This is a genomic window from Qipengyuania sp. ASV99 (assembly GCF_047872805.1).
Classification (GTDB): domain Bacteria; phylum Pseudomonadota; class Alphaproteobacteria; order Sphingomonadales; family Sphingomonadaceae; genus Erythrobacter.
In genome coordinates this window covers 1-115,343 of the sequence record NZ_JBLQUK010000006.1, presented here as the reverse complement: position 1 = coordinate 115,343, position 115,343 = coordinate 1, and the positions used below count along the sequence as shown (strand labels likewise).

Annotated in this window: 109 protein-coding genes and 1 tRNA gene (1 of these 110 running past the window's edge); 45 read left to right on the top strand and 65 right to left on the bottom strand. The window is 59.3% G+C overall.

Annotated features, from left to right (window positions below; genetic code table 11):
• The 11 genes from ACM64M_RS08965 to mazG form a co-directional block, all read left to right on the top strand.
• Positions 1-227, top strand: the 3' portion of a protein-coding gene (locus tag ACM64M_RS08965) for an aminotransferase class IV (RefSeq protein WP_416228342.1). 691 nt of this gene lie to the left of the window's left edge; only the last 227 of its 918 coding nucleotides appear in the window; its start codon lies off the left edge, out of view; it ends in the stop codon at positions 225-227.
• Positions 224-952, top strand: coding sequence for an HAD family hydrolase (locus tag ACM64M_RS08960; RefSeq protein WP_416228341.1), 729 nt, complete (start codon positions 224-226; stop codon positions 950-952). The genes ACM64M_RS08965 and ACM64M_RS08960 overlap by 4 nt, the downstream gene beginning before the upstream one ends.
• Positions 953-1,000: 48 nt before the next feature.
• Positions 1,001-2,053 (top strand): lytic murein transglycosylase, encoded by a 1,053-nt coding sequence (locus tag ACM64M_RS08955; RefSeq protein ID WP_416228340.1) that lies wholly within the window; start codon positions 1,001-1,003, stop codon positions 2,051-2,053.
• A gap of 71 nt (positions 2,054-2,124) precedes the next feature.
• A complete protein-coding gene (locus ACM64M_RS08950; RefSeq protein WP_416228339.1) occupies positions 2,125-3,285 on the top strand; it encodes a D-alanyl-D-alanine carboxypeptidase family protein in 1,161 nt (386 codons plus the stop codon).
• Entirely contained in the window at positions 3,282-3,944 is a 663-nt protein-coding gene (gene tmk, locus ACM64M_RS08945; protein WP_416228338.1) for a dTMP kinase, read from the top strand. Before ACM64M_RS08950 ends, tmk begins: the two co-directional genes overlap by 4 nt.
• Positions 3,941-4,912 carry a DNA polymerase III subunit delta' gene (locus tag ACM64M_RS08940; protein ID WP_416228337.1) on the top strand — a complete coding sequence of 324 codons (972 nt, stop codon included), beginning with the start codon at positions 3,941-3,943 and terminating at the stop codon, positions 4,910-4,912. Before tmk ends, ACM64M_RS08940 begins: the two co-directional genes overlap by 4 nt.
• A complete protein-coding gene (gene metG, locus ACM64M_RS08935) occupies positions 4,905-6,482 on the top strand; it encodes a methionine--tRNA ligase (protein WP_416228336.1) in 1,578 nt (525 codons plus the stop codon). The genes ACM64M_RS08940 and metG overlap by 8 nt, the downstream gene beginning before the upstream one ends.
• Positions 6,482-7,258, top strand: coding sequence for a TatD family hydrolase (locus tag ACM64M_RS08930; protein ID WP_416228335.1), 777 nt, complete (start codon positions 6,482-6,484; stop codon positions 7,256-7,258). The genes metG and ACM64M_RS08930 overlap by 1 nt, the downstream gene beginning before the upstream one ends.
• Positions 7,255-8,037, top strand: a complete 783-nt coding sequence (locus ACM64M_RS08925; RefSeq protein ID WP_416228334.1) for an MBL fold metallo-hydrolase — start codon at positions 7,255-7,257, stop codon at positions 8,035-8,037. Before ACM64M_RS08930 ends, ACM64M_RS08925 begins: the two co-directional genes overlap by 4 nt.
• Positions 8,034-8,216, top strand: a complete 183-nt coding sequence (locus tag ACM64M_RS08920; RefSeq protein WP_416228333.1) for a hypothetical protein — start codon at positions 8,034-8,036, stop codon at positions 8,214-8,216. Before ACM64M_RS08925 ends, ACM64M_RS08920 begins: the two co-directional genes overlap by 4 nt.
• Positions 8,217-8,298: 82 nt before the next feature.
• Positions 8,299-9,132: a nucleoside triphosphate pyrophosphohydrolase gene (gene mazG, locus ACM64M_RS08915; protein ID WP_416228332.1), complete on the top strand. Its 834-nt coding sequence runs from the start codon at positions 8,299-8,301 to the stop codon at positions 9,130-9,132.
• On the opposite strand, the gene hflX is transcribed toward mazG, so the two are convergent.
• The 7 genes from hflX to dusB form a co-directional block, all read right to left on the bottom strand.
• A complete protein-coding gene (gene hflX / locus ACM64M_RS08910) occupies positions 9,101-10,399 on the bottom strand; it encodes a GTPase HflX (RefSeq protein WP_416228331.1) in 1,299 nt (432 codons plus the stop codon). The two genes, mazG and hflX, sit on opposite strands and share 32 nt — an antisense overlap.
• 17 nt (positions 10,400-10,416) lie before the next feature.
• Positions 10,417-11,019, bottom strand: coding sequence for an RNA chaperone Hfq (hfq, locus tag ACM64M_RS08905; protein WP_416228330.1), 603 nt, complete (start codon positions 11,017-11,019; stop codon positions 10,417-10,419).
• A 161-nt stretch (positions 11,020-11,180) separates the two neighbouring features.
• Entirely contained in the window at positions 11,181-12,554 is a 1,374-nt protein-coding gene (locus tag ACM64M_RS08900; RefSeq protein WP_416228329.1) for a sigma-54-dependent transcriptional regulator, read from the bottom strand.
• A gap of 61 nt (positions 12,555-12,615) precedes the next feature.
• The gene (locus ACM64M_RS08895; RefSeq protein ID WP_416228328.1) at positions 12,616-14,889 is read right to left on the bottom strand and encodes an ATP-binding protein; all 2,274 of its coding nucleotides are present in this window, start codon (positions 14,887-14,889) and stop codon (positions 12,616-12,618) included.
• Positions 14,890-14,959: 70 nt separating this feature from the next.
• Positions 14,960-16,384: a sigma-54-dependent transcriptional regulator gene (locus tag ACM64M_RS08890; protein ID WP_416228327.1), complete on the bottom strand. Its 1,425-nt coding sequence runs from the start codon at positions 16,382-16,384 to the stop codon at positions 14,960-14,962.
• An 11-nt stretch (positions 16,385-16,395) separates the two neighbouring features.
• Positions 16,396-17,505, bottom strand: coding sequence for a two-component system sensor histidine kinase NtrB (locus ACM64M_RS08885; protein WP_416228326.1), 1,110 nt, complete (start codon positions 17,503-17,505; stop codon positions 16,396-16,398).
• A 2-nt stretch (positions 17,506-17,507) separates the two neighbouring features.
• The gene (dusB, locus tag ACM64M_RS08880; RefSeq protein ID WP_416228325.1) at positions 17,508-18,530 is read right to left on the bottom strand and encodes a tRNA dihydrouridine synthase DusB; all 1,023 of its coding nucleotides are present in this window, start codon (positions 18,528-18,530) and stop codon (positions 17,508-17,510) included.
• A gap of 75 nt (positions 18,531-18,605) precedes the next feature.
• Here dusB and ACM64M_RS08875 point away from each other — a divergent pair, with 75 nt between their 5' ends.
• Genes ACM64M_RS08875 through ACM64M_RS08865 form a run of 3 tightly spaced genes read left to right on the top strand, consistent with a single transcriptional unit; the run spans position 18,606 to position 20,882 of the window.
• On the top strand, positions 18,606-19,766 hold the full coding sequence (locus tag ACM64M_RS08875; RefSeq protein WP_416228324.1) for a bifunctional 2-C-methyl-D-erythritol 4-phosphate cytidylyltransferase/2-C-methyl-D-erythritol 2,4-cyclodiphosphate synthase: 1,161 nt from the start codon (positions 18,606-18,608) through the stop codon (positions 19,764-19,766).
• A gap of 28 nt (positions 19,767-19,794) precedes the next feature.
• Positions 19,795-20,373 carry a hypothetical protein gene (locus ACM64M_RS08870; protein WP_416228323.1) on the top strand — a complete coding sequence of 193 codons (579 nt, stop codon included), beginning with the start codon at positions 19,795-19,797 and terminating at the stop codon, positions 20,371-20,373.
• A complete protein-coding gene (locus ACM64M_RS08865) occupies positions 20,370-20,882 on the top strand; it encodes a CinA family protein (RefSeq protein WP_416228322.1) in 513 nt (170 codons plus the stop codon). The genes ACM64M_RS08870 and ACM64M_RS08865 overlap by 4 nt, the downstream gene beginning before the upstream one ends.
• Here ACM64M_RS08865 and ACM64M_RS08860 read toward each other — a convergent pair.
• The gene (locus tag ACM64M_RS08860; RefSeq protein WP_416228321.1) at positions 20,843-21,304 is read right to left on the bottom strand and encodes a type II toxin-antitoxin system RatA family toxin; all 462 of its coding nucleotides are present in this window, start codon (positions 21,302-21,304) and stop codon (positions 20,843-20,845) included. The two genes, ACM64M_RS08865 and ACM64M_RS08860, sit on opposite strands and share 40 nt — an antisense overlap.
• On the bottom strand, positions 21,304-22,260 hold the full coding sequence (gene lipA / locus ACM64M_RS08855) for a lipoyl synthase (protein ID WP_416228320.1): 957 nt from the start codon (positions 22,258-22,260) through the stop codon (positions 21,304-21,306). The genes ACM64M_RS08860 and lipA overlap by 1 nt, the downstream gene beginning before the upstream one ends.
• A gap of 122 nt (positions 22,261-22,382) precedes the next feature.
• On the opposite strand from lipA, the gene ACM64M_RS08850 reads away from it, so the two are divergent.
• Genes ACM64M_RS08850 through ACM64M_RS08835 form a run of 4 tightly spaced genes read left to right on the top strand, consistent with a single transcriptional unit; the run spans position 22,383 to position 25,133 of the window.
• Positions 22,383-23,369 (top strand): sodium-dependent bicarbonate transport family permease, encoded by a 987-nt coding sequence (locus ACM64M_RS08850; RefSeq protein ID WP_416228319.1) that lies wholly within the window; start codon positions 22,383-22,385, stop codon positions 23,367-23,369.
• Entirely contained in the window at positions 23,366-23,674 is a 309-nt protein-coding gene (locus tag ACM64M_RS08845) for a P-II family nitrogen regulator (RefSeq protein ID WP_416228318.1), read from the top strand. The genes ACM64M_RS08850 and ACM64M_RS08845 overlap by 4 nt, the downstream gene beginning before the upstream one ends.
• 32 nt (positions 23,675-23,706) lie before the next feature.
• The gene (locus ACM64M_RS08840) at positions 23,707-24,348 is read left to right on the top strand and encodes a carbonic anhydrase (RefSeq protein WP_416228317.1); all 642 of its coding nucleotides are present in this window, start codon (positions 23,707-23,709) and stop codon (positions 24,346-24,348) included.
• 59 nt (positions 24,349-24,407) lie between these two features.
• Positions 24,408-25,133: an NYN domain-containing protein gene (locus ACM64M_RS08835; RefSeq protein ID WP_416228316.1), complete on the top strand. Its 726-nt coding sequence runs from the start codon at positions 24,408-24,410 to the stop codon at positions 25,131-25,133.
• A 66-nt stretch (positions 25,134-25,199) separates the two neighbouring features.
• Here the strand turns inward: ACM64M_RS08835 and ACM64M_RS08830 are convergent, their stop codons facing one another.
• Entirely contained in the window at positions 25,200-26,567 is a 1,368-nt protein-coding gene (locus ACM64M_RS08830) for a tetratricopeptide repeat protein (protein WP_416228315.1), read from the bottom strand.
• A 357-nt stretch (positions 26,568-26,924) separates the two neighbouring features.
• On the opposite strand from ACM64M_RS08830, the gene gyrA reads away from it, so the two are divergent.
• Positions 26,925-29,645 (top strand): DNA gyrase subunit A, encoded by a 2,721-nt coding sequence (gene gyrA / locus ACM64M_RS08825; protein WP_416228314.1) that lies wholly within the window; start codon positions 26,925-26,927, stop codon positions 29,643-29,645.
• A gap of 13 nt (positions 29,646-29,658) precedes the next feature.
• Here the strand turns inward: gyrA and ACM64M_RS08820 are convergent, their stop codons facing one another.
• Complete coding sequence (locus ACM64M_RS08820) at positions 29,659-30,309, bottom strand: lysoplasmalogenase family protein (RefSeq protein ID WP_416228313.1); 651 nt, start codon at positions 30,307-30,309, stop codon at positions 29,659-29,661.
• Between the two features lie 62 nt (positions 30,310-30,371).
• On the opposite strand from ACM64M_RS08820, the gene trmFO reads away from it, so the two are divergent.
• Positions 30,372-31,757, top strand: a complete 1,386-nt coding sequence (gene trmFO, locus ACM64M_RS08815) for a methylenetetrahydrofolate--tRNA-(uracil(54)-C(5))-methyltransferase (FADH(2)-oxidizing) TrmFO (protein ID WP_416228312.1) — start codon at positions 30,372-30,374, stop codon at positions 31,755-31,757.
• 10 nt (positions 31,758-31,767) lie between these two features.
• Here the strand turns inward: trmFO and ACM64M_RS08810 are convergent, their stop codons facing one another.
• Together ACM64M_RS08810 and ACM64M_RS08805 are read right to left on the bottom strand one after the other, a co-directional pair.
• Positions 31,768-32,232 (bottom strand): hypothetical protein, encoded by a 465-nt coding sequence (locus ACM64M_RS08810; protein ID WP_416228311.1) that lies wholly within the window; start codon positions 32,230-32,232, stop codon positions 31,768-31,770.
• A gap of 41 nt (positions 32,233-32,273) precedes the next feature.
• Complete coding sequence (locus tag ACM64M_RS08805) at positions 32,274-32,933, bottom strand: hypothetical protein (protein ID WP_416228310.1); 660 nt, start codon at positions 32,931-32,933, stop codon at positions 32,274-32,276.
• Positions 32,934-33,147: 214 nt separating this feature from the next.
• On the opposite strand from ACM64M_RS08805, the gene ACM64M_RS08800 reads away from it, so the two are divergent.
• From ACM64M_RS08800 to ACM64M_RS08790, 3 genes are read left to right on the top strand one after another with little or no spacing between them, the layout of a single operon-like run.
• Positions 33,148-35,097 carry a pilus assembly protein TadG-related protein gene (locus ACM64M_RS08800; RefSeq protein WP_416228309.1) on the top strand — a complete coding sequence of 650 codons (1,950 nt, stop codon included), beginning with the start codon at positions 33,148-33,150 and terminating at the stop codon, positions 35,095-35,097.
• The gene (locus ACM64M_RS08795) at positions 35,094-35,693 is read left to right on the top strand and encodes a TadE/TadG family type IV pilus assembly protein (protein WP_416228308.1); all 600 of its coding nucleotides are present in this window, start codon (positions 35,094-35,096) and stop codon (positions 35,691-35,693) included. Before ACM64M_RS08800 ends, ACM64M_RS08795 begins: the two co-directional genes overlap by 4 nt.
• An 11-nt stretch (positions 35,694-35,704) precedes the next feature.
• Positions 35,705-36,394, top strand: coding sequence for a TadE/TadG family type IV pilus assembly protein (locus tag ACM64M_RS08790; protein ID WP_416228307.1), 690 nt, complete (start codon positions 35,705-35,707; stop codon positions 36,392-36,394).
• 53 nt (positions 36,395-36,447) lie between these two features.
• Here the strand turns inward: ACM64M_RS08790 and ACM64M_RS08785 are convergent, their stop codons facing one another.
• The 4 genes from ACM64M_RS08785 to ACM64M_RS08770 all read right to left on the bottom strand — a co-directional run bounded on the left by ACM64M_RS08785 (position 36,448) and on the right by ACM64M_RS08770 (position 40,680).
• Positions 36,448-37,824: a pyruvate dehydrogenase complex E1 component subunit beta gene (locus tag ACM64M_RS08785; protein WP_416228306.1), complete on the bottom strand. Its 1,377-nt coding sequence runs from the start codon at positions 37,822-37,824 to the stop codon at positions 36,448-36,450.
• The gene (pdhA, locus tag ACM64M_RS08780) at positions 37,824-38,921 is read right to left on the bottom strand and encodes a pyruvate dehydrogenase (acetyl-transferring) E1 component subunit alpha (RefSeq protein ID WP_416228305.1); all 1,098 of its coding nucleotides are present in this window, start codon (positions 38,919-38,921) and stop codon (positions 37,824-37,826) included. Before pdhA ends, ACM64M_RS08785 begins: the two co-directional genes overlap by 1 nt.
• Positions 38,922-39,111: 190 nt before the next feature.
• Entirely contained in the window at positions 39,112-39,411 is a 300-nt protein-coding gene (locus tag ACM64M_RS08775) for an FtsB family cell division protein (RefSeq protein ID WP_416228304.1), read from the bottom strand.
• 108 nt (positions 39,412-39,519) lie between these two features.
• Positions 39,520-40,680 (bottom strand): acyl-CoA dehydrogenase family protein, encoded by a 1,161-nt coding sequence (locus ACM64M_RS08770; protein ID WP_416228303.1) that lies wholly within the window; start codon positions 40,678-40,680, stop codon positions 39,520-39,522.
• A 158-nt stretch (positions 40,681-40,838) separates the two neighbouring features.
• On the opposite strand from ACM64M_RS08770, the gene ACM64M_RS08765 reads away from it, so the two are divergent.
• The 3 genes from ACM64M_RS08765 (at position 40,839) to ACM64M_RS08755 (ending at position 43,875) form a co-directional block, all read left to right on the top strand.
• Positions 40,839-41,705, top strand: coding sequence for a mechanosensitive ion channel family protein (locus ACM64M_RS08765; RefSeq protein ID WP_416228302.1), 867 nt, complete (start codon positions 40,839-40,841; stop codon positions 41,703-41,705).
• Positions 41,706-41,761: 56 nt separating this feature from the next.
• Positions 41,762-42,673, top strand: a complete 912-nt coding sequence (locus ACM64M_RS08760) for a haloalkane dehalogenase (RefSeq protein WP_416228301.1) — start codon at positions 41,762-41,764, stop codon at positions 42,671-42,673.
• 62 nt (positions 42,674-42,735) lie between these two features.
• Complete coding sequence (locus ACM64M_RS08755; protein WP_416228401.1) at positions 42,736-43,875, top strand: MFS transporter; 1,140 nt, start codon at positions 42,736-42,738, stop codon at positions 43,873-43,875.
• 8 nt (positions 43,876-43,883) lie between these two features.
• Here the strand turns inward: ACM64M_RS08755 and ACM64M_RS08750 are convergent.
• The 4 genes from ACM64M_RS08750 to grxC form a co-directional block, all read right to left on the bottom strand.
• Positions 43,884-43,960: transfer RNA gene (locus ACM64M_RS08750), tRNA-Arg, on the bottom strand.
• Between the two features lie 42 nt (positions 43,961-44,002).
• A complete protein-coding gene (locus tag ACM64M_RS08745; RefSeq protein WP_416228300.1) occupies positions 44,003-44,509 on the bottom strand; it encodes a DUF1178 family protein in 507 nt (168 codons plus the stop codon).
• Between the two features lie 9 nt (positions 44,510-44,518).
• Entirely contained in the window at positions 44,519-45,313 is a 795-nt protein-coding gene (locus ACM64M_RS08740) for a carbon-nitrogen hydrolase family protein (protein WP_416228299.1), read from the bottom strand.
• Between the two features lie 33 nt (positions 45,314-45,346).
• Positions 45,347-45,610, bottom strand: a complete 264-nt coding sequence (grxC, locus tag ACM64M_RS08735; protein WP_416228298.1) for a glutaredoxin 3 — start codon at positions 45,608-45,610, stop codon at positions 45,347-45,349.
• A gap of 179 nt (positions 45,611-45,789) precedes the next feature.
• On the opposite strand from grxC, the gene ACM64M_RS08730 reads away from it, so the two are divergent.
• Positions 45,790-46,269, top strand: a complete 480-nt coding sequence (locus tag ACM64M_RS08730; protein ID WP_416228297.1) for an Hsp20 family protein — start codon at positions 45,790-45,792, stop codon at positions 46,267-46,269.
• Positions 46,270-46,742: 473 nt separating this feature from the next.
• Here ACM64M_RS08730 and ACM64M_RS08725 read toward each other — a convergent pair whose 3' ends face one another.
• From ACM64M_RS08725 to tpiA, 3 genes are all read right to left on the bottom strand, one after another.
• Positions 46,743-48,380 (bottom strand): CTP synthase, encoded by a 1,638-nt coding sequence (locus ACM64M_RS08725; RefSeq protein ID WP_416228296.1) that lies wholly within the window; start codon positions 48,378-48,380, stop codon positions 46,743-46,745.
• Positions 48,381-48,484: 104 nt separating this feature from the next.
• Positions 48,485-48,922: a preprotein translocase subunit SecG gene (secG, locus tag ACM64M_RS08720; protein ID WP_416228295.1), complete on the bottom strand. Its 438-nt coding sequence runs from the start codon at positions 48,920-48,922 to the stop codon at positions 48,485-48,487.
• A gap of 150 nt (positions 48,923-49,072) precedes the next feature.
• Positions 49,073-49,837, bottom strand: a complete 765-nt coding sequence (gene tpiA, locus ACM64M_RS08715) for a triose-phosphate isomerase (RefSeq protein ID WP_416228294.1) — start codon at positions 49,835-49,837, stop codon at positions 49,073-49,075.
• A gap of 275 nt (positions 49,838-50,112) precedes the next feature.
• On the opposite strand from tpiA, the gene ACM64M_RS08710 reads away from it, so the two are divergent.
• From ACM64M_RS08710 to lexA, 11 genes are all read left to right on the top strand, one after another.
• Positions 50,113-52,050, top strand: coding sequence for a peptidyl-prolyl cis-trans isomerase (locus ACM64M_RS08710; RefSeq protein WP_416228293.1), 1,938 nt, complete (start codon positions 50,113-50,115; stop codon positions 52,048-52,050).
• Between the two features lie 71 nt (positions 52,051-52,121).
• Complete coding sequence (gene trpE / locus ACM64M_RS08705) at positions 52,122-53,633, top strand: anthranilate synthase component I (protein WP_416228400.1); 1,512 nt, start codon at positions 52,122-52,124, stop codon at positions 53,631-53,633.
• Positions 53,634-53,638: 5 nt separating this feature from the next.
• Complete coding sequence (locus ACM64M_RS08700) at positions 53,639-54,751, top strand: FG-GAP repeat domain-containing protein (protein WP_416228292.1); 1,113 nt, start codon at positions 53,639-53,641, stop codon at positions 54,749-54,751.
• Positions 54,748-55,584 carry a phosphodiester glycosidase family protein gene (locus ACM64M_RS08695; protein ID WP_416228291.1) on the top strand — a complete coding sequence of 279 codons (837 nt, stop codon included), beginning with the start codon at positions 54,748-54,750 and terminating at the stop codon, positions 55,582-55,584. Before ACM64M_RS08700 ends, ACM64M_RS08695 begins: the two co-directional genes overlap by 4 nt.
• Positions 55,581-56,555: a prolyl aminopeptidase gene (pip, locus tag ACM64M_RS08690; RefSeq protein WP_416228290.1), complete on the top strand. Its 975-nt coding sequence runs from the start codon at positions 55,581-55,583 to the stop codon at positions 56,553-56,555. The genes ACM64M_RS08695 and pip overlap by 4 nt, the downstream gene beginning before the upstream one ends.
• Positions 56,556-56,559: 4 nt before the next feature.
• Positions 56,560-57,156 carry an anthranilate synthase component II gene (locus ACM64M_RS08685; RefSeq protein WP_416228289.1) on the top strand — a complete coding sequence of 199 codons (597 nt, stop codon included), beginning with the start codon at positions 56,560-56,562 and terminating at the stop codon, positions 57,154-57,156.
• A complete protein-coding gene (gene trpD / locus ACM64M_RS08680; RefSeq protein ID WP_416228288.1) occupies positions 57,153-58,145 on the top strand; it encodes an anthranilate phosphoribosyltransferase in 993 nt (330 codons plus the stop codon). The genes ACM64M_RS08685 and trpD overlap by 4 nt, the downstream gene beginning before the upstream one ends.
• A gap of 59 nt (positions 58,146-58,204) precedes the next feature.
• Positions 58,205-58,993, top strand: coding sequence for an indole-3-glycerol phosphate synthase TrpC (gene trpC / locus ACM64M_RS08675; protein WP_416228287.1), 789 nt, complete (start codon positions 58,205-58,207; stop codon positions 58,991-58,993).
• Positions 58,994-59,171: 178 nt separating this feature from the next.
• Entirely contained in the window at positions 59,172-59,642 is a 471-nt protein-coding gene (moaC, locus tag ACM64M_RS08670; RefSeq protein WP_416228286.1) for a cyclic pyranopterin monophosphate synthase MoaC, read from the top strand.
• Positions 59,642-60,832, top strand: a complete 1,191-nt coding sequence (locus ACM64M_RS08665; RefSeq protein ID WP_416228285.1) for a molybdopterin molybdotransferase MoeA — start codon at positions 59,642-59,644, stop codon at positions 60,830-60,832. Before moaC ends, ACM64M_RS08665 begins: the two co-directional genes overlap by 1 nt.
• A gap of 204 nt (positions 60,833-61,036) precedes the next feature.
• Positions 61,037-61,726, top strand: a complete 690-nt coding sequence (gene lexA, locus ACM64M_RS08660) for a transcriptional repressor LexA (protein WP_416228284.1) — start codon at positions 61,037-61,039, stop codon at positions 61,724-61,726.
• 32 nt (positions 61,727-61,758) lie between these two features.
• On the opposite strand, the gene ACM64M_RS08655 is transcribed toward lexA, so the two are convergent.
• Positions 61,759-64,023, bottom strand: a complete 2,265-nt coding sequence (locus ACM64M_RS08655) for a ComEC/Rec2 family competence protein (RefSeq protein ID WP_416228283.1) — start codon at positions 64,021-64,023, stop codon at positions 61,759-61,761.
• Between the two features lie 68 nt (positions 64,024-64,091).
• On the opposite strand from ACM64M_RS08655, the gene gltX reads away from it, so the two are divergent.
• Entirely contained in the window at positions 64,092-65,495 is a 1,404-nt protein-coding gene (gene gltX / locus ACM64M_RS08650; RefSeq protein WP_416228282.1) for a glutamate--tRNA ligase, read from the top strand.
• A 40-nt stretch (positions 65,496-65,535) separates the two neighbouring features.
• Positions 65,536-66,822, top strand: coding sequence for a citrate synthase (locus ACM64M_RS08645; protein ID WP_416228281.1), 1,287 nt, complete (start codon positions 65,536-65,538; stop codon positions 66,820-66,822).
• A 12-nt stretch (positions 66,823-66,834) separates the two neighbouring features.
• Here ACM64M_RS08645 and ACM64M_RS08640 read toward each other — a convergent pair whose 3' ends face one another.
• The 4 genes from ACM64M_RS08640 to ACM64M_RS08625 all read right to left on the bottom strand — a co-directional run bounded on the left by ACM64M_RS08640 (position 66,835) and on the right by ACM64M_RS08625 (position 70,933).
• The gene (locus ACM64M_RS08640) at positions 66,835-68,241 is read right to left on the bottom strand and encodes a sensor histidine kinase (protein ID WP_416228280.1); all 1,407 of its coding nucleotides are present in this window, start codon (positions 68,239-68,241) and stop codon (positions 66,835-66,837) included.
• 10 nt (positions 68,242-68,251) lie between these two features.
• Positions 68,252-69,220: a hypothetical protein gene (locus ACM64M_RS08635; RefSeq protein WP_416228279.1), complete on the bottom strand. Its 969-nt coding sequence runs from the start codon at positions 69,218-69,220 to the stop codon at positions 68,252-68,254.
• 43 nt (positions 69,221-69,263) lie between these two features.
• The gene (locus ACM64M_RS08630) at positions 69,264-70,493 is read right to left on the bottom strand and encodes a hypothetical protein (protein ID WP_416228278.1); all 1,230 of its coding nucleotides are present in this window, start codon (positions 70,491-70,493) and stop codon (positions 69,264-69,266) included.
• A gap of 116 nt (positions 70,494-70,609) precedes the next feature.
• Positions 70,610-70,933: an Hpt domain-containing protein gene (locus ACM64M_RS08625; RefSeq protein WP_416228399.1), complete on the bottom strand. Its 324-nt coding sequence runs from the start codon at positions 70,931-70,933 to the stop codon at positions 70,610-70,612.
• A 154-nt stretch (positions 70,934-71,087) separates the two neighbouring features.
• On the opposite strand from ACM64M_RS08625, the gene ACM64M_RS08620 reads away from it, so the two are divergent.
• Entirely contained in the window at positions 71,088-73,595 is a 2,508-nt protein-coding gene (locus tag ACM64M_RS08620) for an ATPase (RefSeq protein WP_416228277.1), read from the top strand.
• Between the two features lie 9 nt (positions 73,596-73,604).
• On the opposite strand, the gene ACM64M_RS08615 is transcribed toward ACM64M_RS08620, so the two are convergent.
• The 23 genes from ACM64M_RS08615 to ACM64M_RS08505 all read right to left on the bottom strand — a co-directional run bounded on the left by ACM64M_RS08615 (position 73,605) and on the right by ACM64M_RS08505 (position 95,351).
• Positions 73,605-73,895 (bottom strand): DUF1467 family protein, encoded by a 291-nt coding sequence (locus ACM64M_RS08615; protein WP_416228276.1) that lies wholly within the window; start codon positions 73,893-73,895, stop codon positions 73,605-73,607.
• Entirely contained in the window at positions 73,892-75,562 is a 1,671-nt protein-coding gene (locus ACM64M_RS08610; protein WP_416228275.1) for a ribonuclease J, read from the bottom strand. The genes ACM64M_RS08615 and ACM64M_RS08610 overlap by 4 nt, the downstream gene beginning before the upstream one ends.
• A gap of 27 nt (positions 75,563-75,589) precedes the next feature.
• Positions 75,590-76,381, bottom strand: coding sequence for a type III pantothenate kinase (locus ACM64M_RS08605; RefSeq protein WP_416228274.1), 792 nt, complete (start codon positions 76,379-76,381; stop codon positions 75,590-75,592).
• Positions 76,381-77,112, bottom strand: a complete 732-nt coding sequence (locus tag ACM64M_RS08600) for a biotin--[acetyl-CoA-carboxylase] ligase (RefSeq protein ID WP_416228273.1) — start codon at positions 77,110-77,112, stop codon at positions 76,381-76,383. Before ACM64M_RS08600 ends, ACM64M_RS08605 begins: the two co-directional genes overlap by 1 nt.
• A complete protein-coding gene (gene nuoN, locus ACM64M_RS08595) occupies positions 77,109-78,587 on the bottom strand; it encodes an NADH-quinone oxidoreductase subunit NuoN (protein ID WP_416228272.1) in 1,479 nt (492 codons plus the stop codon). Before nuoN ends, ACM64M_RS08600 begins: the two co-directional genes overlap by 4 nt.
• A complete protein-coding gene (locus ACM64M_RS08590) occupies positions 78,587-80,128 on the bottom strand; it encodes an NADH-quinone oxidoreductase subunit M (protein WP_416228271.1) in 1,542 nt (513 codons plus the stop codon). The genes nuoN and ACM64M_RS08590 overlap by 1 nt, the downstream gene beginning before the upstream one ends.
• Before the next feature lie 14 nt (positions 80,129-80,142).
• Positions 80,143-82,128, bottom strand: a complete 1,986-nt coding sequence (gene nuoL, locus ACM64M_RS08585) for an NADH-quinone oxidoreductase subunit L (RefSeq protein ID WP_416228398.1) — start codon at positions 82,126-82,128, stop codon at positions 80,143-80,145.
• Between the two features lie 12 nt (positions 82,129-82,140).
• The gene (gene nuoK / locus ACM64M_RS08580) at positions 82,141-82,446 is read right to left on the bottom strand and encodes an NADH-quinone oxidoreductase subunit NuoK (RefSeq protein ID WP_416228270.1); all 306 of its coding nucleotides are present in this window, start codon (positions 82,444-82,446) and stop codon (positions 82,141-82,143) included.
• On the bottom strand, positions 82,443-83,069 hold the full coding sequence (locus tag ACM64M_RS08575) for an NADH-quinone oxidoreductase subunit J (protein WP_416228269.1): 627 nt from the start codon (positions 83,067-83,069) through the stop codon (positions 82,443-82,445). The genes nuoK and ACM64M_RS08575 overlap by 4 nt, the downstream gene beginning before the upstream one ends.
• A 45-nt stretch (positions 83,070-83,114) precedes the next feature.
• Entirely contained in the window at positions 83,115-83,600 is a 486-nt protein-coding gene (gene nuoI, locus ACM64M_RS08570; RefSeq protein WP_416228268.1) for an NADH-quinone oxidoreductase subunit NuoI, read from the bottom strand.
• Complete coding sequence (locus ACM64M_RS08565; protein WP_416228267.1) at positions 83,597-84,037, bottom strand: hypothetical protein; 441 nt, start codon at positions 84,035-84,037, stop codon at positions 83,597-83,599. Before ACM64M_RS08565 ends, nuoI begins: the two co-directional genes overlap by 4 nt.
• Positions 84,034-85,080: an NADH-quinone oxidoreductase subunit NuoH gene (gene nuoH, locus ACM64M_RS08560; protein WP_416228266.1), complete on the bottom strand. Its 1,047-nt coding sequence runs from the start codon at positions 85,078-85,080 to the stop codon at positions 84,034-84,036. The genes ACM64M_RS08565 and nuoH overlap by 4 nt, the downstream gene beginning before the upstream one ends.
• Entirely contained in the window at positions 85,077-87,110 is a 2,034-nt protein-coding gene (gene nuoG / locus ACM64M_RS08555) for an NADH-quinone oxidoreductase subunit NuoG (RefSeq protein WP_416228265.1), read from the bottom strand. Before nuoG ends, nuoH begins: the two co-directional genes overlap by 4 nt.
• On the bottom strand, positions 87,103-87,309 hold the full coding sequence (locus tag ACM64M_RS08550; protein ID WP_416228264.1) for a hypothetical protein: 207 nt from the start codon (positions 87,307-87,309) through the stop codon (positions 87,103-87,105). The genes nuoG and ACM64M_RS08550 overlap by 8 nt, the downstream gene beginning before the upstream one ends.
• On the bottom strand, positions 87,306-88,598 hold the full coding sequence (nuoF, locus tag ACM64M_RS08545) for an NADH-quinone oxidoreductase subunit NuoF (RefSeq protein ID WP_416228263.1): 1,293 nt from the start codon (positions 88,596-88,598) through the stop codon (positions 87,306-87,308). Before nuoF ends, ACM64M_RS08550 begins: the two co-directional genes overlap by 4 nt.
• Positions 88,585-88,773, bottom strand: a complete 189-nt coding sequence (locus ACM64M_RS08540) for a hypothetical protein (RefSeq protein WP_416228262.1) — start codon at positions 88,771-88,773, stop codon at positions 88,585-88,587. The genes nuoF and ACM64M_RS08540 overlap by 14 nt, the downstream gene beginning before the upstream one ends.
• The gene (gene nuoE, locus ACM64M_RS08535) at positions 88,770-89,441 is read right to left on the bottom strand and encodes an NADH-quinone oxidoreductase subunit NuoE (RefSeq protein WP_416228261.1); all 672 of its coding nucleotides are present in this window, start codon (positions 89,439-89,441) and stop codon (positions 88,770-88,772) included. Before nuoE ends, ACM64M_RS08540 begins: the two co-directional genes overlap by 4 nt.
• Positions 89,442-89,603: 162 nt before the next feature.
• Positions 89,604-90,815, bottom strand: coding sequence for an NADH-quinone oxidoreductase subunit D (locus tag ACM64M_RS08530; RefSeq protein ID WP_416228260.1), 1,212 nt, complete (start codon positions 90,813-90,815; stop codon positions 89,604-89,606).
• Positions 90,812-91,582, bottom strand: coding sequence for an NADH-quinone oxidoreductase subunit C (locus ACM64M_RS08525; protein ID WP_416228259.1), 771 nt, complete (start codon positions 91,580-91,582; stop codon positions 90,812-90,814). Before ACM64M_RS08525 ends, ACM64M_RS08530 begins: the two co-directional genes overlap by 4 nt.
• A gap of 9 nt (positions 91,583-91,591) precedes the next feature.
• Positions 91,592-92,098, bottom strand: a complete 507-nt coding sequence (locus ACM64M_RS08520; RefSeq protein ID WP_416228397.1) for a NuoB/complex I 20 kDa subunit family protein — start codon at positions 92,096-92,098, stop codon at positions 91,592-91,594.
• A gap of 68 nt (positions 92,099-92,166) precedes the next feature.
• The gene (locus tag ACM64M_RS08515; RefSeq protein ID WP_416228396.1) at positions 92,167-92,550 is read right to left on the bottom strand and encodes an NADH-quinone oxidoreductase subunit A; all 384 of its coding nucleotides are present in this window, start codon (positions 92,548-92,550) and stop codon (positions 92,167-92,169) included.
• 132 nt (positions 92,551-92,682) lie between these two features.
• On the bottom strand, positions 92,683-93,924 hold the full coding sequence (locus ACM64M_RS08510) for an SMP-30/gluconolactonase/LRE family protein (protein WP_416228258.1): 1,242 nt from the start codon (positions 93,922-93,924) through the stop codon (positions 92,683-92,685).
• Positions 93,921-95,351, bottom strand: a complete 1,431-nt coding sequence (locus ACM64M_RS08505; RefSeq protein ID WP_416228257.1) for a coniferyl aldehyde dehydrogenase — start codon at positions 95,349-95,351, stop codon at positions 93,921-93,923. Before ACM64M_RS08505 ends, ACM64M_RS08510 begins: the two co-directional genes overlap by 4 nt.
• A 163-nt stretch (positions 95,352-95,514) precedes the next feature.
• Here ACM64M_RS08505 and ACM64M_RS08500 point away from each other — a divergent pair, with 163 nt between their 5' ends.
• The gene (locus tag ACM64M_RS08500) at positions 95,515-96,711 is read left to right on the top strand and encodes a thiolase family protein (RefSeq protein WP_416228256.1); all 1,197 of its coding nucleotides are present in this window, start codon (positions 95,515-95,517) and stop codon (positions 96,709-96,711) included.
• 69 nt (positions 96,712-96,780) lie between these two features.
• Here the strand turns inward: ACM64M_RS08500 and ACM64M_RS08495 are convergent, their stop codons facing one another.
• A complete protein-coding gene (locus tag ACM64M_RS08495) occupies positions 96,781-97,287 on the bottom strand; it encodes an SH3 domain-containing protein (protein ID WP_416228255.1) in 507 nt (168 codons plus the stop codon).
• 123 nt (positions 97,288-97,410) lie between these two features.
• Between ACM64M_RS08495 and ACM64M_RS08490 the strand changes: the two genes are divergently transcribed.
• Positions 97,411-98,430, top strand: coding sequence for a 2-hydroxyacid dehydrogenase (locus ACM64M_RS08490; protein WP_416228254.1), 1,020 nt, complete (start codon positions 97,411-97,413; stop codon positions 98,428-98,430).
• Here the strand turns inward: ACM64M_RS08490 and ACM64M_RS08485 are convergent.
• From ACM64M_RS08485 to ACM64M_RS08440, 10 genes are all read right to left on the bottom strand, one after another.
• A complete protein-coding gene (locus ACM64M_RS08485) occupies positions 98,400-99,152 on the bottom strand; it encodes an esterase/lipase family protein (protein WP_416228253.1) in 753 nt (250 codons plus the stop codon). The two genes, ACM64M_RS08490 and ACM64M_RS08485, sit on opposite strands and share 31 nt — an antisense overlap.
• Positions 99,149-99,604 carry a GNAT family N-acetyltransferase gene (locus ACM64M_RS08480; protein ID WP_416228252.1) on the bottom strand — a complete coding sequence of 152 codons (456 nt, stop codon included), beginning with the start codon at positions 99,602-99,604 and terminating at the stop codon, positions 99,149-99,151. Before ACM64M_RS08480 ends, ACM64M_RS08485 begins: the two co-directional genes overlap by 4 nt.
• A gap of 11 nt (positions 99,605-99,615) precedes the next feature.
• Positions 99,616-100,404 carry an enoyl-ACP reductase FabI gene (locus ACM64M_RS08475; RefSeq protein ID WP_416228251.1) on the bottom strand — a complete coding sequence of 263 codons (789 nt, stop codon included), beginning with the start codon at positions 100,402-100,404 and terminating at the stop codon, positions 99,616-99,618.
• A gap of 44 nt (positions 100,405-100,448) precedes the next feature.
• Positions 100,449-101,678 (bottom strand): beta-ketoacyl synthase N-terminal-like domain-containing protein, encoded by a 1,230-nt coding sequence (locus ACM64M_RS08470; RefSeq protein WP_416228250.1) that lies wholly within the window; start codon positions 101,676-101,678, stop codon positions 100,449-100,451.
• A 44-nt stretch (positions 101,679-101,722) separates the two neighbouring features.
• Positions 101,723-102,232, bottom strand: a complete 510-nt coding sequence (gene fabA, locus ACM64M_RS08465; protein WP_416228249.1) for a bifunctional 3-hydroxydecanoyl-ACP dehydratase/trans-2-decenoyl-ACP isomerase — start codon at positions 102,230-102,232, stop codon at positions 101,723-101,725.
• 175 nt (positions 102,233-102,407) lie between these two features.
• Positions 102,408-103,136, bottom strand: a complete 729-nt coding sequence (locus tag ACM64M_RS08460) for a class I SAM-dependent methyltransferase (protein ID WP_416228248.1) — start codon at positions 103,134-103,136, stop codon at positions 102,408-102,410.
• Positions 103,133-104,260, bottom strand: coding sequence for a peptide chain release factor 2 (gene prfB / locus ACM64M_RS08455; RefSeq protein WP_416228247.1), 1,128 nt, complete (start codon positions 104,258-104,260; stop codon positions 103,133-103,135). Before prfB ends, ACM64M_RS08460 begins: the two co-directional genes overlap by 4 nt.
• Before the next feature lie 117 nt (positions 104,261-104,377).
• Entirely contained in the window at positions 104,378-104,908 is a 531-nt protein-coding gene (locus ACM64M_RS08450; protein ID WP_416228246.1) for a peroxiredoxin, read from the bottom strand.
• A gap of 62 nt (positions 104,909-104,970) precedes the next feature.
• Positions 104,971-107,481 carry a penicillin-binding protein 1A gene (locus tag ACM64M_RS08445; protein WP_416228245.1) on the bottom strand — a complete coding sequence of 837 codons (2,511 nt, stop codon included), beginning with the start codon at positions 107,479-107,481 and terminating at the stop codon, positions 104,971-104,973.
• Positions 107,482-107,550: 69 nt separating this feature from the next.
• Positions 107,551-108,435: an N-acetylmuramoyl-L-alanine amidase family protein gene (locus ACM64M_RS08440; RefSeq protein ID WP_416228244.1), complete on the bottom strand. Its 885-nt coding sequence runs from the start codon at positions 108,433-108,435 to the stop codon at positions 107,551-107,553.
• Positions 108,436-108,906: 471 nt separating this feature from the next.
• Here ACM64M_RS08440 and ACM64M_RS08435 point away from each other — a divergent pair, with 471 nt between their 5' ends.
• Positions 108,907-111,720, top strand: coding sequence for an Rne/Rng family ribonuclease (locus ACM64M_RS08435; RefSeq protein ID WP_416228243.1), 2,814 nt, complete (start codon positions 108,907-108,909; stop codon positions 111,718-111,720).
• 88 nt (positions 111,721-111,808) lie between these two features.
• Here the strand turns inward: ACM64M_RS08435 and ACM64M_RS08430 are convergent, their stop codons facing one another.
• Both ACM64M_RS08430 and ACM64M_RS08425 read right to left on the bottom strand, forming a co-directional pair.
• Positions 111,809-112,453 (bottom strand): class I SAM-dependent methyltransferase, encoded by a 645-nt coding sequence (locus ACM64M_RS08430; protein WP_416228242.1) that lies wholly within the window; start codon positions 112,451-112,453, stop codon positions 111,809-111,811.
• Positions 112,454-112,546: 93 nt separating this feature from the next.
• Positions 112,547-113,938 carry a hypothetical protein gene (locus ACM64M_RS08425; RefSeq protein ID WP_416228241.1) on the bottom strand — a complete coding sequence of 464 codons (1,392 nt, stop codon included), beginning with the start codon at positions 113,936-113,938 and terminating at the stop codon, positions 112,547-112,549.
• A 256-nt stretch (positions 113,939-114,194) separates the two neighbouring features.
• Between ACM64M_RS08425 and ACM64M_RS08420 the strand changes: the two genes are divergently transcribed.
• Positions 114,195-115,214 carry a D-alanine--D-alanine ligase family protein gene (locus tag ACM64M_RS08420; protein ID WP_416228240.1) on the top strand — a complete coding sequence of 340 codons (1,020 nt, stop codon included), beginning with the start codon at positions 114,195-114,197 and terminating at the stop codon, positions 115,212-115,214.
• Positions 115,215-115,343 lie beyond the last annotated feature (129 nt).

The following is a 115,343-nucleotide window of genomic DNA, read 5'->3' as shown; positions in this document are numbered from 1 at the left end:
CCAACGTTATCCGGTTATGCAGGGAAGCGGGCATTCCGGTGTTTGAGCGCAATTTTTCGCTCACTGATGTTTACGGAGCTGATGAGGCTTTCGTGACCGGCACCTTTGCGGGGGTGGTTCCGGTGACAGAGGTCGATGGGCGCAAACTGACACAAGCGCGCGGGCCGATGGTTGAACGGCTTCAACGGCTTTACCGCGATCTGATGGACCGGGACGCCGCGGCGTGAGCGTTCACATCGCCATGTGGAGCGGACCTCGCAATCTATCGACCGCGATGATGCGCGCATTTTCGAGCCGCGCCGACTGCTTCGTCAGCGACGAGCCTTTTTACGGCGCCTACCTTAAGGAAACCGGTGACCCGCAGCCGATGATGGAACAGATCATCGACGCAATGAATTGCAACTGGCAAAGCGTTGCAAAGTCCTTGTGCGGAGATACACCTAACGGCGCTCCAATCTGGTATCAAAAACACATGTCGCATCATATGGAAGGTCCGGTTTCCATCGCGGACTTTCCCGATATGCGACATGCATTTCTGATCCGCGATCCAATTCGTGTCGCGGCAAGTTATGCGAACAAGCGGACCGCGATACGCCCGGAACATCTGGGAACTGCACGGCAGCGGACCTATTTTGAACATGTCGCTGATCGGATCGGCACTGCACCGCCAGTGATCGACAGCGCGGATGTCCTGGCCAATCCCGAAGGCGTGCTTTCGGCGCTCTGCAATGCGCTGGGGATCGCTTGGGATGCGGCGATGTTGCATTGGGAGAGAGGCCCACATCCAGCTGACGGCATCTGGGGCGCTCATTGGTATGACAAGGTCAACGCCTCGACCGGATTTGGCGCTCCGCCTGGTCCCTTACCAGAACTCGGCGAAGAGTATCGGAAAACGGCTGATGCGTGCCGCGAGGACTATGAGTTCATGCGCAGCCATGCGATTGAGCCCTGATTATGCCCGCTCATCTGCAATTCAGCCTATCTGATGGATAGTCACCCAATGCTCTTGAAACGCCTCCTCTCCGCCGCTTTTGCATTTGCAACCATTGCCATAGCCGGGTCTGCGGCAATGCCCGCAGCAACGCAGGCACAAGCGGCCGCGCGCGACGGGATCGCTTTCGACGCCTATATGGAATTGCTAAAAGCCCGTGCCCGCGCCGAAGGGGTGAGCGAGGCGACCTTGCAGCGCATGACCGCCGGCCTCACGCCCAATGACCGGGTGATCAGGCTGGATCAGGGGCAGCCCGGCAGCCCGACGACGCGCGGCTATCCGGCGCTCGCGCCTTATATCCGCACCCATGTCAATCCACAGCGGATTGCTGGCGGGCGAAGCGTTTACCGCGCCCACAGCGCCGAATTGCGCGCGGCGGAACGGACATTCGGCGTCCCGCCGCAAATCGTGGTTGCGATTTTTGGGCATGAAACCAGTTATGGCAATATTCGCGGTGATTTCGATCTTTCGCGCAGCCTGGCGACGCTGGCATGGGAAGGGCGCCGCCGCGAGCTATTTGCCAGCGAATGGGTCGCGCTGATGAAAGTCGCAGATCGCGGTTTTCCGCGCGGGGAACTTGTGGGCAGCTATGCTGGTGCATTTGGCAATCCGCAGTTCCTGCCATCGGTCTATCTTCGGCTGGCGGCGGATGGTGACGGGGATGGGCGAGCCAACATCTTTTCCAACCGCGCCGACACATTCGCCTCGATCGCCAATTACTTCCGCGATGCCGGGTGGCGCACAGGTCAGCCATGGGGCGTGCGCGCTGCCGTGCCGGGCGGCTTCGATGTGGACGCTTACAAGACCAAACTGGTGTCCCCAGTCTGTCCCCGCGTCCACGAACGCCACAGCCAATGGAAAACGGTCGCGGAATGGCGCGCGCTGGGGATTCAGCCGCAGCGGCCCTTGCCCGATGATACGCTGACCTCGCTGTTTCAACCCGATGGTCCGGGACAACCGGCATGGCTGTTGACCGGCAATTACCGGGTCATACTCGAATATAATTGTTCCAATTATTATGCGATGAGCGTGGGTTTGCTGGCTGACGAAATCGTGAACTAATCGCTCTGACAGTCTCGCATCATCGCGCAGCGCCGCGTATAGGCTTGCCTGTGATTTCAGCAATTCAACCCATGGCCCTGCAACGCCTTGCCGCGATGGTGATGCTTTTTTGCGCAGCGGCATTCGCAGCGGGGGCTTCGGCCCAACCCGCACCAGCGATCCCATCGGCGGATGAGGTTCCCATTGCCATGCTGGTCGATATCACCAGCGGTCAGGTGCTGCATGCGCGTGCCCCCGATAGGCGATTTGTGCCTGCTTCTGTAACAAAGGTGATGACGATGTATCACGCCTTTGAACTGATCGAAGAAGGGACCCTCGACCCGGCTCAGGTCATGACCATGCGCGATGAAGCATGGCGCGCGTGGCATGGCGAAGGTTCAACCATGTGGGTCAATGCCCGCGACCGGGTGCCGGTTGATGATCTGCTGATGGGAATTGCGAATGTTTCTGCCAATGATGCTGCGATCATGCTGGCGGAAGGACAGGCGGGGTCGGTGGCTGGCTGGACCGCCGGGATGAACCTGCGCGCGCGTGCGCTGGGCATGACCGGCAGCCATTTTGGCACACCCAACGGCTGGCCCGATGAAGGGCGTACGTTTACCACCGCCCGCGATCTGGTGCGATTGGCCGAAGCATTGGTGCGCCGCCACCCTGAAAAATTCGCGCGCTACATCGGCCTGCCCGGTTTTCGCTATAACAATATCGAACAGCCCAATCATGACCCGCTGATTGGGCGGACGATTGGGGCAGACGGAATAAAGACAGGATACACCAACGAAGCGGGCTTTAACTATCTGGGAACGGCGCAGCGCGGCGGACAGCGATTGGTGCTGGTCGTTGCCGGAGTGGACAGCGGCAGCGCGCGGGCGCGCGCCGCGCGGGCTTATATCGAATGGGGGTTTTCTGCATTTGAACGAAGACGGCTGTTTGCCCCGGGCCACGTTGTCGGCAGCGCACGGGTGCAGGGCGGCAGCCTGCGCAACACCGATCTGCAGACCGACCGCGCAGTCTATGTGAATGTGCCGCGCGGCAGATCGGGTGAAATGCACATGCGGATCGAATATGATGGCCCTTTGCGCGCGCCATTTGCGGCGGGTGAAGCGGTTGCGACGCTGGTTGTCGAAGTCCCCGGAATGGAACCGGCACGGACTCCGTTATTGGCGGCCAGAGGTTCGCAAGAGGCGGGGTTTTTCACGCGCATATTCAATGGGCTCGCCGGGTGGGTCACATGAGTGCGGCAGAGCGGACGGGCTGTTTTATTGCCCTTGAGGGCGGGGAAGGGGTCGGAAAATCGACTCAAGTGTGTTTGCTGGCAGAGGCGTTGACAGCACGCGGGAAACAGGTCGTGGTCTCACGCGAACCCGGCGGGACACCCGGCGCAGAGGCAATCCGCGAATTGCTGCTTCATCCACCCGGAAAGGGCTGGACTGCCGAGGCGGAGGCGCTGCTGTTTGCCGCTGCACGCGCTGATCACGTCGCCCGATTGATCCGGCCCACGCTCGAAAAAGGCATATGGGTGGTGTGCGACCGCTTCGTCGATTCAAGTCGCGCCTATCAAGGCGGCGCAGGGGGGCTCGGCGATCCCGCGATCCGCGCCTTGCACGATTTTGGCAGCGACGGCCTGCGGCCCGATTGCACGATTCTGTTGGAAGTCGACGAAGCGCGATTGGCTGAGCGGCTAAGCGCCCGCGATGGCAGCGCTAGCGATGCCATCGGTGGTCGCAGCGCAGATTATCACCGCGCGGTTGCCCAAAGCTTTCGCAGACTTGCCGGGGCCGACCCGCAAGGTTTCCGAATTGTTGATGGCATGGGAACGCCCTTTGAAGTCCATGAACGTATTCTTGAAGCGCTTGAACCATGGCTTGCTGCCGCAAACGGCGGCCTCAAATGACCGACTGGCCCAACCACGATGCCGCTTGGCGCGAGTGGCGCACCGCTATGGCAGGCGAGCGGATGCACCACGGCTGGTTGCTGGCGGGTAAGCGCGGACTTGGTAAACTGGACTTTGCGTTGGCCGCAGCACGCGAGTTGGTGGTTCAGGATAACTCTCTGACCAATAACAATATTCAGCCCGTAACCCATCCCGACATACATATCGTTACCTACAGCGCAAAGGACGACAAGGAAGAAAAGAAGCGGCAGAACGGCAACCCCTATGAGCTGTCGAAGCAGATCAGGGAGCGCGATATTGGCCATGTTCAAGCCCGACTGAGAACGCGGCCCACGCTTGGCGAGCGCCGCGTCGTGATTATCACCCCGGCGGATGACATGAACACGCACGCAGCCAATAAGTTACTGAAAAGCCTTGAAGAACCTCCTGCTGGCACATTTTTCATATTGGTCACCCACCGTCCTTCGCGGTTGCTGCCAACGATCCGATCGCGCTGCCGGATATTGCGGCTTCCTGAACTATCGGACCTTGAGCTTGAAGCCATGCTTCTGGCTGCCGGGCAGGGGGGCGACCTGACCCCGGCCATTCGCGCAGCACAGGGCTCCTATGGCGCAGCGGTAAGGTTTGCCGAAATGGAGTTGGCCCCCATTGCTGCGCTGATCGAACGTCTGTTGTTGCGCGGCGATGCTGACTTTAACGCACGGGCAGATCTGGTGCGCCTTATCGGTCCGCGCGCTGACAGGGAACGGCTGCAGGCAGTGATGGATTTGGCGCAGGCGATGGTCGCCGATCATGCAAAATCGACCGGGAATTCATCGCAGAGATCCGCGCTGATCGATGCCCACGCGCAATTGGTCGCACTTGCAGCGCAGGCGCCGACTTACAATTTCGACACCGGTCTGCTCACGCTTGAAATCGGCAGCTTGCTCATGCGCGCTGCCCCGGCTAGCGAACGCGCCCATGGCTGAAACAGATACTTCCCAGTTTTATATCACCACTGCGATCAACTATCCCAACGGGCGACCGCATATCGGGCACGCTTACGAAGGCATCGCGGCCGATGTCATTGCCCGCTTTCACCGATTGCGCGGACGGCGCGTGCGGTTTCAGACCGGCACTGATGAACACGGGCTAAAAATGGCGCGCAAGGCCGAAGAGCAAGGCCGCACACCGCGCGAGTTGGCTGATGAAATGTCATCTTATTTCCGTGAGATGGATGATAAACTTAACATTTCCTATGATCGGTTTATCCGCACAGTCGAGGACGATCATCACCGTGCCAGCCAGGCCCTGTGGAGACGGATGGAAGAGGCGGGCGATCTCTATCTTGATCGCTACGAAGGGTGGTATTCGGTCCGTGACGAAGCCTATTATGACGAAAGCGAGCTGAAACAGGGAGATGACGGGCAAAAGCTTTCTCCCCAAGACACGCCGGTAGAATGGACGGTGGAGGAGAGCTGGTTTTTTCGCTTGTCGAAATATCAAGAGCCGCTGCTTGAGTTACTGAAAACCCCTGGTTTTCTTGAACCGGCAAGCCGCCGCAACGAAATGATCGCCTTTGTCGAACAGGGTCTGCGCGATCTGTCTGTCAGCCGCACCAGTTTTGATTGGGGCGTTAAAGTGCCGGGTAGCGAGAATCACGTGATGTATGTCTGGGTTGACGCGCTCACCAACTATTTGACGGGGCTGGGATTTCCTGAAGAAACGCATGAATTGGCCGATTTCTGGCCTGCCGACCTTCATCTGATTGGCAAGGATATCGTGCGGTTTCACACCGTATATTGGCCCGCCTTTCTGATGAGCGCACGGCTTCCGGTGCCAAGGGCCGTGTTCGGCCACGGCTTTCTGCTCAATCGCGGGCAAAAGGAATCCAAATCGCTTGGCAATGTCACCGATCCGGTCGCGCTGGCGGAGCAGTTCGGGGTCGATCCCTTGCGCTATTTCCTGATGCGCGAAGTCGCCTTTGGCAAAGATGGCAGCTATTCACCCGAAGCCATTGTTGAACGAACCAATGGCGAATTGGGCAATGCCTTTGGCAATCTTGCGCAGCGCACCTTAGGCTTTATTGCCAAGAACCTCGATGGGTATCTGCCTGCGATCTGCGGTCATAGCGAAGCCGACAACGCGCTGTTTATGACAGTCGACAGGGCTGTGGCTCAGGAAATACCGGCGGCTTTTGAGGCTTTGGCATTGCAGCAAGGCATTGAGATATGGCTCCAAGCGGTGTTTGCCTGCAACGCCTATATCGATGCTGAGGCACCCTGGGCATTGCGCAAAAGCGACCCCGAACGGATGGAAACTGTGCTGGCGACGCTGTATATCTGCATTGCGCAGCTTGCCGCTGCAATTCAGCCCGTCATTCCAGAAAGCGCACAAAAGCTGCTCGACATGATGGGTGTCCCGCCCGAAAACCGGACCTACCAAGGCGTGCGTGAACATTGGTATTCGCCGCTCGCCGAAAGCGATTACCGGATCGAAAAGCCGATGCCGCTGTTTCCCCGGCTTGAATTGCCCGACGCCACAGAGGGCACCGATTGATGCTGATCGATAGCCATTGCCATCTGGAATATAAGGGCCTGGTCGAAGATCAGCCTGGCGTGCTGTCCCGTGCGCGGGAGGCCGGGGTAGGGGCATTCCTCAATATCTCCACCAAGCAGGCTGAATGGGAACAGGTCGTCGCTACTGCCATTCGCGAACCCGATGTATTCGCCAGCGTCGGCATCCATCCGCACGAAGCCGATGCGCATGCCGATCTAGGGAGAGCGGCGCTGCTGACTGCGACCGAAAACCCTAAAGTCATCGGGATCGGCGAAACCGGCCTCGATTATTATTACGAACATTCAAACCGCGAAACGCAGGCGCGGTTGTTTCGTATGCACATTGGAGTCGCGCGCGAGACAGGATTGCCGGTTATCATCCACACACGCGACGCCGAAGATGACACGTTTGAAATACTCCGCGACGAAATGGAGCAGGGCGCGTTTCCAGCGTTGATCCATTGCTTTACGGCCTCTGCCGAATTCGGGCGCAAAGTGCTCGATCTGGGGCTGACAATTTCAATTTCGGGGATCGTGACGTTCAAGAACGCAAAGGCACTGCAAGCTGCAGCAAAGGCGATCCCGAGCGAGCGCTTGTTGGTCGAAACCGATAGCCCGTTTCTCGCGCCGGTCCCGCATCGCGGCAAGGTGTGCGAACCTTCCTATGTGGCGGACACGGCGCGTTTCATGGCGGAATTGCGCGGTGAGGAGGTTGGCCACCTCGCAGACCAGACAACTGCCAATTTTATCCGGCTGTTTAACAAGGCGAAACTGTGAAGTTCATCATGCTCGGTTCTGGCACCTCGACCGGTGTACCCCGTGTCGGCGGCGAGGACGGAGCTGGCGATTGGGGCGATTGCGATCCATCCGAACCACGTAATCGCCGGACGCGGGTGTCGATTTTGGTTGAGAGCGACGAGGGCAAGCGGTTGCTTATTGACACGTCCTCGGATTGCCGCGCGCAATTGCTGGCCAATCGGATTGGCCGGATCGATGGTGTGTTCTGGACCCACGATCACGCCGATCACTGTCACGGAATCGATGATTTGCGCGTGCTTCGCTATGGCCGCGCGGGTCCAATACCTGGCTATGGCTCAACCGAAACAGTGCGGAGATTGCGCCAACGTTTCGGCTATGTCTTTGCCGGGCAAGAGGGCTATCCGACGATCTGCACGATCGACACACTCGACCGTTTGAGAATGGTAGCGGGATTTGGCGTCGAATGGTGCCAGATGGAACATGGCAGCGGCGAAACGACCGGATACAGGTTCGAAGCGGATGGCAAGTCGATCGCTTATGCTACGGATTTCAGCGCCATTTCTGAAGAGATGGTCGAATTATTCCATGGCGTCGATATCCTCGTCAGCGATTGTCTTCGCCGCGATCCACATCCAACCCATGCGCATTTGTCGATGGCGATTGAGCTGGGCGAACGTGTCGGTGCAAAGCGGCTTGTGCTAAGCCATCTCGATAAAAGCATGGATTATCGCTCGCTTGCGGAGGAAGTGCCGGATTTCGTCACGGTGGGCTATGATGGTTTGGAGATCACGGCATGAATGAAGGTGCACTGATTTCGCTGGTTGCCTTGATTGGCTGGCTGGTGCTGGCTGGCAGCGCAATTGTTAGCTTTCGGCTTGGCTGGAGCAAGATTGTTCAGCTCGGCTTGATCTGGCTTGCTATTTTTGCCGGATTGTTCGTCGTTGCGGATCTGTTGGGGGCGCGGCTGCCGACTTGAGCAATTCCTTCCTCGGCCTAATCATTTAACATAATATATATTATCATTCCAACTTAAGCGCTATAAGCAAAGCCGGAAACCGATGACCACAATCACTCGCCTATCGCCCGATCCGCGGCCGATCGAACGGCTGCTCACTATCATGCAGCGACTGCGTGATCCGGAGCGCGGATGCGAATGGGATCTTGCGCAAAACTTCTCAACCATTGCGCCGTATACGATCGAAGAGGCCTACGAAGTCTCTGACGCGATTGAACGCGGCGATATGGCCGACCTCAAATCTGAGTTGGGTGATTTGTTGCTTCAGGTCGTCTTTCACTCCCGCATGGCTGAAGAAGCTGGATTGTTCGACTTTGACGATGTGGCGCGGTCGATCAGTGACAAGATGGAAAGCCGGCACCCGCACATTTTTGGCAACGAAGGCGGCACCATGGACACCGCCCGGTGGGAAGACCTTAAAGCAGCCGAGCGTGAGAATGCAGGGTCAAGCAGCGCTATGGACGGGGTAGCAAAGGCACTCCCGGCATTGCTCCGTTCAGAAAAGCTGCAAAAGCGCGCCGCGCGGGTCGGCTTTGAATGGCAGGATTTGCGCGGACCCAAGGAAAAGCTCGCCGAAGAACTGGCCGAATTGGATGAGGCCAATGATGACGACCGCTTGATCGAGGCTGGTGACGTGTTGTTTGTCACCGTGAACATAGTCCGGCGATACGGGGTAGACGCAGAGCAGGCGCTCAAGGCCGCGAACAGCAAATTTGAGCGCCGTTTTCGCCAGATGGAGCGCCTCGCAACCGACGAGGGACACGATTTTGCCCGACTGTCGCTCAAAGAACAAGAATCCTATTGGCAGCGCATCAAGAATTCCGAAAAATGTCAGTCAAGCAGCGCTATAAGCTCGAATATTGACCCAGTTCCTTAGGGTTGAGGCGCACTGTCAGCGACCGCAGCGGACCTTGCTCCCCTTCCCCAGCGGCATCATCACTCAAGACCTCTCCATGTGCATGAAGCCATGCAATCCGACGGCCATCTGAAACGGGCAAAGTCACAGTAACTTCGCATGCAGAAGTGGTGAGCATGTCGGCAATCTTGTCCGCAAACAAATCAACCCCCGCGCCGCTTTGTGCAGAGACCAACACCGCTGCTTGCCCTTTCGCCGCTTCGTGCAATTCGGCAATCCGCGCTTCGTCAAGCAAGTCCGATTTGTTCCATACTTCCAAAATCGGAATATTGCTGACCCCGGTTTCGCCATCGATCACGCCAAGCGCTGACAGCACGGCAAGAACCTGCTTTTTCTGCGCCGCATGCGCCGGATTAGCGAGATCGCGCACATGACAGATGATGTCTGCCCCGGTGACTTCTTCCAGCGTTGCGCGAAACGCCGCCACAAGCTGCGTCGGCAGGTCCGAAATAAAGCCCACTGTGTCGCTAAGGATGGCTTTTTCGACACCTGGGAGGCTTATCGCGCGCATCGTCGGATCAAGTGTTGCGAACAGCAAATCCTCCGCCATGACATCGGCGCCGGTCAGGCGATTGAACAATGTCGATTTGCCGGCATTTGTGTAACCGACAAGCGCAATTACCGGCCAAGGTGCCCTGCCCCGCCGATCCCGGTGCAGTCCGCGCGTCTTGCGCACCTGTTCCAACTCACGCCTCAGACGGCTCATGCGTTGACGAATCATGCGGCGGTCCGCTTCAATCTGGGTTTCGCCTGGACCGCCCAGGAACCCGAAGCCCCCGCGCTGACGTTCAAGGTGAGTCCAACTGCGTACGAGACGGCTCTGCTGATAGTCAAGATGCGCGAGCTCGACCTGCAATCGTCCCTCAGCGGTGGCCGCGCGTTCACCGAAAATCTCAAGGATCAACCCGGTTCGGTCAATTACCTTGCGTTTCAATCTGTCTTCAAGGTTGCGCTGCTGGATCGGCGTCAGCGCGCCATCCACGATTACCAATTCGCATTCGTACTGTTCACACCAGATGGCGATGTTTTCGACCTGTCCCGACCCGAACAGCGTGTTTGGCTGCATTTGCCGCACCGGAAGAACCACCGAATGTGCAATCTCCACCCCGATTGCGAGCGCCAATCCCTGTGCCTCTGCCAACCGGTCCGGCGCATCAAGATCATAAGTGAACCGTTTGATATCCGGGCACAAGACAACGGCCCGCGCGCCGCGGGTCACCTCGCCCATCAGATCATCATCAAAACTCAGAAGTCAGTCCCAAAATCGTCTTCTGCATCATCATCTTCGTCGTCATCGTCATCGGACAGATCGACTGGACTTGCCGGTTGAATGGTTGAAACCGCGTGCTTGTAGGCGAGCTGGACTGCACCGTCGCGTTCCAGCAGCATGCAGAACAGGTCATAGGCCGCGATCCGGCCTTGCAGCATCACGCCGTTCACTAGGAACATCGTCACTTGCACACCGGCATCGCTCACCCGGCTCAGGAACACATCCTGCAGCTGCCGCTGTTTCTTATTCCCGCCGCGATTGTTGAATTGTTCAGCATCGACCGGAGCTCCGGGCATGATCGTCGAAATCGCATGCTTGTAAACCAGCTGCGATTGGCCATCGCGCCTGAGCAGGATCGAAAAATTATCGAACCAAGTCACAATTCCTTGAAGTTTGACGCCTTTTACAAGGAACATGGTAACCGGCGTCTTGTTCTTGCGTAGCAGATTCAAAAATGCATCTTGCAGATTGCCTTGCCGTGATGCGTTCCCACCGCCGCCACTGTCCTGCACGCTGCGAGGCGCGCTGGCGGGGCTGGCTGGACGAGGGCGCGGAGAGAGGGTTCGCCCGCTGGACATATTCATGCTCCTGTTTTTGGCGGCCGTCCTTACGGTCCGCAGGTCCGCAAAAGGCGGTCACGCCTTCGCAGATGGGTCTATACATGCCGCTTGCAAGGCCTCGCGGCAATCCCCCAGTTATTATCATGCGATGAAGCTGCTCTTTTGCCGCGCGACTTCGATCAATCTTTCCGGTCTGCCATGCCCAGCAATTTCAGCTTTCGATGTAGAGCAGACCGCTCCATCCCGATAAAGGTCGCGGTCTTTGAAATATTGCCAGAAAAGCGCCGGATCTGAATGGTGAGATATTCTCGTTCGAAGCTTTCGCGGGCCTCACGCAGCGGCACGCCCATCATATCCGACAGCCCTTGCCCCGCAGCGGCGAGGCGCCCGCCGGTGATCTCTGATGGCAACATGCCTGTTTCCACCAACGTTAACTGATCGCGCGGGGTCATGATAATGGTGCGCTCTACCACATTGCGAAGCTGGCGGACGTTGCCGGGCCAGTCATAGGCTTGCAGCGCGGCCATCGCCTCCTGTGAGATTTCCGGCGGCGCAATACCCTGATCGTTGGAATAGCGCGTGAAAAAATGCTCCGCGAGCGCGGGAATGTCATCGCGCCGGTCTGCCAGTGACGGGATGGCGACGGGCACCACGTTGAGCCTATAGAACAGGTCCTCGCGGAAACGCTTTTCCTCCATTTCCACCGCCAGATCGCGGGTGGTGGATGAAACCACCCGGACATCGACACCGATCTGACGGGAACCTCCGACGCGCACAAAGCTCTGTTCGGTCAAAACCCGTAAGATCCGCGCCTGCGTGGACAGCGGCATGTCCGCGACTTCATCGAGATAGAGCGTGCCGCCATCAGCCATTTCGAGCAGGCCGGGCCGGACCTGTTTGCCGTCTGCTTCCTCCCCAAACAGTTCCTGCTCAAACCGTTCGGGAGTGATACGCGCCGAATTTACAAGGACAAAGGCATTGTGTGAACGATTGCTCCAGGCATGGAGCATCCGGGCCGCGACTTCCTTGCCCGCCCCAGCTGGCCCGGAAATGAGCACCCGGCTGCCGGTGTTGGCGACTCGTTTCAAGGTGGCGCGCACCGCATTGATCGCGGCCGAATTGCCGGTGAAATCGGCGCTACCCCAGCTTGAATCGCGCAATTGCGTATTTTCACGCCGCAAACGCTCGGTTTCGGTCGCGCGTTCGACCAGCAACAACAAGCGTTCGGCTTCAAAGGGCTTTTCGATGAAATCCATCGCGCCGCGGCCCACTGCTGAAACCGCGGTGTCGATATTGCCATGCCCAGAGAATATGATCACCGGAAGATTGGGTTCGCGCAGCTTGATCGCATCAAGCGTTTCCAGCCCGTCCATCTCGCTGCCGTGGAGCCACACGTCGAGCAGCACGAGACTGGGTCGGCGTTCGTCAATTGCAGCGAGGGCACTGGTGCTGTCAGCAGCGGTGCGGCAATCATACCCTTCATCGCCGAGCACTCCGGCGACCAATTCGCGGATATCGCGTTCATCATCTACAATCAAAATGTCGAGGGCCATTCGCCGCTCCTTGAATAACTATGGATCGAGGAAAATGCCTCGTCATTAGACTGCAAGACCATCAAACGCCTTCGCTTTCAGAAGGCTCTGGCCGCCGGGCAAAGTGCATCGTAACGCAGGTGCCGCCCCCTTTTGTGCTGGCAAAGGTCATATCGCCGCCGTGCTCATCGACGATCTTGTTAACGATCGCGAGGCCCAGACCGGTGCCCTTTTCGCGGGTCGTGACATAGGGTTCAACAATGCGTTCGCGGTCCGCCGGCAGACCGATGCCGTTATCTTCGATCTGTATGGTTATCAGGTCGCCATTGTCGCGCATGGTTACGTCCACTTGGCCGGGATATCCGACTGCATAGTCAACAGCGCGCGCTTCGACCGCTTCGACCGCATTTTTGAGCACATTGGTCATTGCCTGCCCCAATTGGTGCCGGTCGCATTGGATCATCCTTTCAGACAGGGCGTCGGTCGCAATGCTGAAAGCAATGCCGGGGTGGGCGACTTCCTGAAGAAATACCGCCTGTCGCACCAGATCGACCGCATCCTCGCTGCGGAAAACCGGCTTTGGGAGCCGCGCAAAGCTTGAAAACTCGTCAACCATTTTGCGTAGGTCACCCACTTGGCGAACGATGGTGCTGGTCAATTCATCAAACAATTCGCCATCCTCGGGCTCGACTTGCTTGCGATAGCGGCGTTTCAATCGCTCTGTTGCCAATTGGATCGGTGTGAGCGGGTTCTTGATTTCATGCGCAATGCGGCGCGCAACGTCGGACCATGCCGCTTGCCTTTGATCGAGCAATTGGCGAGTTATATCTTCGAACGTGATCACATGGCCGCTGCTACCGGGGGCGACCTTCACAGCGAGAGTCAGCAACTCGCCGCCCTTGGCCTGGGTTACAATCGCGCGTCTCTTGCCCTCGCGCACCATCTTGCAGATTTCGGGCGAAAGATCGGACAACGAGAGGTTGATGGCTCCTTCTCCAGCGGGTTCGCACGCTGCCTCTCCGCCGAGCAATATTTGCGCCGAATTGTTCATGAGCATCACGCGGGCATCATCATCAACCGAGATCACCCCCGCTGTGACCGATTCCAGCACCGCCTCCATAAAGGCTCGGCGATCGTCAATCTGCCGATTCGCGCTTACCAGCGCATCAGTTTGCTTTTCAAGCTGCGCGGTCATGCGGTTGAATGCGCGGTTGAGAAGACCGATTTCATCGGCACCAGTCCGACCGTCTACTCGTAGCGAAAAATTGCCCTGACCAACCTTATGCGCCGCGCCGATCAATTCGGTGAGGGGTTCAACCTGACGATCGGCAAATCTGAGCGCAAACCACACAGCGATCCCAACCAGCAGCAAGCTCATGGCTACCAACGCTATGTTGAAGCGCAGCTGCAAAGTGCGCGCTTCGCCGGTCAATGTTTCATAGGCTGCTGAAACCGCTTGCGCGCTCTCCCATTGCTGAAACATCGAAGCCTCGGTCGTTCGCGCATTGTAGAGATACACGCCGGCTTCTCGGTCGATGGGCGCAACGGCGGCGATGCGCTGCGGACTGCCTTCGACGACCACGAACAGGCCTTCATCAAGGCGTGGCAAGGCGGCGGCGCTGAATTCAAGCGGGCGATTGTCCTCCATCAGGTTGAGGATTGCCGCAGTGCGCAGTGATCCATCATCGAGCCGCTGGAGAATTGCGCTTTCGGAAATCTGGCGGCCCTGCGCTTGCACCGCATAGAAATCGGGGAAATCGGGATCGGAAATGGGCAATCGTTCCAGGATAACGCGCATGTCGCTTGCCATGGTGATCGTTTCCTGTTCGACCTGCCGCTGGTTCGCATCATAGTAACTTTGCGCCAGATCGTTGGCATTCTCCATCAACCCACGCGATTGGTCGGAGAACCAGAAATCAACACCGGTCTGGAACAGGAACGCCGCAAATCCCGCGACCAGTAAGGTCGGCACCGCCGCTACTACCGAGAAAAAGAACACGAGCCGAACATGCAGCCGCGCGGTGCTGCCGGCGGCGCGGTTCAACGCCATTCGCCTTCCGATCAGCACCAAAATGGCCATCGCCGGAACAAGCACCGCGACGAGCAACAGCGAAACCTGCAGAGTTGGCAGAACCGTGCCGGTATCGGGCGCTCTCGAATAGGCCAAGAAATTTGCCGCTATTGCAGCAAGCAAAGCAAAAACCGAAAGCGCTTCGAGCCAGCGGAACAAATTCGCTCTGCGCGAGGTGACAAGAAACTGCCTCCACCAGCGCGGGAGATGCCGAGGCAATGGTCCGTCCGCAGCGCTATCGGCGGTGCCTGCGTCATCAACCTGATTTGCTAGAGAGCCGTCCATCGTTGCCTTGTTTCAACGGCAGTGTTGCAAAAATGCAAGACAAAAGCGGCAATTTAGACGCAGAAATGTGTCAAAGCGGTCTTGTGAAGCGATCAGGCTCTATCCGAAGCTCGGTTATGCGTTTTCGCAGAGTGTTGCGATTGATCCCGAGCAGTTTTGCAGCACGCAATTGATTGCCGCCGGTCCGGCTCAGCGCATGTTCTATCAGCGGCTTTTCAAAAGCGGCAAGCGCGCTTGCATACACCGTGCCCGACGCGGGCTCCTCTATAGCCAGCCAGATATCAAGCGCCGCACCAATCCCGCCGTCCGCATCCGCTGTGCCATCGCCGGGGAGCGGCGGCTCCTCGCCCAGAATATCGACAAGGCTCGCTGCATCAATCGTGTCTTCGCGCGACATAAGCGAGAGCCGGTAGATCACATTGCGCAATTCGCGGACATTGCCGCGCCAATTGCGCTGTTCAAGCCGGGCAAGCGCGTCGGAGCCCAATTGGCGGCGCGGCAATCCATCCTCGGCGGCCTGCGCGAGGAAATGCTGCGAGAGCACCTCGATATCCTCACGCCTTTCGCGCAGCGGCGGCAATTCGATAGGGACGACATTGAGCCGGTAAAACAGGTCTTCCCGGAATTTTCCGGCTGCGATCAATGGGGCAAGATCGCGGTTGGTTGCAGCGATAATGCGGACATTCACCGCAATTTCCTGACGGCCGCCAACGCGCCGGATGCGTCCCGCCTGCAACGCGCGCAACAACCGGGTCTGAGCCTCTGCCGGCATATCGCCGATTTCATCAAGGAACAGCGTACCGCCATTGGCCTGTTCAAATTTCCCGATGGCCTGCACCACGGCACCAGTAAACGCCCCCTTTTCGTGCCCGAACAGTTCGCTTTCAATCAGGTCATGCGGGATCGCTGCGGTGTTGACAGCCACAAACGGTCCGGTGCGGCGGTTGCCCAGTTGATGAATCGCCTCAGCCACCAATTCCTTGCCCGTGCCGCTCTCCCCGGTAACGAGCACGGTAAGATCGTTGCGCAGCACCCGCGTTATCATGCGGTAGACACCTTGCATCGCCGGGCTGCGCCCCACCATCGGCATCGCATCGCTGTCGCTTTCGGGAAAGCTATCGAGGCTTCGTTCGCGGTCGCCAGCGGCCTGCCGAACCGCGCGCACCAGTTCATCCAGATCGAACGGCTTGGGGAAATATTCAAACGCATTGCTGTCGCTCGCCCGCACTGCTGTATCGAGCGTGTTTTGCGCAGACAGCACAATGACCGGCATATCGGGCGCATAACGGCGCACCTCGGCCAGACTTTCCAGGCCGTCACCGTCTTCGAGCATGACATCGGTCAACATCACATCGAACGCAGCCGCGCTGAGATTGTCGTTCCGCTCCGCAATCGAAACGCAGCGGACGATCTGGAACCCTTCATCCTCAAGCGCAGCGATGATAACTGTTGCGATGGCGTCGTCATCTTCGACCAGCAAGAGGGTGCCCGACATTCCCATACCCTTTATTCCTGATCCATTTTTGCGAGCGGAAGGTGCAAGCGGAAATGCGTGAGGCCTTGCTTTGTGTCGCGTTCGTGGCTGATGCTGCCATTCATATCGCGCACCAATTTGCGCACCAATGCCAGCCCCAGCCCCTGCCCCGATTGCTTTGACGAAACGAAGGGTTCGAAAATGTGATCGCGCATCGCCGGGTCGATGCCGGGGCCATTGTCACTGACGGTTATTTCAATTGGTAACCGCACGGCACGGCCAAGCCGGATTGCGCTGAAAGCCAGCCCGCTGACAAACCGGGTGCGAACCGTGATCCGACCTTGCGTGCCAGCACCGGCAGCGTCTCGGGCATTGGAAATGAGATTGATGAGCACCTGTTCCAACGCATCACGATTGGCATGCACTGGCGGCAGAGACGGGTCGAATTCCTCGCAAAATTCCGCATCGCTGCCACCCGCCGCGCGGACCGTGGCGATAGCTGACCGGATCGCTTCGTGTGGATTGCAAGGCGCAGCGATGTCCGTTGATCGCGCGCCCAATTGCTGCATCCGGTCAATCAACCGCGCGATCCGGTCAACCTCGTCGGTAATCATCCGCGCGAGGTGCTTGTCTTTGATCGGCAATTTGCGCGCCGCCAACTGCCCTGCCCCGCGAATGGCGGCCAAGGGATTCTTGATCTCATGCGCGAGTATCGACGGGGCGCCCTGCGATGAACCAAGCTCATCACCGTTTCCGCTTTCCTCGTGCCCAACTTGCGACAGGGTAACCACCCGCCAACCTGGAAAACTGCCAAGCGGCGATACGGTCAGATTGACGCGCGTTTCGCTTTCCCCGGCCCTGATGCGGATATCGCGCGCCACCAGCGCAGCATCGGTTTCGCGGATCCGGGCTTCAACGCGCGCATCCAGCGGTCCAATAATTTCGAGCAGCGGCTTGCCAAGCAGACGTTTCGCGCTGCGGCCCAGCATATTCTCGGCCGCGTGGTTGGCCTCTGCAATCAAGGTGTTCTGATCCACCAGCAGCAAGGCAAACAACAGACCCGCAATCTGCGATTCGGCATTGGGACGCGATGGGTCAAAGCTGAAAATGTCTGACCGGTCGGCAATGGGCTTTGCTGTCATATTCAGGCTGCGATCGCCTGACGGCCCAGAAACGGCGAATAGAACCGCTCAATCTCGCCCAGAACCTGATCGGGGTCGTCAATAAAGTTCGCCTTGTGCCGGAACTCAGCCGAGCCGTGCATGCCTTTGGTATACCAACCAATATGCTTGCGCGCGACCTTGGCCCCGACATTGCGGCCATAATGATCGAGCATGCGGCGATAATGTTCGACCAGCACACGATATTGCTCATCAAAGCCGGGCGCAGGAATGCTCTCTCCGGTGCGCCACCAACGCATCACTTGGCCCAGCAGCCACGGCTTACCATAAGCGCCGCGCCCAATCATCAGACCGGCCGCGCCCGATTGTTCAAGCGCCTTTGCGGCGTCCGCTAACGTGCAAATATCGCCGTTGACGATAACGGGAATGGAAACCGCTTCCTTTACTTTGCGGACGAAAGACCAATCGGCAGAGCCTTTATACATTTGGTTGCGCGTTCGGCCGTGGACGGTGATCATCTTTACGCCAAGATCCTCCGCAATCCGTGCCATTTCGGGTGCATTGAGGCTTTGATGGTCCCAGCCCATCCGCATCTTGACCGTCACCGGCACATCGACCGCTTTGACCGTTGCCTCCATAAGCCGCGTGGCCAGCGGCACTTCGCGCATCAGAGCAGATCCCGCAAATTGCCCTACAACCTTGCGCACCGGACAGCCGAAATTGATGTCGATGATCGCCGCGCCATTGCCTTCCTGCAGCTTCGCAGCCTCAGCCATGCTGTCCGGGTCGCAGCCAACCAATTGCATCGAAACCGGCTCTTCGGTCCGGTCCCAAGCAGTCTTTTGCAGCGATTGCCGCGTTTCGCGGATGGCCGCCTCGCTAGCAATCATCTCGGTCACATTGAGGCCCGAGCCATAGCGCCGCACCAAAGTGCGAAACGGCATGTCGGTCACTCCGGTCATCGGCGCGAGCAGAACCGGCTCTGCGATCTCGACCGCGCCGATCTGAATCGGCTTGATAGCCGGGGGTGGGGGAAGCTGTGTCATGAGAGGGGTGCCTAAATTATGGGCAGCGCATAGTGCATTGCGCAAATTCCGTCCAGACCTTAAGCGCCCTTGCCTATGGCAGGCGAAACATCCCTCCCCCCGTTCGCTGCAGTGGTGGTTGCCGCGGGTAAGGGTTTGCGGCTGGGCGGTGACATTCCCAAACAGTTTCGCACATGGCGCGGAAAGGCTCTGATCCACCATTCGGTCGCAGCGCTGATGATGGCAGGCGCGGACCCGGTGGAGGTCGTGATCGCAGATGGCGCAGAACATGACGCCCATGACGCGCTGAGGGGATTGGACGGATACATGCTTGTCACCGGCGGCGCGTCGCGGCAGGATTCTGTGCGAGCCGGGCTCGAAGCGCTGGAACAAAACGGCCCGGCGCTGGTGTTGATCCATGATGCAGCGCGCCCCGATTTGCCGATTGTCGTTATTGAACGTCTGCTCGCAGCGCTCGAAACGCATGACGGCGCTATCCCCGCTCTGCCCGTCGTCGACAGTCTCGCCGTGGCAAGCAAAACCGGAACAATGGCAGGCAAGGCGGAGCGGGACACCCTGCGCCGGGTTCAAACCCCGCAGGCTTTCCGCTATCCTGCAATACTGGGCGCGCACCGTTCATGGGCAGGCAAAGCCAACGCAGGGGATGACGCACAGGTGATGGCGGCAGCGGGTGGTTCCATCGCGCTGGTGCAAGGTGATGAACGGCTCAAGAAGGTCACTTTTGCAGAGGATTTGATGGGCATGACCAATCGGCCTGCTTTCCGCATTGGGCAAGGTTTTGACGTTCACCGGCTCGTAGAAGGAGAGGAATTGTGGCTATGCGGGGTCAAGATTGACCATCCGCATGGGCTGGCGGGTCATTCCGATGCGGATGTCGCGCTGCACGCCATCACCGATGCCGTGCTTGGCGCCATCGGTGAAGGAGATATCGGCACCCATTTCCCGCCGAGTGATCCGCAATGGGCAGGCGCGCGTTCGGGTCAATTTCTGCAGCACGCCGTGGGTCTGGCAAGAGACGCAGGTTTTGAGGTCGGAAATATTGATCTCACCATTATCTGCGAAGCGCCAAGGATTGGCCCGCATCGCGCCGCCATGGGCGCCGAGATAGCGCGCCTCACCGGACTTGACGAAAGCGCAGTGAGTATCAAGGCCACCACGACTGAGGGACTTGGATTTACTGGGCGCGGAGAGGGGATCGCTGCGCAGGCTATCGCCGCGCTTCTATCCACGTCATAATGCCTGTATCTTCAACCGGAGCGAATTCATGATGCGCACCTTGCCTGCACTTATTGCACCCTTCGTAATCGCCGCAGGATTAATCTCCAGCCCGGCAGCGGCGCAGCCTGCTGATCTGGACCCAGCAGCTGTTGCCGCAGCGGTGCGTTACAGCCTGCCTGCCGCCTTTGAAGGCTACATGACCCGTTGTTTTGAAGCGCTTGAACCCGATGGATATGCGAACACCAACGCCGCTGAGATGCGTACAAAATTCGGCGATGGAGCAGCGGCTGCATGGCCCGGAGCGCGGCAGTTGATCGTGCAGATAGCCGAAGAGGAAGCGGGCGGTTCTGCGGCGCTATTTGCATCCATGGACGACGATGCCTTGCGCCCGTTCGTCGACAACCTGCTCGAAAATATGGCAGCACAAGAAATCAAACTTGATGACTGCACCAAAATTGAGCGGGGTCTGCAAATTCTTGCCCCCCTGCCCGCAGACAATATGGCGGCATTGGTCGGGTTCTTCTTCGAATTGGGAACGGATATCGGCGGCGACAGCGCTCAACCGGAACCGGAAATGACCGAAAGCCGTCAGCGTAAATTGCGCGAGCAGGAAGAAGAACGGTGAGCGAATATCTGCTTCCCGATGAGATCGCGCAGCTTGCCGCGCGCGTCGTGGCCGAAAATCTGGTCGCCGGACGCAAGATCGCGACCGCAGAAAGCTGCACTGGTGGCCTGGTGGCTGGTGCATTGACCGAAATCTCGGGCTCTTCGTCGGTTCTGGACCGCGGATTCGTGACCTATTCCAATGAAGCGAAGATGGAAGCGCTTGGCGTTTCACAAGACATCATCGAGACCTTTGGTGCGGTGTCGATCGCCTGTGTCTGGGCCATGGCGCAAGGCGCTTTGAAGCGGTCCAACGCCGATGTTGCGGTGGCTATCAGCGGGGTCGCGGGGCCCGGCGGAGGCACTCAGCTGAAACCTGTCGGCACGGTTGTTTTTGCGCTCGCTACTCGCGATGAACAAGGTGAACCGCAGGGCGAACTAAAGCATTTCGACGGCGGCGATGGCCCCGGCGGCCGCGCGGCGATACGCCGTCAGGCCACGCTTTGCGCGCTGGAACTGTTGCTGCCGTAAAGTTCGTGCGCGCGAGCTTCAAACGCTTCGACCATCTTGCGGAACGCCCGATCGAAATATTGCCCTGCTAGCGCCTGAAACACGCGGTTCTTGAATTGAAAATCGACGCGAAAGTCGATCTCGCAGTTCTGAGCGTCGATCTCGCGGAATATCCAGACATTGTCGAGGTCAGATAGTGGGCCATCGATGTAATGGACAGCAATCTCACGCGGGCGATCTTTGCTAACCCGAGACGTAAAGCTCTCACGCAAGCTCTTGAAACCCACCACCATGTCGGCGAGCATTTCTGTGTCGCTGTCGGACCGGACGCGCGTCGCAATCACCCAAGGCAGAAACTGGCTGTAGCGCTTTACATCGGCCACGAGGTCGAACATCTGCTGGGCACTATAAGGCAATCGCCGAGTTTCCCGGATTCCCGCCATTACGGGTGCACTCGGTCGCGCTTGCGCAAATGCTCCTCACGTGCAGCTTTCATGACCGCAAAATCATCACCTGCGTGATAACTTGACCGGGTCAGCGGGCTGGAGGCAACTTGCAAAAACCCTTTGGCCCGCGCGATTGATCCAAACGCGCCAAAACCCTTTGGGGTCACGAATTCCTCTACCTTGGCGTGGCGAGGTGTGGGCTGCAGATATTGACCCATAGTAATAAAATCGACCTCGGCGCAGCGCATGTCGTCCATCACCTGATGCACCTCAAGCCGCTGCTCACCCAGTCCCAGCATGATGCCCGATTTGGTAAAAATCAGCGGATTATGCGCTTTCACTTCTTCGAGCAATCGCAGCGAAGCGTAATAGCGCGCACCGGGCCGGATCGTGGGATATAGGCGCGGCACGGTTTCCAGATTGTGGTTATAGACGTCGGGTCCCGCAGCGCAGATCGCCTCCACCGCACGGCGCATCTTGCCGCGAAAATCGGGGGTGAGGATTTCAATGGTTGTCTCGGGTGTGTTGCGGCGCAGCGCCTCAATCACCTTCACGAATTGCGACGCACCGCCATCCGGCAGATCGTCACGATCAACGCTGGTGATGACGATATGTTTCAGACCCATTTCAGCCGCCGCAATGGCGGTGTTTTCCGGCTCCAGTGGATCAACCGCGCGGGGCATGCCGGTCTTGACGTTGCAAAACGCACAGGCCCGCGTGCACACATCACCCAAGATCATGACGGTCGCGTGTTTCTTGTCCCAGCATTCGCCGATATTGGGGCAAGCCGCCTCTTCGCAAACGGTGTTGAGGTTGAGTTCGCGCATCAATTTGCGCGTTTCATTATAACCTTGGCTTACCGGCGCCCTTACGCGAATCCAGTCAGGTTTGCGCTGCCGCGGCGGACGATTCGCATCGGGAGCGGGCTTTGGCGTGTTGGTTAGATCATTCATGGAAGCTCATTTAGGCTGCTGTCGCTCCCCTCGCAAGCCAGCCCCTTCGATCAATCCGGGAACACACAGGATGCGTCCGGGGTTACTTTTCACGCACACCAACATGAGCTAACGGCGCGGCGATGATCGAAACTGCCATTCAGACATTCACCTCTCCTGTCGTTCTGTTTTTTATGCTCGGCCTTTTGGCTGCATTTGTCCGGTCAGACCTTGCCATCCCTGAACCCATCGCCAAGGCTATGTCGCTGTATTTGATGGCCGCTATCGGCATCAAAGGCGGAGTTGCAGTTTCAAAATCGGGTATAGATGCGACGGTTCTTTCCGCGCTTGGCGCGGGGATTGCGGCGGGTTTTATCTTACCGTTCTTTGCTTATGCGGTGCTCAAGAGCTTCGGCAGGCTCGACCGGATCAATTCCGGCGCGGTCGCGGCGCATTATGGATCGATCAGCGTGGTTACATTTGTCACCGCGGTCGAGATCCTAACCGGACAATCGCGCGAGCCAGGTGGATACATGGTTGCGGTCATGGCCGCGATGGAAGCGCCTGCAATCCTCAGCGGCCTGTTGCTTGCGAGGGGCATGACCAGCGCAGGTGGTGCGCAGTCTTCAAAAGAGATGCTGCATGAAGTTTTCACAAATTCCTCGATCGTCCTGCTGCTTGGTGCGTTTGCCATCGGCATGATCGGAGGGGCCCAAGGGTTTGCAGAGGTTTCACCCTTTTTTGAAGCCGGTTTCAAAGGGATTTTGTGCATCTTCCTGCTCGACATGGGCCTGATTGCTGCGCGCCGGATGATGGATTCGCGCGCGATCACGTGGCGGCTTGTGGCGATTGCGATATTTCTGCCAATTGTGAACGGCGCAGCGGGAACGGTGCTTGGCGTGGCTATCGGGCTTGACGCGGGCTCTTCGGCAACGCTCGGTGTGCTGTGCGCCAGCGCCAGTTACATCGCGGTTCCCGCTGCAATGCGATTGGCCCTGCCCGAAGCCGATCCGGGAATTTATCTAACCATGTCGCTTAGCATCACTTTCCCTTTCAACGTGCTTGTGAATATCGGTCTAATCAGCGCCCTTGCGGTCGCACTAACTGAAACTGCCGGAATTCTCCCATGATCGAAACCGTCACCCGCAAACGGATAGAAATCCTCACTGACAAGGCGCTGCAGCGAAAAGTTACCGACGCGGTCGAAAACGCCGGCATCACGGGATGGACGATTGTCCCTGTAACCAGCGGCAAAGGGCGCGAAGGGCATTGGCGCGAAGAAAGCGTAATGGGGACGGATAAGGTGTTTGTCCTTACAATAGCTGCGGAAGATAAAGCCATGGTGCTTGCCGAAGCGCTTGCCCCTATGCTTACGAATCTGGGATTCATCCTGACCATGTGGGACGTGCAGGTGATCCGGGGAGAGCGCTTTTGATGCAGCCGCCTCTCTGACCATGGGAGAGTGACGTGCCAGAATATGCCCAATTGCTGAAAGGCTATCGCCGTTTTCGCAAAGGAATCTACCCTCGCCAGCGCGAACGCTTTGGCAGAACCGCGCTCGAAGGTCAGCGGCCCAAGTTGATGATAATTGGCTGTTCCGACAGCCGGGTGGACCCAGCCCAGATTTTTGACGTTGATCCCGGTGAAATCTTCGTCGTTCGCAATGTCGCAGCGCTTGTCCCGCCATTCGAAACAACGCCGGGGCTCCACGGAGTTTCAGCCGCGGTCGAGTTTGCGGTGCAAATGCTCGAAGTGAAGCAGATCGTGGTGATGGGTCATGGCCGCTGCGGCGGGTGTCAGGCGGCGCTAACGCAGAATTTCAACTCAAAACCGCTGGGCGAAGGCGGCTTCGTCGCCAATTGGATCAACCTGCTCAGCACGGCGCGAGAGCCGGTGGCGCGCAAGCACGGGACAGAGGGGCGCAAGGCCGAACTGGCGATGGAATTTGCCGCTATCCGACTGAGTCTTGCGAATCTGCGCACTTTCCCCTGGGTCGCTGACAAGGAGCGCGGGGGCTTGCTAAAATTGCGCGGCGCGCATTTTTCGATCAGAGAAGGCGTGCTCTATTCGCTCGATGAGGACACTGGCGAATTCTTGCCCGAGGATTGATGCGCGTATGCGGCGCTTGACGCTTGCCCCGCCTTGCCCGCTGCCGCATGAAGCGGGTCATGGCCCATTCCGAACTCAAGAATATCGCCCTGCTGATCGACGCAGATAACACCACGCCGGACGGTATCGACCCGGTTCTTACCGTCATGGCAGAGCTGGGGCAGGTCAACATTCGCCGCGCCTATGGCAATTTTGCCAAGGACAATCTGGCGCGCTGGGACACGATCACCAACAAATTCGGGATCCGCCCCCAGCAACAATTCGACGTGTCGAAGGGCAAGAACGCGACCGACATGGCGATGACGATCGACGCCATTGACCTGTTGTATCAGGGCAAGGTTGACGGGTTCGGAATCATGACCTCTGACAGCGACTTCACCCCGCTGGTCACACGGTTGAGGCAGGACGGAATTCTGGTCTACGGCTTTGGCGAATCGAAAACCCCGCCTGCATTTCAATCGGTTTGCACACGTTTCATCGACATCAGGAAGCTGATCCAGACCAACGCTGCCGATCGTTCGAATGAGCGTAAGAAAGGCCTTTCGATCAAGTCTGAGGCTGTCGATGATGATCTGCTCGAACTGATCACCGCCGCTTATTCCGAAGCCAAAACCGATGGAGGGTTTGCGCGCCTGTCACAGCTCGGTCAGATCGCCGGGAACCGGTCCAGTTTCGACGTGCGCAATTACGGGTTCAAAAGCCTAAAGGAAATGTTCGATTCCTTTGACAATTTCGCCGTAGAACGTCGCGATGACGGGCAGTTTTACGTAAAGCGCCTAAGATAGTCAGGCGCGCAAAAAAGGGGCGCGAGGGTTAATGCCGCGCGCCCCTTTTCGAACAATCAATCCGGTCTACCCAATTGTTGCAGGAGCTGCCGCAGCTGGGGCCGGAGCCGGCGTGGACGCCGCTTCGCGCTCATTCACGTAAGCAACCCACAGTTTGGCAATTGGCGTGCGCGAACCGGTAACCTGATTGAATGTGGCCCGCGCTGCCTCATAATCACCCATGCCGACCTGCGCGATACCAAGCCGGGTCTGCGCTTCGGCGGTGTCCACACCCGGCATTCCCAACGCGCGCTGGTAGAAAGTTGCCGCCTTTGCATAGTCACCATAGCTCAGGAACGCGCTGCCAGCGGCCATCACGGTCCGCAGCGCAGCATCGCCCGCCATCGCATCGCGCTCTAGCGCGGGAAGATCAGCGCGGTCGGCCGCGATCCTGCCGCTGGCGATTTCTAGCGCTTCGGTGATGAACAAATTGTCACGGCTGATGATCTGGTTGGCATATCCTTCCTCGATCACATCCTTCACTTCTTTAGGAAGGCGGCGCGCGTCGGCGGCTTCGACATAATAGTCGTAATCAGACGCATCCTGCAAAGCGCCAACTTTGCGCCCCAAACGGAACAGATCGAGGATTTCGCCAGGTTGGAACGTATTGAGGTTGCGGGTCAAATTGACCGCGTCGCGCCAATTGGCTGCGGTCGGAAACTCGCTGATCCACATAGAGGTGAACTCGTAAACCGTCGGCACTGCCTCATTTTCATAGGCAACAGTCACACCGCGGCGATACCATTGCTCTTCGACTTCGAGGCCCTGCGCCTTGCGGCCGGAGATTGCTCGTTCAAGATAGGCAAAGCCCTGCTGCAATTCATTCGAGGCAAAATAGCTTTCCGCCATGGCAATCTGCAAATCCGGGGCCGAAACGGTTTCGGTGCTGAAATTGTTGTCAATCGCGCCCTGCAAATAACGGCGCGCCTTGGCATAATCACGCTGTTCGTTGGCGAGCTGATAGGCGATAAAGTTGTAACGAGCGATCTGATCGATCGGCACTTTTCCGCTGGAAAGCATGATTTCCATGCCTTGCAATTGCAAACCGCGATCCGATGCCGCGAGGCCCGCGTTGAACACCAGTCCGCCGCCAGCAATTTTCTCGTCATTTGTGGTCAGCAGCGGGATCAGCGCATCAATCTGCGGACGCAGAGCGGCAGCGTTCGCACCTTCGGCCTTCAGCGCTTCGTCCAGAGGCGCATAAGCGGCGCGAAAGGCATCGGTGTAACCGCCGCCATCCGATTCCTCCGCTGCCTTTTCGCGGTCCCGGTCGCGGTTGCGCTGTGCGTTTGCTTCGGCGGGCACTACGGCCGACACGGTCACTGCGGTGCCGCTCGCCAATGCGAGAGCCAATGCGAGCGAGGAAGCGCGCTTGCGCGAGAAAAGCGAAATCATGGGAATCCTCCTGAACTGTATTGCACCGTGCAGCCAATACGCCCTCACGGTGGTGCGAAATATCTGCAATCTCCAGGTCACAGCCCATGGACGACTGCCTCGACATTTGCAATTCTCTCTAGGCAGAGCGGTCTGAACGGCGTTTGAATGGTTTGTTTGATTGGTTCACAGACGCGCAACTATTGTAAAGTCCGGCATCACCCTCAGCCACTGACGCCCTGCACCAACGGCAAATGTGGAAAAAGACTCTCTTGTTCCTTATCTGTTCCCCTATTTGAGTGGCACACTGCGCTTCGAGCCACTACATAAGTTTCAGCAAATTTTTCACCAACAACACAAATCAGAACTGGCTCCGCTTTGAGCGACGATACCGATATTCTTGAACCCACTTCACCTTCATCGGGCAGTGAATATGAACGCATCGACATCGTCGATGAGATGAAGGCGAGCTATCTCGATTACGCCATGAGCGTGATCGTCAGCCGCGCGCTTCCCGATGTGCGCGATGGGCTCAAACCGGTGCATCGACGCATTCTATATGCCAGCAAACTGGGCAATTTCGTCGCGGGCCGACCCTTTGTTAAAAGCGCGAAGATCGTCGGCGATGTCATGGGCGATTTTCACCCGCACGGCGACAGCGCTATTTATGATGCGCTCGCCCGGCTTACACAGCCGTGGTCTATGCGGGTGCCGCTGATCGATGGTCAGGGCAACTTTGGTTCGATGGACCCCGATCCGCCCGCCTCGATGCGATACACCGAAGCACGGCTTGCACGTGTCACTGACACCATGCTCGACGATCTGGACAAGAACACGGTCGATTTTGTCGAAAACTACGATGGGCGTAAGCAAGAGCCATCAGTGCTACCCGCGCGCTTCCCGAATTTGCTCGTCAACGGTGCAGGCGGAATTGCGGTTGGTATGGCCACCAACGTTCCGCCGCACAATCTGGGTGAGGTCATCGACGGTTGCCTTGCTTTCATGGACAATCCCGCGATCACCTCGGAAGAGCTGATCGAATATATCCCCGGACCCGATTTTCCCACTGCGCCGCTGATCCTGGGAACCAGCGGCGCAAAGGCTGCTTATACCACTGGCCGCGGGTCAATCCTGATGCGGTGCCGCCACGAAATCGAAAGCCGCCGCGGCGACCGTGAGAGCATCGTATTCACCTCTATTCCCTATCAGGTCGGCAAGGCCGGACTGGTCGAAAAAATCGCTGATGCAGCGAAGGAAAAGCGGATCGAGGGGATCGCCGACATCCGTGACGAGAGTTCGCGCGCAGGCGTGCGGGTAGTCATCGACCTGAAACGTGACGCCACTGCCGAAGTCGTGCTCAATCAGATCTGGCGGCACACACCGGCGCAATCGGGCTTCCCGGCCAATATGCTTGCCATTCGCGGCGGCAGGCCCGAAACGCTGATGCTGCGCGATTTCATTCATGCGTTCATCGCCTTCCGCGAAGAGGTCATCACCCGCCGCACCAAATTTGAGCTCGCCAAGGCGCGCGACCGGGCACATATCTTGCTTGGTCTGGTGGTTGCAGTGTCTAACCTCGATGAAGTCGTGGCGATGATCCGAAGTGCTCCCAACCCTGCCGCGGCACGTCATAAATTGCTGACGAAAGAATGGCCAATCGGCGACATTGCGCAATATATCCGCCTTGTCGAAGCAATCGAACCCAGCGCAGACCAAGAAGGCGGCACCTATCGCCTGTCTGATCGGCAGGTGAGAGCCATTCTCGAATTGCGCCTCCACCGTCTGACGGCGCTGGGACGCGACGAGATTGGCGATGAGTTGAAGGGGCTGGCCGACAATATCGAGGAATATCTCGCTATCCTAGCCGACCGCGCCAAACTTTACGAGGTCATGCGCGGCGAGTTGGAAGAAATCCGTGCGACCTATGCCACACCGCGCGTTTCGGAGATTGCACCAGCTTGGGATGGTCTGGACGATGAAGACCTTATCGAGCGGGAGGACATGGTCGTTACAGTCACACTGGACGGCTATATCAAACGCACTCCGCTTTCCACATTCCGCGCGCAAAATCGCGGCGGTAAGGGCCGCGCAGGTATGTCTACCAAGGATGAAGACGCAATCGCCGAAATGTTCGTCACATCGACGCACAATCCGGTGCTGTTCTTCTCCACCGCAGGCAAAGTGTACCGGCTCAAAGTCTGGAAATTGCCCGAAGGCGGTCCGGCCACGCGCGGCAGGCCAATCGTCAATCTGCTTCCTTCGCTGGATGATGGAGAGACCATCCGAACTGTTCTCCCCCTGCCCGAGGATGAGACCCAGTGGGGTGCCTTGTCGGTCGTCTTTGCGACGGCAAAGGGCAATGTCCGGCGCAACGCGATGGACGCATTCACCAACATCCCGTCGAACGGCAAATTTGCGATGAAGTTCGATGATGACAGCGCGGACAAGCTGATTGGCGTTGCGCTACTGTCACCGACCGATGACGTGTTGCTGGCTAGTCGGCAGGGTAAAGCCATCCGTTTCCCCGGCGAAGACGTGCGCGAGTTTACCTCGCGCACATCGACCGGGGTGCGCGGCATGAAACTGGCCGCAGGCGACGAGGTCGTGTCGCTATCGATCCTTGGAGCAACCGGCACGACGGCCGACGAGCGCGAGCAATACTTGCGTTTTGCACCTTGGAAGGGCGACAAAGAGGGCGAACCTGACCTTCCTGCAGAACGTTACGAGGCGCTGCGCGAGAATGAACAGTTCATTCTGACCGTTTGTGCAAATGGTTATGGCAAGGTTTCATCGGCCTACGAATATCGCCAGATCGGGCGCGGCGGACAGGGGCTCATCAATATCGACAATATCGCGCGCAATGGCCCGGTCGTTGCCAGCTTTCCAGTGCGGTCGGGGGAGCAATTGATGCTGGTGACCGATCAGGCCAAACTGATCCGCATCGGGCTGGAATCGCTGAGGGTAATCGGACGCAATTCAGCGGGCGTGCGCCTGTTCGATGTTGGCAAGAACGAAACCATTGTCGCGGCGGTCAAGATTGACGAAGCCGAGGAGCCCGAAGAAAGTATTGAGGCAGGCGGCGGCGAAGGCGCGGCATAACTCAAGGATTGTGCTACCTTGCGGGCTTCTCTCCCCGCAAGGTCTGCACCACTCCGGTGGCGATCATCAACTGTCCTGCGTAATAGAGTGGCCAAACCAGATAATCGGGCAGGACCCCGAGATCGAACGCGCCCATGCGGCTGAATATCAGCCAGTCGCTCACCACAAACAGAATGGCTCCGATACCCACTCGGTAGCACGGGAACCGGCTGGTCCATGCTGCGGCTGCCATTAGGCCAAGCGTGGAGGCATAGACCGCGATCTCGATCCGTTCGCTCAGCATGTAAGAAATCACTGGACTTGCCACCAACAGCGCAATGCCCAGCAAGCCTTGGCTGATGGTGAGCTGATCACGCCGGTTTCTGAGATACAGGACCAAAGCAGTGAGGTGCGAGGCTGCAAACAGCGCCCCGCCCACTTCAAACGCCACCACCAGCGCCATATCCGCCGCCGCCGACAGCGCGAGCGCCAAAGTCAGGATCATGGCATCAAGACCCGAGGCGCGGCGCCAGACATAAACCGCCAGAAAGCCCACCCCTCCCCCTTTGATCAGGATTTGCCAAAACTCTCCCAATTCACTGCCCGCCACCAGATAATAGGCGAACGAAGCCGCAATACTGGCAAGCAACCATGGACGATGTTCGATCAGCGCACGCTTGGCCAAAATCCACCCCTTCGCAAATTGCGACCTTGCCGAGCGGCTAGCACGCAATTACCTCGCCCGCCATGACGCACATTTCGAGCACATACGATGTCCACATTATCGGCGGCGGGCTCGCCGGTTCAGAAGCCGCATGGCAGCTTGCCCGGCGCGGGATAAAGGTGCGCCTCTCCGAAATGCGTGGGTCGGGCGATATGACCCCTGCGCATCAGACCGACGGTCTGGCAGAACTGGTGTGTTCCAATTCGTTTCGCTCTGACGATGATACCAGCAACGCCGTCGGCCTGTTGCATCATGAAATGCGCGAACTGGACAGCCTTGTCATGCGCGCGGGCGAAGTCGCGCGGGTTCCTGCGGGAAGCGCTATGGCGGTTGACCGGGACGTGTTCTCTGCTGAGGTGGAGAAGGCGCTCAACGATCACCCCTGCGTCACTATCGTGCGCGAAAGAGTGGACCAACTGCCCTTGGCCGGACTCACCATTGTCGCAACCGGCCCGTTGACTGCGCAAGCGCTGGCGCAAAGCATCGTATCGTCCACTGGTGAGGAACGGCTGGCATTTTTCGACGCCATCGCCCCGATCATTCACCGCGACAGCATCGACATGTCAAAGTGCTGGATTCAATCACGCTGGAACAAACGGACCGAGGCTTCGAACGAGGGCGGCGATTACATCAATTGCCCGATGACAAAGGAGCAATATCTTGCCTTTCACCAAGGCCTGATGCTCGGCGAAAAGACTGAATTCAAACAATGGGAGACGGACACGCCCTATTTCGATGGCTGTATGCCGATCGAGGTGATGGCGGCGCGCGGAGTGGAAACCTTGCGCTATGGCCCGATGAAAGGCGTCGGGCTGGACAACCCATACGACACCAATGAAGAACACCCGCAGGGCCGTTGGCCTTATGCCGTTGTGCAGCTCAGGCAAGACAACAAGCTGGGCACTTTGTGGAACATGGTCGGGTTTCAGACCAAGCTGAAATATGGCGCGCAGGTCGAATTGTTTCGCACGATACCAGGGCTGGAGAATGCGGAATTTGCGCGGCTGGGCGGGCTGCACCGAAACACCTTCCTCAATTCACCCCGGCTTCTGGACCGCCAATTGCGGTTAAGGTCTGCGCCGCATGTGCGGTTTGCCGGGCAGATTACCGGGTGCGAAGGCTATGTCGAAAGTTCTGCCATCGGTCTGATCGCTGGCATGATGGCCGCGCATGAGCTGGCAGGACGCCAGTGGACGCCGCCGCCTGCGACCACGGCTCTGGGCGCGTTGTTAAGCCATATCACCGGCGATGCGGAGGCCGATACGTTTCAACCGATGAACGTCAATTTCGGACTGTTTCCGCCTTTGCACGAGGTAAGGAAGAAAGCCCGCAAGGAAGCCTACACATCTCGGGGAAAGGCAGATTTGCAGCGTTGGCTGACCAATATCGAAACGCGTGCGCTGGTTTAGCCCGATGGGCCTAGCATCGGCAGGCCGGTCTGCGCGGCCCCGGTTTTGGCGCTGAGGTTGCGAATTCCGCTGGCGTCAGTTCGGCATTGCCATTGCCATCCATCGCATCGAACCGATCCGCCGTGGTCACCGCCCATTCCTCAAACGTCAGCAGATTGTTGCCATCAATATCAAGCTTGCGAAAGGCGTCCGAACGGCTGGAAAGCATTTCATTGCGGGTGATTATCCGGTCGCGGTTACGGTCATATCGGAAAAACCGGCGCTCCTCGCGGGTCAACTCGCTGGCCTGTGGCGGCGCGGGGCCAGTGATGTCGCCGGGGTCCACTTGGGGAAGAAGATCGGGGTCTATGGCTGCCTCTTCTGCTACGGGAGGCGGCGGGGCGTTGCTTTCAACCTGCGCGCGGCCTTGCCACCAGAATACGCCGACCCCGGCGAGGATCAGACCGACAAAGACACCCAGCACAACTTGACGCATTGCTTCCCTCACGACCAGTTTTGATAAGGGAATACACGTATCTATCGACCCAGGATAGCGGCTCTTGTCGCAATGAGTGACGCGGCTCTGCCTTCCATCATCGGCCGCCCGCCCCGCTTGAGCGCACGAGCGCCCAGCGCACCAAGGACCGCCAATCCACGCGCCTTTCGCGGAAGGCGTTCCGAAAGCGCAGGCTGACGTTGCCAGAGGCGCAGCATAAGCGCCCGCTCTTCAGGATGCGAAACTTTTGCCGTCACATCAGCGATAGCCCAGACACGTGCAGCCGCTTCAAAAGACGTAGTAGTGTCCCCGTCATGCACCCCAAACACCGCAAGAATTGCCTCACACCGGGCCGATATCAGCGCCTCCGCATCCGCCTCTCCCAACGGCGGCGGGGCAAGCATATGCTCCCAGCCATCAACCAGATCGAGCAAAGCCCGCTCGCGCCCCATCCAATGCGCGCCGATCCCATCGAGCACTGCGTCGCCAGCGGGGCGATCAGGCGCTGGCTTTGCCAGAACATCGCGCCACCACGCGATCCGCATTTGGCCCAGCATCGGCTCTGTTGTGGCCGCCACAATCCGTGCGAGCCGCTGATCAAGTTCAAACAATATCGTTAACGCGCCGCGCAGTTCTGGCGGCGTATGCGCGATGGCGATTACCGCTTCGGCGGGAAGATTTTCGGTTGATCCGGCGGTCATCAGGGGCGCTGATAGCCTGAAAAGCGCAGCTATTGTCAAGCATGCGAGCGATCCCCCCTTACCTGCATGAACGAAGTTAAGGGTCTCCCCCTTGGGTAATCACTTGTTTACCACAATGCTTCGCAATCCCCTTACCAGCCTTGGGCTATCACCCTCCGACATATTCGAGATCCCGTGCCATTTTGCGGCGGGATTGACCTGAGGACGTGCACCCATGGGACACACAACCGACACACGCCAATCCTTGTTTCGCAAGATTGCAAAGGACAAGACCGCGAACACCATCGCCATTGCTGCGGCTTCGCTTGTTCCGTTGATGGCGATGGTCGGCGGCGGGGTTGATGCGAGCCGGTATTACATGACCGAAACGAGGTTGCAGGCGGCATGCGACGCCGGCGCGCTCGCAGCGCGGCGTGCCATGGATGACGATGCGTTTACATCGGCGCACCGGACGATTGGCAACCAGTTCTTCAACAACAATTTTCCCAGCAACACTTTCGGTTCGACCAATCGGACACGCGCCTATGCCGCAACCGCGGATGGTGAGGTCAAAGGCACCGCCAGCGTCAAATTGCCCACCACGATCATGGGTGCTTTCGGGTATAACGAATTCAACATCAGCGTCGAATGCACCGCAGATATCAATATTTCGAATACTGACATCATGCTTGTGCTGGACGTTACCGGTTCAATGGCATGGGAGCCGGATGGCTCCGACTGCGGCACCTCAGGCGGCAATTGGGTCGAATGTTCGGGCTCTAGGATTTCTGGTCTGCGCGAAGCAGTGATGACGTTCTACGACACGGTGGAGGATGCCACTTCGGCGAGCGCCCAGGTGCGTTACGGTGTGGTCCCCTATTCCTCCAACGTGAATGTCGGCGCAGAACTGGCTGCGGCAAATCCTGCGTGGCTGGCACAAAGCCACACCTACCAATCGCGTGAAGGTGACGAAATTATCACCTACACGTATGAAACCCAATCCTATGCCTACACTCGCACGGGCAGCGGCTATAATTACCAATATCAGGGCCGCCCCGAAACGAACAATTACGGGGTCACCTATGATCAATGCGTTGCCTTGATCAACAGCCGATCAGATATTTACGTTTCGAGCAACCAAAGCGGTTGGACGCAGGTGTCCCAATCGGGAAGCGACCCCCGCACCACCACGTATAACGGCGTGGTCAAATATGAACGATTCCAATTCGACGGAGGATATTATTACGGCGGAAGCGAGCGCTGCCAGCTTTTCTACCGGCATGAAACCTATGACGCTCCCTCGACGATCACTGAAACCGAAGGGCGGGTAGAAAACCGGGAGTTCACTTGGGTTTACAAGCCAGTGACTTGGGACCTCACAACGCTTTACGACGATAATCAGATCAGCCTCCCGACCGGATTGAACTTCGCCAATGAAACCGTAACCTGGGATGGCTGCGTTGAAGAGGCGAACACGGTTGCCGCCGCCACTTTTAACCCGGTTCCGGCGGGCGCGAACGATCTCGACATCAACCTCGTCCCCAACGATCCGACCGAATATTGGAAGCCTGTGCTGCGCAACGCCGTGTGGAAGCGCGAGGATGGATCAAACAACACGCTCAATCACCTCACGCAGACAACCAATGAAAATCGGCCTGGCTATTACTGCCCAAGGCCCGCTTTCCGCCTCGAAGAAATCAGCCGCGCGGATTTGCAGACCTATGTCAACGCGCTGATCGCTGCAGGCAGCACCTATCATGACTTTGGCATGATCTGGGGCGCGCGCTTTATCAGCCCACGCGGCATCTTTGCCGCCGACAATGCGACCGCGCCCAATGGCGACGCCATTTCGCGCCACATCGTGTTCATGACCGATGGCGAGCTTTCGACCAATAACGAGGTCTATGGCATGTACGGCGTCGAATGGTGGGACCGGCGCGTAACCAGCGACGGCAGCACCGGGCAGGCTGATATCCGCCATGCGGAGCGCTTCCAGGCTGCCTGCCGCGCTGCACGCAATGAGAATGTTTCGGTCTGGGTTGTCGCATTTGGCACCAATCTGACCCAGAACTTGATTGATTGCGCCACCCCCGGCCGCGCATTCCAGGCCAACGACACTGCGACATTGACCGCGCAGTTCCGGCAAATTGCGCAGCAGATTGCCGCTTTGAGGTTGACGCAATGATCGGCGCACCTCTCCTTTCCCGTCTCCGCCGCGACAGTGACGGTGCAACGCTGACAGAATTCGCCTTTGTCGCGCCGATCCTGATCCTGATGATCATGGGCGTGTTCGACATGGCGCATTCGCAATACACATCGGCGTTGATGAATGGCGCAATCCAAAAGGCCGGACGCGATCTCACATTGGAAAGTGCCGGCAGCAGCGAAAGCGCGATTGATGCAAGAGTGATTTCCGAAGTTCAAATTGTCGTGCCCGATTCCGCCACGGTCACGCTCGAAAAACTTTCGCATTTCGACTTTGAAGATATTGGCGAAGAAGAAGAATACACCGACAACAATGGCGACGGTGCCTGCAACGACAATGAACCGTTTGTCGATTCAAACGGCAATGGCCAATGGGACGCCAATCGCGGGGAAACGGGTATTGGCGGTGCGCGGGACGCGGTTTTGTATACTGCGGTCGTTTCGTACCCCCGCCTGTTCCCGATGTATGGCCTCGCCGGATTGCCCCAAAATGTTGAACTGCGAGCATCAACCGTGCTGCGCAACCAGCCATACGACCAACAGGACGTTTCGGTTAACACAGGGAATTGCAGCTGATGATTGCGAGTATGATCCGATCCGCGCGGCGTTCGGCAAAGCGCTGCGCCATCCGGCTCCGCCCGCTGCGCAGAGACGAATCCGCCGTCGCCATGGTTGAATTCGCCTTCAGCGCGCCGCTTGTGCTGGGTATGGGTCTATTGGGCACAGAAACCGCCTATTTCACCATAACCCATATGCAGGTCAGCCAGATTGCCATGCAGGTGGCCGACAACGCTTCACGGGTAGGGGAGCAAGATGTCCTTGTCGCCCGCAAGATCTACGAGGATGACGTCAACGGGACCTTTATCGGCGCGGAAAAGCTTGGCGGAAATTACGATATTTTTGGTCAGGGCCGCATCGTCCTTTCCAGCCTGCAAATGAACGCCGATGGCGGCCAATGGATCGCCTGGCAAAGGTGCCGCGGTGCCAAAGCCTTTGTGTCCAAATACGGCACCGAGGGCACTGGCGCGAGCGGTACCGGCTTTCTCGGCATGGGATCGCCCCGCATCCGCGCCAGCAGCGGGACGGCGGTGATGTTTGTCGAAGTGTCCTACACCTATGAACCAGTCACCCCGTTCGAATTTTTTGGCGACACGGAAATTGAATATTCGGCCGCGTTCAACGTCCGTGACGCCCGTGACTTGACACAGATCTATCAGACAAACCCGGCGGCACCGGTTGCAAGTTGCGGTACCTATTCGGCTGATCGCCCGATCTGAACCAAGTTTGCAGGGGGCGTCTTGCACCATGCGCGCCCTGCATTGTTAACCCGTCAGACGTAGCACACTTTCCGCACCGCTTCGGCGATGCGCGCAGCGTCGATCAGCGCCAGCTTTTCGAGGTTCGCGGCATAGGGTAGCGGCACGTCCTCGTTGCACACCCGCAGAACTGGCGCGTCGAGATCGTCAAATCCTTCTTCCATACAGATCGCAATAATCTCGCTGGCAATGGAGCAGGTCGGCCAACCTTCTTCCGCGACCACCAGGCGATTGGTTTTGGCAAGACTGTCCAGCACTGCTCGTTTGTCGAGCGGACGCAAGGTGCGCAGGTCGATAATCTCTGCGTCAATCCCCTCACCTGCCAGCGTTTCTGCCGCCTCCAGTGCCATTGAGACGCCGATGGAATAGGTCACGATGGTCGCGTCCTTGCCCTCCCGCACGATCCGCGCCTTGCCAATCGGCAGGACGTAATCGTCAATGTCAGGCACGTCGAAACTGCGGCCATAGACCAGTTCGTTTTCAAGGAAGACGACCGGGTCTTCGCTGCGGATGGCAGCCTTCATCAACCCCTTGGCATCGGCGCTGTCATAAGGAGCGATGACGATCAGGCCGGGCACGCTGGCATACCATGGACCGTAATTCTGGCTGTGCTGCGCACCCACCCGGCTCGCCGCTCCATTCGGGCCGCGAAACACGATCGGGCAGCGCATTTGCCCTCCGCTCATATAATTGGTCTTGGCCGCCGAATTGATGATGTGGTCAATCGCCTGCATGGCAAAATTGAAGGTCATGAATTCGACGATGGGTTTCAGCCCGCCCATTGCCGCGCCGCTGCCGATCCCGGCAAAGCCATATTCGGTGATCGGCGTGTCGATCACCCGCTTTGGTCCGAATTCAGCGAGCAGGCCCTGCGTCACCTTGTAGGCACCCTGATATTCGGCGACTTCCTCACCCATCACGAACACGCGGTCATCGGCGCGCATTTCTTCGGCCATGGCATCGCGCAGGGCTTCGCGCACCGAAGTGCTGGTGAAAGTGGTGCCCTCGGGGATTGCGGGATCGGTTCTTGCGACTGGCGCGCCATTGGCTTTGCCGGAGCTTTCCAAAGGTTGTTTCTTTTCCGCTTCGGCAGGGGCTGGCTCAGGCTCTGCCTGGTCGGACGCTGATGCGGGTGCGGGCTCATCATCGCCTTCGCCCTGCATGTGAGCAATCACAGCGCCCACAGCGACATTCTCGGTCCCTTCGGCGATCAGGATTTTGGTCAGCACGCCTTCGTCGATGGCTTCGAATTCCATCGTTGCCTTGTCGGTTTCGATCTCGGCAAGGATGTCACCGGGTTCGACCCGGTCGCCTTCCGCCTTGAGCCAGCGGGCGAGCGTGCCTTCTTCCATAGTTGGAGAAAGCGCGGGCATTTTGATTTCGATAGCCATCAGTAATTCTCCACCAGAATGTCGGTGTAGAGTTCCGCCGGACCCGGCTCGGCTGAGCTTTCCGCGAAATCTGCCGCTTCGGTCACGATCTTGCGAATATTCTTGTCGATGTCCTTAAGGTCGCTTTCGTCATGGCCTCCCTCGATCAGGGTCTTTTTCAGCCGCTCGATCGGATCGAACTTCTCACGCTGTTCCTGCACCTCGTCGCGGGTGCGGTATTTGGCCGGGTCAGACATCGAATGTCCGCGATAACGATAGGTGTTCAGCTCCATCAGCACTGGCCCCTTGCCCTCGCGCACATGCTTGAACGCCACTTCGGCAGCGGCGCGCACTTCGAGCACATTCATGCCGTCAACATCCATGCCGGGAATACGGAAAGCGGTGCCGCGCCGGTGAAACCGGGTCTCCGCCGAAGACCGCGCGCTGGCTGTGCCCATAGCGTATTGGTTGTCCTCAACCACGAACACAATCGGCAGGCTCCACAATGCGGCCATGTTGAAAGTTTCGTAAACCTGCCCCTGATTGGCCGCGCCATCGCCGAAATAGGCAAGGCACAGTCCGCCGTCTTCTTTGTATTTGTGAGCAAGGGCAAGGCCCCCGCCCAGCGCGACCTGCGCACCAACAATGCCATGACCGCCGTAGAATTTATGTTCGGTGCTGAACATGTGCATCGAGCCGCCCTTGCCTTTGGAAATGCCGGCTTCGCGCCCGGTCAATTCGGCCATGATGACCTTGGGATCGATCCCATAGGCGAGCATGTGGCCGTGGTCGCGGTAACCGGTAATGACGCTGTCGCGGTCATTGTCGAGTGCGGATTGCAAACCGATCGCCACCGCTTCCTGTCCGATATAGAGATGGCAGAACCCGCCGATCAGGCCGAGGCCGTAAAGTTGCCCGGCTTTTTCCTCAAACCGGCGAATGAGCAGCATCTGGCGATAGAATTCGAGCAATTGTTCGTCGGTAGCGGCATAGCTCTTTGCGGCCTCGAATTCCTGCTGCAGCGAATGAAGGGCGAAATCGGGATCGTCGGGCGATAACGCAGAGGCCGAGCCGGATGCGGATTTGGCAGCGGGTTTGGCAGCGGGTTTCTTGGCCAAAATTCAGGTTCCTTCTCAAACTGCGCTGCGCCGCATTGGTGGATGCCGCGCGCGCCCTGCGTCACGCCACCTATAAGCGCCCCGATCAGAATTACGCAACGTCAAGCAGCACGCTGCCCATCAGATTCGCCAGAACGGTTAAACTATACCAGCCCGGCAACCTGAAGGGCCAAAGGCTTAGCTTCGCCCGTTATTCGGCTTCCAGCGTAACCACAATCTCATCAGGATGAATCACGCCCAGATCTTCGCGGATCAATTCGCTCACCAGATCGGGGTCGGCACCTTTAGGATCGAGCAAGGTGACCCGGTTGCGCAGCGCATTGCGCTTTTCCGTCAGCACCGTGATACGGGCCTTGCGCTGTTCCAGCGCCTCACTGTTCTCAGCCCAAGCGAGCAGCCCGGTTGGCCCTGCAATGGCCGAAACAGTCAGCACAACCAGCACCACCAGCGCCAACGCCTGTTTGACATGCTCCCGTGGTGGTCTGCGCATTGAAAGTTTCCCCGATCCGATGCGCACAGAATCACAGTTAACGCACCGCATCAAGCAAAATGCGGTGCAATCCCCGAAATTCCCTCAAAAACCGCATGAACCAGTCGATTAGTAAGAGCGCGGCAAGCCCAGCACATGCTCCGCCAGATAGGACAGGATCAAATTGGTCGAAATCGGTGCGACGGTGTAAAGCCGTGCCTCGCGGAATTTGCGTTCGACATCATATTCCTCTGCAAAGCCGAAGCCGCCAAAGGTCTGCACACACATATCCGCCGCCGCCCAGCTGGCTTCGGAGGCGAGCAATTTGGCCATATTGGCTTCCTCGCCCGGATTGCCGCCTTCATCATAGACCCGCGCGGCATGGTGGACCATCAATTCGGCCGCGCGCATTTGGGCATAGCAACGCGCAATCGGGAATTGCACACCCTGATTCTGTCCGATGGGCCGCGCAAAGACAGTGCGATCGCCGGCATATTTGCGCGCCTGTTCGACAAACCACTTGGCATCGCCAATGCATTCCGCTGCAATCAGGATGCGTTCGGCATTCATACCCGACAGGATATAGCGAAAGCCCTTGCCCTCTTCCCCGACCAATGCCGATGCGGGAATGCGCAGATCGTCAAAGAACACCTCACAGGTGGAATGATTCATCATCGTGCGGATCGGCTTGATGCTCATGCCGCTTGTCAGCGCCGCCTGCATATCGACCAGAAATATCGACAGGCCGTCGGTCTTTTTTTCCACCTGTTCGCGCGGCGTGGTGCGGGCGAGCAGCAACATGAGATCGGAATGTTCAGCGCGGCTGGTCCAGATTTTCTGACCCGATACGACATATTCATCGCCGTCTCTGATCGCGCGGGTTTTAAGGCTGAGAGTGTCGGTTCCGCTGCCCGGTTCCGAAACACCAAACGCTTGCAGCCGCAATTCCCCCAAAGCGATCTGCGGCAGGTAGCGTGCCTTTTGCGCCTCGCTGCCATAGCGCAGCAACGTGTTCATGATATACATTTGCGCATGGGCAGAGCTGCCGTTGCAACCGCTTGCCTGAATTTCCTCCATGATGACGCAGGCCTCATCCAGGCTTAGCCCGCTGCCGCCGAATTCCGCTGGGATCAGCGCCGCCAGAAAACCCGCCCGCGTCAATGCATCGACAAATTCGCCCGGATATTCGCGCGCGGCGTCCTTGGCGCGCCAATACTCACCCGGAAAATCATCGCACAGCGCGCGCACGGCGCGGCGAATTTCGGCGAGATGTTCGGTTTCCGTGTTCATGCGCAGCCTAGATCCCTGTGACTGGCGAGTGATTGCCTGCCTACGATCCGCAAGTCCACCTGCCTCAATCGATAAATATCCCTGAATACCGCGGATGAATCTTGGAACCTTCATTGCCCCTGACCCATTGTGTAACAAACTAGGGGTTTAGCGAAACAATGATGCTTGAAATTTTGACGGACCAAATCAACGCCATGGCGCAAGGCGCAGTCGCAGCGCTGCCGACGATCCTCATCGCCTTTGTGATCGTGCTGATCACATGGCTCACTGCCAAAGGCGCAGGCGGTATCAGCGCCCGTCTAGTCGGTAAGACCGAACTGCGCCCTTCGCTCCGCAATTTGCTGAAAACGCTGGTGCGGCTGGGTATCTGGATCGGCGGATTGATGGTCGCGGCGATTGTCGTTTTTCCGGATTTCAGCCCGGCGGGATTGATCGCCGGACTGGGTATCGGCGCAGTGGCCATCGGCTTTGCATTTCAGGACTTCTTCGAAAACTTCCTCGCCGGGGTGATGATCATGCTGCGCGAAAAAATGCAGATTGGCGATACGATCAAGACGCAGGATATTCACGGCAAGGTCGAATATATCAGCCTGCGCGAGACACATATTCGCGCATTTTCGGGCGAGCTTCACATTTTGCCCAACGCCCAATTGTTCGGCAATCCGGTTGAGATTTTCACCGACAGGCCAATCCGCCGCTACGAAGTGGTGATTGGCGTATCCTATGACACCGACCTGGACGAGGCTGAACGCGCTATCCGCAGCGCGGTCGAAAGCGTTGATCTGGTGGATCAGGACGAAGGCATTCAAGTGCTTGCTGACACATTCAATTCCAGTTCGGTTGATTTCATGGTTCGGTGGTGGGCGGCCTCCTCAGGCGCGGAAACGGTGCTCAACCGCGATCAGGTGGTGCGGGCCATCAAACGTGCGCTGGATGACGCAGGGATCGAAATTCCGTTCCCCTATGTCACGCATACGTTCAAACAACGGGTTCCGATCGGAGCGGCTTTGGATGAGGCAGCCTGAGGCTTCGCATTCAGTTTTTTAGTGCTACTGATCTCCTGGTAGAGGAGATGAGAATCATGCAAATCCTGAAAGCTGACCCCGCGAACTTTGCCGCGATCCCCGATTACCCGTTCGCCGAAAATTGGACCGACATCGATCTCGGAGACGGCTTTTCCGGGCGGATGCATTATCTCGATGAAGGGCCTGCTGATGCCCCGCCCGTCCTGTTGCTGCATGGCGAGCCAAGCTGGAGCTATCTTTATCGCAAGATGATCCCGACACTGGTCGAAGCAGGGTTTCGTTGCCTTGCCCCCGACCTCATCGGGTTTGGCAAAAGCGACAAGCCTGACGATGCCAGCTTTTACAGCTATGACCGGCATATCGACTGGCTGAAACAATGGCGCGAAGCGGTCGTGCCCGGCCCGGCCGCGCTGTTTTGTCAGGATTGGGGCGGATTGCTGGGCCTGCGGATGGTGGGCGAAGAGCCGGAGCGGTTTGCCTGCGTCGTGGCCAGCAACACTTTCCTGCCGACCGGAGGCACCCCCTCGCCCGCGTTCCTGATGTGGCGCGAATTTGCCAAATCCTCGCCTGAATTCAAGATCGGCGAATTGCTGCAGCGCGCGACCGCAACCACTCGCACCGACGCGGAGATCGCGGCCTATGACGCGCCCTTCCCCGACGAACCTAGCAAGGCCGGAGCGCGCGCGTTTCCGCAGCTTGTCCCGGTCGAAGACGGAATGGAGGGGATCGCCCAGAATAAAGCCGCGTGGGAAGGTCTGGCGGCGTATGACAAGCCATTTCTGACGCTGTTTGGCGAAGACGATCCGATCACTGGCGGGCTGGCGCAGCCTTTGATTGATCGGATCAAGGGCGCGCAAAATATGCCCCATACGATGCTGCCGAAATGCGGCCATTTCTGTCAGGAAGACCGCCCGGCGGAACTCGCGCAAGGGGTGATCGACACGGCCAAAAAGGCCGGATTCCTCTGAACGCGGCGCCCGCCGAAGCGACTCCGGCTTACCTAAGCCGGGGTCAGGAATACGCATTGGCAGTGACGGTCGCGGTCGTCACTGCCAATGCGTATTACATTCACCCCATCATCGGCGAAGTCGCGCGCGATTTCGGCGTGAGCGACGCTCGCATCGGTATCGTTCCTGCGCTCAACCAATTGGCACTGGCGCTGGGCATATTGCTGTTGCTGCCGCTGGGGGACCGCTATTCGAACAAGGTGCTGTGCATCGGTTTCGTCGCCGCACAGAGCGTGTTTATGCTCGGCATGGCGCTGGCAGAGGGGTTTGTGCTTTTCACGCTGGCCTCGACGCTGCTCGGTTTTGTGACGATTGCGCCTTACCTTATCCCGGCTTTCGCATCGAAGCGGGTTGCGCCAGAGCGATTGGGTCAGGTGACAGCGCTGCTGACCGCCGGAGTTATCTTCGGTATTCTGGTCGCGCGGGTCGGTGCGGGAATTGTGGCGGAGCATTTCGGCTGGCGAACCATCTATTGGTGCGCCTTTGCCTTGATGGCAGGCGTGACGCTGTTGCTACCGCTGACCATGCGCAGCGAAGGCGCAGTGCGAAAGGTTCCGCAGGTAAGTTACGGCGCGCTTATTCTCTCGGTCTTCACGCTGGCGCGATTCCACCGCGACATGCTGGTTTCGGCTTTGATCCAGGGATTGAACTTCGCATCCTTCACCGCAACCTGGCTGGCGCTGGCGCTGCATATGACCAGCCCAGCGATGGGTTACGGAGTCGATACGGTCGGCTATCTAGCCGGAATTGCAGCGATCAGCATATTTTCGACTCCAAGGCTGGGGCGCTGGGCCGACAGGATTGGCCCGCGCCGCGCGCGGATGTTCGCGGCTATCGCACAATTGACCGGCACCGCTTTGCTGTATCCGCTGGGCTGGAACGTATGGGCTTTACTGGTCCCGCTGCTCATCATGAACATTGTCGGCCCGTCGATTGATGTCGCCGGACGCATGACATTCCTCGTGCTGGAGCCTGCGATCCGCACCCGGCTGACGACAGCTTATATCGTCTTCATGTTTTTGGGCGGAGCGATGGGCAGCCTCGCCGCGACAAGCGTCTATGACACAGCCGGTTGGGCGGGAACATGCGTTTTGCTGCTGGGTATATCCGCTGGGATAACCGCGCTGAGCTGGCATGCGCAGCGTGTTCATGTCCGCAGTTAGGGGAGAGTTGGTGACCCCGGCGCGATTCGAACGCGCGGCCCCCAGATTAGGAATCTGGTGCTCTATCCGGCTGAGCTACGGGGTCACATCCTTTGCCCGGTTCCCCATAGCATTGCGTCGCTACCAATCAATTGAGTTCGTCTGGTGCGGCGACCGGAAACGGCAGCGGCGCGACCTCAACCCCTTCGTCGAGCAGCGCCTTTGCCTCTGCAAGGCTGGCTTGACCATGGATCGGGGCCTGATCCTGTTCGCCGTAATGCATTGCGCGCGAACGGGCGGCGAAATCCTTGCCCACCCAGGTGCTGTTCTTCAACGCTTTTGCCTGCGCCTTGGCGAGCGATTTCAGCGCTTTCTGAACCTCGGCGGGCATCGGCGTATTGGCGATCGGATGAGCGCCTGCTGGCAGCACCGTTTGCGCCTCGGATTGCGGCCGGGATGACGGCGTGGGAACCGCAACCGCGCGGTTGCCCTTGGCTGACACGGCGGGGGCCATCACTGACTTGCTGACCTCTGACGTCCCACATTCCGGGCACGAAACCAGACCGCGCGCCAATTGCGCCTCATAATCGGAAGATGAACCGAACCAGCCTTCAAACCGGTGGCCATCACTGCAGTGAAGATCAAAAACGATCATGATAATGATCTAATTGGGGATTTCGCGGGCGTTGGCAAGGCTCGGCACCTGCGCGCGAACCTCGTCAATGCGCGCCAGGTCGATTTCGCAGAACGCGAGGCCCGGCCTCTCTCCGCCCATATCCAGCAGCACTTCGCCCCACGGATCGACCACCAGCGAGTGTCCAAAGGTTTCGCGTCCGTCTTCGTGCATGCCGACTTGTGCAGCGGCGACCACGAAAGCGCTCGCCTCGATCGCGCGGGCGCGCAACATGACATGCCAATGCGCTTTGCCGGTTGGCACAGTGAAGGCGGCAGGGATCGCAATGGCATCGCAGCGGCGCTGTCCGAGCGCATGAAACAGCGCAGGGAACCGTAAGTCATAACAGATCGTCAGCCCAAGCCGGCCAAGCGGCGTATCATCCATGCTGACCACTTCCCCGCCCGCTTCATAAGCGCTGCTCTCGCGCCATGTTTCGCCCGACGCAAGGTCAACGTCGAACATGTGGATTTTGTCATAGGTCACCCAGCGTTCGAGTTTGCGGGAGAAATAGCACGACCGATTGGCCCATTTGCCGCTGGTAGTGGACACCGGCATAGAGCCAAGCGCGATGTCGATGTCGCACCGCGCGGCGATTTGACCTATCCGAAATGCGAATTCGGCAGGGGCGTCGCTTTCAATCCAGCCCCTTGCGCGTTCGCGGTTGCGATCAAGCAGCAATGACATTTCCGGGGTGAACAGCACCTCCGCTCCGCCTGCTTTGGCTTCGCGGGCGGCATTTTCGATCACGCCAAAATTTGCCTCCGGGTCGATCCCCGAATTCATCTGGAGAAGGGCTATCTTCGGCAATTGCCCGCCCTAGCCCGCCAGCAGCGTATCAAGTTCGCCCGATGCTGCAAGCGCCGCAAGATCGTCCGATCCGCCGATATGCACATCGCCGATGAAAATCTGCGGCACCGTGCGAGCCTGCGGCGCGCGGGCGAGCATTTCATCACGCTTTGGCCCGCCCATGGTGATGTCGTGTTCGTTATACTCCGCACCCTTTTCACTCAGCAGCCGTTTGGCGCGGACGCAGAAGGGACAGGTGAATTTGGTGTAGATGTCGATAGTCGGCACGTTCATCTCCGATCTCTTTTGGCCGCCTGAAAAGGCCTCTTGAAAGCTTTTGCGCCCGCCCTAACTAGGGTGTGTCGCCGGGTTCCGCCAGTCTTTGGGGAACAATCGCCGGCGGCAATGGGCGGACGCTGCAAGATGCAGGTCTGCTTGACCATACAAATTGCTCAAAACGGAGGATTTGAATTATGTCACGTCTTGATTTTACCCCCTATCGCCGCAGCACAGTCGGGTTTGACCGGCTGTTTGACATGCTCGAAAGTCAGGCCCGCGCCAGTTCGGGCGACAATTATCCCCCCTTCAACATTTCGAAAAGCGGCGAAGACAATTACCGCATCACGCTTGCGGTGGCCGGTTTCCGCCCGCACGATATCGAGATTACGGCGCAGGCCAACCTACTCACCGTGCAGGGCAAGAAGCGCGAAGAGGCTGACGACGGCGCCGAATTGCTGCATGTCGGCATCGCCAATCGCGGGTTTGAACGGCGGTTCGAGCTAGCCGATTATGTCCGCGTCGAAAACGCCGATCTGGCTGATGGTCTGCTGGTAATCGATCTGGTGCGCGAAGTGCCAGAGGCGATGAAGCCGAAAAAGATCTCGGTGAACGGCGCAGCGACACTGACCGCAGTGCCGGATTCGCGCGGCGAGAAAGAAGCAGACGCCGCCTGATTACGGCGACTTGATTATAGTTACGGCGCAGGGGCAATGGCTCCTGCGCCAAATCATCGACATCCATGACAAAAAATGGGGGCGGTTCTTTCGAACCTGCCCCCGCGACTCGAAAGTCGCCTCGTCCAGCCCTGACCGTCCGGGTCGCAGAAGACGGTCAACTCCGGTTCGAGTTCGGTGCAGCAAAGCATTGAATGCCGAATGTTTTTCGGCGGCTGCGAAACCCGATATGATCTTTATCAACCCCTGACCGGTCTTCGAAAGCGGCTTAATTGTTAGCCCCCTGCCCTTACGAAAACCTGTAGGGGTAGAGGGGTAAGGCCCTATGCCCCGATGATGCAAGGGGAATTTCACAGCTTTGTAAAAACACGACAGATAACATCGCATAATCCACCAGATCTGATGGTATGCGGAAGTGCAGCCGTCACAGGATCCCACCGTCGCGGTCCCTGCCAACGAATCGAGCGCGAACATTAGACCAGTCGGGATTGATCCCGCGCCGCAGCGATGAAGCCCGCAAACAATGGATGCGGATCAAACGGCCGTGATTTCAGCTCAGGGTGGAACTGCACCCCGACAAACCATGGATGGTCCGGACGTTCGACAATTTCAGGTAACAGGCCATCAGGGGACATACCCGAAAACACCAGACCCTGTTGCTCCAGCGGAGCGATAAAGGCGCTGTTGACTTCGTAACGGTGGCGGTGTCGTTCCGAAATCACCTCCGCACCGCCATACATGCGCGCAGTGTGGCTGTTGCCAGCCAGCTTTGCCTCATAGGCACCGAGCCGCATTGTGCCGCCCAGATCGCCGCCCTCCTGGCGCTGTTGCAGTCCCTCTTCGCTCATCCATTCGCTGATGATGCCAACCACGGGCTGCTGCGTGGACCCGAATTCGGTGGAGGATGCATCTGTGAAACCAGCTTCGCGCGCGCCTTCGATACAGGCCATCTGCATGCCCAGACAGATGCCGAAAAACGGCACCTTGCGTTCGCGGGCAAAGCGGACGCTGGAAATCTTGCCTTCGCTGCCCCTCTCGCCAAAACCGCCGGGCACCAGAATACCGTGCATCGGTTCCAGCGCGGACACGATCTCGCTTTCATCCTCGCCTTCGAAGATTTCGGCGTCGATCCATTTGATGTTGACCTTGACCCGGTTGGCGAGCCCGCCGTGGATCAACGCTTCGTTGAGGCTTTTGTAGGCGTCGGGCAGGCCGACATATTTACCCACAACACCAATCGTCACTTCGCCTTCGGGATTGAAATAGCGATCGGTCACATCGTCCCACGCCGACAGGTCAGGCGCTGGCGCATCGGTGATGCCAAAACCGCGCAGCACTTCGGCATCAAGCCCTTCGCGGTGATATTGCAGCGGCACCGAATAGATTGACGGCGCATCAAGCGCGGGGATCACCGCCTCCATACGAACGTTGCAGAAATTGGCGATCTTGCGGCGCTCGGTCTCCGGGATCGGATGTTCGGCGCGGCACAGCAAGACGTCCGGCTTTATCCCCAAACTGGCGAGTTCGCGCACCGAATGCTGCGTTGGTTTGGTCTTCAATTCGCCCGCCGCGGCAATATAGGGCACCAGCGTGACGTGGACGCTGAGCGTTTGCAGCGGTTCCAGTTCATTGCGCAGCTGCCGGATCGCTTCCATGAATGGCAGCGACTCAATATCGCCAACGGTGCCGCCAATTTCGCACAGAATGAAATCGTGATCGTCCTGATCGGCGAGCGCAAACTCCTTGATCGCATCGGTCACATGCGGGATGACCTGCACCGTAGCGCCAAGGTAATCGCCGCGCCGTTCGCGGGCGATGATATCGCGGTAAACCCGGCCCGAGGTGATGTTGTCGCTCTGCCGCGCGGAGACGCCGGTGAAGCGTTCGTAATGCCCCAGATCAAGGTCAGTTTCTGCCCCGTCATCGGTGACATAGACCTCACCGTGCTGATACGGGCTCATCGTGCCCGGATCGACGTTGAGATAGGGGTCGAATTTGCGGATGCGGACCTTGTAACCGCGAGCCTGAAGCAACGCGGCAAGGCTTGCCGCCATGAGACCTTTGCCGAGCGAGGAGACCACGCCGCCGGTGATAAATATGTACCGCGCCATGGGAGCCGAGCCTTAAGCGTTTGAATGGATTCGGGGCAAGCGAATTGCACCGGGCTTGGCCCGCAATCCACAAGCATCTGCAATAAGGGTAAGGTTCGCGCCGCTTATTCGGCGCGCGGGTCTTCGCCTGCCGCCGCCGGAGCTTCGACCGCGCCCGCCGGTTCGCCCAGCAGATCATCGGCTGTCGCCGCGCTGCCTGCCGGTGCCGTTCCCGCAGAAGCTTCAGCAGGTCCGCCGGCAGGTTCGCCCAGCAGATCGCCAGCACCGGGGACCGAAACGTCACGGTCAAGGTCCGATGACACTTCGACCCGCGATTCGGCCACTGCAAATGCGGCAAGGACGATCGACAACCCAACGAATGCCACCGCCAGCCAGCGGGTTGAACGGGTCAGGAAATCCGCAGCTCCGCGCGCGCCCAGCGCGCCCGAAGGATTGCCGCCAATGCCAAGGCCCCCGCCTTCGGAACGTTGCATCAGAACAACGCCGACCAGCGCAGCGGCCACGATGGCCTGTATTACGGTAAGGATGATAAACAGCGACATGGGTTTCTTCTAAGCTAGAAAGGATTGCAGCGCACTTAGGGATGCGCAGGCGCAACGGCAAGCGGTGTGGCAGACTTCTTGGAAAACACGCCCCGGACCGGGTGCCATATCCCATTGTGCTGCGACAGGGCCGCTGCGCTCCGCCAGCAATCAACTATCGTCCGCCTCCGTCGCCGCAAGAGCGATGCCCATGAAGCTGTCCGCCGTCAGACTCGCCCCGCCGACCAACGCACCATCTACCCCGTCAACGCTCAGGATTTCCGCTGCATTTCCGGGCGTTACCGAACCGCCATAGAGGATGCGGACCTTGGCACCCTGCTCTTCTCCGTAAAGCGACACCAACAAGGCCCGGATCACCCCGTGCATTTCGGCAATGTTGTCCGGCGTCGCGGCATTGCCGGTGCCCACCGCCCAGATAGGTTCATAGGCAACCGACAGCTTTTCCGCCGCCGATTCGATTTGCGGTGGTAGCGAGGCTTTGAGCTGTTTTTTGACAAAAGCCACAGCGCGGCCCATTTCACGAGTTTTCGCGCTCTCACCGCAGCACATGATGACCCGCAGGCCCGCAGCCAGCGCCGCATCGGCCTTGGCCCGCACCAGCGCGTCGCTTTCCCCGTGATGCGTCCGGCGCTCGCTATGACCCAGAATCACGAATTTCGCGCCCGCATCGGCGATCATCGCTGCAGAAATTTCGCCGGTGAAGGCCCCGCCCTCTTGCTCATGGCAATCCTGCGCGCCCACCGCAATCTGCTCCGCCTCACGGTGGACCGGGTGGATGAGGGTATAGGGCGGCGCAATCGCCACCTCGACTTTCATATGACGCTGCGCCGCGCGGTCGATTGCGCGCGCTTCGGAAAGCATGGCGCGGGTGCCGTGCATTTTCCAGTTTCCAACGATATAGGGCCGCGATGACATCACGATTTCCTGAAAAGAGAGAGCTTTGTTATGATTCTGAAGCCTCGATTTAGGATCGAGGGGCCGCGTCCGCTAGCCGAGACATGAGTTTTAGTCAAAAGCTGCGCCAACCTGTTGCCGCGAAGGCGCAGGGCCGATAAAGCGCTGCACCGGCCCGACTTGCGCGTCACAATACCGCCAGACTCGCAGATTTCAGCCGGGATAATACAGATCCAGCGCGCCAGTAACGGGCCGCAACCACAACGCCAGACGACGAAGACCGGGAAGAGCCTCAAATGATTTCGATGTTCCGCAATTTCTTTCAGTCGAAAATCGGCCTGCCGATCTTTATCGGCTTTCTCATTATCGTGGCCTTGGCGTTTGCCGCCAGCGACATCAGCGGTTCGAGCACTTTTGGCGGACTGACCGGCGATGACAAGATCGCCGTGGTCGGTGATGATGCCATCACCAGCATCGAAATGACCGGCGCGATGAACAATGCGCTGACCCGCGCCCGCGATCAGGACCCGACTATCACCATGCCGCGATTCGTCGCAGGCGGCGGGCTCGAAGGGGAGTTGGACCTGCTGATTGATCGTTATGCCGTGGGTATTTTCGCACAGCAATATGGGCTGCGCGCGGGCGACAATCTGATCAACAGCGAAATCCTGAAAATCTCTGCGTTCCGCAATCTCACGGGCGATTTTGACCAAGCCACTTATCTCGCGGCGCTGCGCCGTCAGGGGATCACCGATACGATCCTGCGCAAGGATATTGGCGACGGCCTGCTCGCGCAGCAACTGTTGCGCCCGGCCTTTGCCGCGCCGCAAATGCCCGAGGCCGCTGCGCGCCAATATGCGGCATTGGTGCTGGAACGGCGCGAAGGCCAGATCGGTCTGGTGACCAGCCAGACCTATGCTCCCACCCGCGATCCGAGCGATGAGCAGCTAAGCAGCTATTACCGCGACAACCGCACCGATTACATCGAACCTGAACGCCGCACGATCCGCTTTGCCGCATTTGGCGCGGATGATGTCGACGCCGACGTAAACCCCAGCGATGAACAGATTGCAGCGCGCTTTACCGAGAATGCGGACCAATATGGTGCATCGGAGCGCCGGGCGATCAGTTCGTTTGTCGTGCCCACCGAACAGGGTGCGCGCGCACTCGTTGCCCGAATTCGCGGGGGCACCTCGCTCGAAACGGCGGCGCAAGAAGCGGGATTTCAGGTGTCGTCGGGTGACCTGCGCGACCGCGAGGCGATGGCCACCGCGACCAGTTTCGCCATGACTGAAAACATCTTCGCAACAGAAGAAGGCGCGATCGCCGAACCGGCCCGATCAACGCTGGGATGGTATGTCGCGCGGGTTGACGACATTGAGCGCACGCCCGCCCGCAGCCTGGCGCAGGTGCGCGACGAGATTGTCCAGCAATTGCAGGAAGAAGCGCTCGCCGGGGCACTGATCGACCTTAGCGCCAGGATTGAGGAGCAGGTCGATTCGGGCACTTCGCTGACCGATGTGGCGACCGAATTCGGTTTGGAAATCAATGTCGTCACCAATGTCATGGCCGATGGCCAGGTGTTTGGCGATTTGCAGCAAGGGATCAATCCGGGCCTGCGCCCGATCCTCGACACCGCGTTCCAGATGGACGAAAGCGAACCGCAGCTCGCCGAATTGGTGCCAGGCGTGCAATTCCTGATCTTTGACGTGTCCGACGTCACTGAAAGCGCCGCGCCGCCTTTGGCGCAGGTGCGCGACGCGGTGACCCGCGATTGGCGCCGGTTCGAAGGTAACAAACTCGCCGGTCAAGCTGCCAAGCGTGTGCTTGCGGCAGTGCGCGGCGGCAAGAGCATGCGCGACGCCATGCGCGAAGAGAATGCCGCGCTGAACCAGATCGAGGATATAAGCCTGCGCCGGTCAGAGCTGTTGTCAGCACAGGATCGGCGCATCCCCCCGCCGCTGGTGCTGCTGTTCTCAATGGCTCGCGGTTCGACCAAAGTGCTCGAGGATGCGAACAATATCGGCTGGTATGTGGTTGATCTCGACAAGATCGAAACCGACCCGATTGAAGGCAATGAAGTATTGCTGGCGCAAACCCGCGAACAGCTCGCACCGGCATTGGTGGGGGAATACAACGCTCAGCTGGCCCGCGCCATCCGCGAGGAAGTCGGCGTGGAGCGCAATGCCGAGGCCATCGAAACCCTGCGCAAGGCTTTGGCGGGCGAAAGCTGAATGGCGCGCTCGTCAGCTAATATCGAAGCGTGACGCCTTTCTCTGGCACTCCTTCCTCCGCTTTATCAGGGCTGGAGAATGCGGCGGACGCTGCCGCAGCGTTGTCGCGCGGCGAACCGGCGCTGGTGTGGCGGCGCGTGGTTGCGGATTGCGACACACCGGTCGGCGCAGCGCGGGCGCTGATCGAACCGGGGCGCGGCGACTTCCTGCTCGAATCGGTTGAAGGCGGCGAAGTGCGCGGGCGGTACAGCCTGCTCGGCCTTGATCCCGATCTGGTGTTCCGGGCGAGCGAGGGCGCAGCGGCGATCAACCGTCGTTGGCAGAGTGACCGCAATGCGTTTGAGCCTTGCGCGGGTCACGCGCTCAACGAATTGCGCGCGCTTGCTGCGTCGTGCCGGATCGCGATGTCCGCCGAAGCTGAAGCTGCTCTACCCCCGGCGCTCGCATGTCTGGTTGGCTATTTCGGATATGAGACCATCGGCCTTGTCGAAAAACTCCCCCGCGCTGCGCCAAGCGCATTGGCGCTGCCCGACATGCTGTTCGTCCGCCCCACGGTAATCCTTGTGTTTGACGGCCTGAGTGACGAAATGTTCTGCATCGCGCCGATCTGGAATGCATTCGATGCCGAGGTTGCCATCGCCCGCGCGGGCGAACGGATCGATGAAACCCTGCGCGCGCTTGCCCAGCCGCGTTTGCCTGAAGTCGGTGCCGCCCACCAAGGCCCGGAGCCAGAGCTTATCCCGGTCATGAGCGGCGATGATTACAAGGCGATGGTGGCGCAGGCGAAGGATTACATCGTCGCGGGCGACATTTTTCAGGTGGTGCTGGCGCAGCGCTTTACCTGCCCCTTCACCCTGCCCCCTCTGGCGCTGTATCGAGCGCTGCGGCGGGTCAATCCTTCGCCGTTTCTCTATCTCCTTGATCTGCCCGGATTTGCCATCGTCGGCTCCTCACCCGAAATTCTCGTGCGGGTCAGGGACGGCGAGGTCACGATCCGCCCGATCGCGGGAACCCGGCCGCGCGGGGCAAATCGCGCGGAAGACGACGCCAACGAAGCCAGCCTGCTGGCCGACCCCAAAGAGCGCGCTGAGCATCTGATGCTGCTCGATCTGGGCCGCAACGATGTTGGCCGGGTGGCGGCGCGCGACAGCGTGGAGGTCACAGACAGCTTCACTATCGAACGCTATAGCCATGTGATGCACATCGTATCGAATGTGGTGGGCCGCCTCGCCGAAGATAAAGACGCACTCGATGCTTTGTTTGCCGGGTTTCCAGCAGGCACCGTGTCGGGCGCTCCAAAAATCCGCGCCTGCGAGATTATCGGCGGTTTAGAGCCCGAAACGCGCGGGGCCTATGCCGGAGGCGTAGGCTATTTCGCACCTGACGGGTCGGTCGATTCGTGCATCGTCCTGCGCACTGCGGTGGTAAAGGACGAAGTGATGCATGTGCAGGCCGGTGCGGGCATCGTCGCTGACAGCGACCCCGATTCCGAACTCGCCGAATGCAAGGCAAAGGCCGGCGCGCTGATCGCCGCCGCGCGCGAAGCGGTGCGCATGGCGAGCGAGCCGGGGTTCGGGCAGTGAGGAAATTGGCGATTCTGCTGGCTCTGGCGGCAACGACAGCGCAGGCTCAGACCGAAGGCGAACCCGCTGAACTGCAGATCGTCGCATCGCCGTTCCTGGTGTTTGAATGGGCCGAGGAATTGTCCGCCGATGCGGCGCTTTCCGATTTGGATAATGACGGCGATCTAGACATTGTGGTCGCCAATGGTCGGCATTGGCCGCAATTCAATGGCGTCTACCTCAACAGCGGAAATGGCCGGATGCTGGAAATGGTACCTCTGGGGATCACCGCGACGCCCAGCTATCAAATAATTCCGGCTGATCTCAACCGTGACGGGCAAATTGATCTGGTCGTGATCAACGACGGGCTGCCAGCGCGCGTCCATCTGGCGCAGCAGGACGGAGGCTTCGGCGCGGGGCATGCGATCGCGGGCACAGGCGGCAATGCGCGCGGTGCGGCAATCGCGGATCTGGACGGCGACGGACTGCTCGATCTCGCTATTGCGCGGCGCGGTGAGGCGGACCTGCTGGCCTTGGGACTGGGAGACGGTGGTTTTGCCGCTCCGGTTCCGCTGAGCGGCGATGGAACGCGATCAATCCGGATCAACGCCGCTGATATCGACGCCGATGGTGACACCGACCTCCTGATTTCGCGGCGTGACGGACAGCCCAGCGTTATCGCGCGCAATGATGGAGCGGGCCGGTTCACTGAATTGCCGCTGCCAGCGGAACTTGGGGCAAGCCGGGCATTGATCGCGGCTGATCTTACCGGCGATGGGCGGCTTGCGCTCGTTTCGTGTAGCCTCGATGGCAGCAACGTCATCCTCCAGATTGGCGACGCAGGAACCGCCGTCATCGCCCGCTTTGGCGAACCCGGTGACGGCTGCTACTCCATTGGTGCAGCGGACTTCGACAGCGACGGGCGCATGGACTTCGTGGTCGGCAATTCGGAGCACCCCAATTACCTCTACCGGCAGCGTTCCGATCTTTCGTTTGAGCGCATCATTGTCGAAGAAGAACCAAACGACACCTATGGCCTGACAATCGGCGATGTGAACGGCGATGGCACCCCCGATGTGGTGTTCGCCAATTCCGAGGCGTTCAATGCCGTTTACCTGGTGAGAAAGAGAAGCGAATGAGAGCCCGGATTGCTCTGGCTGGAATTGCACCCGCTCTGTTGCTTTGTGCCTGCGAAGCGCAGCCTGAGGGCGAACCGGTGGTTCGCACCGAACTGGGTGAGGCCGTGCCGGTCGATGCGGTCGAGGAAATCGTCGAAAGCGCTCCGACCGACATGACCGCAGGTTCGGCCTGCACTCCTGCGGCATTCGAAGGGGTAACGCTGACGCATTGCGTCGCTGATCCCGAAAGCCACCGCATTGCCACCGGCCTTGCGCCGAAAAGCGGAGAAAAGTTCGGCACTATCGAAGGCTGGGCAGCGGGCCGGAACGAAGGCGCGATTGCCTTTGTCATGAACGGCGGCACATTTGGCGACGATCTGAAACCGATCGGCTATTTCGTGCAGGATTCGGAACGCCTGGTGGAACTTAACCGCGGCGATGGGTCGGGCAATTTCTTCCTGAGGCCCAACGGCGTGTTCTTCGGAAGCGAGGGCAGCTGGCGGATTCTCGATAGCGAGACGTTCCTGCGCACCGTCGGCGACCGCCCGCAATTTGGCATGCAATCGGGGCCGATGTTGGTGATCGGGGGCGAATTGCACCCTGAAATTCAGGATGACGGTCCGTCCAAGGCAATTCGCGCGGGCGTCGGCATGGATGCGCAGGGGCGCGCCCATTTCGTGATTTCGCAGGAGCCGCTGAGTTTCGGCAAGCTTGCCCGGTTCTATCGCGACTCGCTCAAAGTGGCCGATGCGCTTTATCTCGATGCCCGGTCGCCTTCGCTGTGGGACCCCGCCAGCGGCCGCATGGATGGCGGGCGCGTGGGTCCACTGCTGGTGGTGGAGAAGAAACAATGACCCCCGGAAACATGCTTAGCTATGCCCGCACGCTCTATCCAGAGATCGAGCCCTATGAGACGGGGATGCTCGACGTCGGCGAAGGGCATCAGATTTATTATGAGCGCGTCGGCACTCCGGGTGCGAAGCCCGCCGTGTTCCTGCACGGTGGCCCCGGCGGAGGCATGGCGCCGTCGCATCGCCGCCAATGGGACCCGGAACTGTATGATGTGCTGCTGCTGGACCAGCGCGGCTGCGGCAAGTCACTGCCCTTTGCCGAAATCGAGCACAATGACACCTGGCGCATTGTCGCCGATCTGGAAAAACTGCGCGAAATGTGCGGGCATGAGGCGTGGCAGGTGTTCGGCGGAAGCTGGGGCGCGACACTCGCGCTCGCCTATGCCCAGACCCACCCTGACCGCGTGACCGAACTGGTGCTGCGCGGCGTGTTCCTTGCCCGCCAGACGGAGAAAGACTGGCTTTATGTCAAAGGCGCGAGCGAGATCATGGCGGAGCAATGGGACAGCTTTGCCGGGCTGATCCACGAAGATGAACGCGGCGATCTGGTGACGGCCTATCATGATCGGCTGACCTGCGATGATGAGGCCACCCGACTTGCCGCCGCGCGCGAATGGTCGCTGTGGGAGGGGTCGGTCGCCACCGTGCTGCCCAACCCCGGATTGCTCGACGATTTCGCCGATCCAGCCAAGGCGGTTCCCTTCGCCCGTATCTGCGCGCGCTATTTCCTCAACGATTTCTACCTTGAGGAAGCGCAATTGCTGCGCAACGCGCACAAGATCGCCCATATCCCGACGATCATCGTTCAGGGCCGTCACGACATCTGCTGCCCACCCACCAGCGCCTGGGCGCTGAAAAAGGCGCTGCCGGATGCCGAATTGTGGATAATCCCCGATGGTGGCCATGCGGCGAGCGAACCGGGCATCACCGACGGCCTCGTGCGTGCGACGGATAAGTTTGCGGGGAAGGCCTAGGCGAATGATCCTCGTCATCGACAATTACGACAGCTTCACCTTCAACCTTGTCCATTACCTGATGGAACTGGGCGCAAAGGTGCGGGTGGAGCGCAATGACGCGCTCACCGCGCGCGAAGCGCTGGCCACCAATGCCAGCGGATTTCTGATCTCTCCCGGCCCTTGCACACCAAACGAGGCCGGGATCAGCCTTGATCTGGTTGCCGCCTGTGCCGACGCGGGCAGGCCGCTTCTCGGCGTGTGCCTTGGCCATCAGTCGATCGGGCAGCACTTTGGCGGAACGGTTACGCGCGGCGGGTTGATGCATGGCAAGACCTCGCCGGTGACGCATGATGGAACCGGGGTGTTCGCAGGCCTGCCCTCGCCCTTCACCGCGACCCGCTATCACAGCCTTGTGGTGCAGGATATTCCCGATAGTCTCGTCGTCAACGCCGCCAGTGATGATGGCCATGTGCAGGGTTTCCGCCACACAGAACTGCCGATCCACGGTGTCCAATTCCACCCGGAAAGCATTGCGACCGAACACGGCCACGCGCTGCTCGCCAATTTCCTGCGGCTTTGCGGCATTGACGCGCAGCTACCCGAAAGGCTCTGCGCATGAAGACCTTGCCGCTTGCCGTTCCGCATATGAACGAGGCCGAGGCCGAGGAAGTGTTTGGCTGGATCCTTGATGGCGAGGCCAGCGATGAGGAAATCGCCCGCTTCCTGCTCGCCATGACCGAGCGCAGCGAAACCGCCGATGAAATCGCCGGAGCGGCGCGAGCACTGCGGGCGCGGTTGATCCCGATCAGCGCTCCCGAAGGCGCGGTCGATTGCTGCGGCACGGGCGGCGACGGGCACCATACTCTCAACGTTTCCACCGCCGTCAGCCTTGTGGTTGCCGCTTGCGGTGTGCCAGTGGCAAAGCACGGCAATCGTGCGGCATCGTCTAAATCGGGCGCAGCGGACACGCTGGAGGCGCTGGGCCTCGATATGGACGCCGCCGGACGCACTGCGGAGAAAACGCTCGCCGAAATCGGCATCTGTTTCCTGTTTGCGAAGAACCACCATCCGGCGATGGGACGGATTCAGCCCATCCGGCAGAAGCTGGGCAAACGCACGATCTTCAACCTGATGGGCCCGCTGTCCAACCCCGCCGGAGTGACCCGCCAGCTGATCGGCATCGCCCGCCCCGGCTATGTCCCGATCTATGCGCAGGCCAAGGCCAAGCTGGGGACCGAGCGCACCTTCATCGTTTCGGGCGACGAAGGGCTCGACGAACTGAGCCTTGCGGGCGGGAACGAACTGGCCGATGTCACCGGCAGCGAATTTGAGATGCGCCGGGTGGATGCGAGCGCGATTGGCGTGCCCCATGCCCCGGTCGAGGCCATTCGCGGCGGTGACGCGGTGCATAATGCAAAGGCATTGAAGGCGCTGCTCGATGGCATGCCCGGCCCCTACCGCGATGCAGTGCTGCTTAACGCAGCGGCGACGCTGATTGTGGCGGGCAAGGCGCAGGATTGGCAGGACTGCGCGCAATTGGCTGCGGAGGCGCTGGATAGCGGGCGGGCGCGCGAACTGCTCGCCAAATGGATTGCGATGGCGGTTTAACGCCAGCTGTCTCTAACCCGCCTGCGCGGGAATGACGAAGTGGGCTAACGGAAACCACAATGAACAAACTCGATGAAATCTGCACCGCAAAGCGCGAAATCGTTGCCGCTCGCAAGGGCGCAATTGCGTATGATGAACTCGCCACCGCAGCCGCGACGCAGACCCCGCCGCGCGGGTTTGAAGCGGCTTTGCGCACCCGCGCCAAGACCGGCTTTGCCCTGATTGCCGAGGTCAAGAAGGCCAGCCCTTCCAAAGGTCTGATCCGCGCCGATTTCCGCCCCGCAGACCATGCGCAGGCCTATCAGACGGGCGGCGCGGCCTGCCTGTCGGTGCTCACTGATGCGCCGTATTTTCAGGGGCACGAAGATTATCTGGTCGAGGCGCGTTCGGCCTGCGATCTGCCGGTGCTGCGCAAGGATTTCATGGTCGATCCGTGGCAATGCCTCGAAGCGCGAGCCATCGGCGCGGATGCGATCCTGATCATCGTCGCCGCGCTGGAAGATGGGGCCATGGTGGAGATTGAGGCGGCGGCGCGCGAACACGGTATGGATGTGCTGGTTGAAGTGCACGACGAGGCCGAGTTGGAACGCGCCGTGACGCGCCTGCAAAGCCGGTTGATCGGGGTCAACAACCGCGATTTGAAAACCTTCACAACCTCGCTTGCCGTAACTGAACGGCTCGCGTTGTCGGCGCCTGCCGATGCGCTGCTGGTGGGCGAAAGCGGGATCAACACCCACGCAGACCTTGAACGGCTTGCGCAAAGCGGCGTGCGGACTTTCCTAGTCGGGGAAAGCCTGATGCGCGCCGATGATGTGGCGGCCGCGACAAGCGCGCTGCTTGAAGGGTGACGCCGCGGCCTTGAGCGTTTTTCTCCCTGTCCTACATCTGGCAAAAATGCGAGGATTCGCGGATGAACAAGCGCTATCTCAAGTCTTCAGCCCGGTTGATCGTTTTCCGTGCGCGATACCGGGAAGTTTCTTCACCAAGGACTGTGTTCCATGTGTTCCATCCTGTAGGAATTGACGCATGAGCAAGCTGACGCATATCGGGCCCGATGGGGCGGCGAACATGGTGGATGTAGGTGGGAAACCGGCGACTCACCGCCTCGCCATTGCCTCCGGCCGGATCACCATGTCAGCCGCAGCACTCTACGCAATCCGCGCAGGCGACGCGCCCAAGGGTGACGTGCTGGGAACCGCGCGGATCGCCGGGATCATGGCGGCCAAGCGGACCGGCGATCTGATCCCGCTGTGCCATCCGCTCGCGCTGGATGCGGTGAATGTGGACTTCGCATTCGAGGATGACGGCGTGCGCGCGACCGCCACTGCATCTCTGACCGGCAAGACCGGGGTCGAGATGGAGGCGATGGTTGCCGTCTCCACGGCGCTGCTGACGATCTACGACATGGCCAAGGCGATCGACAAGGGCATGGTGATCGGCGCAGTCCGCCTGATCGAGAAACGCGGCGGCAAGAGCGGTGACTGGAAAGCCGAGTGATGGCAGCGATGCTGACCTTGGAGGAGGCACAGGCGCGGCTGCTGGCGCTGGCCCCGGCGATGCAGGAGCGCATGATTGACCTGTCGCCTATCGCAACCTCCGACTATCTCGCCCGCGATCTGACGGCTGTGCGCAGCCAACCCGAAGCCGACGTTTCGGCGATGGACGGCTATGCGATCTGCGGCACCGGACCATGGCAGCGGATCGGCGAAAGCCGCGCCGGGGGGCCATTCAATGCATCGATAGCCCCCGGACAATGCGTCCGCATCTCGACCGGCGCGCATATGCCCGAAGGTGCAGAGAGCGTGCTAATTCAGGAGAATGCGGTCGTAGCAGGAACGACAGTCGCACTTGCCAAGGGGGAGTCGCCCCCTCCCGAAGGCCGCCACGTTCGCAAAGCAGGGTTCGACTTCTGCAAAGCCGACACGGTGCTGCGTGAAGGCACGCGCCTGTCGCCCGCCACTGTCGCGCTCGCCATTGCCGCCGGTCACTCACATGCACCCGTGGTCTCGCGCCCATCGGTTGCCGTTCTCGATAGCGGCGATGAACTGGTGACGCCTGGCAGGCCGCTCGCGGCGCACCAGATCCCGGCGAGCAACGGGGTCATGCTGAGCTGGATGCTTCAGCCTTATGTCGGGCAAGTCGAACGGCTCGGTCCGGTCCCGGATGACGCCGAGGCGCTTGATGCGGCGTTGAAGCGGGCGGAGAACTGCAACATCCTGATCACCTCTGGCGGCGCGTCGGTGGGCGACCACGATCTGATCCAGCAAGCCTTGAGGGACTGGGGGGCGGAAATCGACTTCTGGAAAGTCGCAATCAAGCCGGGCAAGCCCTTGATGGTGGCAACGCGCGGCAACACCGTTGTGTTGGGCCTGCCCGGCAATCCCGTGTCCAGCTTCGTCACCGCCTTCCTGTTCGCGCTGCCGCTGGTGCGCAAGGCAATGGGCGCAGCCACTCCCCTGCCCCGCGTATCGCAAGCGGTCTGCGCGGAAGCATTGCCTGCGACCGGGAGCCGCCGCGAATTCCTGCGAGGGGTAAGCGAAGGCGGCACAGTTAGGCTTGCGGCATCACAGGATTCGAGCGCCTTGTTCGCATTGGCTCAGGCCAATTGCCTGATTGATCGGCCTGCGGGCTCCCCCGAAACCAAACCGGGAACGTCAGTTCCTGTGTACAACCTCCAAAATGGCTGAGTTCTGCGGGTTTGGGGAACATGGGCGCTTGACTTGCGCAAATGAGTTGCCTAATTGTTCCTCATTCGTTCACCATAATGGCGGGCGGACAGCGCTCTGAACCGCATCGTTCCTTTCGGGAATCTGTGCCTCTGAGGGTGCGACATTCCAGCACTGCATGGCCGCTGTGCCGTGCGACAATGTGCGCTCTAACGGAGTTTGCCCATGTTGACCGCAAAGCAGCATGAACTGATCCGCTTCATCCAGCAACGGCTGGAAGAAACCGGTATTTCGCCCAGTTTTGAAGAGATGAAAGAAGCTCTCGACCTCAAAAGCAAGTCCGGCGTTCACCGTCTGATTTCAGCTCTCGAGGAACGCGGCTTTATCCGCCGCCTGCCCAATCGCGCCCGCGCGCTGGAGGTGATCCGGCAGCCAGAGAACGCGGCACCTCCCCTCCGCGCAGGGCGCAGCGCCAGCGACAATGTGGTGAACCTCGCCAGCAAAGCGCCCAGGGTGGCTCAACCTGCCAATGATGTGATTGAGATCCCGCTGCACGGACGCATCGCGGCGGGTGCGCCGATTGAGGCATTTGAGGGCCACACTTCGCTTCCTGTTCCTGCGGCGTTGTTGGGACCGGGGGAGCATTATGCGCTGGAAGTGTCCGGCGATTCGATGATTGAGGCAGGGATCTTTGACGGCGACTATGCGCTGGTGCGGCGTACGGACAGCGCCCGCGATGGCGAGATCGTGGTTGCGCTGGTACGCGGCGAAGAAGCGACGCTGAAATTCCTTCACAAGGATGGCGGCATGGTGCGGCTCGATCCGGCCAATTCGGCCTATGACCCACAGATTTACGGAGCCCATGAAGTGCAGGTTCAAGGCAGGCTTGCCGGTCTATTGCGGCGCTATCACTGAACGGATCAGGGCGCGACGAGGAGCGATCGGTTTCAGTCGCTCTCGCCGCGCCACCATCCATGTTCGCCCTGTCCTTCTGCGACCGCATGCACCCGCTCATTTGAGAGATCGAGCGCGAGGCCTCCGGTGCGTTCAAGCATGCTGCGGTCGGCCTTGAGCCAGCGCGGTTTGCAAGAATACGGCAGGTAGCGGTCGGCAACGACGATGTCGGCCCGTTCGCATGCAGCGGCAAGCGCGCGTTCCTCGATCAATTCGCGGTTTCGCGCGAGCAAAAGTGACCAGTCCCGCCCGCCGCGATTGATCGTGATGACGCAGAACTCTGGTGAGCAGCGCGCACCCGGCCATTCGGAAAGCGGGATGGGCTGGCCGCTGACGCTCGAAAGTTCGAGCAGATTGTCGCGCGAGTAAGAGGATTTGCTGTCGCGCAGTGAAAGCAAGTGCCGGCTGCCGTCCCTGGCCTCAATCGCTATGCCGACATGCCGTCCCTCGCGCCCGATCAGTAAATCAGGAATCGGGGTCAACAATACCAGCATGGTGGCAACACCGGCCGGCACAAGACCGAGCAGTCGGCCCCGTCCGCTCCACAAGGCGAGCCACAGCCCGCCCAGCGTAAACAACGCAATTGCGGTGCCGCTCATTTGCGGCATCAACTTGACCGCGCCAGGCTGATCTGCGGTGAAATGCGCCAGTGCAAGCAAGAGGTTGAGCGAAGCCTCTGCCAGCCACCAAAATGGCGCACCAAGTCCGACGAGGTCCAGTAACAACGCGGCCGCAATCAGCGGCATGGAAGCAAAAGTAACAAGCGGAATGGCAATGACATTGGCGAGCGCCCCATACAGCCCGGCCCGGTGAAAATGGAACATGACAATCGGCATCAGAGCGATCTCAATCACCATTCCCGTGACGAACAGCATCACCAATCTGCGCCCCGCGCGCCGCCACCCGCTTTCTTCCCGCGCGGCAAGAAACGCCCGCGCAGGTTCAGACGAATGCAGCGCTACAATCGCCAAAACGGCGGAAAAGCTCATCTGGAAGCTCGGGCCGATGGCGCTTTCCGGCCACAGCAGCAGAACAAAGACCGCCGCCACCGCAACCATTCGAAGCGATAAGGCGTCGCGTCCCATGGCGAGCGCAATCAGCACCAGCATCGCAGCCGCGCAGCTGCGAACGGTTGGAACCTCAGCACCGGTCAAAAGGGTGTACCCCACGCCAGCAAGCGCCCCCACCGCGGCCGCAACGACTGGCAGGCGCACGCGCAAGGCAATCGCAGGAAACCACGCCAGCAACTTAAGCGCGAGCAAATATGCGGCGGCGATCACCGCGCTTACGTGCAGGCCGCTGATTGACAACAGATGCGTCAATCCAGAATCGCGCATCGCGTCTTCGTCGGTTTCAAGGATTGCGCCGCGATCTCCGCTGGCAAAAGCGGCAGCGATGGACCCCGCCGATCCGTCCACCCGGCTACGGACATGTGCAGAGAGCCGTCGCTGGACCGCTGCAATGCCGCTCGCCTTTGGGGCAGAGCGGGTCACCTCAATCGCTCCAACCAAGCTGCCGGTTGCGGAAAGCCCCTGAAACCAGGCGGCGCGGGCAAAGTCATATGAACCGGGCAACATCGGGCTTGCAGGCGGCATCAATCGGACGCGCATCCGGACAACTGCTCCTTCGGTCAAGGCGCCCCTGCCGTAAGTCTCACCTGTCGCAGCAGCCTCTTCAATCGGAATATTGATGCGGATCTTGCGGCTTTCGCGCGTTTCAGCGTCGCGCACCGCCAGTGTCAGGCGAATGCGCTTCTGAGCCGGTTGATCCTGTCGTTCGAGAACATATCCATGCACTCGTTCAACCACTGGACGGTCAATCGCTGTGGCCCCAACCATCTCGGACCGGGCCCAGATCACCGCCATGCCAGCGGCAAAGACAAGGCTGCATACGATGACCGCTTGTCGGACCCGATCACGGTCCAATCTACCGCGCCAAAGGGTCAGGGCAAACAATGCCAGCAAAAGCGCCAATCCAATTGCTGACACCCATTGCCACGGGGATTTGAGAGCAAACCACGCAAAAATCCCGGCCGCAAAAACCACCGCGAGCCAAGGTGCGCGGTCAAAGCCCGCGTCGGCCAGCGCCCGCTCGAGCCAGTCAAATACCGCACTTGTAGAGCTCGCCAAGCTGGACAATCCGCCGCCCCTTTGCCACAGGCGCGCAGCGGCCCACCTCGGGCTGGATGGAATGATCGCCTCAGCCCCAGCGCTGATTTCGGGATCATTCCCCATCGGAATTATCGGCGTCTCTGCCATTGGCCAATTCCCCCTTTGGGCAAGGCAGGTTTGGAACGTCGCGTTAAGTGAACAGGAACAATCAGTCTATGGCAAGCGAAGTCGTCACCCGGTTTGCGCCCTCGCCCACGGGTTTTCTGCATATTGGCGGTGCGCGCACGGCCTTGTTCAACTGGCTGTTCGCAAGGCATCACGGTGGGCGGGCATTGCTGCGGATCGAAGATACGGACAAGCAGCGATCGACGCAGGAGGCCATCGACGCCATTCTCGATGGACTGGACTGGCTCGGCCTGGATTACGACAGTGCCCCGGTCTTTCAATCAGACCGGGCAGAACGTCATGCCGAGGTTGCCGGTAAGCTGCTTGCAGCGGGCCACGCCTATAAATGCTTTGCGACGAGCGAGGAGCTTGAAGCGATGCGGGCCGAGCAGCGCGCTAACAAACAGCCGTTGCGCTATGATGGCCGCTGGCGTGACCGCGATGCCTCTGACGCACCCATGGGCGCCCCCTTTACCGTCCGGGTGAAAACTCCGCAGGACGGAGAAACGACCATCCACGATGCCGTGCAAGGTGCAGTTTCAGTGCGCAACGGTGAGCTAGACGATTACATCATCCTACGCGCCGACGGGACTCCGACCTATATGCTGGCGGCAGTGGTCGACGATCACGATATGGGGGTGACCCACGTGATCCGCGGCGACGACCACCTCAACAACGCTTTCCGCCAGCTGCCGATTTACCGCGCGATGGATGCCATCGAAGGCAAATGGCCAGACCCGATCTATGCGCATATTCCGCTCATCCACGGGTCAGACGGGGCAAAATTGTCGAAACGGCATGGAGCGCTGGGGGTAGAGGCATACCGCGATGAAATGGGTATACTGCCCGATGCCTTGTTCAACTATCTGCTCCGACTGGGGTGGGGTCATGGCGACCGCGAAGAGATCAGCCGGGCCGAAGCGGTTGAACTGTTCGACCTGAACGGGGTCGGTAAGAGCCCCTCGCGGTTTGACATCAAGAAGCTGGAAAACCTGAATGGCCATTATATCCGCGAAACCAGCGACGCTGTGCTCGCGCCGTTGGTTGCGGCGCGGATTGCAGGGGATGCAGACATCGAATTGCTGATCCGGGCTATGCCGGTCCTAAAAACGCGCGCAAAGAACCTGATCGAACTGGCCGAAGGAGCAGGCTTTCTTTTCGCCCAGCGGCCACTGGAAATGACCGAAAAGGCCGCGCAATTGCTCGATGGCGAAGGGCGGGCCAGGCTCAGTGCGATTTCGAGCGCGCTTGGCGCGACAAAAAACTGGACAATCGACGCACTCGAAGCCACTACCAAAACGCTCGCTGAGGAAATGGGGATGGGGCTTGGCAAGCTGGCGCAGCCAATGCGCGCTGCACTCACTGGGACGACAACCTCGCCCGGAATTTTCGATGTTCTGGTCCTACTCGGACGGGAAGAATCCCTGGCACGGCTGGATGCGCAGGCTGCGTAAAGGCTGAAGCCAGAACCACAATTTGGGCAGGAGAAAGACCTTGGCAGACAAGCTGGCGAAACTCGAACTGGGCGGCGAAACTTACGAGTTTCCCGTTCTTCAAGGCAGCACCGGCCCCGATGTGGTCGACATCCGCAAGCTCTATGGCTCGACCGGAGCGTTCACTTTTGATCCGGGCTATAAATCGACGGCCAGCTGCGAAAGCGCGCTGACCTATATCGATGGCGATGCCGGCGTGTTGCTGCACCGCGGCTACCCCATTGGGCAATTGGCCGAACATTCCAGCTTCATGGAAACGTCCTATCTGCTGCTGAACGGTGAGTTGCCTAGCGCTGAAGAACTCGACGATTTCACTTACACTATCACGCGGCACACCATGCTGCACGAACAGCTTTCGGTCTTGTATCGTGGTTTTCGGCGCGATGCCCATCCGATGGCGGTGATGTGCGGCGTGGTCGGCGCACTGTCGGCATTCTATCACGACAGCACCGACATTTCCGATCCCGAGCATCGCAAGATCAGTTCGCACCGGCTTATCGCAAAAATGCCGACTATCGCAGCCATGGCGTATAAATATGCGGTCGGTCAGCCGTTTGTTTATCCCGACAATTCGCTTAGCTACACCGGCAATTTCCTGCGCATGACCTTTGGTGTTCCGGCAGAACAGTATGAAGTGCATCCCGCCATTGAAAAGGCGATGGACCGCATTTTCATCCTCCATGCCGATCACGAACAGAATGCGTCGACCTCAACCGTGCGGCTCGCCGGTTCGTCTGGCGCGAACCCATTTGCCTGCATTGCAGCAGGCATTGCCTGCCTTTGGGGTCCGGCACACGGCGGTGCCAACGAAGCCGCTCTCAACATGCTTCAGGAAATCGGCTCGCCCGATAAGATCCCGCATTATATTGAACGGGCAAAGGACAAGAACGACCCGTTCCGCCTGATGGGCTTTGGGCATCGTGTCTACAAGAATTACGATCCACGCGCGACCGTGATGCAAAAGACGCTCAAGGAAGTGTTTGAAGCGCTAAACGTCGACGATCCGGTGTTTGAAACAGCACTGCGACTCGAAGAGCTCGCGCTCAACGATGATTATTTCAAGGAAAAGAAACTGTTCCCGAATGTCGATTTCTATTCGGGTATCATCCTTTCGTCGATTGGCTTCCCAACGACAATGTTCACCGCGCTGTTTGCTCTTGCCCGGACCGTGGGCTGGGTCGCGCAGTGGAACGAGATGATTTCCGATCCAGGCCAGGTTATCGGGCGTCCTCGCCAGCTTTATACCGGTCCGACCGAACGCGACTACGTTCCCATTGGCAATCGCTAACTTCGCGGGGAATTAGTTCGCAGCAGGCAGGCTTAGCTTGAAAACGGCCCCGGCGGTGTCTTCGGATACCGCCGACTGTTCCACCACGAGGTCGCCGTTCATGGCGCGCGCCAATTTGTGAGAAATATACAGGCCCAGCCCCGATCCGCTGTCGTTGCCGCCGTCGCTATCGCGCCCAAGCCGTTCGAACTTGTCGAAAATGCGCGCCGCTTGATCGGCATCAACGCCCGGACCCCGGTCAATGACAAGGATCTCAACCCTGCCATTGCCCGCATTTTGCGCGGTCAAGGTGACTGTGCTGCCTTCGGGTGAATAGGCGATAGCATTGCCGATAAGGTTGATTAGGATCTGCAGCACGCGGCGGAATTCACCGACTGCGATTACGGGCGTTTCAACATTGCCGATTGTCACTCTGATCCCGCGGAGCTGCGCCCTCACACCAAGAATGCCGCTCGCCCGGCGCGCCGCATCACACAGATCGACCTTCTCACTCACGGTTGAGAAACCCGGAGATTCGACGACTTCCAGATCGGCCAGATCGTCCAGCATCCCCGACAGATGCTGTCCAGCGGAGGCGATGTTGCCTGCATATTCGCAATATTCGGCGCGCAGAGGCCCGGCGAGACGGGCACGAATGGTCTCCGCATTGGCGATGATGCGCGCAATCGGTTGGCGGAGCGCAGGGGTGAGCGCGGTACCGATAAGCCGCGAATGAGCGGTTTCCACCACCGAGGTGTGTTCGTCATCCGGCGTTGATAAAGGTTGATCGGCGATCAGCAGCAACTCAAACCCTCGCACGGTGTCGCTGGAATGGCCCATCGGAATGAGCCGCACCCGCCATTGCCGATCAGATCCTTTAAACTTACAAGAAGTCCCATCGAGCAGCCGCCAGTGCAGTGGCTGGCGATGTTCGACCCCTTGAAGTTGCACATAGTGATTCCAAGGATTGCCAGGCTCTGCGGCAATGGCCGCCTGCAGCTCAGCGGCATCGGTGGCGCTGGTGTGCAGCACTTGCACCTGTTGACGCGCATCCAACCTTGCAGTCACTTCGGCGGCCGCGCGGTCGATTGCATCAATCCAATCAGCGCTCGTGCGCGCATCGGCCTGTGGTCGCGGCGTGCGGTGCCAGTTTTCAAGCAGCAATTCGCAGCCACCGCCCTGTTCTTCGCTCAATGGGTGAATGCGGGCAAAACCGCTCACCCTTTCCGCGCCGTCAAAGGCGGTAAACTCGCGCGCGATCCGCACCCCCATTCGGCGTCCTTGTCGCACCAGCTCAAGCAATTCTGGCACCGCCAATGTTCCCGGCAATGTCCCGCCGCAACTTTCCTGCAGATCCGCCAGCGGTTCGTCTGCGGTAAGCAACCGGTCGCGATCATCGGTTACACCGCGCGCCGCAAGAATGGATTGTTGCCGGTTCACAGCCCTTCCCTCAGGCCGCATCATAGTGGAACGATGGCGAAACGTCCGAAGCGGCGAGCAATTCCTGCGCGCGCTCAGCGCGCAAGTCGGCAATTCCGGTCGGAAGCATCTCATCAGGCTCAATCAAAACGAACTGACGTTCGATTGCGCGGGCATCAAGCCCGGCTGCGCGCAGGCTCAGAGCAAGCCGAGCGGCCTGTCGTTGGTGACAGGCAAGGATGGCAAGATCGCGCGGCTGCCGCGTCAGTGCGGCCATTGCGCTCACAAACAGGGCTAAGCCGGAATGATTGAGCTCCAATGCGACCACTGCTCCCCCACGCATCGACCCAATCAAGCGGGCGAATAGTCCTAGTCGGCCAACACCCTCGTCATATCTGGCCTTTAGCGCCGAAACGCCGCTAGAAACCTGCGCAGGGTTCAGATTAAGGGGAGCCTTCCTGAAGCATTCAAGTGCCTGCAGAAATAGGTCTGCCGGAAGCTCACCCACTGGCAGGTTCATGCGTCGCTGTCCCTGCATAAACCGCGACTGCGCCGCCAGAGCGTTCATAGCAATTTCAGCCACGTTGGGCCGATCCGATGCGATCAATTCCTGCAACAGCGGACTGAGTACAGGGTCTAAAGACGATCTCTGTTCGAGTCTCTCGGTCAGATGACCTTCCATCGCCAAGGCATAGAGGTGATTAAGCACGCTGCTGTTGCCTGCCAACGCGGCCGATAGCTGATCGGCGGCATCTTCGTTCACTTGCCCGCGCAAATGCGGTGCAAGCCCCGCACCGAGCAACTGCCGTGCCACATCGCTCAGCATTCCGCGCAGCCTGGCAACGATCGCATCGCTTACCAGAGCATGGCCAGAATTTTCGAGCAAATGCGAAATAACGGGCGCAACCCCGCTTAACGCACGATTGCCGCGCGCCAGCTCATCCCGCAGGATGGCTTCCACGCAAGTGGTCTCGCTCCGGTCCATCGACAGCTCTTCCATCCTTGGCCCTTACACCGGCCATGGTTAAGCCCCGGTTAGCCGATCATCGAGCGCGGTGCAGCATCAATTGCAACATTGCCCCAAGACCGAACAACGCGATTGCTTCGTCAAGGAAGCCGCCAACCGCCGCCGCAGCGAACAAGGCCAGATGCAGCGGACGGTCTAGCCAGAATGCCGCGCTCCGCTCCGTCGTCGCCAATGCCGCCTGATGCGCGATCCCCAAAGCAAGGATGGGTAGAGCAATATCCGGCTGGTTTAGGGCCGGAAAAGACAACACACCCTCTGATCTTGCATCCAAGCCAACGGCCAAAATGAGAGTTAAAGCTGCGGCGGCGTCAAGAGTATTCTTAAGCAGCGCGATCGCGCGTCCATTCCTTCCTTGATCAAGCGACCAAAGTCCAGCGCGCACATCGCTAAAAGTTTGCCATACTGCAGCAACAAATGCGCCCATCGCTGTCGCCGCCAATCCAGTTGAATCCCATCCTCCAACTACAAAGGCAATACCGACTAACAACAACACCGCAGCGATTCCTGCACTTACAATTGCACCGTGTTCCAACCAACGCGGCGTGATGCGCCGCACCAACACCGCTGCAAGCGCCCGGCCCGGTCCAGTCCAAGGCAAAGCCTCCGTAACACTATCAATCAGCGCCCGCTCACGCCGTCTCAAAGCGTCGCTGTCCGATGCCAGCATCCAGCATCCATCCTCGGATGCAAGGGTTTGAATATCGCGGCATTCGGTCCGAGCCTGCAGCCCAAGCCGCAAGAGCAGCGACATCGCATCGCTATCAGGCGGCAAATCGGCTAGTTTGTGGACCTGACTCGCGCGCATGATGGCCAGCCCTGCCCAATGCCGGTCGCGGTCGATCCGTTCAAAATCATCCGGCCATGCGTTCACGAGCGAATTTGCCGTTGGAACAGTGGCAATCGCTTTTTCCAACCTGTCATTCTCACCTGCAAAGGTCCGCACAACATCCGCTGACGCCAGTAATCCGTCCATCAGCATCACCAACTCGTCATCGGCTCGTATCAGGCTAACGAGTTGCAGATTGCCCCTAACGGCGTGAAATTCTGTGCCCCGGCATTCAACCTGCCTTTGCAAGGCGAGTATGGCGGGGCCGGGAGTTTCGCAGAGACAAATTATCCGTTCACACCCAAGACTTTGCATCAGCTGGCCCTGCCATTCGAGGACACTGCGTCCGCCCAGCATCAAGCCTGCGCGCAATTCGCCCGCATCGGTCTGCTTGAACGCGGAAAGTAGAGCGGTACGCACGCGTTGGTTCCCATGGCATTGGCGCGGCGCAGATGTCGCCGCGCACAATTTGCTATGACAGGTCGCCGCTTCGCATCAAGCGCAGCGCAGAACCAAACCCCGTGTATTTGCGACGGTCAGCCGCATAAATGGCTTCGGTGGCCGCCAGCAAAGCGTGCCAGAACATTTTCGATGTCACGGATTGCAGCTGGTTCACCGGGGGCCGATGCCAAAGCATTTTCCGCCGCGATCAAGAGATCCTCAGCATGGAAACTCGCAGCCAACCCTTTCAAACGCATTGCCGCGACGTTCCAATTTCCATCGCAGCGTGAACGTTTCAGCAGATCCAATTGCTTTCCAGCGCTTTCCACAAACGCACTGCGCAACTCCCCGATCAGCGCCGGATCGTGTCCGGCTGCTGCAGCAAGGGTGGCATCAAGGGCTCCGCTTTCATAAGCCATGGAACCACGCAATAAAGTGAGAGAGTTAAAGCGGGGTTTATCCCGGCCCGCGCTGTGGTATCTATGCGCAATGTCCATTGGAAAGCATATTCGCGCCGTGAACCATGGTGCCGCCAAGGAAGCGCAGCCTCAATCAGCTACGCAAGACCAATCCATGCCGGAAGCGGCAAGCAAGGTGGAGGAACAAAGCCTCGCCGATGCCATTGAAATGGATAGCGAACTTGATCTTTCACCGTATGATGAGGAAGCTTCGGATGGAGCTGCCACTCAACGCTTTGGCTGGGTTGTGCCAACAATTGCAATCGCGCTGATCGCTGGCTGGAGCGCGCTTTATGGCTGGGCGATGCAAGACCGGCTGCTCGCTGCGGCAAGTGCCCAGCCCAGCGAATGGACCCGTTGGATCATCGATTGGTCGGTGCCTGTCCTGCTCGTCGGAGTTGGTTGGCTACTGACGATGCGCCATTCGCGGGCGGAGGCGAAGCGGTTTGCAGAGACCGCATCGCTGCTGTCACGGGAAAGCAGCGAATTGGAAACACGGCTGAGTGTTGTAAACCGCGAGCTTGCGTTGGCGCGCGAATTTCTGGGAGCGCAATCGCTTGAACTTGAATCGCTAGGCCGGATTGCGAGTGAACGGCTGTCTGTCCGCGCCGCTGAATTACAACAATTGATCACCGACAATGGTGCGCAAGTTGACGCAATCGGAAGCGCAAGCGAAACTGCGCTGAGCAATATGACCCGTTTGCGCGATGATCTGCCGGTGGTCGCCAACTCAGCGCGCGATGTCTCCAATCAGATCGGCAATGCAGGCAGAACAGCGCAGGATCAGCTTGAAAAGCTGGTAACCGGCTTTGATCGGCTCAATCAGTTCGGCAAAGCGAGCATGAACCAGATAGCTTCCTTTGATACACGCGTTGCCGATGTAATGACCGGTTTTGAAAAACAACTTGTCGATATTGGCGAGGTCATTTCTTCTCGGCTCGCTGCGGTTGAAGCAGCCGTGGGCACCTATCACAAGGAAATATCGGAAACAGAAAGTCACGCGTTGAGCGCGCTCAGTGAACGCATGTCGATTTTGCAAGCCGAAGCTCACTCCATTGCAGAGAAACTGCGCGAAGCAGAGGCAGGCGCTATGGCACAATTGCAGGCGTCAAGGTCACGGTTCGAGGCCGACGTGACCCGCACTGTACAAATGCTCGACCAGCTCGATCAACAAGCCATTTCGGTATCCCAGAAGCGGGTGCAGGAATTGCATGAAGAAGCGGGGCGCTTTGATGACAGGCTGGCTGTGCGGGATGCAAAATTCAGAGATGAGATTGCGCGCCGCCAGGAAGAATTTGAAACCCGCGAAACGCAGGCCAGTGAGATTCTCGCACAGCGACTGGCAGATCTTGACGACGCCCTTGCCGAACGACGCGAGGAACAAATTGCTCAAACAGAAAAGCTCGTCGCGCAAAGTACTGCGATGACACAGCAGCTTGAGGCGCTCCAAGGTCTGATTTTAGAAGTCAGCACCAACAGCGATTCGGCGCGCGAAGGACTGGTGTCGGGCATCGGGACATTGGGTGAACAATTGGCACAGCAGCGAGCCGCTCTTTCCGAGACCGAGGAACGGATCGCCGGCCTTACCGATGCGAGCATCCGATTGCTCGAAATCATCCAGTCTGGCGCCAAACACAGCCGCGAAGACTTACCAAAGGCGATCGAAACCGCCTCAAACACGCTTGGTACGGTGGAACAACGCGCCGCTGGATTGTCAGGGGCAATGTTTGTTGCGCATCAGAAGGCAGAGGGGCTGGGCGACTATTTGATAGAGACGCAGGCCAAAATTGAACTTGCAGACAATTCGATCCAATCATTGCAGGCCCGGCTGGCAGAGCAATCTGAGGAAGCGCTGGCGAGATTACAGGGCCTTCGGGGCGGCTTCACTCGCCTCACCGAACTAAGCGATAGCTTTGCCGGGGAAGCGCAGGACCGGCTGCGCGAGGGACTGAGCGCGCTGGAACAGGCCACCGCCGCTGCCTTTGCCGCACTCGAAGAGGGCGCGCGCGAACGTGTTGGCGCGCTTGCCGGAGCAATCTCCAAAGAAGCGGTAAGCGAAATCGAAAAGTCGCTCCGTAATGACACCGCAGAGACGGTCGGCAAGCTTGAACAGGCTGCCGCCCATGCCTCCGGGGTCGGGCGCGAGGCGACAGCCCAACTGCGCGATCAATTGGCCAAGGTGAACGAACTGACCATCAATCTGGAACAGCGCATTGCCCGATCCCGCGAATTGGCCGAAGAGCAGGTCGGCAATGATTTCGCCCGTCGCATGGCATTGATAACCGACAGCCTCAATTCCAATGCAATCGACATCGCCAGCGCGCTTTCCACCGACGTCACCGACACTGCGTGGGACGCCTATCTAAAGGGTGACCGCGGCATCTTTACACGCCGCGCCGTGCGGTTGATCGACAACAGCGGTGCCAAGGAGATTGCCGATCTGTATCAGCGCGACGACGCCTTCAAATCCAATGTCAGCCGCTATATCCATGATTTCGAAGCGATGCTGCGGTCAATGCTTTCGACCCGCGACGGCAACGCATTGGGGGTAACGATCCTCGGCTCTGACATGGGCAAGCTTTACGTTGTGCTGGCACAGGCAATTGAGCGGTTCCGCCAATAGGATAAGGTTTTAGCGGCCCTTCCCAAGCTGCGAGGGCGGATCGGGGAAGACGTTGATATCATCCACCGTTATCCAGCCATATTCAAAATTGAGCACGAACAGGCTGGTAAGCAAAGCCGCGATAATTGTCGCGCGGATCAACAATTTGCTAGGCCGAAAATTAACCGGCGCACTGTCGGCTTGCCCCGGCACCTTTTCCACCCCGGCCTCATCGGCAGTCCGCACGCCAAAGGGCAGCATGACAAAGGCGGTCATGACCCAGAACAGGAAATAGACCGCCAGGATCGACGTTACCTTCATCTGCGCGGCGCTCCTGTTCGGGCGCCGGGCATAACCACGCGCACTTGCGGGCTCTTGCCAGACCAACGCCGCGCCGCACGACGGGCTGCAAGCCGCGCTGCTTCTTGCACCGCTGCTGGGTCGCTGGCGTCGCGACCTTTCAGCTTGCCGATGGCTGTCAGAATGTCGTTTTGCGCTTCTTCAATGAATTCGGGCATGTCCTCGTCAAGCGGCAGACCAAGCACTTCGAGAGCGGGGCTTTCACCGCGCGCCAAAACCACCACGATCACCCCCTCACCCGCAATACGCCTTCGCATAGCGATCGCTTCGCCATCGGCTGGGGCGATAATGTCGCCATCGAGAACAAGCCGCCCGTGGCGAACCTCGGCAATCTTGCCCGGAGCACCCGGAGCAATGCGGACTATATCACCGTTCGATTGAACGATATTCTTCGCGATACCCGCCGCTTTGCCGACCCGCGCCTGTTCGCGCATATGGCGCATTTCCCCGTGGACTGGCACCAGCACCTCGGGCCGCAGCCAATCATAGAGCGCTTCTAGTTCGGGACGACCAGGGTGACCCGAGACATGAATGAAGCTTTGCCGGTCGGTCACCAGCTCGATCCCGCGCCCGGCCAGCTGATTCTGAATCTTGCCGATGGCGATTTCATTGCCGGGGATCTGGCGCGATGAGAAGAGCACGACATCACCGCTGACCAGTTCAATCTGATGATTGCCATCGGCAATGCGTGACAAGGCGGCACGGGGTTCCCCCTGTCCGCCCGTCGCAAGGATCAGCACCTCGCCGCGCGGAAGTTTCATCGCTGTGTTAAAATCAACGGGTGTGGGAAAGTCTTCGAGATAGCCATTATCCTGTGCCACTTCGATAATCCGATCGAGCGACCGCCCGGCGACACAAAGTTGACGGCCCGTTTCGCGCGCAACTTCGCCCAAAGTCTGAAGCCGGGCGACATTGCTGGCAAACGTCGTCACCAGCACACGCTTGCCAGAATGGCGAGCAACCTCTTCCATCAGCCCCTTGTACACTGCGCCTTCGGAACCCGACGGATTGGCATTAAAGACGTTGGTCGAATCGCACACCAGCGCCAGCACGCCCTCGTCGCCTATGGCGCGCAGCTCTTCCTCGGTTGTGGGTTCACCGATGATCGGATCGTCATCAAGTTTCCAATCACCTGTATGAAACACCCGGCCATAGGGTGTGTCTATCAGCAACGCATTGCCCTCTGCGATCGAGTGAGCCAGCGGCAGATAGGTTATCGTGAACGGACCAATATCGATTTCGCCGTGGTCTTCTTCGATAATGTTGAGTTTGACCTTGCCCAGCAACCCCGCTTCTTCAAGCTTGCGCGCGACCAGATCGGCGGTGAACGGAGTGGCGTAGAGCGGCACGCCCAGCTCACCCGCAAAATAAGGCACTGCGCCAATATGATCTTCATGCGCGTGGGTCAGCACTATACCGATCAGATCGCGCGTGCGTTCTTCAATAAATTCCAGATCGGCAAAAACCAGATCAACGCCGGGATATTCTCCGCCGGAAAAGGTCATACCTAGGTCAACCATCAGCCACTTGCCGTCGCAGCCATACAGGTTGACGTTCATGCCAATTTCGCCAGACCCTCCGAGCGCGAGGAAAAGTAATTCATTTTCAGGGGTATAGTTCTTTTTCACATGATCTCGCGTTTTTTGGGGCTTCGCTCAGGCTCCGGCTTGTTTAGCCAGTATTGCGAGCCCTTCTATGGTCAGGTCGGTGTTGACCTCGTCAAAAATATCGGTCGCATCGTCGAACAATATGGCCAGACCGCCGGTTGCGATCACTCTTGCGGGACGGCCAATCTCAGCCTTCATTTTCGCCACGATCCCCTCCATCATGGCGACATAGCCCCAGAATACGCCGATCAGCATCTGATCTTCGGTGTTGCGCCCGATGACACTGGTGGTGGTCGGTGCGCGAATGGCAATGCGTGGCAGTTTGGCGGTCTTACCGACCAAAGCATCAAGCGACAGGTTGATACCTGGAGCAATTGAACCGCCCTTATAAGCGCCATTGAAGTCAATAGCCTCAAATTTGGTCGCGGTGCCGAAATCGACAACGATCAGATCACCGCCATATTTCTTGTGCGCAGCAAGGATGTTGAGAGCGCGATCCGCCCCCAGCGAACTGGGCTGATCGACATCAATCTCAAACTGCCAAGCGGCAGCTCCTTCGCCAGCCTTGATCGGCGTGATTCCAAAATATTTCTGTGCGAGCACCGTCAAATTGTGATCAGCACGCGGCACGACCGAGGCATATATCAGCTGAGTTATGGCTTCGCGTGCCACACCTTCGATGTTGAGCAATTGCAGCAGCCAAACTGCATATTCGTCCCCCGTCCGGCGCGGATCGGTGGCAATACGCCAGCGCGCGCGCGGGGAGAATCCTCCCTGCCCATCCGGTTCGAACAAGGCAAAAACAACATTGGTGTTTCCGACATCGGCGGCCAGCAGCACTAGGATTTCCCTTCTGCAATCAGCGATACATCGCCTGCGTGGATAGTCCGCACTTCACCATTCTCCAAGCGCAACAGCAGCGAACCAGCTTGATCGAGCCCGGCGAATGTGCCGTGCGCCTGTTCTCCATCACCAACATTGACCGAAAGTCCGGTGCCAATGGGAAACGCCCGGTCGCTCCAGCGTCTAAGTAGCCCCGGCAAGCCATCGCTGCGCCACAGCGAAATCGCGTAAGCCATCTCCTTGGCAAGATATTGCAAAATCCTGTCCGGACCACTTTCATTGCTGCTGTTGACGGCGTGAATACTGGTTGTCTGGCGGCTTTCGACTTCGGGTGCAAAGCGAACGTTAATCCCAATCCCCACCACAACGCTATCACCCGTTCTTTCAAGCAAAATGCCGGCGATCTTGGCCTTGCGGACAATGATATCGTTCGGCCATTTCAGATGAAGGTTGGCGTTGACCCCGATTTGTTCACGCAGCATGTCCCACACCGCCGTGCCCGCAACCAGCGAAAGCGTGTGCGCCGGCGGATCGTCTTTGCGCAAGTTCACGACGGTGCTGGCATAAAGGTTTCCCGCAGCACTCAACCATTTGCGACCGCTGCGCCCGCGCCCTGCACGTTGTTGCTCCGCGCGCAGCCAGTAACCTTCTGCTATTGCCTCCCCACTGCTCAATCGGGAGAGCAAGTCGGCATTGGTCGATCCAGTTTCGGGAACGGTTTCGATCAAGGAACTAGGAACAGGGATGCCGCGGCCTTGTCAGCCAGATCTGTCAGCGAAGGGGTCAGCAAATAGCCAAGTGGTGAAACGATCGCCGCAGTCAGACCGAGCAGGACCCAATGTGCAGCGCCGCTCTTGCCCGTGACCACCCCGGCAGGCTCGTCGAAAAACATAACTTTGACAAACTTGATGTAGTAAAATGCGCCGATCACACTTGCGGCGATGGCGATGGCGGCAAAAGCGACCAAGCCCGCTTCGACCGTGGCCTGAAACACCACGAACTTTCCGTAGAAGCCCAGCAAGGGCGGAATTCCCGCAAGGCTGAACATCAAGAATAGCAACCCCCATGCTATCGCAGGGCGGGTCACTGCCAGGCCGCTGATATCACCGAACGTCTCATAGAGTTTGCCGTCCTCGCCGCGCAGCATCAGCAGTGCCGCAAAGCTTCCAAGACTCATCGCAATATAGATGAACAAATAGACCAGCATCGCGCTCGCGCCTTCGGGAATTCCCACAGCCAGCCCCAGCAGGATAAAGCCGACATTGTTGATCGAGGAATAGGCGAGCAGACGCTTTAAATTCTCCTGCCCAATCGCGCCGAGCGCACCGAAAACGATCGATGCAAGCGCCATGAACATTACGATCTGTTGCCATGCCTCAACCTGACCGCCGAACACTTCAAACACCACGCGCGTGGTCAACGCAACGGCGGCAACTTTGGGTGCGGTGGAAAAGAACGCAGTGACTGGTGTCGGCGCGCCTTCGTATACGTCAGGCGTCCACATATGGAACGGCACCGCGGCAATCTTGAAAGCCAGTCCGGATAGCACGAAGATAAGGCCGAACAACTGGCCGGTGCTCATTTCCCCTTCGAGACCGGCTCGCACACTGACAAAATCGGTTCCGCCGGTAAAGCCATACAGCAGGCTCATACCGTAAAGCAGAATGCCCGACGCCAACGCGCCCAGCACGAAATATTTGAGTCCCGCCTCGGCTGAACGCTGATCTTGCCTCAGGATCGAGGCAAGGACGTAAGCGGCCAAACTGTTGAGTTCCAGTCCCAGATAAAGCGTCATGAAATCAGCGGCGGATACCATGATGCTCATGCCCAGCACCGCAAACAGGATCAGCACCGAATATTCGGCGCGCATGCCCTTTTCGCGGCCCGCCGCCTCACTGTCGAAAAATGCCGGGGCCATAATTAAGCACGCAATGGCCGAAAGATAAATCAATGCCTTGGCAAACAACGCAAAGCTGTCGATCTTCATCAAGCTACCGAATGCCAAAGTGTCGGGGCCATCCACTCCGAAATGCAATCCAGGCACTAGCATGAATCCTGCGCCAAACAGCGCTGTCACCGCCAGCACCGCAACCAGGCGGGCCAGCTTGTCGCCGCCCCATGCCGAGACGAGCAGCAACACCAGACCCGCTGAAGTCAACAAAAGTTCAGGCGCGATCAGCGCGAATGAAGCAGGGAAATCCATCAGTGGCTCCCCTCCGCATGATGCTCAATCGCATTGGCAATGTTCTCTCGCGGAGCGCCCACGTCTAGCTCCGCATCCCCAACGGGTGCAGCGGCAGCGATTTGCGCATCAAGCACCGCGATATCGGCGCGCATGGGCGCAAGGAAGCTTTCGGGATAAACCCCCATCCAAAGAACGACGGCGGCGATCGGCGCCATCATCGCCCACTCGCGCGCGGAGATATCCTTCATCGCTGCAGCGTCAGCGTTCTTCTGGTCACCAAATGCTACGCGGCGATAGAGATAAAGCATATAAGCAGCGCCAAGAATGATCCCGGTGGTGCAAATCAGCGCCACGAGGCTGGAAGACTGGTAAATCCCGGCAAGCGACAGGAACTCGCCGACAAAGCCGCTCGTTCCTGGCAGCCCGATAGAAGCCATGGTGAACAGCAGGAAGAAGATCGCGTAATACGGCATGTTGATAGACAGGCCGCCGTAACGCTCAATCTCGCGGGTATGCAGGCGATCATAGATCACGCCCACACACAGGAACAATGCGCCCGAAACGAGGCCGTGGCTGAGCATGACGATCATCGCTCCTTCAAGACCCTGAACGTTGAAAGCGAATAGACCCACGGTAACAATCGCCATGTGCGCGACTGAAGAATAGGCAATCAGCTTCTTCATGTCGGCCTGCACCAGCGCGACGAGCGAGGTGTAAACAACCGCGATCATTGACAGGATGAATACAAACCACGCGAAATCTGCAGAGGCATCGGGGAACATCGGCAGGCTGAACCGGATAAAGCCATAGCCGCCCAGCTTCAGCAGAACCCCTGCGAGGATCACCGAACCGGCAGTCGGCGCCTGCACATGGGCATCGGGCAGCCAGGTGTGGAACGGCCACATCGGAACTTTCACCGCAAAGCTCGCAAAGAACGCTAGCCACAGCCATGTCTGCGCGCCCGCCGGAAAATCATATTGCATCAAGGTCGGGATGTCAGACGTGCCAGCTTCGGCCACCATCCAGAACATCGCGATCAGCATCAGCACCGAACCGATCAGCGTATACAGGAAGAATTTGTAGCTTGCGTAGATGCGGTTATCCCCGCCCCACACGCCGATGATGAGATACATCGGGATCAAGCCCGCTTCGAAGAAGATATAAAACAGGAACAGATCCTGCGCCGCGAAAGTGCCGATCATCAGCACCTCCATGAACAGGAAAGCCGCCATATATTCGCCGACCCGCTTCTGGATCGCGTCCCAGCTGGCAAGGATACAAATCGGCATCAGAAACACACTGAGCATAATCAGCATCAGCGAAATGCCGTCTATACCCAAAGCATAGGAGAAGCCTGCGAACAGTTCATAACGTTCCTGAAACTGCCACTGTGCGCCGCCAATGTCATAATTCGACCACAGCATCACACCGAGCGCGAATGTCGCAAGCGTGCTTGCGAGCGCAATGCCGCGCGCAGCCCGCGCTGCACTGAACAGGCACAGCGCAGCACCTGCGAGCGGAACCAGCATCATGGTGGTGAGGATGGGAAAGCCTTCCATTGCTCAGACGATCCTCAAAGCAGCGCGTAAGTGATTGCAGCGATCAGGCCGAGCAGCATGATCAACGCATAGGTGTAAAGATAGCCAGACTGGATTGTCTTGGCCGCTGCCGCACCGCGGGTAACGGCCCAGGCGACGCCATTGGGGCCAAATCGGTCGATAGTGGCAACATCGCCAAGCTTCCAGAACTGGCGGCCCAGCCAGAATGAAGGCTTAACGAATATCCGGTCATAAAGCTCGTCAAAATACCATTTGTTGAAGACGAACCGGTGCAGAGCGCCAAAGATGTTCACGAATTTGGCAGGGATCTCAGGCTTGGCCATATAGGCGAGATATGCGCCGCCAAATCCAATGATCATCACGATGAACGCCGAATATTTCACCCAGTAAGGCACTGCGTGCATCGCGTGGATCAGGTCCCCATTGTAAAACACCGATCCGCCCCAGAATGCCGCGTCGTCGATAAAACCCGGAGCAAAAAACTGCCCCGCAGCAACCGCCCCGACAGTCAACAAGCCGAGCGGAATGAGCATCGTGACCGGGCTTTCGTGTGGGTGATAGCCGCCAGTCGTATCGTCGCCCGCCTGTTCGGGGGTCTTGTGGACACTGTGCTGGATATGCTCGCTCTCAATCCAGCGCGGCTTACCCCAGAATGTCAGGAACATCAGCCGCCAGCTGTAAAAGCTGGTGAGCAGTGCAGCGGTAACGCCGAGCCAGAACGCCATGACCGAAATTTCAGTCCCGCGCGCAAAGGCGACTTCGAGCACCGCATCCTTCGACCAGAACCCCGCAAAGCCAACACCAAAGTGATACACCCCAAGCCCAGTAATTGCCAGCGTGCCTGCAAGCATCGCGGCAAAGGTCAACGGGATTTCCTTACGCAGACCGCCGTAGCACCGCATATCCTGTTCATGATGCATCGCGTGGATCACTGACCCTGCGCCAAGGAACAGCAATGCTTTGAAGAACGCGTGCGTGAACAGGTGGAACATCGCCACATTGTATGCGCCCACCCCGGCAGCAAAGAACATATATCCCAGCTGCGAGCAGGTCGAATAGGCAATCACCCGCTTGATGTCCCATTGTGTTGTGCCGATGGTCGCGGCGAAGAAGCAGGTGGCTGCACCGATCACTGTCACGATCATCAGTGCGGTTGGCGCGGTTTCGAACATAGGTGACAGACGGCAGACCATGAACACACCCGCCGTCACCATGGTTGCCGCATGGATCAGCGCGGAAACCGGCGTCGGGCCCTCCATCGCGTCAGGTAGCCAAGTGTGCAGGCCCAGCTGAGCCGATTTGCCCATCGCGCCGATGAACAGCAGGATGCACAGAATATCCATCGTATAAAGGCGCATCCCGACAAAGGTTATCGTCGATCCGCTCATACCAGGCGCAGAGGCGAGGATTTCCGAGATCGAGGTCGTCTGGAACACCAGATAAGTGCCAAAGATGCCCAACATGAAGCCAAGGTCGCCCACGCGGTTGACCACAAACGCCTTGATTGCGGCGGCTCCGGCGCTTGGCTTCTTGAACCAGAAACCGATCAGCAGATACGAGGCAAGCCCCACCCCTTCCCAACCAAAGAACATCTGCACAAGGTTGTCTGCTGTCACCAGCATCAGCATCGCAAAGGTGAACAGCGACAAATAAGCGAAGAACCGCGGCTGATCCGGGTCTTCCTCCATGTATCCCCACGAATAGAGGTGCACGAGCGCGGACACAGTGTTGATCACTACCAGCATCACGGCGGTGAGCGCATCGACGCGCAGCGCCCAATCAAACGCCAGGTCGCCCGAACGAACCCATTGCAGCACAGGGACAACCTGCGCGGTTTCTGTCCCGGCAAGAAAGCCGAGGAAAATCGGCCAGCTCAAAGCCGCAGAAAGGAACAGCGCCCCGGTCGTGACCGATTTGGTTATTGCATTGCCCAGCGCCCGATTGCCCAGCCCTGCGATGATCGCAGCGAGCAACGGCGCGAAAACGATGATGAGGATCATATCCACCGGCGGCTATCCCTTCATCCGGTTGACATCATCGACCGCGATTGTCCCGCGCCCGCGATAATAGATGACGAGAATAGCAAGCCCGATGGCCGCCTCTGCCGCCGCAACAGTGAGCACCATCATGGCGAAGACCTGACCGACCAGATCCTGCATGAAGGCGCTGAAAGCGACCAGATTGATGTTCACACTCAGCAGGATCAGTTCAATCGCCATCAGGATGACGATCACATTCTTGCGATTGAGGAAAATCCCCAGCACGCCAAGCACGAACAGGATCGCTCCGACGGTCAGGTAATGTTCGATACCGATCACAGTTCGACCCCCTTCCCGTATTTGGGGTTCTTCATGATGGTCGCATCCTCGGGGCGGCGGCTGATTTGCTTGCCGATGTCCTGACGCCCGCGCGCGCCCGGCCTTGGTTCGCGGTGGGTCAGCACGATGGCCCCAATCATCGCCACCAGCAAGATGATCCCGGCGATCTCGAACAGGATGATATAGCGCCCATACAGCAGCGCCCCGATGGCCTCGATATTGCTGACCCCCGGGCGACCCGTTGCGGCCATTCCGTCAGGCGTGCCAAGTTCCAGCCCGCCCGCGCCGTAGGCACCAATCCCAAGGAACAATTCGGCCAGCAGGATCAAAGCAACTGCGATCCCCAGCGGAAAATTCTTGATGAAGGATGACCGCAATTCCGCAAGATCAATGTCGAGCATCATCACCACGAACAGGAACAGCACCGCAACGGCACCGACGTAAACGATCACAAGCAGCATCGCGATGAACTCCGCGCCCACCAGCACCATCAGCCCAGCCGCGTTAAAAAACGCCAAGATCAGCCACAGCACGCTGTGCACCGGATTGCGCGACATGATGACCATGACCGCGCTTGCGATGACCAGCCCTGCGAACAGGTAAAAGGCGAGTGTCTGAATCATGATCCCTGTTTTTCCGTCCCGCGTGTGTTGGCTTTGCTCGGGGCCCTAGCGATAGGGTGCGTCGGCTTCAAGATTGGCCGCGATGGCCCGTTCCCACTTGTCACCGTTCGCCAGCAGCTTTGCCTTGTCGTACAGCAGCTCTTCGCGGGTTTCGGTGGAATATTCGAAATTCGGCCCCTCGACGATGGCATCGACCGGGCAGGCTTCCTGACAGAAGCCGCAATAGATGCACTTGGTCATGTCGATATCGTAGCGGGTGGTGCGGCGGCTGCCGTCCTCGCGCGGTTCGCTCTCGATGGTGATCGCCTGCGCCGGGCACACGGCCTCGCACAGCTTGCACGCGATGCAGCGTTCTTCGCCGTTCGGATAGCGGCGCAGCGCGTGCTCACCGCGGAAACGCGGGGAAAGCGGCGACTTCTCGAAGGGGTAGTTGATCGTCACCTTGGGCTTGAAGAAATACTTCAGCGTCAAGGCATGCGCTTTTAGGAATTCCCAAAGGGTGAAGCTCTTGATGAGGTGGGACACTGTCATTGTTTCTGTTGCCTGAATGTTGGATCGCACTGATATTCCCGTGTGCCGCCATCAAATTCGAGTTTGGCCGTAACGACACGGGTTCCCCTGCCAGCATTATGCTCGTCCCGGATCACCAATGTCGCCGGTCCACCGTCACGCTCTCCGGTGAGGTGGGCGTAAAACACCACTATGTCGTCCCCTTTTTGGGTATCGACGCGCGTGATGTAACCGTTTTCGAACTGATGAGACGGACCGTTGCTGAACAGGCGGACAGTCGGGGCATTGTTACCCTTCTCCACATCGAGTGTACCGAGTTCGCGATAGCCCGTTTCCGGCAAGACATCAGTGATGCAGACATGGAGGAATGCGACTTTCTGGCGGAATTCTTCCGGCGCAACGGTATTGGCCCCAACAGGACCAAGTTCCGCCGCGAGAGCTAGGGTGAGCGCAATCATCCGAAATGCCCAATCGCCATCAGATACCCGCTGATCACCGCCACAAACAGCAGGCTCATCGGCAGGAACACCTTCCAACCAAGCCGCATTAATTGGTCATAGCGGTACCGCGGCACGGTGGCCCAGATCCAGCTGAAGATCAGGAAAAACCCGAAGGTCTTGAGCAGGAACCACACGATTCCCGGCACATAATAAAGCGGTGCCCACTCAATCGGGGGTAGCCACCCGCCCATGAACAGCAGGGTGCACAGCGAACACATCAGCAGGATGTTGGCATATTCGCCCAGCCAGAACAGCGCGAAGGCCATGGAGGAATATTCGGTCTGATACCCAGCGACCAGCTCGCTCTCCGCCTCGGTCAGATCAAACGGCGCACGCGCGGTTTCGGCCAGCGCGCTGATGAAGAACACCACGAACATCGGGAACAAGAGCAGGTTGAAGGCGAAGGCGTTGACGATGCCGAACCCATGCCCGCGCTGCGCCTCGACAATGCCGCTCATGTTGAACGTCCCCGCCCACAGCACAACGCACACGAGGATAAAGCCGATCGAGACCTCATAAGAGATCATCTGCGCGGCGGCCCGCATCGCGGAGAAGAACGGGTATTTCGAGTTTGACGCCCACCCGCTCATCACCACGCCGTAAACGCCCAAGGAGCTGATCGCGAGGATGTAGAGAAGGCCGACATTGATGTCCGCCAGCACCACGCCTGCATCAAACGGGATCACCGCCCACGCAGCGAGCGCCACGGTGAAGGTGATGATCGGCGCGAGCAGGAAGATGCCCTTGTTCGCGGCGCTCGGGATGATCGTCTCTTGCAAGAACACCTTGAGCCCGTCCGCGAAGGACTGGAGCAGCCCGAAAGGTCCCACCACATTGGGACCGCGCCGCAACATCACCGCGCCCAGCACCTTGCGGTCGACATAGATCACCATAGCGACACTGAACATGACGAGCAGCGAGATGATCAGGATCCCCGCGAGCGTCGCGATGGTCCATGCCCATTCGTACGGCAGGCCGAGCGATTGGAAGAAGGGAGTCATTCTGCCGCCTCCTTCATTTCGGCCCCATGCAGCAGTTCGGCCGAACATTGCTGCATCACCGCGCTCGCGCGGGCGATGGGGTTGGTGAGGTAGAAATCCTTGACCGGATAGGCGGTGATTTCGCCTTCGAACTTCGCAGCCGAATCTGCCTTGGACAGAGCGCCGTAATCGGCAAGTCCCTCTTCTCCCAGTGCGGGAGCCTCGGCGATCATCTTCGCCTGCAATTCCCCAAAGCTGTCAAAGCCCACGCTCACACCCAGAGCATCAGCCAGCGCGCGCAGGATCGTCCAATCCTCACGCGCGTCGCCCGGCGCGAACACGGCTTTCTCGGCGAATTGCACCCGGCCTTCGGTGTTGACGTAAGTCCCATCCTTTTCGGCATAGGACGCGCCCGGCAGGATAATGTCGGCGTGATGCGCGCCCTTGTCGCCGTGGTGGCCGATATAGACCTTCAGGGCATCGGCGAACGGCTCAAAATTCATCTCATCCGCACCGAGGCTGAGCACCACCTTGGGGCTGGCAGCCGCGATCTCAGCCATGCCGCTTGGCACGGTGAAATCGAGCATCAGCGAACCCATGCGCGCGGCGCTCATGTGCAGGACGTTGAAACCGTTCCAGGTTGTCCCGTCTTCTTTGGCCCGCACCAGCTTGAGCTTGTCGACCAGCTTGAGCGCCGGAGCCAACGCCCCCGCCGCCAGAGCCGCGCCGCCAAGGATCACTGCCGGGCGTGTCGCCGCCTTCATCGCATCGCCCAAAGCCTTGGGAACGCGGTTCAGCACCTTCAAATCTTCGCCAAGGAAGGTCGCCGGATAGGTCGTTTCCCATTCCGGCCCGACCACGAACACCTTCGCCCCGGCCTTCACCGCCTTGCGGATACGCGCATTGACCAGAGCCGCTTCCCAGCGGATGTGGCTGCCGATGATGAAGATGCAGTCAGCCGTCTCGATCCCGGCAAATGTCGAGTTGAAATTGACCGCCGCGAGGTTCGTGACGTCGTAGGTCATGCCGGTCTGGCGCGCTTCGACGAGGTCGGAACCACATGCCTTCACCAGCGCCTTGGCCGCGAACATCGTCTCGCAATCGACGAGGTCGCCCGCGACAGCAGCGATCTTGCTCTTGTCCTTGCCAAGGTGGCTGGCAATGGAGTCAAACCCTTCGGTCCAGGTCGCGGGCGCAAGCTTCCCTGCCTTGCGCACATACACCTTGTCGAGCCGCCGCTTGCTCAGACCATCGACCTGATAGCGGCCCTTGTCGCTCAGCCACTCCTCGTTGACGTCATCGTTGATGCGCGGCAGCGCGCGCATGACTTCGCGGCCCTTGGAATGCAGCGAGATATTCGCGCCCACCGCATCCGACACATCAACGCTCAGCGTGCGTTTCAATTCCCACGGGCGCGCTTCAAAAGCGTAGGGGCGCGAGGTCAGTGCGCCGACCGGGCACAGGTCGATCACATTAGCCGACAATTCATGCGCCGCCGCCTGTTCGAGATAGGTGGTGATCTGCATATCCTCGCCGCGATACAGCGCGCCGATTTCGTCCACGCCCGCAATCTCCTCGGAGAAACGAACGCAGCGGGTGCAGTGAATGCAGCGCGTCATGATCGTCTTGATCAGCGGGCCCATGTATTTCTCGGTCACAGCACGCTTGTTTTCACGTTCGTACCGCGAACCGCCGCGGCCATAGGCGACCGCCTGATCCTGCAAATCGCACTCGCCGCCCTGATCACAGATCGGGCAATCGAGCGGGTGATTGATGAGCAGGAACTCCATCACCCCTTCGCGGGCCTTCTTGACCATCGGCGTGTCGGTGCGGATTTCCTGACCCTCGGCAGCGGGCAGCGCGCAGGACGCCTGTGGCTTGGGCGGCCCGGGCTTCACCTCGACCAGACACATCCGGCAATTGCCTGCGATGCTGAGCCGTTCGTGATAGCAGAAGCGCGGGATTTCCTTGCCCGCCAGCTCGCACGCCTGCAGCACAGTCGCGCCCGCCGGGACCTCGATTTCCTGACCGTCTACGGTGACTTTAGGCATTAGCCGTGCCTTTCGAATTTCTCGATTTTTTGCGGGTCGTCCAAGCAACAAACCCGAATGAGATCGCTGGAATGAACAGAGCGGCAAGCGCCTCGACGCTCGGCTCGGCTGTGGCGCTCAACATAGCCGCGACCACAACAGCAAGGATCGCGAAGAGCGCGCTTATCCCAAGCAAAATCGTGTGAAGGGCTTCTTTCACTCCGCCGCCTCCGCAAACTGCGCGTTGTGCTCATGGATCCGGCGTTCCAGCTCCGGCCGGAAATGCCGGATCAGCCCCTGGATCGGCCATGCCGCCGCATCGCCGAGCGCGCAAATGGTGTGGCCTTCGACCTGCTTGGTGACTTCGTGCAGCATGTCGATTTCCTCGATTGCCGCATCGCCCGTGCGCAAGCGTTCCATCATGCGCCACATCCAACCCGTGCCTTCACGGCAGGGGGTGCACTGGCCGCAGCTTTCGTGCTTGTAGAAATAGCTGATGCGGCTGATCGCGCGAACAATATCGGTTGACTTGTCCATCACAATCACCGCTGCGGTGCCAAGCCCGCTGCCAAGGTCTTTCAGCCCGTCAAAATCCATCAGCGCATGACGCATCTGTTCGGCGGGGACAAGCGGCACCGATGATCCACCGGGGATCACCGCCAGCAGATTGTCCCACCCGCCGCGAATGCCGCCGCAATGTTTTTCAATCAGTTCCTCGAACGGGATGCTCATCGATTCTTCAACGACGCAGGGCTTTTCCACGTGGCCGCTGATCTGGAACAGCTTGGTGCCCTTGTTGTTCTCGCGCCCGAAGCTGCTGAACCATGAAGCCCCGCGCCGCAGGATCGTCGGCGCGACCGCGATGCTCTCGACATTGTTGACCGTGGTCGGGCAGCCATAAAGGCCCGCGCCCGCCGGGAACGGGGGTTTGAGGCGCGGTTGGCCCTTCTTGCCTTCGAGGCTCTCGATCATAGCGGTTTCTTCACCGCAGATATAGGCACCCGCACCGCGGTGCATGAACACGTCGAAATCATAGCCCGAACCGCAGGCGTTCTTGCCAATCAACCCAGCATTATAAGCTTCGTCTATGGCCTTTTGCAGCGTTTCGGCCTCGCGGATATACTCGCCGCGAATGTAGATGTACGCCGCTCGCGCGCGCATCGCGTAACCGGCGACCAGCGCGCCTTCGATCAGCTTGTGCGGATCGTGGCGCAGGATTTCGCGGTCCTTGCAACTGCCCGGTTCTGATTCGTCGGCGTTGATGACGAGGAAACTGGGCCGACCGTCGCGCGAAACTTTGGGCATGAACGACCATTTGAGGCCAGTGGGGAAACCTGCCCCGCCGCGCCCGCGCAGGCCGCTAGCCTTCATCTCTTCGATAATCGAGTCCTGCCCGCGTGCGAGCAGCGCCTTGGTCCCATCCCAATCGCCGCGCGCCTGCGCTGCCTTCAGGCCCCAGTCCTGAAAGCCGTAGACATTGGTGAAGATCCGGTCCCTATCGGCCAGCATCGGGTGATCCCTTCATTTTTGCCAATTTTAGCTGACGCAAAGTCAAAACCTGAAAGATCAGTCCCATAGCCATCAATGCGATTCCGATGCCGCGCTCTCCGGTTGCAGCAAGATATGCGCCTGCGCCAAATCCAATGAGGCCCGCCAGCAACAATGCGAGGACGCCGCCGTTCATTGCCACTCGCCCCGGTAATCGTGGTTTTTGGTGACCATTTCTTTCAGCGTGGTCGGCCCGCCGCTGGGTTCGGACGTATGCCGCCCCGGCTCCTGCGTGCCCGCCTTGGGCATCTCGCCCGCTGCCAGTGCATCGAGCACCGCGTCCAAGCGTTCGGGCGTCAGGTCTTCGTAATTGTCGTCGTTGATCTGGACCATCGGCGCGGTGGCGCAATTGCCCATGCATTCGACTTCTGTGAGGGTCCACAGCCCGTCCGCCGATACCCCGCCCTTCACCATCCCTCGGCTTTTGCAGGCGGCGATGATGTCGTCGCTGCCGCGCAGCATGCAGGGCGTGGTGCCGCACACCTGGACGTGGAATTTGCCGACGGGCTTCAGGTTATACATGAAGTAGAAGCTGGCGACTTCGAGCACGCGGATCACCGGCATGTCGAGATACTTCGCGACAAATTCGATCACCGGCAGCGGCAGCCAGCCTTGCGTATCGGTCTCCTCGCCCACCTGCCGCTGGGCAAGATCGAGCAGTGCCATAACCGCCGATTTCTGGCGGCCATCAGGATACTTGGCGATCTCGCGGTCGGCCCTGGCTTTGTAGGCCTTGGAAAAAGCGAAGTCGCCCCAACGCGCGCGAAGTTCGGGGGTATCGGGTGCAGGTGTGCGGTCAGCCATTCGAGATTTCCCCGTCCCGATACTTCACTGCGTAAATGACCCACATTGTTGAGAGCATTATTACGACAGGCACTCCTGCGCCTTCCTTGCCTTGTCCGATCAGAAAGGCAGCAGCCATGATCACGAACGGCACAATGTAAAAACGGTTAGCTAGCTTCTTGCTCACCGGTCGCACTCCCCGAACACCACGTCGATCGCGCCCAGAATGGCGGTCGCGTCGGGCAGCATGTGGCCTTTGCTCATGAATTCCATCGCCTGCAGGTGCGAGAACGCCGTGGGGCGGATCTTGCAGCGGTAAGGCTTGTTGGTGCCATCGCTGACGAGGTAGACGCCGAATTCGCCCTTGGGGCTTTCGGTCGCGACATAGACCTCGCCCGCAGGCACGTGGAAGCCTTCGGTGTAGAGCTTGAAATGGTGGATCAGCGCTTCCATCGACTGCTTCATCTCGCCGCGCTTGGGCGGAGAAACCTTGCCATCGCTGCTGGCAATCGGACCAACAGGCATCTGCGCGATGCATTGCTTGATGATTTTCGCGCTCTCGCGCACTTCCTTCACCCGCACCATGAAACGGTCGTAGCAATCGGAGTTGGTGCCGACCGGGATGTCGAATTCCATCCGGTCATAGACATCATAGGGCTGCGACTTGCGCAAATCCCACGGAATGCCCGCCGCGCGGATCATTGGACCGCTGAAACCCCACGCAATCGCATCATCGCGGCCAACCACGGCGATATCGACATTGCGCTGTTTGAAAATGCGGTTGTCGATCACCAGGCTCATCGCGTCGTCGAACAGCTGGAAGAACCGGTTGTCGAGCCAGTCGCCAATATCGACCAGCAGCTTTTCGGGCACATCCTGATGCACGCCGCCGGGCCGGAACCATGCGCTGTGCATGCGAGCTCCGCTCGCGCGTTCGAAGAAATTGAGGCAATCCTCGCGCAGTTCGAACACCCACAGGTTGGGCGTCATCGCGCCCACGTCCATCACATGCGCGCCGATGTTGAGCATATGGTTGCAGATGCGGGTCAGTTCCGCGAACAACACGCGCAGATACTGGGCGCGTTCCGGCACTTCGAGGTTCAGCAGCTTTTCGATTGCCAGAACGTAGGAGTGCTCCTGACACAGCGGCGAGCAGTAATCGAGCCGGTCGAAATAGGGCAGCGCCTGAAGATAGGTCTTAGTCTCGATCAGCTTCTCAGTGCCGCGATGCAACAGCCCGATATGCGGATCGACGCGTTCGATCACCTCGCCGTCCAATTCCATCACCATCCGCAGCACGCCGTGTGCCGCCGGGTGCTGAGGCCCGAAATTGAGCGTGTAATTCTGGATAACATCGCCGTCGGTGGTCGGAGAATTTTCGATCTGGACGCTCATTCGTCGCCCTCCTTGACGTCTTCGATGTCCACCTCGATCATGTCGGGCGGAACAGCATCGGTGCCCTCGGCAGCGACTTCGCAGGTTTCCGGATCGGCGCCGCTGTCACCCGGCTTTTCGGTCACCTTGGGCCTGTCCACTTGCGGCGGGCCATCGGCCTTTTCATCACCGGGCAGCACGTAATCGGAGCCTTCCCATGGGGAGAGAAAGTCGAAAGTGCGCATGTCCTGCGGCAGTTCTACCGGCTCGTAAACAACGCGCTTTTCCTCCTCGGAATACCGCAGTTCTATATAGCCGGTCATCGGGAAGTCCTTGCGGAAAGGATGCCCTTCGAAGCCGTAATCGGTGAGGATGCGGCGCAGGTCGGAATTGCCATCGAACACCACGCCGTAAAGGTCGAACACTTCGCGTTCGAGCCAGCCCGCATTGGGCCACAGCGTCGTGACAGTCGGCACCGGCGTGTTCTCGTCGGTCGAAACTTTTACCATGACGCGGTGGTTCTTGGTGAGCGAGAGCAGCATATAGACCACCTCGAACCGCTCGGCCCGGTCGGGGTAATCCGCGCCCGCGATCTCCATCAGCTGTTGGTAGCCGTGATCGTCGCGCAAGGTGCGCAGTACGGTTTCGATATCCTCCCGCTTGGCGGTCAGGATAATTTCGCCTTGCTGCTCATACGCACCGTACAGCCACACGCTGACGCTTTCACTCAGCGCATCGATGACGCCAGCGTTCGAAGCAAACTTTGGGGCGGAATGGAGAACTGACATTCTGGGTCCTTACCGCTCGATCGTCCCGACACGGCGGATCTTGCGCTGCAATTGCATCACACCGTAAAGCAGCGCTTCGGCGGTTGGCGGGCAACCGGGCACATAAATATCGACCGGAACAATCCGGTCACAGCCGCGCACGACGCTGTAGGAATAATGATAATAACCGCCGCCATTGGCGCAGGAACCCATGCTGATCACATATTTGGGATCGGACATCTGATCATAAACCTTGCGCAGCGCCGGGGCCATCTTGTTGCACAAAGTGCCCGCGACGATCATCACGTCCGACTGACGCGGGGAAGCGCGCGGGGCAATCCCGAACCGCTCCATATCGTAACGCGGCATGTTCACATGGATCATTTCGACCGCGCAGCATGCCAGACCGAAAGTCATCCACCACAGGCTGCCTGTGCGCGCCCATTGGAACAGGTCTTCGGTCGAAGTGACAAGAAACCCCTTGTCATTTACCTCGGTCTGCATCGCCTTGAAGTAATCTGCATCAGGCGCGCGCATTTCTCCCGGCTTTGCGGTTTCAAGCGCGGCGGTATCGGGCAGGCTCTGCGGAGGGGTGATCAGCGTGCTCATTCCCAGTCCAGCGCTCCCTTTTTCCATTCATAGGCCAGTCCGATGGCGAGGATGCCAAGGAACACCATCATCCCGGCCCAGCCGGTCCACCCAGTTTCGCCCAAACTGACCGCCCATGGGAACAGAAACGCTGCCTCGAGATCGAAAATGATGAAACTGATAGCGACCAGATAGAACCGCACGTCAAACTGGCTGCGCGCATCCTCGAACGCGGGGAAACCGCATTCATACTCGGACAGCTTTTCCGCGTCGGGATTGTGAGCTCCGGTTAACCTCGAAACGCCCATAGGCAGAAATACGAAGAGAGCCGATAGCCCGAAGGCGATGATGATGAAGAGCAGTATCGGCAGATACTGGCTCAGGTCGACTAGCGGGTCGATCACGGCGATTTCCAAGCTTGCTTGATCCCAATGCGGAGCCCCTACGCCCCTAGCAAACGCCGCGCAAGTGGTCGACTCGGGCATTCCTCCACATATCTGTTGCATAAAATCGAACTAAGCTTTGCGCTTATGTCAATGTGGGGTGGGACTGAGCGGAAGTCGCCTGATTTCGGTTGGGATCGCCTGCTTTCCATCTGCAAGCCGGCCTTCGACAAATCGGTCCCATTGCCCATTTCCGACGTAAATCAGCGAGCCTTCATCAATCGAGCCGCTCAAGGGCTCAGTCCATTCCGAATGCGCCTGTTCAAGAATGCGGTGGCTGACCACCCGATTGCCGTCCTCGGACAGGATGAAGGCGCCGATCCGCATCGGCGAGCTACCATTCTGAACTGCGATCAGCTCGTTGCCATAGCGCCACAGACCATCGACCCCGTCGAGCAGCAGCGGAATATCCGAAGTCAGGCGCGAAACTTCGAAGGTTTCGAGATCAACGATCGCGATCCCATAACGGTAATCGCTCACATAGAGCCTCGCCCCGTCTTCGCTGACCGCCAACCCCTGCGGGGAGCGGAATGTGCCGGGTTTGACAACAGGCTCTAGCGATTTCGAACCGTTCCCAAGGCGATAGACCCCGCCCCCAATGGAATCGCTCGCGTAAAGCGTCCCATCCGTTGCCGCGACCAGATCGTTCATTGACTTGGCCTGACTGTCTATCACGATAAGCTGCTGACTGCACTCAAGTTCCATGCACAGGGACATCAGGCCGGCAGCAGGTTGCTCTGCGTTAAACGGGTTCGGCACACCCGAAACAGAAGCCCAAAGCTGATCCAGAACTGGGCGGTAAACGATGCCTGAAAAGCTGTGTCCTTCGCCAAAATCGATCTGAGCGTGTTCATCAGGCGAAGTGTATTGCCAAATCGAGTTGCCTGACTGGGAAGTGACCGCGAGCGTGTTTGTGCGCGGGTCTTTCACGACGCTTTCGGTCAGGCCTGCCTCAGCTGGAAGAATCGCGATTATCGCGCTCGCTTCGATCACTTCCGCTTCGGCGATCAAACGCTCGGCGATGCGCCCTGCATCGACCCCTTCGATCAGCTTTGGGATTTGGGCCTGCGCCGCATCGCTGAAGACGTATCCGCGATCGTAAAGCCACTCGAGCGTCTCCAATGCCTTTCCGACTTCGCCTGCGGCTATCAACGGCTGGAGTAGCCTCAGGCGTACCGATCCGCTCTCGGGAAAATCCCGGGCGAGTTGTTCCAGCCCGTCGATATCCCGGATTTGCCCGGTCTCGACATCAACCGCACGCCAGGGTGCGCGATCCTCTGCTAAGGTCGGACTGGCGAGTGCCAGCGCGCAAAGAGCGACTAGCGCCCTCACTTCATCATGCCGGCCGCAGCCTTTTCGGTCGCCTTGCCATAGGGGGGCTTGAACCCGCCGAGTTTTGCAATGTCGATCTTGGGCTGGTGATAGACGCTGCGGGCGTGGCTAAACTCGCGGAAGCCTTCAACCGCATGATAGCTGCCGATACCCGACGGGCCGACCCCGCCGAACGGCAAGTCTTCCATCGAGACGTGGAAGATCACATCATTGGTTGTGACACCTCCGGAAATGGTCCGGCTAAGGACGCGTTCCTGCTCGTCCTTCTCCTCGCCGAAATAATAGAGACCCAGCGGGCGGTCATGTTCGTTGATGTAATCGACCGCCTGGTCGACGGACTTGTAGGTCATCACTGGCAAGACCGGGCCAAAAATTTCCTCCTGCATCACCTTCATGTCGTCGTTGACGTTCTTGAGGATGTTCAGCGGCATTTTGCGCTGGTTGGCATTGCCAAAATCTTCGTTGCCGGGATTAACCTCAATCACTTCTGCGCCCTTGCCCCGCGCGTCTTCGACAAGGCCCTGAAGCCGTTCAAAATGTCGATCCGACACAATCGAAGCGTAATCGTCATTTTCAAGCAAAGTCGGGTACATTGCCGAAACGCCGTTGACCACGCCTGCGACGGCTTCGTCCTGTTTGTCTTCGGGGACATACATGTAATCCGGCGCGAGGCATATCTGTCCGGCATTCATCATCTTGCCCAGTGCGATGCGTTCCCCTGCCTTGGCGAAATCAGCGCTGCGGCCCATTACCACGGGCGATTTGCCGCCCAGTTCCAGCGTCACGGGAACAAGGTTTTCGGCCGCCGCCTGCATTACCCTGCGGCCCGTCGCGGTCGAGCCTGTAAACACCAGATGGTCAAAGGGAAGCGATGAAAACGCCGCCGCCACTTCAGGTCCGCCGGTGACCACTGCAACCTCGTCGCGGGTGAAATATTCATCCACCAGCTCTGCCAGGAGCATACTGGTGCGTTCTGTAAACTCGCTCGGCTTGATCATCGCACGGTTACCCGCGGCCAGCACCTGCATCAGCGGGGCAAAAGCCAGATTGACCGGGAAATTCCAAGGGCTGAGGATGCCGATGACGCCCTTCGGCTCATACCGCACCTCGGCCTTTGCCCCCAACAAACCAAGCGGAAATTGCACTGGGCGCTTTTCGGTACGCGCCCATTTGTCCATGTGCCCTAATGCATGCTTGCCCGCACCCACCGTCGCTGCGATGTCGGTCAACATACTTTGTTCCATCGAACGATTGCCGAAATCGGCGCTCATCGCCTTGCACAGATTGACCGAGTGATCCTTGACCAGCGCCATCGCCCGCTTGATCCGATCCTTGCGCATAGCCATCGTTTCGGGCCGTGAAGCAGTGAATGCCCCGCGTTGAAGTTTCAGCAATTGTTCCAATTCATCGCGGCGGTCATCGGCCATGGCAATTCTCCCAAAGGCATCGGTTTTGATTTGCGACCAGCTTTGCGGGAAAGCGCGCGCCCTCGCAAGGTAATAGCTTATGCCGCCAATGACCGCGTTGCCTTCCTCGCCCATGCACCCTAAATCGAGGCAGACCTTCTCTCGCTTGTTTCCGGAGCTTTCCATGAGCCAGTTTTCAGCCGCCGATCCGATTGTCATCCTTTCCTATGCCCGCACCCCGATGGGTGCGATGCAGGGCGCGTTGTCCGATGTTTCCGCTACCGAACTTGGTGCGGCAGCGGTCAAAGCAGCGGTTGAACGGTCAGGCGTTCCCGCGGACAAGTTTGAACGCGGCTATATGGGCTGCGTCCTTCCTGCTGGTCTGGGACAGGCACCGGCACGGCAGGCGATGATCAAGGCCGGACTGCCCCAATCGGTTCAGGCTACCACCGTCAACAAGGTATGCGGCAGCGGCATGCAGACCGTTATCATGGGCGCAGAAGCGCTGGCCAGCGGTTCGGTTGACTATGTGATCGCGGGCGGGATGGAGAGCATGACCAATGCGCCCTATCTGCTGAAAAAGCACCGTTCGGGCGCGCGCATCGGCCATGATACGGCCTATGATCACATGTTCCTCGACGGGCTGGAAGATGCCTATGAGGAAGGCCGCGCAATGGGCACCTTCGCCCAAGATACTGCCAACGAATATCAGCTCACCCGCGAGGATCAGGACGCCTATTCCATCGAATCGCTCGCCCGCGCCAATGCCGCGATTGCCAGCGGTGCGTTTGCCGATGAAGTCGTGCCGGTGACCTTCTCGACGCGCGCTGGCGAAATGACCGTCAGCGAGGATGAGCAGCCCGGCAGGGGTCGCCCGGACAAGATCCCGCAACTGCGCCCTGCCTTTGCCAAAGACGGTACCATCACAGCTGCAACCTCCAGTTCAATCTCGGACGGAGCCGCTGCCGTGGTCCTTACCCGTGCCAGCGTCGCAGCCGAAAACGGCCACAGCCCTGCGGCCAGGATCGTCGCCATGGCGGCCCATGCCCGCGCGCCCAAGGATTTCACGGTTGCCCCGGTTGGCGCTATCGAAAAGGTGCTGACCAAGGCGGGTTGGAGTGTGGATGACGTCGATCTGTGGGAAGTGAACGAGGCATTTGCCTGTGTTGCCATGTTCGCGATGCGCGACATCGGCATTCTGCATGACCGAATCAACGTCAACGGGGGCGCAACCGCGCTGGGCCATCCCATTGGTGCATCGGGCACGCGGATCATAGTCACGCTGCTCAATGCCCTTAAAACGCAGGGCAAATCGCGCGGCGTCGCCAGCCTGTGCATCGGCGGCGGAGAGGCAACCGCTGTGGCGGTCGAGCTGGTTTAAGAGCGTTTGCGCTAAACAAGCGCGGATGAAAATCAGATCGCCATCCGGATATGCGCGGGAAAATCCGCGCTATTCTGGCACTTCCAACTCACCCGCGCCCCAGAGCCGGTCCTGCACCACCCAGCCTGTGCGTCCGCCGGCTTCGATCTCGCAAAAGCCTTCGCGGCAGCGGATCAATGCTGCGACAACGCCCGGTTCTGCGCGCCATCGCAGCGGGCTTGCCGCGGTCGGTGCCGCGCGCAGTTCCGCCAAACCTTCGCCAATGATCATTGCGCCCAATGCCGTGCTAAGCTGACTGCGTTCGATCCAGCCTTGCGTGCCTTCGGGGTCCTCCACCAGACGCCACCCTTCGCGCAGGCGCACCACCCGCACCGGCATTCCCTTACGCCGGTAAACCCATTCAATCGGATAATCCTGACTTGGCCCTGCGCGCATATTGACCTCGTCAAAGCGCAGGCTCGCCCAATAGGGCGCCTCGCGGTCCTGCGCATATGCAGCGCCTGCCCACAACCCAAGGGTCAATGCCAGCGCCGCAGCAATGACACGCAGCGACGCGCAAATTTTGGAAGCAACCATGCCGCGCTGATAGCGCTGCGATGGTTCATCATTCAAGCCGGTTCCGCTCTCGCCCACGCGGTTTGTCCCAATCAACGTTGCCGCCGCTTGACCAAGATGGGCGAAACCCATTAGCGCAGGTGCATGGCTCAGACGCACCCTGCCCCGCAATTTTCCAATGGCAAGCCAAAGGTCGTGGTTACCCGTCATCTGATGCCCAGTGTCGAGGCACGAATGAGCGAGCTTTACGAGGCCGTGCTGAACCCTGACGACACGCCCATGACGCGCGAAGAATTGCGCGCCGCGATGGCGGATTGCGATGTGCTGGTGCCGACCGTCACCGACCGGATCGATGCCGAGATGATCGCGGGCGCTGGGGACCGTCTGCGTCTGATCGCCAGTTTCGGAGCGGGAACCGAACATATCGACCTCGCCGCTGCCGCTGCGCGCGACATCATGGTCACCAACACGCCCGGCGTTTTTACCGATGACACCGCCGATCTGGCCATGGCCGGCATTATCGGGGTGCCGCGCCGCATCCGCGAAGGCATCGCTCTGGTTCGGCGCGGAGAATGGACTGGATGGGCGCCGTCCGGACTGCTCGGGCGTAAATTGAGCGGCAAGGTGCTGGGTATTGTCGGCATGGGCCGCATCGGACAGGCAGTCGCCCACCGCGCCCGTGCCTTTGGGCTTTCGGTTGCCTATTATAGCCGCAAGCCGCTGCCGCAGGCCGCCGAAACGATGTTGGGCGTAAAATTTGTGGGTGATCTCGATACGCTGATGGCGCAGGCCGACATTCTTTCCCTGCATTGTCCACTTACCCCGGAAACACGCGGAATGATCGACAAGCGGCGGATTGCGCTGATGCAGCCGGGATCGTGCATCATCAACACTGCACGCGGCGAATTGATCGATCAGGAGGCCTTGATCGCAGCACTTTACACAGGACAACTGGCAGGCGTAGGGCTGGACGTTTACCCGGAAGAGCCGAACGTCGACCGCCGCTTGATCGATCATCCCAACGTCATGACCCTGCCCCACATTGGCAGCGCCACCGCCGAAGGGCGCGAGGATTCGGGCCACAAGGTGATCGCCAATATCCGCATGTGGGTCGACGGCCACCGCCCGACCGATCAGGTGCTGACGGCATTGGTGCGGGGCTGATCCTCGGTCACTCGCTGACCCATCGCCAGTTCCTGCGTCACGATCTGGACGACCTCTTCGACCGACCGCCTGCTCGATCCGAGTGCAAAATGCCGCGCCGTGACCAGATGCGCGCTGTCACGTTCCTCGCCCTTGCCCCAGGCACAGCCGCGCCCGATCACCCCCTCGTTGAGCGCTTCGACAGCGACAGTATGAACCGGCGGCTTCACACTCGGATCATCGGGCAGGCTGGGTTCATCGACCGTGTGGTCATTGAGCGCATTGTAAAGCCGCCATGCGTTGTTGGCGTGCCGGTCGCCTGAAAAGGGCGTGCCCAGCGTGACGACCATCTTAGCCTTTTTCGGGTGGCGCTGAGCCAGAACGCGGGCATAGATCCCACCAAGGCTCCAGCCCAGCAGAACAACCGGTTCAACGTGGCGCTGGGCAATCTCCTCCAGACGCCGCTCGGCCCGTGCCATCCGTTCCGGTGTTACACCCGTCACGAAGCCCAATTTCGATCCGTATACGGGAAAGCCATTCGCCTCGAGCGTCCTTCGCAGGAGCGAGGTCGAATTGTCGCTGGAAACAATGCCGGGAAAGACGAGGACGGGCGGCAGATTGCCTATCGCTTTGAAATCGAGATCGATCTTGCGCGCCCGGCGAAATCGGCCAGCGGCAATGGCACCCAGCCACGGCAACTCGCGCAGCCAAAGCGAGAATGGTGGGGGTGTCTCTTTGCTCATGGGATGGCAAGCGCAAACAGCTTGTTGAATTCGCCCGCGCTGTACCCGGCGAAATCCGAGCACGGGCGAAATCCGAAACTTTGGTAAAGCTCGGTCGCCGCCGCGAAGGGTTCGCCGCTGCCGGTTTCCAGCTTCACTTCGGCATATCCCAGTTCCCGCGCACGGTCGATCAGGTGTTTAAGCATAGCCTTGCCTACGCCCTTCCTCCTCGCCTCGGGATGTGCGCGCATCGACTTGATCTCGGCGAAATCGCTATGCTGTTTGAGCGCGCCGATGGCCAGCAGCCTTGCATCATCCCACGCGGCAAACACCTCGACGCCCGGTGCCGTCAATCCCGACAGGTCGAGTGCATGGTTTGTCCCCGGCGGCGAGAACGCCAGCATCTCGCGAAGATGCAATTCGATCAGCGCCACCACCTCGGGCTCGCTCAAATCGGTGCGCCGAATCTCCATCGCCGCGCCGCTTAGAGATTGTCGAATTGCGGCATGCCCAGAACGTGGAAGCCGCCATCGACGTGAATGATCTCGCCAGTGGTGCAAGCCCCGGCATCGCTGCACAGATAGACCGCGGTCCCGCCCACCGCCTCCAAGGTTGCATTGCCCCCAAGCGGGGCGTTGGCTTCGGTGTGCCGGTACGTCTTGCGCACCCCGCCAATAGCGCTGGCAGCGAGCGTTTTCATCGGGCCGGGGCTGATCGCGTTGACCCGGATTCCCTCGCGGCCAAGATCATTGGCGAGGTAGCGCACGCCAGCCTCAAGCGCGGCCTTGGCCATGCCCATTACATTGTAATTGGGGGTGACCCGGCTTGACCCCAGATAGGTCAGCGTCAGCACGGTGCCGCCATGTTCCACCATCATCGGATGCGCTCTGCGCGCCACTTCGATCAGGCTGTAGGCCGAGATATCCATTGAGTTCTTGAAGTTCGCGCGCGTCGTGTTAAGGATGCGGCCAGACAATTCCGCTTTGTCGGAATAGGCAATCGCGTGGATCACGAAATCCAGCCTGTCCCACCGCTCCCGCAGCGCGCCGAATGCGGTATCGAGTGAGGCGTCATCTGTGACATCGACATCCAGCATGACATCTGAGCCGACGCTGTATGCAAGCGGTTCAAGACGCTTGCCAAAGGCTTCACCTTGATAGGTAAAGGCAAGTTCGGCACCCGCATCGGCGCAGGCTTTGGCAATTCCCCAGGCGATCGACCGGTCGTTGGCAACGCCCATCACGAGACCGCGTTTTCCTGAAAGCACGCCCATGTTCAATCACCCTACCCAACGGCACCTAAACCCGCAGCGCGGGCCTATCCGTGAAATTTCGACAACAGCATCGAACCATTGGTGCCGCCAAACCCGAAACTGTTGGTCATAACCGTATCGAGGCCCGCATTCTCCACCAGCTGCGTGGCGATCTCCTCCGGCCTCAGCGCCGGATCGAGAGTCTCCACATTGATCGAAGGAATGATGAAATCGTGCTCCAGCGCCAGCAGGCAATAGATCGCCTCTTGTGCGCCGGTGGCTCCTTGACTGTGACCTGTCATGGATTTCGTCGAACTGACCGGCGGGGTTACACCTTCTCCAAACACCCTGCGCACCGCCTCGATTTCTCCCACATCGCCGACCGGGGTCGAGGTGCCATGAGCGTTGATATAGCTGACCTTGCGATCCTCACTCAGCGACCGGAGCGCCCCGCGCATTGCGCGTTCCCCGCCCTCACCCGAAGGTGCAACCATATCGGCACCATCGGAAGTGGCGCTAAAACCGGTGACCTCGGCGTAAATCTTCGCGCCCCGCGCCAGCGCATGTTCGAGCGCTTCGAGCACCACAATTCCGCCGCCGCCGCCGATTACAAAACCATCGCGGTCAGCATCAAACGCGCGCGATGCCCGCTCCGGCGTGTCGTTATATTTGCTCGACATAGCGCCCATCGCGTCGAACAGACACGACAGCGTCCAGTCCAGCTCTTCGCCGCCGCCGCCAAACATCACATCCTGCAGACCCAGCGCAATCTGCTGGGCCGCCAAGCCGATGCAATGCAGCGAGGTGGAGCAGGCTGAGGTAATGGAGAAGTTCATCCCCTTGATCTGGTAAGCCGTCGCAAGGTTGGCGCTTACCGTCGAAGACATCGTCTTGGGCACTGCGAATGGCCCGATGCGTTTGGTCGCACCGGTAGAAAGCACCGTCTGGTGCGCCGCGAGCATGGCCGAAGTGGAAGGGCCGCCCGATCCGGCGATGACCCCGGTCATCGGGTTGATGACGTCGCTTTCCGTCAGGCCCGCATCGGCAATCGCCTGTCCCATGGCGATATAGGCATAGGCGGCACCCGGCCCCATGAACCGCAAGGTGCGTTTATCGACATGTTCGGCCAGATCTAGATCGACCGTGCCTGCGACTTGCGAGCGGAAACCATGTTCGGCCATGGCTTCGTTGAAAGTGATGCCGGATTTGCCCGATTTCAGCGCGGACAGCACCTCATCCGAATTGTTGCCAATCGAGGAAACAATCCCCAGCCCAGTAATGACGACGCGGCGCATATTCCCCTTTTCCCGCCCCAAACCTGATCCGGACCAAGGCCCAATCAGGCTTCAGATAGGGCGACTTTCATATCTTTGACTTGATAGATGACCTCACCATCGGCCTCAACACGGCCATCAGCAACCCCCATGGTCAAACGCCGCGATTGCACGGCCTTGGTGAAATCAACGTGATAAGTGAGCATCTTACGGTCAGGCCGGACCATACCGGTCAGTTTGACCTCGCCCACACCCAAAGCATAGCCGCGCCCCTGCCAACCGCGCCAACCCAGATTGAAGCCGGTCAGCTGCCATAATCCGTCCAGTCCAAGACAGCCCGGCATGATGGGATTGCCGGGAAAATGGCAGTCGAAGAACCACAGATCGGGGGTGATATCGAATTCTGCGACGACATGGCCTTTGCCGTGCATGCCGCCATCGCCGGAAACATCGGTGATCCGGTCCATCATGAGCATTGGCGGTTCGGGCAATTGTGCGTTGCCGGGGCCGAACAATTCACCCCGCGCACATTTCAGCAGATCTTCACGGTCAAAACTGGTTGGAAAATCTGTCATTCCCGGCCGAACTCCTCACCTGCGGCAACTCAATGGACGCCGCGCCTAGCATCCCGCTTTGTTGATGGAAAGGGCGCGGGGCCCGGCTGGTTGATAACTGAGGGCGGTGCCGGAAATCTCGCGGCAAATACTGAATTCGAGCATTCATGCTCGGACCCATCGATCAGCCTGACCTCTATGTGTTGGCACAGGCCTTTATCGCCTGTGGATCGCTGCGCGCCTCGCCGCGCTCAAACCGCGCAAAATATCCTTTGATATCCGGGCGTTCGACAAATTCGACCAGCCTGTATCCGACCGCTTCAAATTCGCAAAACAGCAATCCGGGCGGAATGCCGTGTCGCCCTGTGGGCCGGTCAACATCGACAACAATGATCTGACCACCGCCAGCCAGCGCGGGCCACATACGCCACAAGAACGCATAAGGTTCAGTCACTTCGTGATACATATGAACAAGAAATATGCGGTCAAAACTGTCTTCGGGAAGTTGCGGATCGTCCGCCGCGCCCGGCTTGATCGAGATATTTTCCAGCCGCTCGCGCTCGACCCGGCGCCCCAGCCGTTCCAGCGCGTCGCGGTCGATATCCTGCGCCAGCACGCGGCCATCCTTGCCGACCCGCTCTGCCAGACGCACGGTGTAATAGCCCTCCCCCGCACCAATATCCGCGACAGTCATACCGGGACGAATATTGGCAAGGTCCATCACCACCTGCGCCTCGCCCCGCTCGTCGCGAGCGTCCTCGTTGGAGAATTGGTTGGAAACGACTTCGGAAACAGGCCGGTCAGGCAGCGGAAATTCGAGCGCGGTTTCGGGCCGATTCGGATCAGCGCCAATATCGTTGCAGGCCGCAAGTCCGGCGAGAACCAGCAGGCAGAGACATGCCGCGCTGATCCCTCGCGGCTTCACTCCACATCCTCCACATCGACAGCCTCGCCCGTAACCTGCTGCGCGAGAGCGGCGGAGATGAAGGCGTCAATCTCGCCGTCGAGCACCTTGTCGGGCGAGGTGGACGTCTCGCCAGTGCGCAAATCCTTCACCATCTGATACGGCTGCAGGACATAGGAGCGGATCTGATGGCCCCAGCCAATCTCGCTCTTTTCCTGATATTCACCGCTGGCCACTGCTTCGCGCATCGCCATTTCGCGTTCGAACAGCCGCGCTTTCAGCATGTTCATTGCGGTGGCGCGGTTCTTGTGCTGGCTGCGGTCGTTCTGGCTCGCCACCACGATTCCGGTCGGTTGGTGGGTGATGCGCACGGCGGAATCGGTGGTGTTGACGTGCTGACCGCCGGCGCCCGACGCACGGTAGGTGTCGATCTTCAGGTCTGCGGGATTGATATCAATGTCGATGTCATCGTCGATCACCGGATAGACCCAGACGCTGGAGAAACTGGTGTGCCGCTTGGCCGCGCTGTCATAGGGGCTGATGCGGACGAGCCTGTGCACCCCGCTTTCGGTCTTGGCATAGCCATAGGCGTTCTCGCCCTTGATCTGGAGCGTGGCAGATTTGATCCCGGCCTGATCGCCCGATTGATATTCCACCGTCTCAACCTTGAAACCGCGCCGCTCGGCCCAGCGACCATACATGCGGAACAGCATTTCGGCCCAATCCTGCGATTCGGTGCCGCCTGCGCCTGCGTGGATTTCGAGATAGGTGTCATTCGCGTCCGCTTCGCCCGAAAGCAGCGCCTGAACCTTGTCCGCATCGGCGCGTGCGGCCAGTCGTTCGAGGCTTTTGAGGCCATCATTGATGATGCTTTCTTCGTCCTCAGCCTCGCCCATTTCGATGAATTCGACCGCATCGCCCATTTCGGCGGAGATTTCGTTCACGGTCTTGACCGCGTTTTCGAGCAGTTTCTGTTCGCGGCTGATCGCCTGCGCCTGTTTGGGATTATCCCAAAGGGTGGGGTCTTGAACCCGCGCATTCAGTTCATCGAGACGGCGCAGAGCGCGCTCCCAATCGAGCGATCGCCGCACCAATTGAAGCGCCGCCTCGATCCGGTCAACAAGAGCTTGGGCCTCGGCCCGCATAAACTGTCCTTCAAATTTGATTGGCTGGATAATCTGGCTGCCCCGCTTAGCGCGGAGGCTGCGATTGTAAAGCATCGCCGTGGCGGGCGCAGCCTTGCCCGGCGCCTAGCGACAGGTTCAGTTGGAAAGCGCGCGAACCGCCGCCAGGGTGCGCGCGACATGGCCGCGGTAATCGCTGTCGGAATGGACATAGGCAATCCGTCCGTCCTGCGCGATGACGTAGGATGTGCGCGATGCAAGGTCAGAATTGCCGCGCGCCACTGCATATGCGTTGATCAATCGCGCGCTCGCCGAACCCACCGCAAAGGCATCGCGGCATTCCTCGCGGCTAAAGCGTTTTAGCGTTTCAATATCATCGTTCGACATGCCGATCACGCTGGCCCCGGCGGCGCGAAATTCGGGCATCGCCTCGGCAAAGGCGTTGGCTTCGAGGGTGCAGCCTTGAGTGAATGCCTTGGGGTAGAAATACAGCACGACCGGCCCGCGCCGCAGCGCCGCCTGAAGCGAGAAACCGAACTCTTCCCCCGCCAGCGCAGCGCGGGCGGTAAAGGCGGGCGCGTCATTGCCCACGGCGAGCTGCGCTGATGCCGGAACGGCAACAGTAATCGCGGCAATAGCGGCAAGCGCTGATGTGAATAGCGTTCTCATATCTTTCCTAACCCGCCTGCGTCCGTCTGGTTTCCGCCGCGATTGAAACTGCAGCGAAGCGATCAATATATGCCGCCTTGCTCTTCGACAAAGTCGGCAGGCTGGCCCTCTGCCCGTTCCGGCCCGGCGGCAACAGCGCGGCGCGAATCGCGGATGAGGTTGAGGATTTCATCACGCTTGGCCGCGATTTCATCCTGACGGGTGGCGCGTTCAGGCTCCGAATCGGGTTTGAACGCCTCCCAGATGATGTCCGAACGCGGGTCGCCCGTGGGCCAGCCATCGAGCACCCGTTTGCCCGTGCGCCGGTTGACGCGAACCATCCGGATCCCCTCGGGTGCAATCGCCGGCAAAGCGGTCCAGCGATCACGCGAGTTTTCGATCAGATCCTTGAAAATCGGCGCTGCGATGGTTCCGCCAAAGGCATAGCCGCCCATGTTGCGCGGATTGTCGAACCCGACATAAACCCCTGCGATCAAACGCTGGGTGCCGCCGACGAACCAGACATCCTTGGGCCCCGTGGTCGTGCCGGTTTTGCCAAACAGCGGCAGGCCAAGGTCGCTGAGCACGGTCGCGGTGCCGCGCGTCACGACACCTTCGAGCATATGCATGGTCTGAAACGCGGTGCGCGCGTCCATTGCCTGTACGCCCTTGATACCGAAACGCGGCATCGCGCTGCCATCATATTCGGGCATGTTGCAGCCATTGCAGGCACGGTCATCGGCGCGCCAGATCACCCGGCCCTGCCGGTCCTGCACATAATCGATCACAGTCGGTTTGTTCAGCCGACCATGATTAGCGAGCGCGGAATAGGCCGACACCATCCGCAAAACTGTCGATTCCTCTGCGCCCAGTGCGGTCGCAGCAAAGGGGTCTGGATCGTCAGAAATGTCGAGTTTCTCGATCGTTTCGACGACATTCTCCATGCCCGCCTGCATCCCGATCTGGACTGTCATGATATTCTGCGATTGTTCGAGCCCGTAACGCATCGGGAATTGCCCGGCGCGGCCGCCGCGAATGCATTTCTGGCCAAGCTGGCGGCCCTGATAATAGCAATAGCTGGAATTATCGATCTCGGTCGACGGCGTCATGCCGTTGTCGAGCCCGGTCGCATAGACAAACGGTTTTATCGTTGAGCCCGGTTGGCGCAGTGCCTGCGTCGCGCGGTTGAAATCCGAGAGGCGGTGATCGAACCCGCCTTGCATCGCCAGCACTCGCCCGGTTTGCGCGTTCTGCACCACCATGCCGCCCTGCGCCTCGGGTATGGTGCGGACCCGGAAACCGTTGCCCTGGGGGGACACTGCAATGACATCGCCCGCCTTTAGCGCATCGGGCAAATTGCTCAGAGGTGCCTCATCGCCGTCTGCAAAACCCACTGTCGCCGCAGAGCCGCTGCGCTGTGTCACAACGCCGACGCGCCAGTCTTCGTAACTGATGCTGAGATAGGAGCTGGCGAGTTGGCCTGCCCAATTGCCATCATCCATATTGATGGTCGCAATCGGCCCGGTCCATGCGCGCCCGCCGTGATAGCGCAGCAGGCCCCGCCGCAGCGAATCGCGCGCCGCATTCTGCAATCCCACATCCAGCGAAGTGCGCACCCAGAGGCCGCCCGCATAGACGCTGTTCTCGCCGTCCTCGGCGCTTTCGCCGAAATCCTCGATCAATTGGCGGCGCACTTCTTCGAGGAAATAGCCCGCATCGGCGCTGCGTTCGCTGCGCTGACGTGCCAGACCAAGCGGCTTTGCCGAGGCCGCGCTGCGTTCGGCTTCGGTGATGAAGCCATTGTCCGCCATTTGCGCCAGCACGAAATCGCGCCGCTCTATCGCGGCCTGTTCCTGCCCCTTGCGGCCATAGCGTTCGGGCGCCTTGGGCAGGATGGCCAGAAACGCGGCTTCGTGCAGTTCAAGGTCGCCAACGTCCTTGTCGAAATAGGCGCGCGCCGCAGCCTGAACACCGAATGATCGCCGACCAAGCGGAATTTCATTGAGATAGAGTTCCAGAATTTCCTGTTTGCTCAACACCCCTTCGATGCGGCTTGCCAGGATCATTTCCTTGAGCTTGCGCGTGACCGAATATTCATCCCCCAGCAGCAGGATCTTGGCGAGCTGCTGAGTTATCGTGGACCCGCCCACCGCGCGTTCGCCCGAACCATATTTGGTCGCGTAATCGAAAACGGCATTGACCGTGCCCGGAAAATCCACGCCGCCATGGCTGAAGAAGGTCTTGTCCTCCGCCGAAATATAGGCGTTGATGAGCGGTTCGGGAAAATCGCCAAACTGCAACTGAACTCGGCGTTCGCGCGCATAGGAATGAACGATTTCGCCATCGATGCCACGCACCACCGTGGGCAGCGGGGTCTGGTAACCGATCAGGCTTTCGGCCTCTGGCAAATCGCTTGCGAGGAATAACCACGCCGCCACCCACAGCGCCGCTAGTCCAGCAAGGGCAAATGCGGCCAGTTTGAACAGCCAGCTCGACTGCCATTTGTCCACGAACCAGGTGACCGCCATCTCGCTATCGCGGGAAAGACGAAACCGCAGATAATCGCGGAACGGAGTGGTTGCTGTGTCAGTCATCTGCCGCGCGATTTATCGTGCTTCGCGCTAGATTGCCAGCAGCAGCTTCTCCGTCCGCACATTCGCACCCTAAGGCAAAGCCCGGCGCGCAAAATAAACACGAATCGCGCGGGCCAGTGCCTGTGCATATTCCTGTCGCCCTTGCTCCGTCATCAACCGTGCGCGATCCGCGTCATTGGTGACAAAGCCGCTTTCGAACAACACACCGGGGACGTCGGGCGCGCGCAGCACTGCCAAAGCCGCAGAGCGGCGCGGCTGGGGATGAAACCGCACGCGGCCATCCCCTTCGCGCGCGATCAAAGCGGCAAATTCAGTCGCGTCTTCCTGCGTGCGTTGCTGCGACAATTCCACCAGGATCGCGCTGACTTCGGCGCTTTGTCCCTCGATCGTGATGCCGTTAAGCGCGTCTGCGGCGTTTTCACGTTCGGCAAAGCGTGCCGCTGCCTCGCTCGATGCCTCATTGGACAACGTATAGATGCTCGCGCCTTCGACATCCCGGCGCTCTCCGGCCGAATCCGCATGGATCGACAGGAACAGATCCGCGCCTAGCTGCCGGGCAATTTCGGGACGCTGAGACAGCGTAACAATCCTGTCGGTGTCGCGGGTTAGCGCCACGCGGATGCCGCCTTCCTTCAGCAATTCATCGCGCAGCGCCAGCGTCAAAGCCAGCACGATGTCCTTTTCCAGCACCTCCCTGCCGCCAGCGCCGCGCCCGATGGAACCGGGATCGCGTCCACCATGCCCGGCATCGAGCACCACCAGCGGGCGTGCAGGATCTTCTGGCCCGGCAATCGCGGGGAGTTCCAGCGGCTCACCTTCTGGATCGAGCAGAAAGCTGAGGACATAATCGCGTCCCCAATGGGGCACCGGAATAATCACCCCCGCAGCCATTGCTCCGCCAACAATCAGAGCCGGGACCGCCAGGATCAACAAGAGGAGCGCACGTACACTCATGACAATCCGGGCTTAGGATGTTGCGCCCTACAAGCGCAATAGAGTTGCGGCGCGTAACCCACGGTGCTAGCGCTTGTTTTCGAAACGGGGTTCCTTGTGCCATTCGGCGACAACATGGTCCGCGCTTTCATCCACACGGCAGACCGCACCAATTGGTTCACCAATTCGTTAAAGGGTCAGCCGCCCAACAGGTTGATGCAGTGACGAGACGCTACTCCTCGCAAAGGTATGGCCAGCGCCCAACAGGCGCCGAAAGCCTTGTGAGGACCCACCAAGGGTACAGCGCGGAAACTATCCGCACTCTCGTCGCAGCAGACACGAACATCGCGCCCGTGCTGAACTGTCACACGCGCGCTTCCACCAATACCGGCCCGCAGACCGCCATTGCGGATCCTCAGGCCGATTTCACTCATATGACACGCCCCTTGCGCCGACTATCGGCGCGAAGATCGGGCGTTTGGAGAATATTACATGGCAACGCGCATGCTAATCGATGCGCGCCACTCGGAAGAAACCCGGGTGGCGGTGCTCAAAGGAAACCGGATTGAGGAATTCGATTTCGAATCTGCCGAACACAAGCAGATCAAAGGCAACATCTACCTCGCCAAAGTAACCCGCGTCGAACCGTCCTTGCAGGCGGCATTCGTCGATTTTGGTGGCAATCGTCACGGTTTCCTAGCGTTTAGCGAGATTCACCCGGACTATTACCAGATCCCGCAATCGGATCGGGAAGCATTGCTCGCCGAAGAGGCGGAGGCAGCCGAAGAAGAAGCGCGCCTGCGCGCCGAAGAAGAAGAGGAAGGCATTTCTCCGGGCGGCGAATATGACGCCGACGATGAAAGCGCCGGGGCCTTGGCTGAAGACCTTGCCGAAGATGGCATGGAAGAAATAGACACTTCGGAGAAAGACGAGGTTTCCACCTTCGAAGGCGGCACATCGGATGATGACCGCGACGACGACGGTGAAGACAGTGACGCTGAAGACGGCGACGATGATGAAAGCGACGAATCGGCTGGATCATCTTCTGATGAAGACAATGACGAGGATGGCGAATCCTCGCGCCGCGGCCGGAGAGGCGGCGGACGCCGCCGTCAGGGCGGAAAGCGGCCCCAGCAAAAAGGCCGCAGCCGCGCCAAGGAAGTCGACGAAGTCCGCACCAAACGCATGGCACTGCGTCGCCGTTACAAGATTCAGGACGTTATTCAGCGCCGTCAGGTGTTGCTTGTTCAGGTCGTAAAGGAAGAGCGCGGCAACAAGGGTGCAGCGCTGACCACCTATCTCAGCCTCGCGGGCCGTTATACCGTGCTCATGCCCAATTCCAGCCACGGCGGCGGGATCAGCCGCAAGATCAATTCCTCGTCGGACCGCAAGCGTTTGAAACAGGTCGTGTCCGATCTGACCTTGCCCAAATCGATGGGCCTGATCGTGCGCACCGCCGGGATTTCGCGGACCAAGACCGAAATCAAACGGGATTTCGACTATCTCGCGCGGCTGTGGGATGAAATTCGTCAGACGACGCTGCGTTCAACCGCGCCCAGTCTGGTCCATTCAGACAGCGATCTGATCAAGCGCGCGATCCGCGACATCTATAACCGCGAGATTGAGGAAATCATCGTCGAGGGCGAGGAGGGTTACAAATCCGCCAAGGCCTTCATGAAAATGCTGATGCCCAGCCATGCCCGGCGGGTTAAGGCCTATTCCGATCCGGTGCCGATGTTCCAGCGATACGGCGCGGAGGATCAATTGCGGGCGATGTACGATCCGATGGTGCAGCTCAAATCGGGCGGCTATCTGATTATCAACCCGACCGAAGCGCTGGTTTCGATCGACATCAACTCGGGTCGTTCGACCAAGGAACATGGGATCGAACAGACCGCGCTCCACACCAATCTCGAAGCCGCGCACGAAATCGCGCGGCAGTTGCGGCTGCGCGATATGGCCGGACTGGTCGTGATCGATTTCATCGACATGGAATACAATTCCAACACCCGCAAAGTTGAAAAGGCGATGAAGGACGCGCTGAGATCAGACCGCGCGCGTATTCAGGTTGGACGTATTTCGGGCTTTGGCCTGATGGAAATGAGCCGCCAGCGGCTGCGCACGGGTGTGCTTGAGGCGACCACGCGCGAATGTCCGCATTGCGACGGCACGGGCCTGGTGCGCACCGCATCCTCTGCTGGCCTTTCCGCGCTGCGCCTGATCGAAGACGAAGCGGCCAAAGGCAAAGGCACGCTCATCAAACTCGCGGCAAGCACCGAAGCGGCAATCTATCTGCTCAATGAAAAGCGCCATGAGCTGGTCGAGATCGAGGAGCGTTACGGCGTTTCGATCGAAGTCCAACCCGAGGGCGAAGATGAAGGCGCGAAAATGACCGTGTCGAGCGCCGGACCGCGCCCGACACAGGCACCAAAGTTCGAACCGATCATCGACGATGACGACGATGACGATTTGCCTCTCGAAGATGAGGACGGCGAAGACGATGAAGAGGGTCAGGACGACGCTGGCCGGAGCGAGTCGGGTCGGGGCGATTCTGACCGCGAAGATGGTGCCCGCAAAAAGCGCCGCCGCAGGCGCGGCGGACGCGGGCGCAGCAAGAACTTCCGCGAAGACGGCGGAGAAGGCGACGAAGCCGAAGAAAGCGAAGCCGAAGAAGCTGCGGATGACGTCGATGATGGCAATCGCGGTGAAAGCGGCGATGGCGGGGAAAGCGCAAGCACTGCGGATGAGGATGACGAATCCAAACCCCGCAAGCGCCGCCGCCGCGGCGGCCGAGGACGTCGCAGAAAGGCCGAAGATGGCTCAGAATCTGCAAATGCTGAAGTAAATGCGGAAACAAATGCTGAAGAACCGGCTGTGGCACCGCAAGAGGCCACTTCACAGGACGCTGGCGATCCGGAAGTAGCGGAAGCCGAGGCACCCGCAGCTGAAGCGGAAAAGCCCAAGCGCAAACGCGCTCCGCGTAAGAAGAAGGTCGAAGAACCAGCAGGTAGCGATACGACAATGGCTCCGGCAGAGGCTCCAGCAGAGGCTCAGGCCACTGCCGATGCCGATGCCGCACCCGATGCCGAAGAAAAGCCCAAACGCAAACGCGCCCCGCGCAAGAAGAAGGTTGAAACGCCCGATCCTGCGCCAGAAGCAGAGGCAGCGGCAAAGGCTGAGACAGCGGCGGATATGGCCGCTCCTCCGCCCGCGCTTGAGCCAGCAGAGGCCAGTGTAACGGCCGCTGATGACGGCGATAGCGGATCGAAAAAGCGCGGCTGGTGGCAGCGCACCTTCGGCGAATAAAGCTAGCGGGCGATAATCCGCATGATAAACGAAAGGGCCGGAAAGCATCGCTGTCCGGCCCTTTTTCGTGCGACCTCGTGTTCGATGGCTAAAACCCCGGACGCCGGGCAATGCCCCATTCGTTCCACATGGCGAATTTCGGTGCCTTGGGCAGATAGCCCTGCCCCAGCGGCTCAACATCGAAACCGGCGCCGCGAAACGCCGAACCGATGGAGCGTGTCAGGTGACAGCCTCCGGCGAGGCGTTTCCACATAGGTTCGATCCGTTCCTGCCATTTGGCGACGCCGCCATCGGGTGCGCGGCCATGTTCCAGAAACAGAACTTGACCGCCGGGCCGCAGGATGCGGCGCATCTCGCTCAGCACCCGTTGCGGATCCTCGACAGAGCACAATGTGAACGTGCACACCACCGTGTCGAAATTGCTCGATGGGAACGGAATGTCCTCCCCCTGAGCCTGCCGCAAAGTGGCGGGCCAGCCCTTCGCTTCAGCGGCGGCGCGCGCGCTGTCGAGCAGCACTCCATGCGGGTCGATCCCGGCGTAAGACGAGATCGCCGAGGCGTCATAGAAATCGTGATTGATCCCGCCGCCGCAGCCCAGTTCGAACACATCGCCGCGAGCCAGCGGCACAATCGCGGCGCGGCGCTTCATCACCTGCCCCGTACCGCACGCGCATTTGATAAGGCGCGGCATGATATGCGCATCGTACCAGTTACCAAGCGAATCAAAAGCCATCGGACGCGATCTCTCCCCTTACCGCGCGGCAATCGGGAGAAGATACGCGATTGTTACTCTTGCGATACGCCCAAGTGACGGAACGTTACGCTATCATTGCGTTTTCGTAGTCAAGTGTTGCAAAAGACCCGCAATTTTCTGCATGTCGCGCGATAATTCCACCGCGATGTCATTGGCATCCATCGCTGCCCAACGGGTGATTTGCGGCATCGACAAACCAATCCTCAGCGTCCCGCCCCAACCGCCTTCATCCAGCGCGACACACTTCACCGGTTGCCCCAATCGCACCCCTTCCAGCGCAAGTTCGCGGTGCAGGCTTTGCGCTTGCTCAAATGTGGTGAGGCCGGGCAGATTGCTGACATCGATCGTCGCCAGAGTGCGCATTTCGATCGGCATCTCCTGCGCAGCACCGCCCGGTGTTATCCGCCGCACGTTCAGCGCAGAAATCAGGTGCTCCGCCAAGGCGTCTTCGAAAGCGGCGATGATCGCTGACACCTCAGCCATCGACAATTGCTGAAACTTCTCGGCCTCGAACAGCGCCGCCTCCAGCCGCAGGGCCAGTGGCAGGTTCTCGCCTTCGGGCAGTTGTTCCGCCCCGGCCCACCCTTCCGGCCACTCGGCGCGGCGAAAGATCGTGGCAAAGCCGCTCGGCAGCGGCGCAGCGGCTTCCATCAAGGCAGCGGGAAACAACGCCCAGCCATTGAACGGCGGCGCTCCGATAAACTTTGACCCGGTCATCAAAACAATCGCCCCGCGCGCCAGATATTCGGCAATCGCCGTGCTGGTGATGCGCGCCTGACAGGCATCAATCACGAAGGTGACATCGGCGCCAAAACGAGCTTGCAACGCCTCAATATCGTGCAGGCCAGGCAGAACCAATCCGGTTTTTGAACCGTGCACGCCGTGGACCAGACAATGTTTGCCCGCCGCGCGCGCTGTTTCGATCTCGCGCGCCATTTCGGCGATAATCTCGGCGCTCTCGCGTGCTTGCCCCGCCCCGCAGCGCACCGGAACATCAACCGTAGTGATCTCTTCGCACCCCGCCACATCGCCGGCCGGTTCAACCGTCAGACCCAGCGCAGTCTCACCGGCAAAATAGCGCCCGCGTGCCGAATGGATGCAGCCGCTGCCGATTTCATCCGCGCCCAGCAGCACATTGTGCACGCCGCCCGCCGCCTTGCCGAACACCGCAGCCAGCGCAGCATATTCAAGGTCGGTGCCCGAAGGCGCAAACACAATCCGCGTGTCATCGGAAAGGCTAAAGGCCGCACGTATTCGCCCCCGCAGATGCTGCAACCGCTCCGCGTAATCGGCGCTCTGATCCACCAGTGGCAACAGATGCGCAAAGGCCTCTGGTGAAATATCGCTGACGGTGGAAGAGGAATAGGCAATAATATCGCGCGGATAGGGCGCCGACAGATAGCGGTTCAGCCCGGTCGCAGGCTCCAGCGTGATGCGCGCATCGCCGCCCTCTGTCAGAAGCACGGCGAGCCGTTCTTCCGGCGCACCCCAGGAAAGCCCATCAAGCAGGCGGTTCAGCGTAAGCTTTGCAGCAATGTCAGTAATGGCGAATGGTCCCGTAAACCCGGTAGAGGAGCGCCGGGAATAGTGGCGGTGAGCGCCATAGAAAAGCCATCACTGCCATTAAAATGCAAAATAATCTGGTGCGCCGCCTTGCGAAGGATTAAAGCGCGCGGCCTAACCGCCTGATCACAATCGCCCTGCGATACAGAAAGCTGACATGCCGCACACGCTCACCCCGCTCAGCATCCCTGCCGAAGCCAAAGCCCGCCTCAAAATCCTGTTCATCGCCAAGAATGCCCTGTGGGAAGGAGACCTGCACCCAACCGACGGCAATCACGCGCGTTATCATCAGGAAATGCGCCGGGTGCTTGAAGGGCTGGGGCTGAACCTGACAATCAGCCAGACGCATGACATTCTGTTCGATCCGCCCAAAGGCATCGATTTCGTCTTTCCGTTGCTCAACCGCGCCGGGTTCTTCAATTCGGAAATGCTGCTGCCGCTGCTGTGCGAGCGCGCAGGCATCCCCTATCTGGGCGCAAGCCCGATCCTGCGCGGATTGTCTGACGACAAGCATCTGGCCAAGCGTGCCGCTGTCGATGCCGGGATTCCCACCGCACCCTGGGCGATCTATCGCAAGGGCGCGCCAGTAACTCCCGACAAATTGCCCGCCGCGTCGCGCTATGTGGTGAAGCCCAACAATTCCTCTGCCAGTTGGGGGGTGGAGGACGCCTATGACTGGGACGGGGTCGCCGCCGCGGTAAAGCGGATCCACGATGATCCGGCGAACGGCGGACAGGACGCCATTGTCGAACCCTTCATTGAAGGCAGCGATGTCGAAGTGCCCGTCGTGACGATTGGCGGCGAACCGCAAATCCTTCCGATGCTGATTTTCCGTCAGGCCGACCCTGCGCATCTGCGGACCTATTACGAAAAGCGCGATCTGGTCGATCGCAGCCAGAAATATTCGCTCGATCCGTTTACGCACCCGGAAATGTCCGCGCGGATTGCCGAACTGACCAAGGCGTGCTGGGAAGAATACCGCCCGTTTGATTATGGCCGGTTCGAATTCCGCGTGAACGAAACGACTGGCGAGGTGACATTCCTCGAACTCAACCTCAACTGCAATCTGTGGTCAGAAAAGGTGTTCGGCCGCGCGGCGGTGATGGCCGGCTGGACGCAGGAACAATTGATCGAAACGCTGTTAGCCGAAAGCCTCGCACGGCATGGATTGATGTAAGGGCGGCTGTGCGGTCAAGCGGCTGCGAAGCAGGCGTTCGGCTATCGACCCTATTGCTGCCACGAAATCCTTTGCAACCCCCGCTCAGCCTGAGCCTGTCGAAGGCCGCGCACTGACATCGCCGGCGCT

Coding starts and splice junctions, on each gene's coding strand:
- ACM64M_RS08955 (WP_416228340.1), top strand. CDS start 1,001: ATGCTCTTGAAACGCCTCCTCTCCGCCGCTTTTGCATTTGCAACCATT.
- ACM64M_RS08950 (WP_416228339.1), top strand. CDS start 2,125: ATGGCCCTGCAACGCCTTGCCGCGATGGTGATGCTTTTTTGCGCAGCG.
- tmk (WP_416228338.1), top strand. CDS start 3,282: ATGAGTGCGGCAGAGCGGACGGGCTGTTTTATTGCCCTTGAGGGCGGG.
- ACM64M_RS08940 (WP_416228337.1), top strand. CDS start 3,941: ATGACCGACTGGCCCAACCACGATGCCGCTTGGCGCGAGTGGCGCACC.
- metG (WP_416228336.1), top strand. CDS start 4,905: ATGGCTGAAACAGATACTTCCCAGTTTTATATCACCACTGCGATCAAC.
- ACM64M_RS08930 (WP_416228335.1), top strand. CDS start 6,482: ATGCTGATCGATAGCCATTGCCATCTGGAATATAAGGGCCTGGTCGAA.
- ACM64M_RS08920 (WP_416228333.1), top strand. CDS start 8,034: ATGAATGAAGGTGCACTGATTTCGCTGGTTGCCTTGATTGGCTGGCTG.
- mazG (WP_416228332.1), top strand. CDS start 8,299: ATGACCACAATCACTCGCCTATCGCCCGATCCGCGGCCGATCGAACGG.
- hflX (WP_416228331.1), bottom strand. CDS start 10,399: ATGGGCGAGGTGACCCGCGGCGCGCGGGCCGTTGTCTTGTGCCCGGAT.
- hfq (WP_416228330.1), bottom strand. CDS start 11,019: ATGTCCAGCGGGCGAACCCTCTCTCCGCGCCCTCGTCCAGCCAGCCCC.
- ACM64M_RS08900 (WP_416228329.1), bottom strand. CDS start 12,554: ATGGCCCTCGACATTTTGATTGTAGATGATGAACGCGATATCCGCGAA.
- ACM64M_RS08895 (WP_416228328.1), bottom strand. CDS start 14,889: ATGGACGGCTCTCTAGCAAATCAGGTTGATGACGCAGGCACCGCCGAT.
- ACM64M_RS08890 (WP_416228327.1), bottom strand. CDS start 16,384: ATGTCGGGCACCCTCTTGCTGGTCGAAGATGACGACGCCATCGCAACA.
- ACM64M_RS08885 (WP_416228326.1), bottom strand. CDS start 17,505: ATGACAGCAAAGCCCATTGCCGACCGGTCAGACATTTTCAGCTTTGAC.
- dusB (WP_416228325.1), bottom strand. CDS start 18,530: ATGACACAGCTTCCCCCACCCCCGGCTATCAAGCCGATTCAGATCGGC.
- ACM64M_RS08875 (WP_416228324.1), top strand. CDS start 18,606: ATGGCAGGCGAAACATCCCTCCCCCCGTTCGCTGCAGTGGTGGTTGCC.
- ACM64M_RS08870 (WP_416228323.1), top strand. CDS start 19,795: ATGATGCGCACCTTGCCTGCACTTATTGCACCCTTCGTAATCGCCGCA.
- ACM64M_RS08860 (WP_416228321.1), bottom strand. CDS start 21,304: ATGGCGGGAATCCGGGAAACTCGGCGATTGCCTTATAGTGCCCAGCAG.
- lipA (WP_416228320.1), bottom strand. CDS start 22,260: ATGAATGATCTAACCAACACGCCAAAGCCCGCTCCCGATGCGAATCGT.
- ACM64M_RS08850 (WP_416228319.1), top strand. CDS start 22,383: ATGATCGAAACTGCCATTCAGACATTCACCTCTCCTGTCGTTCTGTTT.
- ACM64M_RS08845 (WP_416228318.1), top strand. CDS start 23,366: ATGATCGAAACCGTCACCCGCAAACGGATAGAAATCCTCACTGACAAG.
- ACM64M_RS08835 (WP_416228316.1), top strand. CDS start 24,408: ATGGCCCATTCCGAACTCAAGAATATCGCCCTGCTGATCGACGCAGAT.
- ACM64M_RS08830 (WP_416228315.1), bottom strand. CDS start 26,567: ATGATTTCGCTTTTCTCGCGCAAGCGCGCTTCCTCGCTCGCATTGGCT.
- trmFO (WP_416228312.1), top strand. CDS start 30,372: ATGACGCACATTTCGAGCACATACGATGTCCACATTATCGGCGGCGGG.
- ACM64M_RS08810 (WP_416228311.1), bottom strand. CDS start 32,232: ATGCGTCAAGTTGTGCTGGGTGTCTTTGTCGGTCTGATCCTCGCCGGG.
- ACM64M_RS08805 (WP_416228310.1), bottom strand. CDS start 32,933: ATGACCGCCGGATCAACCGAAAATCTTCCCGCCGAAGCGGTAATCGCC.
- ACM64M_RS08800 (WP_416228309.1), top strand. CDS start 33,148: ATGGGACACACAACCGACACACGCCAATCCTTGTTTCGCAAGATTGCA.
- ACM64M_RS08795 (WP_416228308.1), top strand. CDS start 35,094: ATGATCGGCGCACCTCTCCTTTCCCGTCTCCGCCGCGACAGTGACGGT.
- ACM64M_RS08790 (WP_416228307.1), top strand. CDS start 35,705: ATGATCCGATCCGCGCGGCGTTCGGCAAAGCGCTGCGCCATCCGGCTC.
- ACM64M_RS08785 (WP_416228306.1), bottom strand. CDS start 37,824: ATGGCTATCGAAATCAAAATGCCCGCGCTTTCTCCAACTATGGAAGAA.
- ACM64M_RS08775 (WP_416228304.1), bottom strand. CDS start 39,411: ATGCGCAGACCACCACGGGAGCATGTCAAACAGGCGTTGGCGCTGGTG.
- ACM64M_RS08770 (WP_416228303.1), bottom strand. CDS start 40,680: ATGAACACGGAAACCGAACATCTCGCCGAAATTCGCCGCGCCGTGCGC.
- ACM64M_RS08765 (WP_416228302.1), top strand. CDS start 40,839: ATGATGCTTGAAATTTTGACGGACCAAATCAACGCCATGGCGCAAGGC.
- ACM64M_RS08760 (WP_416228301.1), top strand. CDS start 41,762: ATGCAAATCCTGAAAGCTGACCCCGCGAACTTTGCCGCGATCCCCGAT.
- ACM64M_RS08745 (WP_416228300.1), bottom strand. CDS start 44,509: ATGATCGTTTTTGATCTTCACTGCAGTGATGGCCACCGGTTTGAAGGC.
- ACM64M_RS08740 (WP_416228299.1), bottom strand. CDS start 45,313: ATGAATTCGGGGATCGACCCGGAGGCAAATTTTGGCGTGATCGAAAAT.
- grxC (WP_416228298.1), bottom strand. CDS start 45,610: ATGAACGTGCCGACTATCGACATCTACACCAAATTCACCTGTCCCTTC.
- ACM64M_RS08730 (WP_416228297.1), top strand. CDS start 45,790: ATGTCACGTCTTGATTTTACCCCCTATCGCCGCAGCACAGTCGGGTTT.
- ACM64M_RS08725 (WP_416228296.1), bottom strand. CDS start 48,380: ATGGCGCGGTACATATTTATCACCGGCGGCGTGGTCTCCTCGCTCGGC.
- secG (WP_416228295.1), bottom strand. CDS start 48,922: ATGTCGCTGTTTATCATCCTTACCGTAATACAGGCCATCGTGGCCGCT.
- tpiA (WP_416228294.1), bottom strand. CDS start 49,837: ATGTCATCGCGGCCCTATATCGTTGGAAACTGGAAAATGCACGGCACC.
- ACM64M_RS08710 (WP_416228293.1), top strand. CDS start 50,113: ATGATTTCGATGTTCCGCAATTTCTTTCAGTCGAAAATCGGCCTGCCG.
- ACM64M_RS08695 (WP_416228291.1), top strand. CDS start 54,748: ATGAGAGCCCGGATTGCTCTGGCTGGAATTGCACCCGCTCTGTTGCTT.
- pip (WP_416228290.1), top strand. CDS start 55,581: ATGACCCCCGGAAACATGCTTAGCTATGCCCGCACGCTCTATCCAGAG.
- ACM64M_RS08685 (WP_416228289.1), top strand. CDS start 56,560: ATGATCCTCGTCATCGACAATTACGACAGCTTCACCTTCAACCTTGTC.
- trpD (WP_416228288.1), top strand. CDS start 57,153: ATGAAGACCTTGCCGCTTGCCGTTCCGCATATGAACGAGGCCGAGGCC.
- trpC (WP_416228287.1), top strand. CDS start 58,205: ATGAACAAACTCGATGAAATCTGCACCGCAAAGCGCGAAATCGTTGCC.
- moaC (WP_416228286.1), top strand. CDS start 59,172: ATGAGCAAGCTGACGCATATCGGGCCCGATGGGGCGGCGAACATGGTG.
- ACM64M_RS08665 (WP_416228285.1), top strand. CDS start 59,642: ATGGCAGCGATGCTGACCTTGGAGGAGGCACAGGCGCGGCTGCTGGCG.
- lexA (WP_416228284.1), top strand. CDS start 61,037: ATGTTGACCGCAAAGCAGCATGAACTGATCCGCTTCATCCAGCAACGG.
- ACM64M_RS08655 (WP_416228283.1), bottom strand. CDS start 64,023: ATGGCAGAGACGCCGATAATTCCGATGGGGAATGATCCCGAAATCAGC.
- gltX (WP_416228282.1), top strand. CDS start 64,092: ATGGCAAGCGAAGTCGTCACCCGGTTTGCGCCCTCGCCCACGGGTTTT.
- ACM64M_RS08635 (WP_416228279.1), bottom strand. CDS start 69,220: ATGGAAGAGCTGTCGATGGACCGGAGCGAGACCACTTGCGTGGAAGCC.
- ACM64M_RS08625 (WP_416228399.1), bottom strand. CDS start 70,933: ATGGCTTATGAAAGCGGAGCCCTTGATGCCACCCTTGCTGCAGCAGCC.
- ACM64M_RS08620 (WP_416228277.1), top strand. CDS start 71,088: ATGCCGGAAGCGGCAAGCAAGGTGGAGGAACAAAGCCTCGCCGATGCC.
- ACM64M_RS08615 (WP_416228276.1), bottom strand. CDS start 73,895: ATGAAGGTAACGTCGATCCTGGCGGTCTATTTCCTGTTCTGGGTCATG.
- nuoN (WP_416228272.1), bottom strand. CDS start 78,587: ATGGATTTCCCTGCTTCATTCGCGCTGATCGCGCCTGAACTTTTGTTG.
- ACM64M_RS08590 (WP_416228271.1), bottom strand. CDS start 80,128: ATGGAAGGCTTTCCCATCCTCACCACCATGATGCTGGTTCCGCTCGCA.
- nuoL (WP_416228398.1), bottom strand. CDS start 82,128: ATGATCCTCATCATCGTTTTCGCGCCGTTGCTCGCTGCGATCATCGCA.
- ACM64M_RS08575 (WP_416228269.1), bottom strand. CDS start 83,069: ATGATTCAGACACTCGCCTTTTACCTGTTCGCAGGGCTGGTCATCGCA.
- nuoI (WP_416228268.1), bottom strand. CDS start 83,600: ATGACAGTGTCCCACCTCATCAAGAGCTTCACCCTTTGGGAATTCCTA.
- ACM64M_RS08565 (WP_416228267.1), bottom strand. CDS start 84,037: ATGATTGCGCTCACCCTAGCTCTCGCGGCGGAACTTGGTCCTGTTGGG.
- nuoH (WP_416228266.1), bottom strand. CDS start 85,080: ATGACTCCCTTCTTCCAATCGCTCGGCCTGCCGTACGAATGGGCATGG.
- nuoG (WP_416228265.1), bottom strand. CDS start 87,110: ATGCCTAAAGTCACCGTAGACGGTCAGGAAATCGAGGTCCCGGCGGGC.
- nuoF (WP_416228263.1), bottom strand. CDS start 88,598: ATGCTGGCCGATAGGGACCGGATCTTCACCAATGTCTACGGCTTTCAG.
- ACM64M_RS08540 (WP_416228262.1), bottom strand. CDS start 88,773: ATGAACGGCGGCGTCCTCGCATTGTTGCTGGCGGGCCTCATTGGATTT.
- nuoE (WP_416228261.1), bottom strand. CDS start 89,441: ATGGCTGACCGCACACCTGCACCCGATACCCCCGAACTTCGCGCGCGT.
- ACM64M_RS08530 (WP_416228260.1), bottom strand. CDS start 90,815: ATGAGCGTCCAGATCGAAAATTCTCCGACCACCGACGGCGATGTTATC.
- ACM64M_RS08525 (WP_416228259.1), bottom strand. CDS start 91,582: ATGTCAGTTCTCCATTCCGCCCCAAAGTTTGCTTCGAACGCTGGCGTC.
- ACM64M_RS08520 (WP_416228397.1), bottom strand. CDS start 92,098: ATGCGCGCGCCTGATGCAGATTACTTCAAGGCGATGCAGACCGAGGTA.
- ACM64M_RS08505 (WP_416228257.1), bottom strand. CDS start 95,351: ATGGCCGATGACCGCCGCGATGAATTGGAACAATTGCTGAAACTTCAA.
- ACM64M_RS08500 (WP_416228256.1), top strand. CDS start 95,515: ATGAGCCAGTTTTCAGCCGCCGATCCGATTGTCATCCTTTCCTATGCC.
- ACM64M_RS08495 (WP_416228255.1), bottom strand. CDS start 97,287: ATGGTTGCTTCCAAAATTTGCGCGTCGCTGCGTGTCATTGCTGCGGCG.
- ACM64M_RS08490 (WP_416228254.1), top strand. CDS start 97,411: ATGGCTCAGACGCACCCTGCCCCGCAATTTTCCAATGGCAAGCCAAAG.
- ACM64M_RS08485 (WP_416228253.1), bottom strand. CDS start 99,152: ATGAGCAAAGAGACACCCCCACCATTCTCGCTTTGGCTGCGCGAGTTG.
- ACM64M_RS08480 (WP_416228252.1), bottom strand. CDS start 99,604: ATGGAGATTCGGCGCACCGATTTGAGCGAGCCCGAGGTGGTGGCGCTG.
- ACM64M_RS08475 (WP_416228251.1), bottom strand. CDS start 100,404: ATGGGCGTGCTTTCAGGAAAACGCGGTCTCGTGATGGGCGTTGCCAAC.
- ACM64M_RS08470 (WP_416228250.1), bottom strand. CDS start 101,678: ATGCGCCGCGTCGTCATTACTGGGCTGGGGATTGTTTCCTCGATTGGC.
- fabA (WP_416228249.1), bottom strand. CDS start 102,232: ATGACAGATTTTCCAACCAGTTTTGACCGTGAAGATCTGCTGAAATGT.
- prfB (WP_416228247.1), bottom strand. CDS start 104,260: ATGCGGGCCGAGGCCCAAGCTCTTGTTGACCGGATCGAGGCGGCGCTT.
- ACM64M_RS08450 (WP_416228246.1), bottom strand. CDS start 104,908: ATGAGAACGCTATTCACATCAGCGCTTGCCGCTATTGCCGCGATTACT.
- ACM64M_RS08445 (WP_416228245.1), bottom strand. CDS start 107,481: ATGACTGACACAGCAACCACTCCGTTCCGCGATTATCTGCGGTTTCGT.
- ACM64M_RS08440 (WP_416228244.1), bottom strand. CDS start 108,435: ATGAGTGTACGTGCGCTCCTCTTGTTGATCCTGGCGGTCCCGGCTCTG.
- ACM64M_RS08435 (WP_416228243.1), top strand. CDS start 108,907: ATGGCAACGCGCATGCTAATCGATGCGCGCCACTCGGAAGAAACCCGG.
- ACM64M_RS08430 (WP_416228242.1), bottom strand. CDS start 112,453: ATGGCTTTTGATTCGCTTGGTAACTGGTACGATGCGCATATCATGCCG.
- ACM64M_RS08420 (WP_416228240.1), top strand. CDS start 114,195: ATGCCGCACACGCTCACCCCGCTCAGCATCCCTGCCGAAGCCAAAGCC.